Here is a 115,343-nt window from a genome sequence, read left to right as displayed (position 1 = left end):
AACCACCTGAAGACAGCTCCGACGCTGAAGCACTTCCTCGCCAACAACAACGAGATCCAGCGCGACACCACGTCCTCCGAGCTGCGCCCACGCGCGCTGAAGGAGTACGACGAGCAGGCCTTCAAGCCGGCGATCGAGGCGGACGCGGCCACCGGGGTGATGTCGTCGTACAACCTCGTCAACGGCCGCCCGGACACGGTCAACCCCGCCCTGGACGACACCGTGCGCACCTGGACCTCGCAGGACCTGCTGGACGTCACCGACGCCTTTGCGCCGGGCAATCTGGTCGGCAGCCAGAAGTACTACGGCACGCAGGCCGAGGCGGACGCCGCCGCCCTGAAGGCGGGCATCGACAGCTTCACGGACAACGACACGGACTCCGGACCGACGACGACCGCGATCAAGTCGGCATTGTCCACGGGCCTGTTGAAGGAGTCGGACGTCGACGAGGTCGTGGGGCATGTACTGAGCGTCCGCGTCCGGCTCGGCGAGTTCGACCCGGGCGGCGGCACGTACGGATCCATCGACGCGTCCGTCATCGACAGCCCGGCCCACCGGAAGCTGGCGCGCGAGGCGGCCACCGAGGCTGCGGTACTGCTGAAGAACGACGGCGCGCTGCCGCTGAGGAAGTCCGGTAGCGCGGTCGTGGTCGGCCCGCTGGCCGACACCCTGTACACGGACTGGTACTCCGGCACTCTCCCGTACGCGGTGACACCCAGGGACGGCATCACGTCGAAGCTCGGCACCTCCGTGGCGAGCAGCGAGGGCGTGGACCGGATCGCGCTGAAGGACACGGCGACCGGGAAGTACGTCACGGCGGGGACGGGCGACGCTGGCGCCGCCCTGAAGGAGACTGCGGACTCGGGGCCGGGTTCTCAGTTCGACGTGTTCGACTGGGGATCGGGCGTCGTCACACTCCGCTCGGCCGCCAACGGACAGTACGTCGGCTACAACGGGTCGAAATTCGTCAACGACCAGACGCAGCCGAACGGCTGGTTCGTGCAGCAGCAGTTCAAGCTGGAACGGCAAGACGACGGGACGTACCTGCTGCGGTACGCGGGCTACGAGACCGGCGAGTCTTGGTGGTCGAACCCGGTCTACCTCGGCCCGACCGGCGACGACGGCACGCTCGGCCTGGTCGACAAGGACAAGGCCGCGCACTACACGAAGGACGTCGTGCGCAATGGCCTCGACGAGGCGGTCGTCGCAGTCAAGGGCAAGGACACGGCGGTGGTGGTCGTGGGATCGATGCCCTCGATCAACGGGCGCGAGGCACACGACCGCACGGACATGGGGCTTGCCCCGTCGCAGGAGGCCCTGGTCAAGGCGGTCCACCGGGCCAACCCTCGGACGGTGGTGGTCGTCGAGAACAGCTACCCCACGACTCTCGGCTCAGTGCAGAAGGAGGTCCCGGCCCTGCTGTGGACCACGCACGCGGGCCAGGAGACGGGCAACGCACTGGCCGACGTACTCTACGGCGACGCCAACCCGGCGGGCCGCTTGACGCAGACCTGGTACAGGTCGGAGTCCGACCTCCCGCCCATCCTGGACTACGACATCATCAAGGCCGACCGCACATACGAGTACTTCAAGGGGCAGCCGCTGTACCCGTTCGGGTACGGACTGTCGTACACGAGCTTCCGCTACGGCGAGCTGAGGCGGGTCGACAACGGGTACGAGGTGTCGGTGACGAACACGGGCAGCCGGGCGGGCGACGAGATCGTGCAGCTGTACGTCCATCAGCGGGTGTCGCGTGACAAGCAGCCGCTGAAGCAGCTCAAAGCGTACGCGCGGGTGCCGCTGAAGCCAGGCGAGACGAGGACGGTACGGCTGAAGCTGCGGACTTCGGATCTGGCGCACTGGGACGTCACCCGCTCGAAGTGGGTGGTGGAGAAAGGGACGTACGACGTGATGGCGGGCGCGTCGTCGGCGGACATCCGCGCGCGTACGTCGTTGACGGTCCGGGGCGAGACGATCCCGCCCCGTGACCTGTCGAAGGTGACCCGCGCCGAGAACTTCGACGACTACGACGCGATCAGCCTGGTGGACGAGTCGAAAGCGCGCGGAACGGCGGTGGCCGCGACGGCCGACCGGGCGTGGCTGAAGTTCGCGGACACGCGGCTCGACCCGGGCACGTCCACGCTGAGCACCCGTCTGGCGGGAGCCTCCGGCACGCTGGAGGTGCGCCTCGGCTCTCCCACCGGCACGTTGGCCGGTACGGCCCACTTCGACGGCACGTCGTCCCCGTACACGTACGAGACGGTGACGGCCCCCCTGACGGCCGTGACGAAGGGCCGCCGGGACGTGTACCTGGTCCTGAGCGGCAGCCTTCGCCTGTCGACGTTCAGCCTGCGCTGACGGGCACGGTGTCGATCGCGTACCGGCTCAGCCGAGGCCCCAGGCCCGCCCGAGCCGGTACGGCGGCACACAGGTTCACATCGAGGATGCAGGAACCGGCCGTCCCGCACTGCTCGGTCCCGCTGCCCGGATCAACCGGCTACCCGTGTCCCATGCCGGTGATGCTGTACGTCTCCACGGCGGCGTTCCCTGCCGAGTTCGGGCGCAGGCTCACAAACCTGCCCGATCCGCAGGCCAGTGTAATGGGCCGTGATCACTCGCGCCGAAGCAGCCGTGCTGCGCCGCTACTCCCAGGAAAACGACGTCAAACTCGGCGAGGTGGTCCAACGCGTCTGCAAGGAAGGCAGTCTCGATTGACCCGGCCAGAGCCGCCGGCGCCCGTGAGGGGCGCCGGCCTGGGTCGCGGAACGTGTGGTGGAAGCCGCGGTGCCCCCTCTCCTAGTCATCCTGCCGGAGTAATAACGGCGGTAACCGCAGAGGCGCACAGCCACGTTCGGTCCGACCTCACTCATCCACGCAGCACGTGCCAGCTCCCCCGAGCCTTCGTCTGCCAGATATCTCCTGAGGATCCACCGGAAGACCCGGTCAAAACGGCGTATCAGGCGCTGGGCCGGTGGCAGGGCAGGTGACCTGCCAGGCGCCTCGCCATGGTGCCCTGTGGTCTCCCCCGTGCCACCGGGGCGGCTCAACCACCTTGCGCTGCTCACCGAAACCCGGGGACTCCGAGGGCCACTGCTGCTGGCGCCGAATCCACTGGAAGGCCTCGACTGCATCCCTGGCGGCTGCTGCGCCCGGTGGCCGGCTCTCTCGTGATTCGAGTAGGAAGTACGCTGTCCTGGTACATGAGCCGTGGAGATCGCCAATGAGGCGGCAGAGTCGTTGGATGCGGCATGGGCGGCAATGGCCGCCTCCACGCCTTCCAAGTGGCTCGCCCCATTGCCCCAACCGACGTAGTAGTGCAGGTGGAGGACCGCTTCGCGCAGCTACTCGACGCTCAGTCCGCCGTTCGCAAGAGCTCCACTGGCCTCCTGCTGGTCAACCCCGACCAGTTGGCGGCAGTCCACGCGGACCGGAACCTGATCCCCGCCGCCTTCGCGGAGACCCTCCGCCACACCCCGCCGGTCCACATGATCATGCGGCAGTCGGCGACCGACGTCGAGCGCACCGGTGGCACCATCCCTGCCGGCGCCACCGTCACCTGCCTCATCGGCGCCGCCAACCGGGACAAACAGCGCTTCCGCGACCCTGACACGTTCGACATCTTCCGCGAGGACCTCACTACGACCTCGGCGTTCTCGGCCGCCGCCGACCCCCTCGCCTTCGCGCTGGGTCGGCACTTCTGTGTAGGCGCGCTGCCGGCCAAGGCCGAGGTTGAGGTGGGCGTGTATCAGTTGCTGGATGCCATGCCCGACCTCCGTCTCGCCGACGGTTTCGACCCGGTCGAGCAGGGAGTCTTCACTCGTGGCCCGAAGGCGCTGCCGGTGTCTTTCACGCCGGCCACCGGTTGACGGTGCCTCCTTGATGAGCCGCTGCCTCCGCGCGCCCGGGGATCCGGCCCGGCACGCGGAGGGCATGGCTACCGCACTTGCGGCGTGAATTGCACCGGAAACGAGGTCAGACCACGCATCCAGATGGAAGGGCGCCACGTCAACTCTGGGGCTTCCGCGGCCAGTACGGCATCACGAGTCACATCGGCGACATGTCACGACGGCGACAAGCATTGTCGGCGCGTCGGCGAGGCATGGCAGCATCACGGCGCCCGGCGACCTCACCCACAGGGCCCGAACCCCGCAACCTCCCTCCCCATGAGGGCGACCTGACGCGAGTCGTGGTGGTCGACCCGGCGGGCCCGACCGACCAGCCCTCCCCCGGCTCCACGCGCGCCTTTCTTCGAACTCGGCACACCAGCCCCCACCAGCGCGGATGCGATCTTCGACAACGGCAGCGCTGAACACGGGATTTCGGCACCCTTGACACCGCCCGAATACGGGGGGAGCATCCTCGCGTTCATTGACAACGTTGTCGGCAGTAGTTCGGAACGGAGAGCGGACGCGCGTGCTCCTGGTGCGTCCTGACTTTCCATCAGACACGAAGGGCAGAAGCGGTGTCAGGCTCATTGGTTCGTCAGACTCATGTGGAGGGCCGGGCTCGTCATAGACGACGAGCTCTCGGATCCGTCGCGGCGGCCACCATGGCCGCCCTGGCGATGGCCTTGACCGTCACGCCCGCCTCGGCGACGCCGGGCCGGGGCGAGGTCAAGGATCCCGTCTCCTACGTCAACCCCCTGATCGGCTCGTCCAACGCGGGCAACACCTATCCCGGTGCCGTTCAGCCGTTCGGCATGCTGGCCTGGAGCCCGCAGAACTCCCGCGGCAGTCAGACCTCGACACCCGCTCCGGGCGGTTACCAGTACAACGCGACAAAGATCCGGGGCTTCAGCCTCACGCATCTCAACGGCGTCGGATGCTCCGGAGCCAACGGCGACATCCCGATCATGCCGTACGTGGGCGACGTCGACTCCTCGCCCACAGCCGACACCTCCGACTCCAAGTACGCCAGCACCTTCTCCCATGCCAATGAGACCGCATCAGCCGGCTACTACAAGGTCGGCCTCGACAGCGGTGCTTCCGCCGAGCTGACGGCCACCGCCCGTACCGGCTCGGGTCGGTTCGGCTTCCCGTCCGACAAGCCCGCCAGCATGCTGTTCCGTACCTCCAACTCCGAGAGCGGCAGCACCGCCGCCGATGTACGGGTGAACGCCGCCGACAAGACCGTCACCGGTTCGGTCAGCGCGGGCAACTTCTGCGGCCCGCAGAGCGCGAACAACCGCAAGGACCTCTACACGCTGTACTTCACGGCGCACTTCGACACGCCGTTCGCCAAGGTCGGCACCTGGACCGACGGAACCGTGCAGGCGGGTTCCACCTCTGCCCAGGGCGGTACGGGCTTCAACTCGTCCGGCAACCCGGTGGCCGGCAAGGGCTCGGGCGCGTACATCACGTTCCCGAGCGGCACCACCGAGGTCCAGGCGAAGGTGGCCATCTCCTACGTCAGTCCGCAGAACGCGGAGGCCAACCTCCGTACCGAGAACCCGCCCGCCAAGTCGTTCAGCTCCGTCAAGTCCCAGGCCGCCTCGGCCTGGAAGCAGGCGCTGAGCAAGATCGAGGTGGGTGGCGGCACCGACGCCCAGCGCTCCACCTTCTACACCGCGCTCTATCACTCGATGCTGGAGCCGACCCTGACCAGTGACGTCGACGGCCGCTACCTGGGCGCCGACCGCAAGCCTCACGAGCTGGCCAAGGGTCAGAAGGCGCAGTACGGCACGTTCTCCGGCTGGGACCAGTACCGCGCCCAGGTGCAGTTGATGACTTTGCTGAACCCGAAGGCCGGCAGCGACTACGCGCAGTCCCTGTTCAACTACGCGAATCAGCGTGGCGGCGAGTGGGACCGCTGGCTGCTGGAGAACGGCAAGACGAGCGTGATGTCCGGCGACCCGTCGGACGCGGCACTCGCCTCGATCTACGCCTTCGGCGGTCATGACTTCGACGTCAAGGGCGCCTTGAAGTCACTGGTGACCGCCGCGACCGTGCCGACGGCGAACGACTCCGACAGCGCGGGCTGCAACGTCGAGTGTGTGGGTCAACGCCCGGCCCTGGACAAGTATCTGTCCCTCGGCTACGTCCCCTCCGACGGCTGCCACTGCTGGGGCGGCGCCGCCGAGACGCTCGAGGACGCAGCGGCCGACTTCGCCATCTCCGCACTCGCCGGCCAGACCGGCGACCACGCCAACGAGAAGAAGTTCCTGGCCCGCTCCGGCAACTGGACCAACGTCTTCGACCCCAACGCCACCCCGCAGGGCGGCTACATCCGCGACCGCAAGTCCGACGGCACCTGGGCGGGTACGTTCACCCCGGGCACCGGCAGTGGATTCGTCGAGGGAACCAGCGCTCGGTACACCTGGATGGTGTACTCCGATGTGGCCGGACTCGCCAGCGCCATGGGCGGCAACGACGCGGCGGTGACCCGGCTCGACTCCTTCTTCCGCACCCCCGACGGCGCCTTCGACTTCTCGGCCAAGGACGGCACGCGCTACGACCCGACCAACGAGCCCGACATCAATGCGCCGTACCTGTACAACTACCTCGGAACGCCCTACAAGACGCAGGAGACGGTCCGCGCGGAGATGGACCAGCTGTGGTCCGACACCCCCGGCGGCATACCCGGCAATGACGACGCCGGGACGATGTCGTCCTGGTACGTCTTCTCGGCGCTGGGCATGTACCCACAGGTGCCCGGCCGCGCCGACATGGTGCTCTCCGCGCCGCTGTTCCCGCACGCCGTGATCCACACCGGGAACGACAAGACCATCACGGTCAACGCGCCGGCGGCGTCGGCGGACAACATCTACGTCCAGAGCCTGAAGACCGACGGCAAGAAGTCCGACAAGTCGTGGGTCCCCGCCTCGTTCGTCACCCGCGGCGGCACCCTGGACTACACGCTCGGCTCCAAGCCCAACACCTCGTGGGGCAGTGCCAAGGTCGATGCCCCGCCGTCGTTCCCGGGCGGCGGAGTGAAGTTCTTCACCGGTGTCACCCCGGCGAAGCTCAAGGCCGAGCCCGGCGGTGAGGCCGTCTCGACGACCGTCAAGGTGCAGGCGCTCCAGGACCAGGAGACCCAGGTCCACTGGACGGCCACCCCGCCTGCCGGCATCACGGTGACACCGTCCCAGGGTGACTTCACGGTGCCGAGCGGTGGTTCCGGCAGCGCGAAGATCTCCGTCTCCGCGGCCGCCGGGACCGAGCAGGGCTTCTACACCATCCCGGTGACGCTGACGTCGTCGTCCGGTACGGCGCTGCCGAAGACGTCCGCCTCGGTGACCGTCGCCACGAAGAACAGCATGCTGTGGAACGTCAACAGCAACGGTATCTCGGCGGACGACGCGAACCCGCAGGCCAACTTCGACGGCGAGGGCTGGAGTTACTCGGCCGCCGCGCTCGCCGCCGCCGGGGTGAAGCCGGGAAGCACGGTCTCCTCCAACGGGTTCGACTTCACCTGGCCCGCGGCGGCCGCTGGTGAACCCGACAACATCGAGGTCGTCGGGGGCGGTCAGGTGCTCGCCGTACCGTCGGCCGACGGCGCCACGAAGCTGAGTCTGCTGGGCAGTGCGGCGGAAGGTGCGGCGAGCGGTACGGCGACCCTCACGTACACCGACGGCACCACCCAGCAGGCCGAAATCGGCTTCAGCGACTGGACGCTCGGCGGCGGCTCGCAGACGCCGTCGTTCGGCAACACGATCGCCATCCACACCCCGTACCGTGACGTGCAGGGTGGCGGCAAGGACCCGGTGGGTACGGAGGTCTTCACCACCGCGCCCATCGCGCTGCAGGCGGGCAAGCAGCTCGCGAGTGTGACACTGCCCGCCACGACGAATGGCGGCATCATCCACATCTTCGCGGCAGCGACCGCCTGACGACGGATCCGGCCGGTTCCGGCCATGGCAAGGCCTGTTCAGCTCTGTGAAGGGCTGAACAGGCCTTCGTCGTCCCGCCCCACCGCCACCGAACACCTGAATCCGAGGAGGCAACGCGTCAGGGGCCATCCGGTGTGCCGCTGACATGGGGGCGACGCCGAGGGCCGCTGCTCGCGCACACGCAGCTCGACCGAACGGACGCGACAACCGGTACCCGGACTCGAAATCTGCCGGAGGCCGACCGACTCCCGCTCGGGCACGACAGACGCCGGGGAGGGAGCCTCAGGCCGTGCCCACCGTGCCGCCCTGGGGCAGCGTGGTGCTGATCTGTCTGCGGGAGGCGATGCGGAGCTTCACAAAGACCTTGCGCAGGTGCCAGTCGGGGCGGCAGCCTGGCCGTTCTCGTCCGGCGCGAGGCACGCGGTGCGTTCGAGCAGGGGGCGTACGCAAACGCTGTCATGGCGTTGTCCGGCACTGAGCAGAACGGCCAGCGATCGGCGTGAACGAGACCGTGGCGGAGCCGGAGTCGAAGCTCGGCTGATCGGTGCGCAGGACCCTGGGTGTGACCCGGGGCCCTGGGTCATGGGTCGAGGAGTCCGTGGCGCATAGCGCTGGTGACGGCCGCCGTCCTGTCGTCGACGCCGAGTTTTGCGAAGATCCGCAGCAGATGGGTCTTGACCGCCGAGTAGCCGAGGGGATTCTCACCCCTCGGCCCTCACAGATCCGTACGTGACGATCTCTCGTCATACGGCTCTTGTCGCTCTGGTCACCAGACGCGGGGAGCATGGGTGGTCCAGGCCCAGTGGGCGAAGAACCGAGGTCGTCGTGAGACGGCCTGGTTCCACGCCATTTGGGCTTTCTTCCTGCCCCGCAGCCGTTTGAACTTCTTGCGCATCCACCGCATCACGTAGGCATTGACGCGTTCCAGGAGGGGATACAGGGCCGACTGGTAGAAGGCCCCGTAGTACGCCATCCATCCCCGAATGATCGGGTTGATGAACCGTGCGAGGTCTGCTTCGGTCAGGCTGGTGCGGTGGTGCAGCCGCCAGGACCGCACCTCGGAACTGATACGGCGCAGGGCCTCCCCGCTGACGGCGGGGAGGAACGACCGGAACATCCGGCCGTCCTTGCGCACCGCGGAGCGTGTGCGGAAGGTGAACCCCAGGAAGGTGAACTCGGTCTGCTCGTACGAGGCACGCCGGTTGGCATCCTGGCAGTACACGATCCGGGTTTTCTCCGGGTGCAGTTCAAGCCCCACCTCGGTCATCCGCTTCTCGATCGCCTTGAGCACGAAGCGTGCCTGGCGTTCGCTGACGCAGTGGACCACCGCGTCGTCCACGTAGCGTTCGAACCCGATGGCGGGGAAGTTCCGCGCCATCCAGGAATCGAAGGCGTAGTGGAGGAAGAGGTTGGCGAGGACAGGCGAAACCGAAGAGCCCTGGGGCGTCCCCCGGTCCCGCTCGCGCCGTGTCCCGTCGGGCAGTTGCAGCGGTGCGGCCAGCCAGCGCCGCACGTACAACAGGACCCAGGACTGGGACGGATCAGTGTGGGCAGCGACCGCCTTGAGGACCAGATCCCACGGAACGCTGTCGAAGAACGCGCGGATGTCCAGGTCGATGACCCAGTCCGCCTTCCAGCAGCGCTCCCGGCACCGGCCCACAGCGTCGATCGCCGACCGCCCGGGACGATAGCCGTATGAGTCCGGGTGGAAGACCGGTTCGGCCTTCGCCTCCAGCACCCCGGCAACCACCGTCTGAGCGATACGATCCCCTATCGTGGGCACGCCCAGAATCCGGACGCCCCCTTTCTTCGGGATCTCCACCGCACGCACCGGGGGTGGGAAATAGGTGCCGGAGGAGAGACGGTTCCAGATCCAATGCCACGTAGCGTAAGTTGATCATGCTGTGAGAGTGAGTGCTCGGGCGTTGACGAGGTGGATCGTGGGCGGCGCCGGATGGCGGGTGCCGGTGTCGGCAGGACGCTTGACGCGGTAGCTGTTGTGCCGGGCGCGCTTGACGACACGGGGGTAACTGCGATGGCGGCGGCGGGGTTGAGGTTCTTCTTGCGGGTGATGTCGGCGCGGACCCTGGCCAGGACGGCGTCCAGGTCCTCAGGGGGAAATAGCCGCCGGGTCGGCGACGCGGCGGCGGACGATGCGCAGGGTGCGGGTGAATTTGACCCGGTCGGGGTCGATGTCGGCCTCGGTGGCAGCCCGGCAGATCAGGGCGGAGATCGCGTAGTGGGTGAGCAGGTAGCCGTACAGCTCCTGCCGGACGAGGTCCGGGCTCTTGGAACGCAGGATGCGGCCTGGGCCGCGTAGGGCGGTCTTCAGGTCATCGTTGGACTGCTCGTGCTCCCAGCGCTGGTGGTACGCGTGAGCGAGCAGGGGGGCGGGGGCGTTCGCGTGGTCGGTGATCGTGGTGATCAGGCAGACCAGCTCCCGCTCGGCGTCGGTGCCGCGGTCGGGGACCTCGTACTCGACCACGCGCACCACTCGGGCGGCTGCGGGATCGACCTCCCGCCCGGCGCGGGCGTCTTCCAGCAGTCGGCCCCGCGCCGCCGTGTTGAGGCGGGGGGAGTAGACCAGGGAGAGGTAGGAGCCGTCGGGCAGGTCCGCGACCAGCGGGAGGGTGAGCGTGTCGCCGACGCGCCAGAGCAGGTCCGCGCCGGTCCCGGCGGCAGCGCACCACTGCTCGAAGCCGAAAAAGCCCCGGTCGGCCAGCAGCAGCATGTCCTCTTCCAGGCGCTCGAACAGCTGGAAGGCCAGGGTCTGCTCGCCGGCGCGCTTGCCGGCGATCGGCCCGATCGCTGCCCCGATCGGGGCGCGGGAGCCGGTCTCGACCAGGGTGAGCACCCGCGCCTTGGGGAAGGCGGAGGGATTGGCGGCGGTCCCGGAGCGGCCGAACGCCTCGGCGTTGGATTCGGTGTCGGGCAGGTCCCACTCCATGCCGTCGATGGAGACCAGGCGGCGGGGCCCGAGCCAGGCCCCGCGGGTGAGCTGCTCCGCGACCGGCTCGGTGATGCGGTCGAAGATCTCCGCGAGCGGTTCGGAGCCCAGGCGCTTGCGGGCCTGGGTGATCGCGCTGGTCGTGGGCACCTCCCAGGCCCGGTCCCAGCAGCCCCACCGCTCCAGCGGCTCCGAAAGACGGGTGATGGCCTCTTCGTAGTCGTCGTCCGCGAACAGCGCCAACGCCATCACCAGGTACACCACCACATGCGGCGGGAGCTTCCCGTCCGACCGTCTGGCCTGCCGTCCGAACGCCCGCACCGCGTCGTCGATCACATCACGCGGGACCGAACCCGCCAGCAGCCCGATCGAGATCCACTCGGGCAACCGCCCGCCTGCACCCCCACCCTGACTCACGATCAGCAACCTACCGCCCCAGCCGAAGGGCGACCCCATGCCCTTGATCAACTTACGCTACGCGGCATTGGTTCCAGATCCGGTACAGATTGTTCTTCAGATCCTTCTCGAACTCTTCCATCGACACCGCATCCACACCCGCAGCGCCCTTGTTCGACCTGACTTTCACGTACGCCTCCCAGACGGACTGCTTCGAAATATCAAATGGCTTGCCTGATGCTTTCAACTCGTTCACGCGACTCCTCCCGGGAAACACCCGGTTGATCGAATAAACATAGTCACGAACGACCCGGCCCCTTCGCTCCGCCCCCATTACAGGGGCTTCATCACTACTACGAGCCGGTCCGCCGGCGTGCCTGGCATCGGTACTCAGTCCCTCACGGCTTCGGACCGTCCAGGACGCTCCCTTTCTCCCCGCTCACCAGCGGAGACGTATCCAGGCCCGCCTTCTCCTGTTCCGCACGAAGGCCGCAGACCGGGCTCGCGCCGCCTGCATGCCGGACACCGCCTGGCCAATAAACGGGCACCCGCCAGACTCCTCCCGGGACTGCCTTGACACCCCGGTTCTGATGTCAACTCTACTTTTCGACACGTCAGCAGCGATTCACTTGCGTTCGCCTTCCCGATCCCCACCTGACACCGTTTTCCGGCGCCTTTTCCTCATCGTTCACCACGGCAGTCTTCAGCTAGCGCAGCATGAGGTCGAGTAGCCGGGGGGAATTTCACCCCCCGGCCCTCACAGATCCCGGCGTGACAGTCTCCCGTCACCGGGCTCTTGTCATCCTGATCACCAGAACGTGGGAACCCATGCCCAATGGGCGAAGAGCCTGGGGTACTGACGGGTGATACGCCGCCAGCACGCATGGGCCTTCTTGAAGGTCCGCAGCCGCTTGAACTTCTTGCGGATCCAGCGCATCAAGTAGGCGTTGATGCGCTCCAGGAGGGGAAGCAGCGCCGTCCGGTAGAACGCACCGAAGTACTGCATCCAGCCCCGAACGATCGGATTGATCGCCCGTGCGAGCTCGGCGAAGGTCCGGCCGATCTGTCGGTGAAGCCGCCATTGCCGCACTTCACCACTGATCTTCTTCGAGGATTCCTTGCTGATCGCCGGCAGGAACGAGGTGAACCTCTCCCCATTCCTGTCGATGGCCTTGCGAGCCCGGAAAGTGAACCCCAGGAAGGTGAACTCCGTCTGCCCGTACGGACGTCGGCGCTTATTACCATCCCGGCAGTACACGATCTTGGTCTTGTCGGGATGCAGCCGCAACCCAACTTCCCGCATCCTGTTCGCGATTGCCTCCCGTAGTTTCCGGGCCTGACCCTCGCTGACACAGTGCACAACACCGTCGTCTGCGTACCGTTCGAACGGTACGCCCGGATACTCCCGGGCCATCCACATGTCGAACGCATAATGCATGAACAGGTTAGCCAAAACAGGCGAAATCGCAGAACCCTGCGGGGTTCCGCGATCGCGCTGCTGCAAGGTCCCGTCAGGCAGTTGCAACGGCGCCTCAAGCCACCGCCGCACATACAGAACTACCCAGGGGAGATCCGTGTGGGCCCGAACCGCTTTGACGACAAGGTCCCATGGCACGCTGTCAAAGAATTTCTGGATGTCCAGATCGATCACCCAGTCATACTTCCAACAGCGTTTCCGGCACGCCGCGACCGCATCCAACGCGGACCGCCCAGGACGGTAGCCGTAGGAGTCCTGATGGAAGATCGGTTCGACCTTCTCTTCAAGACGCCGGGCTACTACCGTTTGAGCGATTCGGTCAGCCACGGTGGGCACACCGAGCAAACGAACCCCACCACCATGCGACTTCGGGATCTCCACACCCTTCACCGGAGGCGGAAAGTAACTCCCCGAAGACAGACGATTCCAGATTCGATAGAGATTACCCTTCAGATCCTTCTCGAAGTCCTCGATGGAGCGCCCGTCCACCCCTGCCGCACCCTTGTTCGCCTTGACCTTCTCGTACGCCTCCTGAACCTCCCACTTCGAGATCTCAAACGGCTTGTCCGATGATTTCAACTGGTCCACCCAGCTCCTCCCGGAGAACTTCCGGTTGACCGAACGAACAATCAGTCACGGATGACCCGGCCCCTTCGCTCCCCCTTCATTACAAAGGGTTCCTCACTACTACGAGCCGGTCCGCCAGCACACCCCGCGTCGGTACTCAAACCCTCACGGTTCTTCCGCTTGGGCCGCTCCCTCTCGCCACCCGCATGACTCAAGCGGCACTATCAGGGCATGCCTTCTCACGTTCCATGCGAGAGCCGCAGATCAGGCTCACGTCGCCTCCGTGCCGGACACCGCCTGGCCAGTAGACGGGACTCCCGCCAGACTTATCCCGGAGCAACCACAAATCTCCGGTTCTGATGTCACCTGTTTTCTAACGACACTTCAGCAGCGATTCACTTGCGTTCGTCTTCCTGATCCCCACCTGACGGCTCTACCGCCGCCTTTTCCACATCGCTCACCACGACGGTCGTCAACCAACGCAGCATGTGGCGGTTTGGCACCATCCCCCGCAGGACGGAACCGAGGGGCCAAGTCCCTCATCTCTCGCACAGCACCGCATCGCGAAGCTCTCCTACCTGAACTCCCCTCTGCGTTCGTGACACACGTGGTTTAAATCCTCCCCCCGCAGGGCGAATTTGAAGGGCCAAACCTTCATCCTTCGTACAGCATCGCTACAAGAAGAGTTCCTACATGCTTCTTCCTTTCGCGTTCAGGACACAACAAGGCCGGGAAGTTAAGGGTCTTGTGGTTGGCGTCGAGGCCCGTCGCGGTCAGCAGGCGAGGGTGTAGGTGGCGGGTCCGGTCTTGTGGATCACGCCGCGGTGAGCCCACTGGGACATCTGGACGCGGAAGCTGTTGATGTTCGTGACGCCGAGGATGCGGGCGACATCGCGGGCGTGCCAGGGCTCGCCGGGGCGGCTGGCAAGCACGGCGAGGGCGAGTGTCATCCGGCCGCCCGGGTCCGCCGAATCGTGTTCTTCGGAGGTGCCGTCGGTAGGTGAACTCTCCATGATTTCATGCCCGTTGTTCTCCTCGGTCGATGGTGGGACGGTGCTGGGCGGCGCGAGCGGGGTACTGGTGCGGTCGTGGATGGTGATCTCGATGGCGGTCACCGGGGTGTCGGCCTGGGGGCGGGCCTGGCCCTTGAAGGTGTGGTAGCGCGAGATCGGTGACTTGACCTTGCGGGCGCTGATGCGCAGGCGGCGGGCGGGCGGCAGGTTGTCCAGGACCGCGGCGCCGATCGTGCCGACCGGCTGGGGGTGCTCGGGGGCGATCCCGGCCGCGAGGATGACCTGGGTCCGCGCGGCCTGCAGGGCGGTGATGAAGCCGGCGCGGTCGGGGTCGATACCGGGGTGGGACTCCACGGCGTCGACCATGACGGTACGAAGCGCCTGGTAGAGGGCGAGGGCGGCCCACAGTTCCTGCTCGATGCCGAACCGGTCGCCCGAGCGCAGGACCCGGCCTGCCATGAGCGTGGAGCGCAGGGCGAAGAACGCCGATTCGATCTCCCACCTTTCGGCATAGATCCTGGTCAGACGCTCGGCGGGGTCGGCTACGGGGTCCAGCAGGGTGGTGGCCAGGCGGTAGCGCCCGCCGACGTGGGTGCCGTCCGCCAGGACGCAGACGATGTCGGCCTCGATGACGCGCACCGTCAGCTCCCCGAATCGGGAAAGGTAGGAGCCGTCGGACAGGGCCCGGAGCAGGGGCGGTCGGCGGGTGGACTTGCAGCGGGCCAGGAACTGGGCGCCGGTGGCGGCGGCCTCGGCCAGGAAGGTGTTGCTGTCGAAGCCCCGGTCGATCAGCAGCAGGTGGTCACGGCCCAGCAGCGGCAGCAGGCGCTTGGCGTAGCTGGTCTCGCCGGCGCTGCTGGGGCCGAGGCAGGCGCCGAGCAGGCCGCGAGTGCCGGTCTCCACCAGCGCCATCAGCATGAGGGTGGGGTAGCCGGCCCAGGCGAGCCGATAACGGATCTTGCCGAGCCAGCCCCGGGCCCGCTCGCTGTCCGGGGTCTTGATCGAGGAGCAGCCGTCGAAGGCGACGGTGCGAAGGTGCCGGTAGCGGACGCCGGGTGTGGTGGGCTGGGCCAGCGGTCCGGCCAGGGTCTCGAACAGGAGCTTGAGCGGGGCGGGGGTGAGGCGGCGGCGCAGGTGCCGCAGCGCGGTGGTCGACACCTGCGGGAGCGGCAGGTTGCCAAGGGCGGCGGTGAGTTGACGCCAGACGCCCTGGTAGCCGTGGTCGGGGAACAGGGCCAGGGCGAGCATGTAGTACACGCCGACGCGCGAGGGCAGCGCGCGCAGCCGCTGCTGGGTCCGTCCGGTCTCCTCCAGCACGGCGTCGACCAGCTCGAAGGGGATGACCTGTGTCAACTCGCCCAGATGGCCCGGGGCGTAGACCCCAGCGGCGACCGTGCTGGAACGAGTGAGGGTGATGGTGGCACACTGGCCGGGCAACGGGACCTCTGCTCTGGATCTCGGACTGTCTTGCGAGGACGTCCCAAGATCTACCAGCGGTCCCGTTCCGCATGTAGCCCCAGGTCAGCACACATCAGCCCCCGCCTGGACAGTGCCCCGGCCAGCCTTAACTTCCCGGCCTTGCATCTTGATCGGCTATGCCACGGCTTTGTCCGTTCACGGGGTCGACGAGCCTTTCGCCCTGTCGCCCGGTGGTCCCTTCGCCGAGTGGCTGCGCGCTCGTCGAGGCTGGTCAATGTCTTGTGGCTGGGCTGATGCCATCGAGCGGCATGCCGATGGAGAGGACCCGCTGACGGTGTTCTTCCGTCTCTTGGACGAGTACCGGTCCGGAAGATTTCAAGTCCAGTGAGACGGTCGTGATGCTATGAGGTTTGTGGTGCGGGTTCCCTGCGCTTGGCCGGGTCGTTGATCCACGTCTTCTGGGGTATCTGGGGTGGTCGGGGGCGGCGGCCGAAGCGTTCGGGGTGGCGCGTGTATGCCTCGGCGAGGGTGACGGCTCGCTGGTCGCGGACCTCCTCAGCGGTGCCGAAGTGCACGCTGGCGGGCGTGTGCCAGCCGATCCCCGAATGCCGGTGCTCATGGTTGTAGTACGCGATGAACGCGTCGAACCACTCGCGGGCATGGGCCAGCGAATCGAACCGCTCAGGATAGTCGGACATGTACTTCGTGGTCTTGAAGTGGGCTTCGCTGTACGGGTTGTCGTTGGAGGTCTTCGGCCGCGAGTGCGACCGTGTGACGCCGAGGTCGATCAGCAACTGCGAGACCTTCTTGGAGGTCATCGACGTGCCGCGGTCGGCGTGCACGGTCTGGGGCACGATGCCGTTGCGTGTGATGGTCTCGCGGATCAACTCCTCAGCCCGCGCCGCTGATTCGGCCGCCTCGACGGTGTGGCCGACGATGTAGCGGCTGAAGATGTCGATGATGACGTAGGCGTGATACCAGACACCCTTGGCCGGTCCGGCTGCCTTGGTGATGTCCCAGGTGAACACCTGCGAGGGCCCGGTGGCCACCAGCTCGGGCACCGTCTTCGCCGGGTGGGTGGCCTGACGGCGGCGTTCGCCGGACTGCCCCTTCTCACGCAGGATTCGGTACATCGTGGAGATGGAGCAGTGGTAGCGCCCGGCATCCAGCTCGCGCGCCCAGATCTGCGCGGGCGGAAGCTCGGCGTACTCGACGCTGTTCATCAGCTCCAGTACCGCACCCCGTTCTTGTGCCGTCAGGGCCGAGGGCTGGACCTGCCGCTTGCGGGACCTGCGCGGTGGCGGGGGACGGAGCCGGCGGTAGTGGGTGGCTCTGGAGCGGCCGGTCAGCCGGCAGGCGGCCGTGATGCCCAGCTTGCCCTCGATGCCGGCGAACGCGTCGTCGACCACCGGGTCGGCGGCGGCCCTCAGTCCGCGCCCTCGGAGATCATTTCCAAGAGCGCGGAAGCTTTTCCCATGACCTCCAGCGCGGCCTTGTTCCGGGCCAGTTCCTTCTCCAGACGTTCCACCTGGCGGCGCAGCTTCTCGTTCTCCGCCTCGGCGGCGGACTTCTTCGGCCTCGCCGGGCTGGTGCGCTTGTCGACTAGCTTCTCCAGCGCCCCGGCATCCCGCGCGGCCCGCCATTCCTTGACGTGCGAGTGGTACAGACGCTCGCGGCGCAGGATCGCACCCTTCTCGTTCTTGGGCGCGGCGTCGTACTCGGCCACGATCCGCAGCTTGTACTCAGGACTGAAGGAACGGCGCTTCGGCCGGGGAGCCGGATCGGACTCGGCGGGATTGGTGCTGGTCATGAGGGGGTGGTTCTCCTGTCGTGCCCTCTCAGGCTAACCCGACGAAGCGGGACGTCTCACCCAAGGGATGACAGAGAGGGACGGGGCCGGTTCCCGTAACGGAAAGTTTGGACGCCCGACTGGGATCTCACTTCGGAGCGGTCGCGCACGGTACGCGATAGAGATCTGTCGCAGCGGCGCTGTCGTAACGCATAGACGCAGGTCAGCGGTGCTGTGTGAGATCATCAAGGCGTGCCCTCCGGAGCCGTTGCACTACAGCAGCGAAGTACGCAACCACCGCAACGGCACGCGAGCCTCAGCTGCTTGGCTCAGCCCCCGAGCGGCCGATATGACGGACTGCTGAGCGTGACAGGGCCGGAGCGGGGGGGTGGCTCATGAGCATCCGGCGTCGTTTTTCGGCCGCAGGCCCGGCTCGCGGACCATCGCGGTGATCTCGGCGGCGGCACGCTCAGCGCGGCCTGGGCGGTGCAGCCGTCGCTCCAGCGGTGGGAAGCCGACACTGCCGACGGAGGCGTCGTCGACATCGGTGCGGCAACGGACGATCAGCTCACCTTCGGGGGTGTAGACAGCGCGGATGACGTCCGCCCACGGGAGGTGGGCAGTACGCCACAGGCCGCGAACGTGCAGTCCATTGGAGTCGGCGGTGATCCGCCAGATCATCATCCGGAGGCAGACGCTCACCCAGTACAAGCCGCCTACCGACCAGATGGGCAGCTGCCACCACGTAGGGGAACCCGTGAAGAGGGTCCCCAGCAGCATGATGGCCACGACGAGGAGCGCCGCTCCGACGGAGCGTGCCAATGCGCCTGCCTGCCACCGGACCGGTCCGGTAGCAGGGGTCATCGCGGCGAGGGCGTCTTGGACGCGGGCCTCAGCGGCCCGGCGGTGTGCGGCCGTGCGTGCTGTGCGTGCTGTGCGTGCTGTGCCGGGACGGTAGATCCCGGGCTTGCCCGTGCCGTCGGGAGAACCGTGCCGTATCGGGGACGCGGTCCCCTCGACGAGCCACTGCCCGAACTCCGTTGCGCTCGCCAGAATCAACTCACCGCCCTCGTGAGGTGCACGGTAGAGCAGGGCTTGGCGCAGTGCCGTGCGGCTGCGGGTGTGGGGCTCGTAGCTCATCACCGGGCGCAGGGTGGCGGTGTCGTCGGCGGCGAATATCTCCGTACGCCCCTGATGATGACGGGTCAGGACGCGCAGTACCGGGACCGGGGCGCGGTGCAGCGCCACCGCGCGCCGGCGGGAGAGCAAGCCCGAGCCGAGCACGGTGACACCGAGCCCGGCGAGGACGAGTGCCAGCGCCTGGCGGCCGGTTCGGTCGCCGTAGGGCTCAGTGGCAAGCCGCATCCAATCGCCGTGCATCAGCACCGGGACGCTACTGCCGACCCGATAGCTGCCCTGCGCATCGAACCTGTGTCGTGTGTTATCGCTGAGGCGGACTGTGACGGTGTAGTCGTCAGTGTTGTAGGCCACGACTCGGACGTTCTCCGAGGTGGCCGTACGGGCCAGGCGGTTGTCTACCCGGTCGTCCACGACGACGGTCGTGATCAGGGCACCGGCCACCACGCACAGGAGAGCCCCGGCAATGCCGCGGACCAGGCCCCGGCGCCACGGGCGGATGTCGTCGGTCGCCGGGGCAGGCACCGTGATGCCACCGGCCGCGTCGAGCACGAGCGAGCGCTGGCGGCCGCGCGACCGCAGCCGCGCCACGACGGCCGCCCAGCCCCAGCACAGCGCCGCCACAACTACGGCGTCCGCGATCTTCTCGGCCGGCCCACCCAGCCAAGTATCGGGATTGCTCATCCAGATCAGCAGCAACGGAGCGGACACGAGCGCGAGTTCCGGTAGCACAAACAACCACACCAGGTGCGGCACGAAGAGCATCGATCCGGCCGCATCGAGCCAGTCCGCCCCACAAGGCGCTGTCACCGTGCACATCGCGTCGGGCGAGAACATCACCGCCGCCATGACCACGGACACCAGCAGCACCACAGCCGGCCCCACCGGCCGCGCCCACGCGGGCACCCGGACGTCCGCCCACCGCCTGGCATCGGCGGACACCCAGGGGCGAGCGGGGACATTCGCGTACGGAACTGAACTCGTCGTCACCCGCGCATTATTGGTCACGGTTGAGTGTTCCCTGCGCCTGGGGCCACCCCGAGTAGTACGCCCGGTGGCGAGCGCCGATCGTTGCTGCCGTTGGTCTCAGTTCTGGTCTCATTCATTGACGGTCGCGAGCGCTCGCGACCGCCGCTCCCCTCCCAACTCAGGTCGGAACGGCTCCCGACCTGGGGCGAACAGACGATCACACCGGCCCTGGGCACTTTGGCGGGGGCAGACGTGGGGCAGCGATCGCTGTTGCTGACCGAACCGCAGGTCCGAGGCGGCTCCTGCGCGGCCTGTAAATCTGTCGGCTCAGGCATAGCAGAAGACTGGTCGTCTGTGCAGAACCGCATGCTGGTCGAATCCGTGTCGACGACCGCTTAACTGAGCACCCAGTTGAGGAATAGGCGCAGGTCAAGGGGGTGATGGGGTTCAACCCGCAAAGCGTCTTCCAAGCGCTTGGCCGCAGGTTCGAGTCCTGCCCGGGGCGCCACTGAGAGCCCTCCCACCGGGAAGGGCCTTCACGTTCTCCCCCGCGTCCAGCAAGACCGACGCGTAGTAGTGCCTCAGGGCGTGCATGCCGTGCTCACGCGACTCTCTGAACCGGCTCCCCCGGCAACCGCTCACACCTGCTGAGACCAGCGCGGGCTTCCACAGGTACATGTTGAAGTAGTTGCGGTTCAGCGCCTTATGCAGCAGCCCGGCTGAAGTACCAGATCTGGTGCGGGGTCCTCGCTCATCAATCCTCGTGCGTGGCCGGCTTCGCGGCTTGCTCGATGCTCTCCTGGTCGGATGTCGCCGCCCAGCTTGCCAGCAGTGCGAGACGCTCGGCGGTCGGCGACTCAGGCTCGGCGAAGTAGGTCAAGATGGTCAGACCTGGGTCGAACGGCAGCTCTATCGCTTCGTAGTCGAGTTCGAGCTCTCCGGCGATGGGGTGGTTGATGCGCTTGCGGCCCGTGTGGTGGTACTTGACGTTGTACGCGGCCCATCGTTTGCTGAATTCGTTGCTCTGGGCCGCCAGCTCACCGACGAGGTTCGACAAGCCACGGTCGCCGGGATTGCGGCCGACGTGCCTCCGCAGGACAGCGGTGATCTGATCGGCGCTCTTCTCCCAATCGGGGTAGAAATCGCGCGCGCGAGGGTCGAGAAAAGCGAACCTGGCATTGTTGCCGCGCGCTAGGTCGCTGTCGCGGATGTCGCTGTAGAACGCGCGGCCAAGGTCGTTTGCGGCCAGCAGATCCATCTGCTCGTTGAGGACCGAGGCAGGTGACCCGACAATCGAGTCGAGCATGCGTCGGATGCCGGGCCGCACGCGCTGCGCCGAGCTGTGCTGACTCGTCGTCCGCGTCCGATGCGCCGCGCGCGCGAGATCGAATAGGTGCGCGGCTTCTGCTTCGTCGAGGTGCAGCGCCCCGACGATGGCGCCGAGCACCTCGGCTGAGACGCCGGCGAGCGCTCCGCGTTCGATGCGTTTGTAGTATTCGACGCTCACGCCGGCGATGACCGCAACTTCCTCGCGGCGCAAGCCGGACACACGGCGGTTCCCGGCTCTGCTGAACCCTGCCTGCTCGGGAGAGATCTTCGCGCGGCGCGAGCGGAGGAATTCGCTGATCTCCTGCCGGTTGTCCATGTTCGCCATGGTACGTCGCTCGTGGCCGACGTCAGGGGGCCCTGCCAGGGCACCAAACGACCGGGACTCCCTGTGGTGCGCGTGCTGCTCTGTAATGGAAGAGCGGCTCGACACCGACAGCCACTACCGGAGATGGCAGTCCGGGGCGTCGTCCTGTCACGGGCGGCCTGATTCTCCCGCCCCGCTCGGGTACCGGCGCCGTCCCATCCGCTCCACCGCTCGATCCAGTTCCCAATCTCTTGGGCTGTCCGGCAGCCCGGACCGTACGAAATGAGTCCCATGCCGAAGGTATTCCTTGTCACCGGTTCCTCCCGCGGCCTCGGCCGCGAAATCGTCACCGCGGCGCTGGCCGCCGGACACCGGGTGATGGCCACCGCCCGCGACCCCCGCACGCTGGATGACCTGGCCGCAGAACACGGCGACCAGATCCGCACCGCCCACCTGGACGTGACCGACCCGGACGCCGCCGAGCGCGTCGTCGCGGAGACCGTCGACGCCTTCGGGCGTCTGGACGTCGTGGTCAACAACGCAGGCCAGGGCGACCGCGCCGCCTTGGAGGACACCACCCTGGAGGCCTTCCGCCGTCAGATCGACACCAACTTCTACGGCACCGTGTACCTCAGCCGAGCCGCCCTGCCCCTTCTGCGCCGCCAAGGCGGAGGCCACATTATCCAGATCTCCTCCCTCGGCGGCCGCATCGGCAGCCCCGGCATGACCGCTTACCAGTCCGCGAAGTGGGCTGTCGGCGGCTTCTCGGAGGTTCTGGCCACCGAAGTCGCACCTTTGGGCATCAAGGTCACCGTCCTGGAACCCGGTGGGATGCGCACCGACTGGGCAGGATCATCCATGCACATCCCGCCGGTCAGCGAGCCCTACCAGGCCACCGTGGGCGCCGGAGCAGAAGCGATGCGTAACTTCGCCCAGGAAGCGAACGGCGACCCCGCCAAGGTCGCCCAGGTCGTACTCACCGTCGCCGACCTCGACGAACCTCCGCTGCGCCTGCTGCTGGGCACCGACGCCTACACCTACGGACGCGCCGCCTGGGCCCGACGCCTGGAGGAGGACGAGAGGTGGCAGCACCTGAGCGCCTCCACCGACCACGACCAGGTCGACAGCAACGGCGCACGATGGCTCAGTAAATAGGGGCACTTCCAAGTTCGGATCATGATGTTCGAATGGGACTCCCTGGGCCGTCCGAGCCGACCAGCCCTGATAGACGCTGATAGGTGGCCCGGGCATCTTTGCAGGTCGAAGCCGCATCCAGCCCCAGAGTCCCACGTCGGCGTAGCCGTATCCCACGTCCAGAAGCACTGATCGAGTGCCCCATGCCCCTTGACTCGATCATTGAAAATCCAACCCAAAAGCCGCTCCGCCGACCTCGTGACCTGGAGATCCCCGCTGACAGGACAGCTTGATACCGGGATGGATGGTCCCGGAGGAAGCAGTCTCAGGCAGTGAGCAAGAAGAGCAACTCGAGCAAGCGGTAGACCCCTGAGTTCAAGCGGGACGCGGTCGCGTTGGTGCGGCCCTCCGGGCGGACGGTCGCGGCGGTGGCGCGGGAGATCGGTGTGAGTCCGGAGGGGCTGCGGCACAGGGTGCGGCAGCCCGCAAGCCTCCGGGTGACGTTACAACAAACCGACATCGCAAACTCGGTCAGACGGTGACGCGACCCTCAGATACAAAGCCGCTCAGGTGCCGCCGGTCAGCCGGCGATCCCTTCGATGACCAGTTGGAGAAGTCTCTCGGGCCTCTCCTCGTCGCCGCTCTCACTCGCCGTTGCCAGGGCGGCCACCAGGGCAAGTAGATCGGAGATTCGCAGGTCCCCGCGCACCCCTCCGCCCCGGACAGCCGCTTCCAACAGCGCGCTACCGGCCTCGGTCACCGCCGCCTGGCATACGGCGACCAAGGTGTCGTCTTCCTGCGTTCCGCTGTTCAGCGCGGCGCCCAGTCCGCGGTGGGCACTGACGTGGTCGATGTAGGCCCGGATCCAGTCGATCAGTGCGTCGCGCGGATTCGGCTCGGCGCGCAGTCGCTCGGCCAGCTCGCACAACGTCTCCACCTCGCCGACGCACACCGCCACCAGAAGGTCGCGCCGGGTCGGAAAGTGCCGGTAGAGCGTCGCGTTGCCGACGCCGGCCCGTCGCGCGATCACGTCCAGGGGGGCGTCGGTGCCTTCCTCAATGAAGACCTCCTCCGCGGCGGCGACCAGCGCCTCGTAATTGCGCCGGGCGTCGGCGCGCACCGGCGGGCGGGCGAGTTGCCTCGGGGTGATCACGGACAGTCCTCGTTTGACGAAGTGGGGAGTTCCCCGTTAGCTTACCAGGGAGGAAACCGGGGGACTCCCCGGATTTGTGAGGAGGCGCAACCACCATGATGAAGCTGCTCAGCTGCCTGAAGAAGCGGGACGGCATCACTAGCGAGGCGTTCAAGGAGTACTACGAGACCAACCACGTCCCGCTCATCCTGAGCCTCGCTCCGTCACCCACCGTGTACAAGCGGCACTACCTGATACGCGGCGACGCGTTCAACCTACGGGAGGACGAGGTCGACTTCGACGTGGTGACCGAGATGGGCTGGGAGGACCGCGATGCCTTCCAGGCGTGGATGACGGCCGTTTCCGACGAGCGGGTGGGCATCGACGAGGCGCGGTTCCTCGACCGGTCCCGGACCCGCGCGGTCCTGATCGACGACCGGGTGACGGCGGGCTGAACCCGTTCCGCAACCGAACGTCTCCGGAAAGCCTCGGCAGCCCCTCGGAGTGACTGCCGGGGCTTTCCGCATCCAGCCCCTCGCCCCCGACTGCCTGAGGACGGTGTACCCGAGGGCGCTGTCGCCAGCCCGTGCGAGCAGCCCGCGCCGCGCCGCGCGTCGGACAGCAACCGGCTCGTCCTCGTCCTGGACGAGCCGCTGCGTAAGGCGCTCGCCGTACTGCGCGCCCAGGTCGGCGGCCCCAGGACACCGCGTTCTGGCAGGGTTCTGGCACGCGGGCTTTTCGCCGGAACGAAGCGCACGCACGGGTCCTGGCTGCTGGCATCGCTGTTTTTGTGGCCGATCCGTTGCCCTGAGATGGCCAGACGGCCCAGGCCCCCAGACCTTGATCGGTCCTGGGGCCGTAGTGCTGTCCCGGCAATTGCCGGGACAGCACTGAGGGATTGGGTGTGGCGTTATGGCGTCTGTGTCTTCCAGATGCCGCGGCCGTGCGTGGCCACGTAGAGCTGGCTGCCGTCCGGGCTCGGTGACAGGTAGACCGCCGGCGAGGTGGGCAGGTTCGTGCCCAGGCGCGCCCAGTGGCCGGTCGAGGTGCTGGTGAATACGCCCAGGTCGGTGGCGACTACGAGGGTGCCGTCCTTGGTGACCAGCGCCGCGTTGGCCGGGGCGTCGGGGAAGGAGTCCGTGGCCGAGGCGTCGCCGCTGATGTCCGTCCAGGTGGTGCCGCCGTCCGTGGTCTTCCAGACGTGGCCGTAGCCTGCGCCGGGGCCCTCGTTCCAGTGCCGCGAGAAGCCGTTGATCACCGCGTAGACCGTCTTGCCGGAGGCGTCGGACGGGTCGATGGTCAGGCCGGAGATGTAGCGGTTCGGGAAGGCGGTGGGCAGGTTCACCTGGTGCCAGGTGCCGCCGTAGTTGGTGGCGATGCCCCGTCCGAAGGAGTCGTTGACCGAGGAGCAGGGGCCGCACCAGGCCGCCCACGTCACGTGGTTGCGGCTGGTGATGGCCGAGGCGGAGTGTCCCGCGCCCAGGTCGTACAGCTTGGTCCAGTCGGCTCCTGAGGTGCTCTTCCAGGTTTTGGTGTTGCCCCAGACGTACTGGCCGCCCGCGACCCACAGGCCGTTGGGGTCGGTCTCGTCCGCGCTGAACGGGGCGGTGAAGCGGGCTCCCGGGTCGCCGGGCGCGATGTCGGTGATCACGTCCTCGGAGCCGTCGTCGCTCGCGGTGTAGCCGCAGTTGTTCGTGATCTGCAGCGCGAGGTCGACGTATTCGCCGACCGTCTGGCAGCCGTTGTCGGGGTTGACCAGCTGGTCGCCTCCGTCACCGCCGTAGGGGGAGACCATCTGACCGTCCGGGTTCAGCTGCTGCCCCTGGTAGGTGGCGCCCTTGGGTGCGAGCAGTGAGACGCCGTTGTCCTGCAGGCCGCCCCAGACGGCCTCACCGCTGCCGTCGGTCATCTTGCCCGCGCGCACCGAGTAGTACTGGAGGTTGCGCAGGGTGCCCGATTCGTTGAGGTTGCGCCAGCCGGCGGTGGTCTGGGTGGTCGGGCGGGCGTAGGCGCCGCCGTCGTTGCCGACGAACACCTCCGGCGTGCTGCCCTTCCACTGCGAGAAGGCGATCGCGTGCTGGTCGGAGTGCATCACGTCGCCGTCACAGGTGTTCTGCGCCGGGTCGTAGCTGAAGCAGGGCATGCCGAAGTTCCAGTAGCGGCCGACCGCCTTCCAGGTGGCGCCGCCGTTCCTGGACTCGAACATCTCCTCCAGGCCCAGGTAGACGTGGTTCGGGTCGCTCGGGTCGACCGCGATGACCTGGTCGTACCAGGCCTGGGAGCCGGGCTGGTAGCCGCTGCCGATCTCGTGGATCTTCATCGCGGAGCCGGTCGTCGACAGCGACGAGGACGTGGCGATCTGCTTGAACGAGCCGTTCGCGTTGCCGCTCTGGCTGACGTACACGCCGGCGAGGACCGAGTACACGCCGGAGCCGGAGGACTTGTTGAGGAGTTTGGGGGACTCCATCGAGACGTACAGCTTGCTGCCGTCGGCCGCGTAGGCGAAGGCGGCGTTGCCGATCTCGGCGGGATTGATCGCCCCGGTCGGGTTGGCGCGCTTCCAGGTGGTGCCCGCGTCGTCGGAGTAGTAGAAGCCGTTGTAGTCGGCGCCGCTGCGCCAGGCCACGTTGGCCAGCAGCTTGGTTCCATCACTGCCGGGCTGCACGGCGATGTCGTTGGCGATGTCCGCGTAGTGGCTGTCCACCCCGCAACTCACGCCGCTGATGCCGACGCCCGCGCAAGGCGCCAGGACCTTGGTCCAGGCGGTGGACTGGCCGGCCGACACCGGACGCCGGAAGAGGCCGTGCGAGGAAGCCGCAAAGACGTACCCGGCGGCCTTGTCGAAGGTGACGGTGTGGATGGAGGCGGAGTCCAGCTCCGTACCGCCCACCTTGTCGCTCTCGCTGAAGGTACCGGTGACCGGGTCCGCTAGACGGTAGACGCCGCTGCCCAGGTAGTTGTCGGAGGCGGTGGTGGCCTCGCCGGTGGCCAGCCACAGCGAGCCGTCGGGCGCGACCGTGAGAGCGCCCACGGACAGGGCGGGCTCGGTCTCCGCGTCGGCGGCAGCCAGCGTCGGAACCTGCCGCACGCCGTTCACCAGGTCGCCGTTGCAGCCCAGGGCACAGAGCACGCAGGACAGGCGTCGGTTACCCCAGTCGTAGGCGGGGTGGTACGGCAGACCGGAACGGGCGATCTCCCGCCACACGTAGGCGTCGCTCGCCTTCTGGACGGCGACGTCGGCACCGATGACGTACGCGTAGCAGTTGTGGGTCGCGTCGGCGTGCTCCTTGCGGACGCCAGCGATGAAGTCCTGCTCCTCCTGCTCGGTGGCGGCCGGGGCGAGGGCGCACAGGAAACGGGAGCGGTTGACCTCGGTATCGTGCACGCCCGCGCGGGCGACGGTGCGGTACTCCTCCTGCATCGGCCAGCGTATGCGGCGTCGGCGCGGACGCCGCGCCAGGGCCGCGGCCCGGCGGCGGGACTGCATGGGTCGCGCGGCCCCGCCGTCGGCGCACAGGGGCGCGTGGTGGATACTCGGGCATCGGTATCCAAGCGCCCCGCGCCGTCCGAAGGCCCAGGCCAGGGGTATGCCAAGCCTGGCCGCCCGAACCGATCGCAGGGAGAGCGCAGCATGACCGGCACCCAGGTGGAGAGCCCGGACGCCGCCGAGTCCCACCATTCACGGCCCTCCACCGCCAAGGCCCGAGCGCGGGCCTGGCTCCTGGAGGGCCTCAGCGAGCAAACGGCCCGGCACCCGGGCCCGTACGCCGCCCCGGACGCCGAGCACGAGGGCCGCCCCTGGTGGCGGGTCATGTGTCTGACTGGCGTCGACTACTTCTCCACCCTCGGCTACCAGCCCGGTATCGCCGCGCTCGCGGCCGGGCTCCTGTCACCTCTCGCGACGCTCGTGCTGATCGCGCTCACCCTCCTCGGCGCGCTCCCGGTCTACCGCCGGGTCGCCCATGAGAGCCCCCACGGCGAGGGCTCCATCGCCATGCTGGAGCGGTTGCTGCCCTGGTGGGCGGGGAAGCTCTTCGTCCTCGTCCTGCTCGGCTTCGCGGCCACCGACTACATGATCACGGTCACTCTGTCGGCCGCGGACTCCGCCGCGCACGTGGTGGCGAATCCCTTCGCTCCGCAGTGGATGCACGGCGGGAACACCTGGATCACCCTCTTTCTGGTCGCCGCGCTCGGCGCCGTCTTCGTGAAGGGGTTCAAGGAGGCCATCGGCATCGCGGTGGTCCTGGTGACCACGTACCTCGCCCTCAACGTCGTCGTGCTGGCCGTCTCCGCCTGGGAGGTACTGAGTCATCCAGTGCGGATCGGCGGCTGGACACACACGATGAGCGCCGAGCACTCCTCACCGCTCGCGATGATCGGCGTGGCGCTGCTCGTCTTCCCGAAGCTGGCGCTCGGGATGTCCGGCTTCGAAACGGGCGTGGCGGTGATGCCGCAGGTCAAGGGCGATCCGACGGATACGTATGCGGACCCGGCCGGCCGCATCCGCGACACGCGCAAGCTGCTCACCACCGCAGCCGTGATCATGAGCTGTCTCCTGCTGCTGTCGAGCCTGGCGACGACGATCCTGATCCCGCAGGACGCCTTCAAGAGCGGCGGCCCGGCCAACGGACGCGCGCTTGCGTATCTCGCTCACCAGCAGCTGGGCGGGGCGTTCGGCACGGTCTACGACATCTCGACCATCGCGATCCTCTGGTTCGCGGGTGCCTCGGCGATGGCCGGTCTGCTCAACCTCGTGCCGCGCTACCGGCCGCGCTACGGCATGGCCCCGGAGTGGGCCCGCGCCGTACGCCCCCTCGTTCTGGCCTTCATGACGGCCGCGGTCCTCATCACGCTTTGGTTCAAGGCGAACGTCGACGAGCAGAGCGGTGCGTATGCGACGGGGGTCCTCGTCCTGATGTTCTCCGCGGCGTTCGCCTCGACGGTCGCCGTGCACCGGAGCGGACGGCGGGCCGCCACGCTCGGCTTCGGGGCGATCACCGCGATCCTGGCGTACACCCTGGTGACCAACGTGATCGAGCGACCCGACGGCATCAAGATCGCGCTGATCTTCATCGTCGCGATCCTGGTCACATCGTTCGCCTCACGTGTGCACCGCGCCTTCGAACTGCGTGCGGCGACCGTCACCTTCGACGAGGTGGCGTCCCGGTTCATCGACGAGGCCGCAATCAGTGGGCCGTTGCGGCTCATCGCCAACGAACCGCAGGAGCACACCACCAGGGAGTACCGCGCCAAGGAGTACAGCCAGCGCGAGCAGACCCATATTCCGGACGGGCGCCAGGTGCTGTTCCTGGAGGTCTTCGTCACCGACTCCTCGGACTTCACCGCCGATCTGGCCGTCCACGGCGACGAGAAGCACGGGGTGCGCAGGCTGCGTGTGACGGGCGCGACGGTGCCCAACACCATCGCGGCCGTCCTGATGGAGCTGCGCGAACGCACCGGCGAGGTGCCGCACGCCTACTTCAACTGGACCGAGGGCGGTCCGATCAGCCACTTGCTGCGCTTCCTGGTGTTCGGGGACGGCGAGGTCGCCCCGGTCACGCGCGAGGTGCTGCGCCGCGCCGAACCCGATCCGAGGCGCCGTCCCCGGGTCCACGTCGGCTAGGTCTCCTTGGTGGTCAGAACACGTGCACTTTGCTTGAGTTTCATCCGGCTTTGAGTCGGGCGGTGCGGGTGTAGTGCGCGACGGACTTGTCGATCACGGCGAGGGCGTCGCGCAGCGGTGGGGGTGCGGGTGGGGTGTTGGCTGCCAGCAGGGGTCGTAACAGCCGGTCGTGGACCTTGGTGTAGAAGATCGCGACTCGTTGGCCGTCGTCGGTCAGCACGTAGGTGTTGGTGTGCTCCAGGCGGCGGATCAGTCCGTTGCGGCGTAGCCGGGCAAGGTCGTAGCCCATCTGATTGGTCGAGTATGGGGTGCCCAGCAGGGCGCTCACCTGGGCGCGAAGGCTCCGGTTGGTGAACCCGACGACGGTGGTTAGCAGGATGGACAGGGCGCCGGCCAGGGCCATGACCCGGGGGTCGCCGAACCGCAGGGCCGGGGCCCTCCTGCCGTCGGTGGTCACCGAGGGCAGCGCGACCCGCTCAAAGGCTGGGCTCGCAAGGACGCAGCCCTGGCCGACGCGTTCAGCGTGCAGCAGTCGGGCGTTGACGGCACGGGCTTTGGTCTGAAGTTCCTCGAGGTGGTCCAGGCGGCGCAGGACTGCGAGGTCCTTCGGGGAGTTGACGACGGTCTCGATGCGCAGTGCCCGGCCTTCTTTGAGGTACTGCTTGATCCTGGAGTGCTTGTAGAACAGGTTGACCGTGACGTCGACGCCACGGGTGACCACCTTGGTGGCGAACCCGGTCTGGGTGTCCGAGCGGATGCGTCGGTCGAAGATGTAGGAGATCTCGTCCGGGCGGCCCAGTCCGAGGTTGTCGCTGACCAGGGCGTCGAAGAACGTTCGAGCGTTGCGGGGTGCGTCGAAGACCAGGGTGCGCGAGACCTCGATCTGCCGCATGGACAGCTCCCACCAGTAGCCGCCGTCGCGTTCGCGTGGACCGAAGGGCAGGGGCAGTTGGGCCATCCAGCGTTCGAAGAACACGGCGATGGCGCCGGAGTCCAGCCGGTCGCAGATCGCCTGTAGTCCGGGCGTATCGCCGCAGGAGGCGAACCCGTTGGACAGGGCCGTGAACGCGATCCCGGCTTGGGCGGCCTGCTGTTTGGCCCACTCGTGGCCGTTGACCCACACCTTGATCGGGTAAGGGAAGTAGGAGCAGATCTTGATGAACGCCGGGCCGAAGTCGGAGTCCCACAGGTAGAAGTAGAAGCAGGTCACCCGCCGGTCAGCCTTGTCGAAACCGAAGCACACGGCTCCGGGTGTGGTAGCCCGGTCGTAGCCGGTGAACACCCGTTGGAACTCTTGGGCCACGCCGATCGCGACCACCTGTGGGCGACCGGACGCCTGCGCGGCGGCCAGGTACGGCTTCATCACGTCGGCCTTGCGGGCGTCCTTCGCGAAGCGGACCACCGGGATGTGCTCGTCGCGGGCAAAGCGGGCCACTGCCGCGCGGAAGCGGTCGCCGATCTGCCCCAGCAGTGCCGGCGAGGGGACCGGGTGACCCAAGTGCCCGGTGAGGAACGTCACCACCTGGCCGCCGACTTGAAGGTTCGGCACATAGCCGTTGAGGTAGATCCGGTCCAGGCACTCCAGATCGAGCGCGACATGTCCGTCGAGTACGTCGTGGACGGTGACTGCTCCGGCTGCGTTGCCCGCTGCGATCGCCCTGCGCGCCTGTGCACCAGCCGTCACCCTGACCACCGCCCAACCGAGCACACGAACCAGCTGCTCGCAGCGTCCACCCACCCACCGCGGCTGTCATTCGAACGCCCGGACACCCACCTCGGCGGTCCGAGGCTGGCCTCACTGGGAGCGCGGGTCAGTAAGCAGTACTCATGGGGTTCGTGATCGTTCGTGCGGGATGATCTCGGTGTGCGTGGTGGGGATGGAGTGTTCGAGTTCGAGCCGGTCGGGACGACGCAGTGGTGCGGCGGGGATGGACGAGCGGTTCTAGGCGCTTGACCGCATCAGGGTTGGCTGGTAGCCGCTTTGGCGGTGCGGCGTAGGTTGCTGCGCGAAGGGCACCTACACACGGCAGAACCGGAGCGTGTTGCAGCATCTCGGCCCGGACCGGGTGGTCATCACTCCACGGCCGTGCGAATGCGCCATGACGATCAGCTGGCGCGTGGTTCACTGCTGAGGTGGCTGACGACTTGGAAATCATTTCGTTCGAATCCGCCGAGGCCTTCGAGTCCTGGCTGAGTGAACACCACTCCTCCTCTCCCGGGATCTGGCTGAAGCTCAGGAAGAAGGTCCGCGGTGTCGTGGCGCTGGACTACGCGCAGGCCCTCGATGTGGCACTTTGCTACGGCTGGATCGACGGGCAGAAGGGCAAGTTCGACGACTGGAACTGGCTGCAGCGCTTCACGCCACGCAGGCCGAAGAGCAAGTGGTCGAAGATAAACCGCGATAAGGTCGCGGCCCTACTCGAACAGGGGCGCATGCAGCCGGCCGGGCTGGCCGAGGTCGAGCTGGCCAAGGCGGATGGCCGTTGGGACGCCGCGTACGACGGGGCGAAGAGCGCCTCGGTGCCGGACGATCTGGCCGAGGCCCTCGCGGCGAACCCGGCCGCGGCGGAGTTCTTCGCGACGCTGGACGGCCAGAACCGCTACGCGATCCTGTACCGCGTCCAGGACGTCAAGAAGCCCGAGACCCGGGTGCGACGGATTGAGAAGTATGTAGCGATGCTGGCCGAGCAGAAGAAGCTCTACCCCTGAGGCCACCGCCCTGGGCCGCTTCGGCAGTCACGGAGCACCGGCCCCGGACCGCTCGACTCGCGCAGGTCCGCTCCCGTTCTTCTCATAAGCGGATCCACACCCATGTTCCGGACAGGAAGCGCGAGATGACAGACGACGTAAGAGTCATCGCTCAGCGCATGTATGAGGCGTTCAACGCCAGTGACCTCACTGCGGGAGAGACGATCTTCTCCACGACTTCGTGAGTAACCCTCTGGGCACCGTTGGCGTCGACAGCGTTTTGAAGGTGTGGAGCGGGCTCCACACCACGTTTCCCGACATCCAGGTCATCGTCGAGGAGGTGCTCGTGGACGTAGACAAAGCCGCAGTCCGCACGACCCTGCACGGCATCCCGGCGGGTGTTGAGGAACAGGCTCCCCCCTCGATCATGGAGATCTTCCGGGTACAGGACGGCCGCATCGCCGAGCTGTGGGGCATATCTTCCCTCAACCGCTGGCTACTGCTCCGAGGCCAACCTGGAAGCCGCCAAAGAGCGCCAACTTGCCTGCGGCACCGACACATTCATGGCTGCCGGCCGACTCGCCCACGACGAATAGGTCCCGTCCGCACCCGCGGACTCATCCCCAAGGACGCTGCATTGAAGGAGCGCATGGCCCGCAAGCTGCGGACCAAGTCCGGACGGGCCGCCTACAGCGGCCGCAAAGCCATCGTCGAACCCGTCTTCGGCCAGATCATGACCTGCCAGTACGGCCGCCAGCTACTCCTGCGCGGCGAGGACGGGGCCCGAGGCGAATGGCGCCTGCTCGCCGCCTGCCACAACCTCCGCAAGATCTTCCGCTACACCGGGACCGCCGGACTCACCGCGGCACTCGCCTGACCGGCCCCGGTGGGCACCCCTTGGCGCCGATCCCAGCCCCCAGGACGCCGCCGCCAGCACCGACACGCCCGCACCACGCGGCCGACGACGACCGATTCCGCCCACCACCGACCGCGAGCCGTTTGTCCCTTACTGAGACGCGCTCCCAGTGAGGCCAGCCTCGGACCGCCGAGGTGGGTGTCCGGGCGTTCGAATGACAGCCGCGGTGGGTGGGTGGACGCTGCGAGCAGCTGGTTCGTGTGCTCGGTTGGGCGGTGGTCAGGGTGACGGCTGGTGCACAGGCGCGCAGGGCGATCGCAGCGGGCAACGCAGCCGGAGCAGTCACCGTCCACGACGTACTCGACGGACATGTCGCGCTCGATCTGGAGTGCCTGGACCGGATCTACCTCAACGGCTATGTGCCGAACCTTCAAGTCGGCGGCCAGGTGGTGACGTTCCTCACCGGGCACTTGGGTCACCCGGTCCCCTCGCCGGCACTGCTGGGGCAGATCGGCGACCGCTTCCGCGCGGCAGTGGCCCGCTTTGCCCGCGACGAGCACATCCCGGTGGTCCGCTTCGCGAAGGACGCCCGCAAGGCCGACGTGATGAAGCCGTACCTGGCCGCCGCGCAGGCGTCCGGTCGCCCACAGGTGGTCGCGATCGGCGTGGCCCAAGAGTTCCAACGGGTGTTCACCGGCTACGACCGGGCTACCACACCCGGAGCCGTGTGCTTCGGTTTCGACAAGGCTGACCGGCGGGTGACCTGCTTCTACTTCTACCTGTGGGACTCCGACTTCGGCCCGGCGTTCATCAAGATCTGCTCCTACTTCCCTTACCCGATCAAGGTGTGGGTCAACGGCCACGAGTGGGCCAAACAGCAGGCCGCCCAAGCCGGGATCGCGTTCACGGCCCTGTCCAACGGGTTCGCCTCCTGCGGCGATACGCCCGGACTACAGGCGATCTGCGACCGGCTGGACTCCGGCGCCATCGCCGTGTTCTTCGAGCGCTGGATGGCCCAACTGCCCCTGCCCTTCGGTCCACGCGAACGCGACGGCGGCTACTGGTGGGAGCTGTCCATGCGGCAGATCGAGGTCTCGCGCACCCTGGTCTTCGACGCACCCCGCAACGCTCGAACGTTCTTCGACGCCCTGGTCAGCGACAACCTCGGACTGGGCCGCCCGGACGAGATCTCCTACATCTTCGACCGACGCATCCGCTCGGACACCCAGACCGGGTTCGCCACCAAGGTGGTCACCCGCGGCGTCGACGTCACGGTCAACCTATTCTACAAGCACTCCAGGATCAAGCAGTACCTCAAAGCGTCTGGGGCCCTTCCGGGACGGCATGATCTTGGGAAAACTGGGTGTGCTGTCCGGCCGACGTCGGTTCTCCTTAGCGCGGGTGAGCCTGCCTCAAAGCGAGACGTGAGGGTCTCGGGCGCCGTGAACTGCCGCTTCGAGCGCGATCTTCAGACTCCGTGATGTGAGCCCCTCCCGGACGGTCTTGGTGGTCACTGCGAGGGGAGGCTTGGTGGAACGGATCGTAAAGCGGCCCGCGGGCTTGGACGTGCACAAGGACGTGGTCGTCGCCGAGGTGCACCTCCCCGGAGGGGCCGTCGAACAGGGAAGCTTCGCCACGACCACCCCCGGCCTGCTGGTACTGCGGGACTGGCTGGTCGGTCACGGTGTCACCCGCGTCGGGATCGAATCGACCGGGGTGTACTGGAAGTGCGTGTACTACATGCTCGAGGACGACATGGAGGTCTGGCTGCTCAACGCCCGGCACATGCGCAACATCCCGGGCCGCAAGACCGACGTCGCCGATGCCTCGTGGATCTGCCAGCTGATCGAGTTCGGGCTGGTCCGTCCCTCGTTCGTGCCGCCGAAGCCGGTCCGTGAGCTGAGGAACCTCACCCGCTACCGCAAGGCGCAGATCGAGGAACGCACCCGGGAGACCCAGCGCCTGGACAAGATCCTGCAGGACGCCGGCGTGAAGCTGTCGAGTGTGGCCTCCGACGTGCTGGGCAAGTCCGGTCGGGCGATGCTCCAGGCCCTGGTCGACGGCACCACCGACCCCGAGGTCCTGGCGGACCTGGCGATCGGCCGGCTGCGGGCCAAGCTCCCCGCCCTGCGGGAAGCACTCACCTCGCGGTTCTCCGGACACCACGCGCTGCTCGTCGCGGCCGTCCTGTCCAAGCTGGACTTCCTCGACGAACTCATCGGCCGTCTCAGCGCCGAGATCGAAGAGGCGGTGGCCCCTTTCGCCCGACAGGTTGAGCTCCTGGACACCGTCCCGGGCATCGACCTGCGGACGGCCCAGGGCCTGCTGGCGGAGTTCGGTGCGGACATGAGCGTCTTCGGTACCGCGTCGCGCTTCGCATCCTGGGCCGCGGTCTGCCCTGGCAACCACGAGTCCGCCGGACGCAAGCGCTCGGGAAGATCCCGCAAGGGCCCCAAGTGGCTCGCGATCTACCTGCATGACGCCGCGATGGGCGCCATCCGCACCAAGAACACCTACCTCGCCGCCCAGTACTCCCGCTTACGGCCACGGCTCGGACACGCCAAGGCCCTGGTGGCGATCGAACACAGCATCCTCGTCTCGATCTTCCACATGCTCACCCGCGACCAGGCCTACCACGACCTCGGCGGCGACTACTTCCTGCGCCGCAACGACCCCGCCCGACAGGCCCGCCGCCTCATCGGCCAACTCGAAGCCCTCGGCTACCACGTCCAGGCCGAACCCGCCCCAGCCACACCATGACCGGGTCGAGGACCTGCTGAACGCCGTTTTCTCTTCAGAAGGCCGGGCACTGCGCATCGAGACCGTCGTCAACTCCCCGAAGGACCTCGCAGTCCTGCGCCGCCTGGACCACCTCGAGGAACTTCAGACCAAAGCCCGTGCCGTCAACGCCCGACTGCTGCACGCTGAACGCGTCGGCCAGGGCTGCGTCCTTGCGAGCCCAGCCTTTGAGCGGGTCGCGCTGCCCTCGGTGACCACCGACGGCAGGAGGGCCCCGGCCCTGCGGTTCGGCGACCCCCGGGTCATGGCCCTGGCCGGCGCCCTGTCCATCCTGCTAACCACCGTCGTCGGGTTCACCAACCGGAGCCTTCGCGCCCAGGTGAGCGCCCTGCTGGGCACCCCATACTCGACCAATCAGATGGGCTACGACCTTGCCCGGCTACGCCGCAACGGACTGATCCGCCGCCTGGAGCACACCAACACCTACGTGCTGACCGACGACGGCCAACGAGTCGCGATCTTCTACACCAAGGTCCACGACCGGCTGTTACGACCCCTGCTGGCAGCCAACACCCCACCCGCACCCCCACCGCTGCGCGACGCCCTCGCCGTGATCGACAAGTCCGTCGCGCACTACACCCGCACCGCCCGACTCAAAGCCGGATGAAACTCAAGCAAAGTGCACGTGTTCTGACCACCAAGGAGACCTAGGTATCCACTCCGGTGCCTGTGGGTGATCTAATTGACAAAAAAATTTTTCCATTGAAAGGATGGGGATGTGACCATCACCTACGTCGACTCGCCGGACAGGGTGCGCGTCGCGCTGTCGCCGGTGCGCCGCGACCTGCTCAAGCGCCTGCGCACACCCAGCTCGGCCAGCCAGCTCGCCACCGAGCTGGAGCTGTCCAGACAGCGGCTGAACTACCACTTGAAGGCGCTGGAGAAGGCCGGGCTGGTCGAGCTGGTCGAGGAACGGCCGCGGCGCGGCTTCATCGAGCGGATCCTGCGCACCCGGCCAGGCGCGCTCGTCGTGGACCCGACCGTTGTGACCGGGGAGTTCACCAAGATCCACGACCAGTACGCGGCCGAGCACCTGGTCGGCGTGGCCGCCACCACCGTGCGGGACGTCGCGCGTATGCAGGCCGGGGCCGCGCGGGCGGACAAGCGCCTGCTCACCTTCACGCTGGAGACCGAGGTGCGGTTCGCCCAGCCAAGCGACGTGCACGCCTTCACCGAAGAGCTGGCGGCCGCAGTGCGGCAGGTGGTCGAGCGCTACGACTGCGCCGACGGCCGCCCGTACCGGATGGTCGCCCTCGGACACCCGGCTCCCGCCGTGACACAAGGAAAATCGGATGAGTGACGACACACAGCCGCGGATCGAGGTCACCATCGCGGCGCCCGTGGACGTGGTGTGGGACGCGTTGCGGGACAAGGACAAGATCCGCCACTGGCTCGGCTGGGACTACGACGGCCTGGACGGCGAGATCGACCTGATCTTCTTCACCGAGACCGTGGAGGACGTCTCCACACGCACGTTGAGACTGCACGGAGGTGACGAATTCAGGCTCGAACCGCACGGCGAGGGCACCCGGGTCACGCTCACCCGCGCCCCACGCGGTGACAACCCGGACTGGGACGCCTACTACGAGGACGTCACCGAAGGCTGGATCACCTTCATGCACCAGCTGCGGTTCGCCGTCGAGCGCCAACCCGGCGCCGTCCGCCGCACACTCAGTTTCGTGGGCGGCAACGACAACGCGGTACACCTCATCAACGCACTCAATCTCGCACACATCGCCGCGGGCACGCCGTTCCAGATGAATCTGCTCGGCGAGGACGTCGCAGGCGAGATGTGGTACCGCTCCGACCACCAACTCGGCATCACCGTCGACGCCTGGGGCAACGGTCTGCTCATCGTGTCCAGCAAGGACCCGACACCCAGCAAGCCGAAGGGCGCGGCCATGGCAATCCTGAGCACCTATCACCTCGACGACACCCACCTCGCCGACCTCGACTCCCGCTGGCGGACCTGGTGGACGGAACGCTTCCCAGGTGGCAAATAACCCCCGTCAGCCACACACGCGAAGATCGACAGTGGGCTTTCCGGCAATCTGTATGACCTTCAATGACCGTTCTCTGTAGAGCTACGGATCAGAAGATGCCCGTGCCACAACCGCTTGCTGCCGGGGCATCCAGCCCGTGTGGACCGGATGCCCCGGCGGCTGGCAGGGTCAGCCGATTCCGGTGACCTGCAGGGCCGTGGTCCAGTTGTTCTTGATGGCGCTGCGGGCGGCGGACAGGGTGGTGGTGCCGGCGCAGACAGTGTTCTTCAGCTTGGTCTCCACACCGTCCTTGGAGTGCGCGGTCCGGGAGCCGGAGTAGGGCTCGGGCCACAGGTTGCCGGTGGCACGGGGCGCGCCGCCGAGTTCGAGGGGGACGAGGTGTGTGGACGGGATCTTGGAGCATCGCCGCAGGTGATGTGGCTCCTTGGAGCCGAGCAGTGCTGCTCTTCGTCGTTCCGGTCGTGGACCGTATGGCGAGGGTGGGGATCATGACCATGTCGTAGGGGCCCGTCATGCCGTCTTCAGGCTCCGCCCACGGGCAGGTGAATGGGCGAGCTGGGGGGATCTCGTGGATGTGACCACGCTTGCCGTTGCGCTCCTCAGCGTCGGGGGAACGCTGAGTGGGGCAGTGCTCAGCCAGCGCGCCAGCCGTGCTGAAGCGGCAGAGCAGAACCAGCGCGCGGATCGTGAAAGGGAGCAGGAGCGCAACGAGCAAGCGCTGCAAACCAAGCGTGATCTCTACGCCCGTCTGAACACCGCAGCTCGCGCCTACCGGGTCGCCGCCCAAAACGCCGTCCGCGCAGCCGAGCGCGGTGAAAGCGTCAACCTGGCAGTCCTTGACGCCGCAAAGGATGCCGGCGGCGAGCAGTACTCTCAGGCGCAGGTGGCACTGGCGAAGGATGTCCTGCAGGTAGCCTCGAAGCTCAACAGGGCGCTCGGAGTCGGTTACTCAGTCGTCAAGCAGTTGCCGAGCACCTCGGACGGAACGTATGAGCGGGCGAAGACATGGTTCAGCGGCCCGCTCTCGGATGGCGTGTAGCTGGCGCGGGTCACGCTGCGACATGACCTCGGCGTCGAGGTGGAACCCCATTTCGAGCAAACCCGTACGCAGATGGTCGCCGCGCTCGACAGCGCGCGGAGCAACCTCGCGCCTACTCGCCGCAGAACGAGCCCCACGCCGCCGGACCAAGTTGACGGGGAGCACAAACGACTAGGCCCCTGGCAGAGCGCCAAGGCCCGCGGAAGCGTGACAGTTCCTGCACCGCTGTCTGGCCGCGACGAGACGACGGAGTGGGCCTCACACCCGCGCGCGGATTGCAGCGCCTCACGGCGCAACCGAGCCTTCGACGGAGCCATTGATCGTGCGGGACAGGAGCCCGCGCTGGCGTGCGGCGTCGGTAAGCAGCCCGTGCAGACACCGTCGCCCATAGTGCAACCGGGATTTCGCGGTGCTGGGTGGGATGCTCAGGATCTCCGCGATCTCCACGTGAGAGAAGTCTTCAACGAAGGCCAGGTATACAACGATGGCGAGCTTCCGCGGGAGTCGCTGCAGCGCGACTTTCACCGCATGCTCCGACAGCCGGCCCACAGCCTCCGACTGGGCGGTCTCGGGAACATGCAAGGTCGGGCGTTCTGTGTCCGGCAACCGGCCGACGGGGCGTCGCGTCGGAGAGCCCGAGCGCATCGGACGCTGTCGCTCACCACGGGCATCGAGCGCGGTGTCGGCCAGGACCCGGAACAGCCACATCCTGGGATCTGTCTGCCAGGCCAATGACCCGAAGGCGTCGAAAGCCCTGAGGTAGGTCTCCTGAAGCAGGGCCTCGGCGTCGCGGCGATCGCGGGTCAGCTGTACCGCGGCCGCGTACAACCGGTCGATGAACGGCATGGTCACACGGTTGAAGAGCGCGACGAGTTCGGCTGCATCCGCCGCGGCGGTGGGAGGGCCGTTCAAAGTGCCGGCGTTCGCCGGAGCGGCCATCTCGTGGTCCGTGCTATCAGCGACAGGGATGCGTCGATCCTGATGCGGCAAGACGTCTCGTGGTATGCGACTGCTCACGCGCGCATCTTTCTCGTGCGATGTCGGGAGGGAAGTCAGGCCCTGAACAGTGCTCGGTCGTTCTCGGTCAGGACGTGGCGTGCTGCAGCACGCCACGTCCTGGGCGCTGGACAGGTCGCAGGTGATGTCGCCGGCGCGGTCCAGAACCCACCCGACATGGCCGCTCCCCGCCAGAGTGCCGACGATGGCTCCACCGATGGCCCCGGTGCCGCCTGTGACGACAGCGACCCGACAAACCCAGTGGGAGCGGTGCGTGTGCGCTGAGGTAACGGCTCCTCTGTTCTCTTACGGAAGCTGTCACTTGCGGGCCAATGGGACGCTAAATGTGACAATAGTTAGCCACCCTTGGCGCCGACAGACAGTGAGAGTTCTCGATACGGTTCTGCAGAACCGTCGACTACCAGTGACAGGCTTTTACGGCCGGATACCGAAGGGGCCGAGCTCGCCGAAGTCGATACGCAGTGAATTGAGCATGGCGGCGGCGTTGTCGACGGTGAGGACGTCTGCGGCAGCGAGGACGCCTGTGTACTTGGCGGCGACAGGTGCGGCGGCTGCCTCGGCGACGGCGTCGAGGTAAGCCTTGAAGATGGCCCAGGAGTTGCCGGTCGGCCCGTACTTCTCGTAGTAGGGGGTGGGGTCGACCGAGGCAGAGGCGGCGCGGGTGCTGGCCAGGAGGTCGGCGACGTACTGCTTTTGGATGTTGCCGTCGGCACGGACTCCGAGGCGGCCGAGGTGTCCGCCGACGTAGGTTCGCCAGGGGTAGTCCATGGCGATGTCGTGGGCCTTGATCCAGTCGGGGATGTCCTGGGATTGGGCGAGGTTCCTGAAGGGCACCCATCCGGGATAGAACACGTCGACCACCATGAGTGTGGCGTAGTCAGGCGCGTGGATGAAGATGTTGTCCGGGGAGTGGTTCGGGCCGTGGTAGGCGAGTTCGAGGCGCTCGCCGCCGACATGCAGGACGTAGTGGTCGTCGAAGGTCACCGTGGGGGCCGGACGGTTGGGGTCGGCGTCCCTGCGCAGCAGGCGGCGGTTCTCGGTGTGGCCGATGCGCACCACGTCCTTGCCGAACAGGGAGGCAGCTCCGATGTGGTCGGTGTGAGAGTGGGAGTACACCAGGTGCGTGACCTTGGAGGACCTGCCGTTCGCACGGGTCACTTCGTCGATGGCCCGCAGCAGATTGTGCCCGATGGTGGGCGGGGCATCGACGAGCACGACGCCGTCCCTCGTGGTGAGGAACATGGCCTGGTAGCCGGAGTCGGTGACCCAGTACAGGTTGCCCTTGATCTGTCCGACAAAGTAGCCGTCCGCGTTGAGCGCAGGCCCCACCGATGCGGAGGGGATCGGCGCGTAGTCGGGAAGGCGCGGCAGGTCGGCCGCGGCAGCGGTGCCCGACAGGCCGCCGAGCAGCGAGGCGGCAGCGGGCACTGCGGCGGCGACCGACGCGCGTTTCAGGAACTTGCGACGGTTGGTTCCGCTCGTCTCTGCGAACTCAGTGGTCATGTGTTGTCCTTGTGAGCGTGAGTCACGGGCCATTGCCGGCTTGTGCTGCGGGCGGCAATCCCTTTCTTCGGATGGACCGACGAGACCAACGGAGTGTGACAACCAGGCTCTTGCAAATGTCAAATCTTTACTTTTGGTGACAATGGCTCGGGTTGGTAATCCTGCCTGGGTCACAACGCACTACGCCGCCTTCCCGGGGCTTCGAGCGCGGCGCTTGGACAGAGCGCGACGCCCGGAGTCTCTGCACCTTTCTGTGCAGCTGCGTCACCAACCTCCGTGGACAGAACACCTAGCGGTGGTTTGTTAGTTCGGGGGGTAGAGGTTCAGGGTCTGTCCGGTGGTGACCGCGTCGATCAGGGCTTGGAGTTCGGGTGGAGGGGGCGCGTTGGACCAGGCCCGCCACCAGCGTTGCAGCACGATCGACGGGGTCAGCCAGCCGCGGACGGCGCGAATCGCCTTCGGCCAGCACGGCGGTGGGGGCGGGGCCGGCAGTGCCGGGCCCCCTCTCTCCAGCGTCGGCTTCCGGCACCAGTGTTGACGTACTCTCAGGTCCCGCACTGGTGCGTCCTGCTTCCCAGCAGAAGGCGAACGCGCAATTGACCAGGGTCTGGTGGCGGCGGATCGCGACATTGGAGCGCACCTGGAAGTCGGCCCACCCCAGCTCGTCCTTGACCTGCTTGTAGCCCTGCTCGATCCAGTTTCGAATCCCGTAGATCCGCACGACCTCGGCCAGGTCCGCGGGCGGATAGGGGGACTCGGCCGCGCGGGGCGAGCCGGGGCGGGGCAGGTCGGTGGCCAGGTACCAGGTGGCCTTCTCCGGCAGGGTGGACGGATCGGCGGTGGCCACCACCAGCCGCGTCAGGCCGTCCGGACCCCAAAAGCCCAAGGTGGCGTCGGCGGCCCACCAGGTGGCGGTGTGCCCGTCGCGGAAGGTGCGCACCACCGGCGTCCAGGCGCCGGGCTCCTCGGGGCCGTGCCAGGCCAGTTCGCGGGCGGCGTCCACCGGGGTGCGGGCCTGGTCGCCGTAGGCCCACACCCCGCGGCGGCGCTTGACGGCCATCACGAACGGCACCTTGGCGGCGTGCAGCTCGCACCGGAAGTCGTCCAGGTCCCCGTAGGCGCCGTCGGCCACCGCCGCCCGGAACGCGATCCCCAAGGACCTGGCCTGACAGGCCAGTTGGGCGGCAATCTTCCACTTGGTACGGAAGGCCGGGTCGCTCTTCCCCCGCGGGAAGTGGTGGGCCGGGGTGTAGGGCACGGCGTGCAGCGGGTAGTAGAGGCGCTCGTCGGCCCACAGCGTGGTCACCGTGACCATGGCGTTGTCGGTCTTGCCGTACCGGCCCAGCCACTGCCGGCCCACGTGCGCGGTGGCAGTGCCGTCCTTGCGGTCCCCGGAGTCGTCGATGACCAGCACCCCGCCGGCGTGCGGGGCGGTCGCCTCGCCCTGCAGCAGCAGCTCCAGCCGCCGGGCGTTGACCCGCTCAGGGTCCCAGGTCGACTCGGACAGGAAGAACTGCAGCCGCTGCACCGCCGGGTGCTGGGCCCCCACGACCGGCTCCGCCCCGGCCAGGCAGGTCAGCGTCTTGTTCCGGTCCCGCGGGGCCAGCAGCCCGGTCAGGTACTCCCTAAACCCGCGCCGCTGCGCCAGCGACGAGAACAGGTCGTCGAACCGGGCCGCGTAGCCCTCCAGCGGCCCCGGCGCCGGCGGGCACGGACGCCTCGCGGTCACCATCGCGACCACCTCCGAACAACATCGCCCCCGCCTACCGGCCTACCGCACGTTCCGCCCCAGGTCAACAAATCACCGCTAGGGCGTGGCGCGCCCTCGGTGAGAAACATCCATTGCCGGACGGTCTCCTGGTGGGAACCGGTCGCCATCCCCGCGACCACTGCCTCCGCATCCGCAGCAGAGCACGGCGCCCCGGACCGGGTCAGCAGAACGAGCGGCCACTCGGGGCCCGCGCCAGGCCCGGCTCCGTCGAAGGCGGTCCAGTCCCACGGTCCGTCGAATCGCCACGCCCGCCCGCCGGCGTCGGCGACCTCGTCACCCGGCCGCAGAAACGCGTACGGCCGCATCAACAGCTCAAAGCGTCTGGGGCCCTTCCGGGACGGCATGATCTTGGGAAAACTGGGTGTGCTGTCCGGCCGACGTCGGTTCTCCTTAGCGCGGGTGAGCCTGCCTCAAAGCGAGACGTGAGGGTCTCGGGCGCCGTGAACTGCCGCTTCGAGCGCGATCTTCAGACTCCGTGATGTGAGCCCCTCCCGGACGGTCTTGGTGGTCACTGCGAGGGGAGGCTTGGTGGAACGGATCGTAAAGCGGCCCGCGGGCTTGGACGTGCACAAGGACGTGGTCGTCGCCGAGGTGCACCTCCCCGGAGGGGCCGTCGAACAGGGAAGCTTCGCCACGACCACCCCCGGCCTGCTGGTACTGCGGGACTGGCTGGTCGGTCACGGTGTCACCCGCGTCGGGATCGAATCGACCGGGGTGTACTGGAAGTGCGTGTACTACATGCTCGAGGACGACATGGAGGTCTGGCTGCTCAACGCCCGGCACATGCGCAACATCCCGGGCCGCAAGACCGACGTCGCCGATGCCTCGTGGATCTGCCAGCTGATCGAGTTCGGGCTGGTCCGTCCCTCGTTCGTGCCGCCGAAGCCGGTCCGTGAGCTGAGGAACCTCACCCGCTACCGCAAGGCGCAGATCGAGGAACGCACCCGGGAGACCCAGCGCCTGGACAAGATCCTGCAGGACGCCGGCGTGAAGCTGTCGAGTGTGGCCTCCGACGTGCTGGGCAAGTCCGGTCGGGCGATGCTCCAGGCCCTGGTCGACGGCACCACCGACCCCGAGGTCCTGGCGGACCTGGCGATCGGCCGGCTGCGGGCCAAGCTCCCCGCCCTGCGGGAAGCACTCACCTCGCGGTTCTCCGGACACCACGCGCTGCTCGTCGCGGCCGTCCTGTCCAAGCTGGACTTCCTCGACGAACTCATCGGCCGTCTCAGCGCCGAGATCGAAGAGGCGGTGGCCCCTTTCGCCCGACAGGTTGAGCTCCTGGACACCGTCCCGGGCATCGACCTGCGGACGGCCCAGGGCCTGCTGGCGGAGTTCGGTGCGGACATGAGCGTCTTCGGTACCGCGTCGCGCTTCGCATCCTGGGCCGCGGTCTGCCCTGGCAACCACGAGTCCGCCGGACGCAAGCGCTCGGGAAGATCCCGCAAGGGCCCCAAGTGGCTCGCGATCTACCTGCATGACGCCGCGATGGGCGCCATCCGCACCAAGAACACCTACCTCGCCGCCCAGTACTCCCGCTTACGGCCACGGCTCGGACACGCCAAGGCCCTGGTGGCGATCGAACACAGCATCCTCGTCTCGATCTTCCACATGCTCACCCGCGACCAGGCCTACCACGACCTCGGCGGCGACTACTTCCTGCGCCGCAACGACCCCGCCCGACAGGCCCGCCGCCTCATCGGCCAACTCGAAGCCCTCGGCTACCACGTCCAGGCCGAACCCGCCCCAGCCACACCATGACCGGGTCGAGGACCTGCTGAACGCCGTTTTCTCTTCAGGTGAACGGTGTCTTGTCGCCCGGATGAATGGAATAACCCGTGCCGTCGAAATGGCTGCCGTCCGGAAACGTCCGGTAGGACAAGCGACGGCGCAGCACGGCCACGGTCAGCCGGGGGCGCGGTAGCCAGCCCGTCTCCAGCGGAGGGCCGTGATGGTCCACAGGCGTCACGTGGACCACGGTCGGCGGCATTCCGACCCGGCAGATGTCCCCTGCTTTCATCTGCTCGGGCAGCGGTTCGGTCCGGAACGGCTCCGTCTCCACCTCCGGTGGGACGCTCGCCAGGCGACCTCCCCAGAGCACAGCGCTACGCAGACGGCTGCAGGAGCTCTCCGGCCGGCTCGCCTCCCATCCGTACTGGCACACGCAGCTGGCCGATCAACGGCGGCCAAGGCGGAGCTGCGCCAGCAGGCCCGCTCCTAGGAGCAGGTGTCGTGAACGATCACCTAACCGAGCGCCAGGGACGCAGCGGTTGATGAACGCAGCGGGCCAGGGCGGCATTTCACCGCTCTGGTCCGGTAGTCCAGGTTCAGGAAGGGCGTTCATCCCAAGTCGGCCTGGTCCCGGAGCTGTGCGGGTCGGGCACGAGCGTCGGCGGCCTGTTCGGCGGCCTCGTGTCGGTCGTCCTCGGCGGCGATGCGCTCCAGTTGGGCGGCCTTCCGGTCGTAGACCGCGGCCCGCTCGGCGGGAGCGGCCTCGTGCGCGGTCAGGTGCTGGATGGCGGCCAATACCTGGTTCATCTCCTCCACTGTGGTCAGCGGCGGCAGATGTCCGGTGACCGGATGGTCCTCGGTGCGGACGGAGGGAACGTGCTCGCGGGCCCAGGCCAGCGCCGGGTCAGGCGTCAGCCAGCCGCCATGCCCCCGTCGACCGGCAGGGCGTGCCCGGTGACGTGCTTGGACACGTCGGAGGCCAGATACAGGAACGTCTGGGCGACGTCCTCGGGATTGATCAGCACACCGGTCGGGTGCAGCGCGGCCGCCTCCGGTTCGGTGAACATGCCCGCGTTGATCGCCTGGTCGAGCAGCGCGGTGCGGACGACACCCGGGCACACGGCGTTGATGCGGATGCCCTGCTTGACGTACTCGATGGCCGCCGTGCGCGTCAGCGCGACCACGCCGCCCTTGGCCGCCGAGTAGTCAGCGATGCCCAGCGGCAGGCCGACCATCCCGGCGATGGAAGCCATGTTGACGATCGTGCCCCCGCCCTGCGCCAGCATCTGGGTGATCTCGGCCTTCATGGACAGCCAGACGCCCTTGAGGTTCACCGAAACCAACTTGTCCCACGTCTCTTCGGTGAGCTCGTGCAGCGGCGCGCCACCCTGTTCCTCGATGCCCGCGTTGTTGATCGCGATGTCTAGCCTGCCGTAGGCGGCAACCGTCGCCTGGACCGCCGCGTCGAGGTCGGCCGCCGAGGTGACGTCAGCCCGAACGAACTGCGCTTCCCCGCCATCCTTGGTGATCACGGCGGCCGTTGCCTTCCCCCCGTCCTCGTTGATGTCGGCGATCACGACCTGGGCGCCCTGCGCGGCGAACAACTGCGCGATCGCTGCGCCGATGCCCTGCGCCGCACCGGTGATGAGCGCGCTCTTGCCCGCCAGCAATGAATCCACCATGTGCCTTTCGACTCCTTATCGGGGATGAGGGGTACCTCGCATACCCCTCTGGAAATTCCGGTCAGCGAACCGGACGCACCACCGACCGGGGGCGCGCGCGTATCCACGAAGGTAACCCCGCCACTGACAGTCCTGTGCCACCAAGTCCGTGCCATGGCAACAGAGTTGGGACTCTCACGCAAGTCACCGGCCTTCAGGGGAGAGCGTGACGAACACGTATCTGTCGGTCACGCCGAGCACCACACCCCGTCAGCTCGACGCCGCCACCGAGGCTCGGCTCGCCGACATCGACCGCGACGCGACCCCGCACGTCGAGGGCAACCGGCCGCAGCACAGCCGCGACCCCTACGCCGCCGGCCGGAAGGCGTGGGAGAAGTTCTCGGGGCATGACCCAGATACGCCGCAAACCCGCTATGGGACGATCTTGAACGCCTGACGGGATCCGGCGGTTGACTGGTGGGCTCGCATGTTGAGGTGTCGCGTATGCGTGGATGGCATCAGACGGCCGTGACTGTGTGTCGGTGTTCTGCGGCATGATGCTTGCTATGAACACCGAGATACTCGTCGACGCCTGGAAGCGCCTTCTCACCGACCCCCGCAAGTCGTGGGTACTGTTCGAACATGGCACCTGACCACCCCCGATGGTGACCTTGCTGAGCAGGCCACGAAGATCCTCGGTGAGTTCGGTCCTGTTCATGCAGGCTCTCCAGCGGGTGACTTCGGAGTGATCAACGTCAAGGGTGCCGATGGATGGGTGGTCACCGGTCACCGCCAGGACGTCCTCACGTATGTCGGGCCCGATGAACCCAGTGGTCAAGAGGACTTCGCTGTCGGACTGTGCGGACGTTCCAAGCGCCATCAGGACGGCACCGAATTGCGTGTCGTCCATGTCGAGGACAAGCACGGCTTGTCGGATCCTGTGTAAGCACGCGACTGCGGCCTAGTGATCGCCCGGGGCGTACCGGCTCCAGGTTCCGCCGGCTTCGGCGACGAGGCGGGTGGTGGTCTTGTCGTGGTAGCCGAGTGCCCGGGCGACGACGGAAGCGGGGGCTTGGAGCACGAGTTACCGGATCGCTGCGATCCAGCCTCGCTGGGTGGGCACTCCGGCGGCCCGGAGCTGGTCGAACAGACTGCCCTGGCGCATCGGCTGCCCGGGTTGCCGGCCGGGGAAGAGCCAGACGGTGCTGCGGCTACTGGCCCGGTCGAGGCCGGGCTGTTCCGCCAGGTAGCCCCGCACGAGGTCAGCGACAGGACCGGGCAGGGGCGATGGCGGGTCGCCGAGCCGGACAGTGATCGCGTCACCATCGTCGATGACGTCCTCGGTGGTCAACCGGACAATGCGGCTGACGGTGTGCGGTTGACCGCCGAGGTCGGCGAGGAACAGCCCGGACAGCTCAAAGTGCAGGTGTCCGGGCTGTTCGGTCACAGACGGCTGCAAAACCCAGGAGGGGTGTTACAGCCCGCCGGCGAAGCCGGCCTCTCAATAGGCGCAGGAGCCGGAGGCGACTTCCGATCTGCTCTGTCTTCACGAGGGCGCGCCGTGGCCCCATTACGGTTCCGCCCCCTGTTCGATACGCACTATCTGCCATACAGGAGGGCACCGCACACCTCCCGCGATCAAGGAACCTGCTGCTCAGAGCCCATTTGCAAGCCCAACTTTGATTGCGCTCCGGATCCGCGAGACTTTCCGGGCCGACGACCGCGCCGAGGTCACACGCTCGTTCCGGGGCGGGATCGACGACCATCGCACGGTCTACGGGGCTTGCACCGGGCCGGACGGGTCCCAGCCGGGGATCAGCTCGTCTCGGTGGATGTCCTCGCCGTGGACCTGCTCGCCGCAGGTCTCGCAGACCGTGTGGGTGACGAGTTCATGGTCCCGGTGACGGATCCGGCTGGGCGGCGCGGTGACGACCCAGCGGTCGCCCCAGCCGATGAGCTCGCGGGTGATGGCCCCCAGATCGCGCCCCGCCTCCGTCAGGTAGTAGCCGCTGTGGCGTGCGTCGTCCGGCAGCGGGCGCCGTTCGAGGACGCCGCTCTCGACCAGCGCCTTCAGGCGCGCGGCCAGGCGGTCCGTGGGGGCGCCGGTGTTCCTGGCGATCTGCCGGAACCGGTGGTTGCCGAGCATGACCTCGCGGATCGCCGGCAGGGCCCATCGGTCGCCGACGATCTGCAGGGCAGCGGCGAGCGAGCAGGGGCGTCCAGCCATGTCCCGGGGATCGATGCGCTTGGTCACGGCCCCAGTATCACCCCGGGCGGGGTTTGATTTCCAAATCACCCTGTGCTTGGCTGGCGCCATGTCCACGATGCTTGGATTTTCAAAGCACCCTGGTCTGGCGACGTCGGCGTTCGGTGTGCACCTCAGCCGTGGCGGCGGCTCGTGCCAGACAGCGGCCGCAGCGTCGAAGAAGCCCGAGGCGGATGCGCAGGCTCTGACGGACGCGTCCCGACCGCTTTCCCTTCCTACTCACCGGTAATCGTTCCGGGCGGCCCTGTCGTCGCCCCGGCGGCCAAGGAGGCCCGCACCATGCGTGACGCAGTCATCGTCGAAGCCGTACGCACGCCCATAGGCAAGGGCAAGCCGAACGGCGCCCTCGCGCACGTCCATCCCGTGGAGCTCCTCGCCCACACCCTGCGCACCCTCGTCGAGCGCTCCGGCGTCGATCCCGCCCTCATCGACGACGTCATCGGCGGCACCGTCAGCCAGGTCGGCGAGCAGGCCAGGAACACCACCCGGCACGCCGTGCTGTCGGCGCGCTTCCCCGAGACGGTCCCGGCGACCACGGTTGACCGCCAGTGCGGCTCATCCCAGCAAGCGGTGCACTTCGCCGCGCAAGGTGTCATCTCGGGCGCGTACGACCTGGTCGTCGCCTGTGGCGTCGAGTCGATGAGCCGGGTGCCGATGGGGTCGAACGTGCCCGTCGGCAAGGACCCCCTCGGCCCCGGAGTCGCCGAGCGCTACCCGGAGGGCCTTGTCCGGCAGGGCATCAGCGCCGAACTCATCGCCGCCAAGTGGTCCATCACGCGCCAGCGGATGGACGCCTTCGCCGTCTCCTCGCACCACAAGGCGGCCGCCGCCTGGGACGCCGGCCTGTTCGATGCCGAGACCGTGCCCCTGGAGGGCGTCACCCGCGACGAGTGCGTACGACCCGGCAGCACCCCCGAGATCCTGGCCGGCCTCAAGCCCGCCTACTACGACCCCGGCCTCGGCGAGCGCTTCCCGCAGATCGAGTGGAACGTCACCGCGGGCAACGCCAGCCCCATCAACGACGGCGCCTCGGCCGTCCTGATCACCTCCAGCGAGACCGCGGCCCGCCTCGGATTGCGCCCCCTCGCCCGCCTGCACAGCTTCGCCGTCACCGGCTCCGACCCGCTGCTGATGCTCACCGGCGTCATACCGGCGACCGAGAAGGTGCTACGTAGGGCGAACCTGCGGCTCGACGACATCGACCTGTTCGAGGTCAACGAGGCCTTCTCCAGCGTGGTCCTAGCCTGGGAGCAGGAGACCGGCGCCGACCTCGCCAAGGTCAACGTGCACGGCGGCGCGATCGCCATCGGTCACCCCCTCGGCGCGAGCGGCACCCGCCTGACGACCACCCTGGTTCACGCGATGCGCGATCGCGGCGCCCGCTACGCCCTGCAGACGATGTGCGAGGCGGGCGGACTCGCCAACGCGATGGTGCTGGAGGCAGTCTGACGGAGTGTCCGAGTGCGTGCACGTCCGGCGGACCGATGAGGTACCTGTCCAGGGATCGACGGGTGCCCGTGGGGGACGGCCAGGGTGCGCGTGCGGTGACTTCATGCGGTTGGGCATCTGCCGGATCACAGCAGGTGCGCGTTGGGTGAATCAGGCCGATGCGAAGGGCCTGATCATCTGGGACGTCTCTGCACAGCCGGAGCGGCCATCATCACCGCGGCCTCATGGTGGTTGAGGCATCGTTGAACCGTCGCTCACGTGCGACGCGAGCCGGGGTCGGCCGTCTCAGTTTCCGTCTGGTTCGTCGCTGTGCGCAGCTGTCCGGGGCCGTTCACTCCGCCCCTCCAGACTCAACGTCTGTACGGGACTGAACGCCGGCGAACACGTCCGGATCACGTTCTGATCAGCACGGACAAACCTGCAAAGCGGGTAACTCGGGATCGGATCTCGCTACCGCTGCTCGCCGGCGGCTTCGTCACTCCCGCCACACGTCCGGCCCGCCTTCACGCACGGTATGCGATAGAGATTCGGGGGGAACGGAACCTATAGCGCACAAACAGCAGGTCAGGGGCTACTTCTCAATGCCCTATGGCATCCCCTCCGGAGCCGTGTGCGCAGGTTCGAATCCTGCCGGGGGCACCCTGTATGAGGTGCCCAAGACCCCGTCACCAGCGGAAACGCTGAGGCCGGGGTCTTCGTGTTTGTGCAGCCGTATGCCGCCCGCAGCGGCCGTATGTCGGGGTCCGTGGACGAGCTGTGGACGGGATCTTGGGGCATTACCGCAGGTGAGCCTCTGAAAGCCAGGACGTCGCTGGACGGTCGGTCCACAGCGCCCCGGTGTTCCGGACCTACCGGATGCTGGTAGGCGTCGAGGCGCGGGAGCGCGAGGGTCGGGCAACCAGGAGGAGAAGAGGCACGAACGCAAGTTCGGCGAGGGCCACGAGTGGGAGGCCGTCGGTTGCGGTCGGGACGGTGGCGGCGAGGTGGCAGAGGGCGAGGAAAAGGAAGTCCCGGGACCAGGTCGCGGTCGGCCGACGGTAAGCACGGGCGAAGGCCTGGTAAGCGCCCCAAAAGCATGCGACAACCCAGAGCAGGGCGAGGGTGAAGGAGACATAGGTCATCCACGTAGGGCCGGGGCGGTCAGGTTCGCGGGGGAAGGCCACAGCGATAACAGTGATCCCGGCGAGCAGAACAAACAGCCAGATGGCCTCGACGATCAGGACCAGACCGAGGGCGATGCAAGCAACGCTGCGCATCGGCGCTCCTCTGCGGAGGGGAAGGGAAGAAGGCGACGGAACGATATCGGCCGAAGAAGGATGACAAGCCAGAGGTCACCCCCGTGATCGAACCCGACCGACCCTGCCAGATCCGCAGGTCATCTGATCAGCCTCAACTTCCAAACCGGCCACGCCAGACAGCTGCGAACAGGACAGCCCTGGGCACGTCACCCCGGTGACGCAGGAACGCCGTCGAAGTGCAGTGGCCACCAGTCGGGCCACCACGACGGGCGGCCGGCCGGACAGAGCTGCGCGCTGTAGAAGCCGTCCTTGGCGGCAGCGTTCTCCGTCAGGTCGATGAAGGCGACAGCGGTGAGAAGCACCAGCGCGAGCAGCAAGCCTGTCGCCACACGCCATCCGCGGCCGTGGGGACGCGGTAGCCAGCGCACCGCCAAAAACCCCAGCGGCAAGCAGGCACCGTAGGCGAGCATGTAGAGACCCCCACTGCCGATGAGCGATACCCGAGACCAGTCGGGTGCCCCCTCCACCGTCAGTTCCGGCGACATCCCGATGCAGGTGGACCACGACTGCACCAGGACGCCCGTCACCTCGCGCGCGACGTAGAACCCCACAACTGCACCAACGAGGACCAGCAGACAGCCAAGCGCACAACCACGATCCGAAGACGTGCCCGACCCTGTCTCGACGGGAATCTCTTGTGAGGTCATCGACTACGAGGACGGGCGTATCCAGTCAGCGGTTCCGCCGCTGGAGCACCGCGGGCCGACGCGCCATCCCACCACCCTCGTGCGCGACCTGGTCGCGATTCCGGGAAGCAGCTGCATTCCTCCCGAGTAGCTCCCGGGAACGACAAGGGCCCCCGGACGATCCTCGCGGATTCCGGGGGCCTCGGGCACAGGCAGTGGATCTCACTCGTACTCACGGAGCAGGTCCTCAATGCGACGGTTGACGACCTCTTGGCGCCCGTCGAGGCACTTCGCATAGCGGGTCAGCAGGACCTCCACGCTGTTGCCAGGGCGCTCCGCTACCTCGGGCGGATCGACACCCGCGTTGAGCCACGTCGACAGCGCCGAGTGCCGAAGATCGTACGGCCTACTCGCGAGCGGCGAGGCCGCGACGGCCGGCGGGAGCGCCAGAAGCCGAACCTCCTGCCACACGCGGTAGTAGGTCGAGGACGGGACGACTGAACCCTTCTCGCTGAAGAAGAGCCGCCCATCGTCCGCCGTCCCGAAGATGGCGAGGTGCTCGCGGAGCACGGAGACGAGGTGGGGCGGGACGGGCACTCGCCGGACGTCCTCGGTCGGCCGGTTCTTGAGCCCGCGGTCGTCGTGAGTCTCCCCCGAGTCGGTCCCCTGCTTGCCGACCGACGGGCGGGTCCGGCGGAGCAGCGCTGATCCCCAACCTTGCTCGGGGAGGACGAGGTCAGTCTCGACCAGGCCGACCGCCTCAGCAGGCCGGAGGCCACCGAAGTACATCGCCGCGAACAGCCCGACGAGACGCCGGCCGCGAGCACGCCGGTGGCCACCCACGTAGGACACTGCCGCCAGGAGATTACGGGCCTGCTCCGGGTTGGCGACAACACGCGGATCGACCTGGTTCGAGACCTTGGGCTTGTGCCAGCGAACCGCCGTGATCGGATTCTCACGCAACTCCGCCAGGTCGACGGCGTAATTCGCAGCGTTGACGAGGGTCCGGCGCTTACGCCGGACCGTCTCCGCAGCCGCCGCGGTCCCGTCGAGCTTGAGTTTTAGCGAGTCGAGCGCGGCCCGGGCCGTGGCGGGCTCCGCCAGGTCAGCGAGCGGGCCCGGGTCAGATCCCGCAGCTCACGCACAGGCTGGTCGGGTACGAACGACGCTCTGACCAACCCGTGGGCGCCCAGCTGGGCCAGCCAGGCGGCGTCGGAGACGTCGGTCTTGCGGCCGGGCACGTTCTTGACCTGCCGGGCGTTGACCAGGATCACGTTCAGGTCCTCGGCCAGCAGGGTAGTAGTGAAGTCGGCCCGGGGCGCGACTGCGGTCTTTCGACCGCACCGTTTCCCCGGACCGCTTCCCGCTGAACCGCTGTGGTCACCGCTGGTGAGCTCAGCGCGCTTGGAAGAGCCATCACGACCCCGTTGTCGTTCTCCGCTGGTCATGCGGCGACGCTACGCAGCGTCCAGCCTGTCGGGGAAGTACCAGACCGCGCAGCTTCACATGCGAGCATGGTCACGGCCGTTCCCGCTTCCAGTACTCCGTCCACCAAGGATCGAAGTCTGGGTCCGGCCCCGGGCCAACGACCGCGCGCGAAGGCCGGCTCGGCGCCCAGACGCGGCGGGGCGCCTGAGCCTTCTCTCACGGTCTCGCTGGCCACACCTCGGGGCCTCCGCCGTGCCACTCGATCAGGAGCGACTCGGCCACATCCACCTCATCCCAGCCCTCGATGCCGACGCGGTCCAGGAACACGCTCAAGTCGTGCAGGCTGTGCGCGGTGCCGAGAGTCTGATCGTCGATCTGGATACGCCGACCGCCTGTCTCGTCGGGCGGGGACACGATGACACGAGGTTCGGCCATTCCACCAGCCTCACTGCTCCCACGCTGGCGCGCATGTCCGGAAAGCCCGTCTGCGGCACGTGGCCCGCCTCGCCCCATGAGGGAGGGAGCGGCGAGGCGGGCCTGAGGGGTGCAATAGATGCACTGTGACACGCGAGGCGCGCCTGGCCAGGTAGCTCCGGGTGCGCCGACCGCTTTCGAGTGATGTGCCTGTCAGTTGGTCAGGCGAACCGCCAGCCGGACAGCCGGCCGTCCTCGCCGACCTCGGCGGTCAGCCGCACGCCCGGCAGATCATGGACTTGGATGCCGATGGCGTCGGCGATCTCGGTGGCCGGGTAGCGCTCCGGCTCGGCCTGCTCCCCGGGCGGGACGTCGGCGACGATCTCGGCCTGGTCGCCGAACAACAGCAGGACAAGGACACGGACACGCTCAGCGGTCATGGTCTCCATTCTTCTCGGTAGGCGGGGTGGTCGCCGTATGCGGCGGCGAGCGACTTGATCGACCAGTAGTACGCGGCGTCGAAGCCACCGTCTGGGTACTTGGCCTCGCACTCGCCCTGGCACCATTTGTCGTGGGCCCGGATGATCCGCCGCTTGGCTTCCACTTCGGCGAGAGTGCGGGCCGGGTCGTGGCCGGCGATGTGCTCGCCAAGGACCGGCACGATGCGCTCGGCGATGACCATGCCGCTCTGCGCGCGCACGGCGGGTGGGTCGTACGACCAGGCTTCTCCACCCCTGCGGCGGACGGTGGCCTTGCGGGCGGTCTCGTCGTTCTCGTCGAGCCGGTCGCGTAGAAATGTCACCAGTTCGTCAGCCATGGATCTCTTCCTCTCCCGTGCGCTGGATAGCGAAGGCGCTCACGCTGTGGCGCACGTCCAGCCACGTCTGAACGATGTTGCGGGTCGCCCCCACAGGGAGGCTCGGCACGGGCTGGCCGGGCCTGAGCACGCCGGACATGACCACCTTGTACGCGTCGTCCTCGACAAAGACGTCGAGCACGACGTCGATTCGGTCGCCAGACTGGATCACAGTCGGCCTCCCTTCTAGTGATCGGACATGTGCGCGAACCCGGCCGCCAGGCAGATCTCGCACCCGGCGCGGTCGAGCCTCGAGGACCGGCCTATCAGCAAGGCAGGCCCTCCCTAGCGCAAGGGCCGCACCACGCCGCCCAGACACGCACAGCCGGAGCAGCGCTGAACCCGACAGGCGGAAAGCCGGCCGGCCGGACCTGAAGCGGTGCGCTCACTGCTGTTCCTCGAGGATCGTGTCGGCGACGACGCGGATCGCGGCGCGCGCCACTCGGACGTTCGCGGCTTCGGTGTCCGGCTGCCCTCGGGTGGCGCGGAGCACGGCGAGCGCCTGGCGCAGCGGCTCGTCGAGGATCAGCACGAGCCGGTCGGCGTCGTGCGGCGCGCTGTCTTGCGAGGGCTGCTCGATGGTGCGCAGGCTCCTCAGGACGCACCGCAGCGAGGCGTTGGGACGTACGACGTGGCGGTCTTGCCCGCGGTGTCCGTGGGCTGCACGGTTACAGTGTTGACCTGCGCAGATGGACCGGACGCCTCGAAAACCCAGTGTCCGGGTGTCCGGGGCCGAAGGCTGAAACACCCCGGGTGTTGCAGCTATCTGGGCAGCGTCATCGCGCGGCCCGGCCCCACCGAGGTCCGCCACATCGCCTACCTCGACGGACGCGACGCCGACGGAATCCGACAGGGTTCGATCCTGATCGGGCTGCTCGCGGCGGGCTTGCTGGCGGGCACTGCCAGAGAGGTGGTGCGTACTAAGCCTCGATCCACCGACCGATGCCTGTGGATGACGCTTGGGAAAATGAAGAAGTGCCTTGTGACCTGCGATGATGGGAGTTCTTCACGCTTCCAGCACGCACAATCAGCAAGGCACTTCCGAGATGCAAGTTTCCCATACGCCAGCGGCGGTCTCCGCTGCGTTCGATGATCCGAATCTGATCGCGCATGCCGGGCTGGTCCCGGTGATGCGGCTGGCCGAGCGGTGTGGTCTGCCGCGACTGGTGACGGAGAAGGTCAAGTTGACCGGGGTGACGAACGGCGCGGGTGCGGCGGCGGACGCGAAGGTCACCAGCATCGTGGCCGGCATGGTCGCGGGTGCGGACAGCATCGACGACCTCGACGTCCTGCGGCACGGTGCGATGCCGACCATGTTCGGCGGCATTCGTGCCCCCTCCACGCTCGGCACTTTCCTGCGCGCGTTCACCCACGGCCATGCCCTCCAACTCCACGCCGTACACAGGAGGTTCCTGGGTGCGCTGGCCGCGCATACCCCACTGCTGCCCGGGGCCGACCAGATGGCGTTCATCGATGTCGACTCCACCCACAAACGCGTATACGGCCGCACCAAGCAGGGCGCCGAGTACGGCCGGTTCAAAGGCATCCGCACCCTGCACCCACTGCTGGCCACGATCTGCACTCCACAGTCCCGGCCGGTGATCGCCGGGGTGCGGATGCGCCGTGGCAAGGCAGCCGACTCCCGCGGCGCCCCGAAGTTCGTCAGTGAGGCCCTGGCTACCGCCGCGGAGGCCGGCTGCACCGGCCTGCGCGTCCTGCGGGCGGACTCCCAGTTCTACAACGCCGGGGTGATCGCCGCCTGCCGCCGGGCCGGCGCCCACTTCTCGATCACCGCCGGCATGAACCCCTCCATCAAGCGGGCCATCCTCGCCATCCCCGACCAGGCATGGCGGCAGATCACCTACCCGACCGCGGTGCCCGACCCCGAGACGGGGGAACTCATCTCGGACGCCGAAGTCGCCGAGATACCCGCCTACACCGCGTTCGCCAGCCGCAAGAAGACGGAGCGGGTCACCGCCCGGCTGATCGTGCGCCGGGTCCGCGACCTGGCCAAACCCGCCACCATCGCCGAGCAGGGCGAGCTCTTCCCCGCCTGGCGCTACCACCCGTTCTTCACCGACAACCCCGCTCCGACGCTCCAGGCGGAGCGGGAACACCGCCACCACGCCGTCATCGAGCAGGTCATCGCCGACAGCAAAGCCTCTGCCATGGCCCACCTGCCGTCCGCGCACTTCCACGCCAACGCCGCCTGGCTGACCCTGTGGGCCATGGCCTACAACCTCCTGCGGGCCACCGGCGCACTGACCTCCGCCTTCCACGCCAAGGCCACCACCGCCACCCTCCGCGCCCACCTGATCCACGTCCCGGCCCGCCTCGCCCGCTCCGCCCGGCGCATCACCCTGCACCTCCCGCACAACTGGCGCTGGCAGCACGCCTGGACACACCTCTTCGACACCGTCCACGCCCCGCCCGAACCCGGCTGACAGTCCCTGCCCACCCCGCCCGCCAGGGCCCGACCGGAACCGAACCGTGGAAAAGCTGAGCAGACCAGCGGATACCACCTGCCCAGACACAGACACCGACCCGAAACCCGCTCAAAAACCGGTCAGAAGATCCATTCCAGGCCACGTCGGTGGATCAAGGCTAAGCGGCAAACGGAATCAGTCTAGGTGTATTGATCACGCCTGGCAGCTTCAGGCCGGGCCGGTCTGCCGGGGCACTCGCCTGAACACGTACCGAATTCGGTAGCTGCCCAGGGCGGATGCCGACACGAGAGGGCGGGAGCCGGTCTCACTGCGTCCCGACCCTCTCCCTGCCTCGGTGTTCGCGACACACCTCCGACACACTCAGATGAGGACCCAAGCCGAGCAGGCAGGCTAGCCACCCAGAGCCCTGACGTCCGACACGTCTCGCGAAGCGAGGGAGCGGCGCACAGGCTGGACAGTGGAGGTGGTTGCCGTGGCGCGAAACGAAGCCATCTCGCCCGTCGAGGGTGCTGCAGTGCTGGAAGCTCTGTTCGACCAGTCCCCTACAGGCCTGCTGATCTTGGACACGGAGCTGCGCATCCTACGAATCCACCTCATCAGGCCCGTGCTGCACGAAGCGCCCCCGCGACAGATCATCGGCCGGCACATCACCGACGTATACGACCTTTCCGCACCCGGTGAGGTGGAGGCGATGCTGCACGGCGTGCTGGAGAGCGGCGCTCCCGTACGAGGGCGGCTGGTGGGGGTGCGTCCGAAGATCGCGCCGGGGCCGGAGTACCTGTTCTCCGTCTCGGCATCTCGCCTGGAGGACTCGCAGGGAAGGATCTGGGGGGTGCTGGCGGAGATGCTCGATGTCACCGAACGCGAAAAGGTACGCGCGCGTCTGCGCGTCCTCGGCTCGGTGCGCGAGCACGTGGGACAGACCCTCGACGTGGTGGCAACCTGCCAGGAACTGGTGCAGGCGGTGGTGCCGGACCTCGCCGACGTCGCCGTCGTGGAAGTGGTCGACGCAGTGATACGTGGCGAGGACCCTCCGCCGAGCCCTCTGGCACGAGAGATACCGCTGCGCCGAGCCGCCTTCGGCCACAGCGGCGCCAAGGAGCAGATTCAGGCGCATCCGGTGGGTGACGTGCGCGCCCTGCCGTTCCCGACGCCGTACGCCCAGACGCTGACCGACCTCAAGCCCCGCCTCGTCGCCCTGGGCCCCGACACGCCCTGGCTGGCCGCCGTCCCGCCGCACGCCGAGGCGATCCGCACATCCGGCGCCCACAGCCTCATCACCGTGCCCCTGACGCTGCGTGGAACCGTGCTGGGGCTGCTGAGCCTGTACCGCACCGACCAGGCGGACGTCTACGACGAGGACGATGTCACCCTCGCCCTCGCACTGGCCGCTCACACCGCGCTGTGCATCGACAACGCCCGCCGCTACACCCGCGAGCACGCCATCGCCTTGACGATCCAGCGCCACGTGCTGCCTCCCCGCCCTGCGTCGCAGACCACCGTTGAAACCGCGCACCTGCACGTGCCCTCCGAGGCAGGCGGAGGCGGCGGGTTCGACACCTTCGCCCTGTCCGGCGCCCGCACCGCTCTGGTGGTCGGCGAAGCCGCCGGCCACGGCATCCACGCGGCCACCACCCTGGGACAGCTACGGACCGTCCACCACTCCCTGGCCACACTCGACCTGGAACCCGACGAGCTCCTGGCACGCCTCAACGACACCGCCATAAGCCTGGCCCAGGAACGCGCGGCTCTGCCGCCCGGCGACCCACTGCACCGGCAGCCACTCACAGCAAGCTGCGTGTACGCGGTCTACGACCCGCTCGCCCAAACCTGCACCATCGCCCTGGCCGGCCACCCCCCACCCGTCATCGCCCATCCCGACGGGAAAACCGAGATCCCTGACGTGCCGAGCGGACCCCCTCTGGGCGGTGCCGAGGGACCCCCCTTCGCCGCCACCACGATCCCCGTCGCCGACGGCAGCGTCCTCGCCTTCTACACCGCAGCCCTCCTGCACACCTCCCCGTCCCCGGACACCCTCCAACAGGTGCTGGCCCACCCCGACCGGCCACTGCAGGAGCTATGCGACGACGTGCTCTACCAACTGCGGAACGACACCCGCCACGGCGACGTCATCCTCCTCCTCGCCCGCACCCACGCACTCCCCGCCGACCGGGTCGCAGCGTGGGACGTCGACCAACACCCCAAAGCCGTCGCCACGGCGCGGACCCACGCCCAACACCAACTCGCTCATTGGGCAGTGGATGAGGAAACCGCCTACACGACCGAAATGATCGTCAGCGAACTGGTCACCAACGCCGTCCGCTACGGCACCCCGCCTCTGCGGTTGCAGCTCATCAAGGACCGCACACTCACCTGCGAGGTCCACGACGGCAATCCTCTCGCGCCGCGACTGCGCCACGCCAAGACGGTCGACGAAGGCGGCCGCGGCTTGTTCATCATCGCCCAACTCGCACAGGACTGGGGCGTCCGCTACTCCGCCGACGGCAAGACCGTCTGGGTCGAGCAGGCTCTCTGAGCCAATCAACCAGCGCGTGAGCCAGGTCGAGTGCGGCAGCACAGAAGACCAACGAGGCTCCTGCGCCGGTGGGGTGAGACTCGAACGCCTCCTTCAACGTCACGGGAGCCGTGTGCGCAGGTTCGAATCCTGCCGGGGGCACTCGCCGAAGATCGGCAGAATTCAGGCGCTGACCAGGGCGAATGCCGACATCAGAGAGCGGGAGTCAGTCTCACTGGCTCCCGCCCTCTTTCGTTACGTATCAGTATTCGCGACACACTTCCGACACACCCCGATGACGGCCCGCCTAGACAGCAACATCCGAGGAATGCTCGCCACGCGTTGGCCCCCACCTCGCTCCTCCCCCATCTTCGGCAGGGTCTCAGAGCCGCTAGGCCCGTGTCCCACTACGACGGTTCGGGCGCCGGGGCAGGACTGGCGGGAGTGTAAAACTAACGGCGGATCTGCCGATCAAGGGAGATACGTCAAGTGTCCGAGCCCCGGGTTCGACAGTTACGGGTCGTGCCTAGGACACGAAAGTGCGGCCTGACCTGCGGGAACGCGTGGGGGCGCGCTGAAGGCGCGTGTCACTAGGCGCGGGTGTTCGTGCTGGTCAGCGCGTTGCGGTGAGTTCGATGACCTTCTTGGGCACGGGGAGGTTGAGGGCGGTGAGGATGTCGCGCTGGGGCTTGGTGGGCTCGGAGGTCTGGCGGTAGGTGCCGGCGGGTCCGGTGAAGGTGGCGGCCTGCAGGCGCTGGAGTTCGGCGCGCAGACGGTTCCAGGTCTGGCCGGTGGCGTTCTCGGCGACGCGGATCAGCAACAGGGCGAGCCAGCACAGCAGGACGTGGGCGCGGATGCGGTCCTCGCGGCGATGGTAGACCGGGCGCAGGTCCAGGAGTTGCTTCATGTCCCTCCAGCCTCGTTCCACCTCAAGAAGCTGCTTGTATCCCAGGGCGATGTCCTCGGTGGACAGTTCTGGGTCGGAGGACCGCAGCAGGTACTTGCCGTCGAGCTTCTCCTCTGCGGCGATCTTCTTCTTGTCGATGCGCAGGAGGCCGCCGGGGGTGGTCCGCAGGTACCGCTTCATCCCTGGTTTGGTGGACAACTGCCCGGCCAGGTGGGCGCGTTCGGCCGCGTTCAGCTTGTCGGTGCCGGTGATGGCCTCTTCGAGTTGGGTGACCAGGCGGGCGCGGATGGCGGCGTCGCGGGTGGCCTGATCGGGGTTGAAGCAGATGATGTACCGGTCGTCGGAGCCGATGTTGACTTCCTTGACCTGCATGTTGTCGCGGACGGTCGCGTAGCGGCCGGGGCGGGCGAGGGCGGCCTTGACCTCGGCGGAGCCGGAGCGGAGCTTCTCGCCGATGATGTAGCCGCCGCCTCCTTGCATGAGCGCGCGGCGGTTGGCGGCGGAGGTGAAGCCGCGGTCGGCGACCCACACGACGCGGGAGAGGGACCACTCGCGCAGGTCGCGTTTGACCTGGCGGATCAGGTCGCTGTCCGCGGTCGAACCGGGCCATGACCACACGCGCACCGGGATGCCGTCGCGGGTGACGGCCATGCCGACGACGACCTGGGGCAGGTCGTCGCGGGAGTCCTTGGACTTCCCGAAGGCGCGGAACCCCCGTTCCTTGTCGATGAGTTCGGGGTCCGCGTCCTCGGGCAGGCGGCGGCCGTCGGCGTCGCGGGGGACGGGTTCGTCGGCGTCCTCGGTCTCGAAGTAGGTGCTGGTGGTGTCGAAGAACAGCAGGTCCACTTCCAGGTTGAGCAGGTCGGTGACCTGGAAGTACGCCTCCTTGGCCAAGGCCGGTTCTATCTGGAGCAGCCAGTCCATGGCCCGGTAGCAGGACTGTTCGTCGATGGCGGGCAGGCCCTCGATGTGGACATCGTGGCTGATCCAGTCGGTGGCGGCGAGCTTGCTGGAGGCGTCCAGGGCCCGGTTGGCGACCAGTGCGAACAGCACCCGCTCCACGCGTGGGTCCAGGCGGCGGCCGGTTAGCTGGCGGCGCATCACCTGGTCCAGGCCGAGCCGGTGCCACAGTCCGTCCAGGACGTGGGTGCCGCCGAGCGGGCGGGCCTCGGTGAAGGCGAGTTCGGCCGGGCCGGTCAGCGCGGCGGCGCGGGCCGGGTCCAGCAGCCGGGTCAGCGCGGTGACCAGACGCTCGATGGCGTCGCGGTCGATCTCGTCCTCGCGGCCGAAGGAGTGCAGCACCTTGGTACGCGACACCCCCGCGGCCGGGTCCCACTCGTTGTGGGCGAGCTGGAGGTACCGCACCACTTGCCCGGACTTGTTCCTCCGCGAGGACGTACGCACATACACGTGGCTAGACGATACACACTTGTTCGCAGGTCAACGCAGTGTGATCACGCGAATCGTGTCACTAGGGCTTTCACGGGTCTCGCGACCCGGAGACCGTCCTGACCTGCACCTTCATTCGATCCCGTGCCCAAAACCGGCCCACAACTGTCGAACCCGGGCGAGCAGGACGTTGTGTTGAGGCAGGACGAGGCGGCGGTCGAGCGGCAGCCCCAGGCGGTGTCGGATGACCAGCTGATTGCGATGCTGGTGGACCGGGCACGGTCGGAGGGACTGCAGCTGACCGGCCAGGGCGGGTTGCTGCAGCAGTTGACCAAGCGGGTTCTCGAGTCCGCCCTCGAGGGCGAGATCACCGACCACCTCGGCTATGACAAGCACGACCCGGCCGGGAAGAACAGCGGCAACAGCCGCAACGGCACCCGGAGCAAAACCGTGCTCACCGATGTCGGACCGGTCGAAGCCAAGGTGCCCAGGGACGTGGCGGGCACCTTCGAGCCGCAGATGGTGCGTAAGCGGCAGCGTCGGCTGACTGGGGTCGATGAGATGGTGCTGTCGCTGTCTGCCAAGGGGCTCACCCACGGCGAGATCTCGGCCCACCTGGCCGAGGTCTACGGGGCGGAGGTGTCGAAGCAGACGATCTCCACCATTACCGACAAGGTCATGGATGGCATGGCTGAACCCGGATCCACCGGCTTGATGCCTGTGGAAGCTTATCCAGAAACGAGGAAGTGCCTTGTGACCTGCGATGATGGGAGTTCTTCAGGCTTCCAGCACGCACGATCGGCAAGGCACTTCCGAGATGCAATCTTCCCATGCCGCGGCGAGGGTCTCCGCACGGTTTGATGATCCGAATCTGGTCGGCTACGGCGGGCTGGCCCCGGTGGTACGGCTGGCCGAGCGGTGCGCACTGCCCGCACTCGTCGACGAGCACGTCCGGCTGCCGGCCTCGAAGGACGGCACCGGGGCCTTCCCCGCGGCGAAGCTGATGTCGCTGGTCGGTGGCATGGTCGCCGGGTCGGACAGCATCGATGACATGGCCCGGCTGCGGCACGGTGGGCTGCCGCGGCTGTTCAGCGGGGTGCGGGCGCCGTCCACGCTGGGCTCGTTCCTGCGCTCCTTCAGTCACGGACACGTGAAGCAACTGCACGCGGTGGCCCGCCGGTTCCTGCCCCACCTGGCCGCGCACACCCCGCTGCTGCCCGGCGCCGACCAGGTGGCCTACGTGGATATCGACGACACGATCCGCCGCACCTACGGCTACGCCAAGCAGGGAGCCGGCTATGGATACAGCAAGGTCAAGGGCTTGAACGCGCTGGTCGGGATCGTCTCCACCCCGCTGGCCGCTCCGGTGATCGCCGCCACCCGCCTGCGCAAGGGACCGTCCAACTCCGCCCGGGGTGCGGCTGCGTTCGTCGCCGAATCGATCCGCACCGCGCGAGCGTGCGGCGCGAGCGGGCTGCTGGTCGTGCGGGCCGACTCCGCGTTCTACGGCGCCGATGTCGTCAACGCCTGCCGGGCCCTGGGCGTCCGGTTCTCGGTCACGGTGCGGATGAACGCCTCCATCAAGGCCGCGATCGCGGGCATCGACGAAGCCGCGTGGAAGGCGATCAAGTACCCCAAGGCGGTGTGGGACGAGGAGGGACAGGGCTGGATCTCGGACGCCGAGATAGCCGAGACCAGCTACACCGCCTTCACCTCCAAGCCGAAGAAGCAGCAGGTCACCGCCCGTCTGATCGTGCGCCGCGTCAAACGGCTCAACCCGGCGGCCCTGCCCGAGGGGCAGGGCACGCTTTTCGACACCTGGCGCTACCACGCCGCGTTCACCGACTCTCCGCTCCCGCTGACGGACGCCGAGCGTGATCACAGGCGGCACGCTGTCGTGGAACAGGCGATCGCGGACTTGAAGAACGGCCCGTTCGCCCACGCCCCCTCCGGGCACTTCCAGGCGAACGCCGCCTGGCTCGCGCTGGCCGCTCTCGCGCACAATCTAACCCGCGCCGCCGGCGCCCTGGCGTCCGCGTTCCACGCCAAGGCCACCACCGAAACGATCCGCGACCATCTGATCGGCGTGCCGGCCCGCCTGGCCCGTTCGGCCCGGCGTCTCACTCTCCACCTGCCCGAACACTGGCCCTGGGCCGACGACTTCACCCGGCTCTTCGACCTGGTGCACGGACCGCCACCCACCGCCTGAGAAGTCCTGACCACCCCGCCCGCAAGGGCCCGAGAGCACCGAACACGTGGAAGAGCTGGGCAGACCAGCGAGTACTCCCTGCCCGAACGGCCAGATCATCTCGCCGACCGCCAGGACAACCCCCGAAACGCTCACTCCGGAATCAAGCCGGTGGATCCGGGCTGAATGGCAGAGCCGGCCGCTCGACCGTGGGCGGTTCGTGTTCATTGATGCCGTGAACGTGAAGATCAGGGACGGGCAGGTCGCCAACCGGCCCATCTACTTGGCCTTGGCCGTGAACGTGGAGGGCCATCGCGAAATCCTTGGGATCTGGGCCGGCGCGGAGGGCGGCGAGGGCGCCAAGCACTGGTTGCGGGTGCTGACCGAACTGAAGAACCGTGGGGTGGAGGATGTGCTGATGCTGGTCTGCGACGGCCTGAAGGGCCTACCGCAGGCGGTCGAGGCGGTCTGGCCGCGCACCGTGTTTCAGACGTGCGTCATCCATTTACTCCGCAACAGCTTCCGCTACGCGGCCCGCCAGGACTGGGAGAAGATCGCCAAGGCGCTCAAGCCCGTCTACACCGCCTCCACAGCCGAGGCCGCCGAGGAGCGGTTCCTGGAGTTCCAGGAGACCTGGGGCGCCAAATACCCGGCCATCGTGAAGTTGTGGTCCGACGCTTGGGCCGAGTTCGTTCCGTTCCTGGCCTTCGATGTAGAGATCCGCAAGGTCATCTGTTCGACAAACGCCATCGAGTCGGTCAACGCCCGCATCCGCAAGGCCGTCCGGGCCCGCGGCCACTTCCCGGCTGAGGCCGCCGCCCTCAAGTGCGTCTACATGGCGCTCTCTTGAAAATGACCTGAGCTGATGCGCGTCGGTGCAGGTCAAGCGGCTCCCTCTCGCGGGGTGACGGTGACGTCGAGGCCGAGGGCGGCGAGTTGGGCGATCAGGCGGCGGGTGTGTCTTTCCTTGCCGAGCCGGTTGGTGAAGTGGTCGGGGCCGAGGTCCCGGTAGGGGACCAGGTCGCGCAGGATGTGCCAGGCAGCGACCAGGATCGAGTGGCCGACCGCGATGGTGGCGCGCTTGGCTCCGCGGTGGGGTACGAGCCTTCGGTACTGGGCGCCGAGGTAGGTGCCCTTGCTGCGGGCGGCGGTGGCGCCGGCCAGGAACAGTGCGGTCTTGAGCCAGGTGTCACCGTGGCGGGTGCGGCCGGACAGCCGTTTGCCGGCCGACTCCTTGTTGCCCGGGCACATTCCGGCCCACGAGGCGAGGTGCCCGGCGGTGGCGAAGCGGCCCATGTCCACACCCACCTCAGCGATCAGGATCTGGGCCATGACCAGGCTGATTCCGGGGATGGTGATCAGCAGCTCGACCTGCTGCCGCAGGGGCAGCAACTGCCGGTTAATCTCCTCACTGAGCCGCGCGATTCGCGCGTCGGCCTCGTCGATCGCCCGGAGCATCGAGGCGACCATGAACGCGTGGTGCTCACTGAAGCTGCCGGTCAGCGCCCGAGTCAGCAGGGGTACCTTGCCCTGCAGGCTGCCCAGCGCCAAGTCCGCCAGCACCTGCGGGTCACGCTCGCCCGCGACCAGGGCGTCCAGCATGGCCCGGGCGGAGCGGCCGGTGATGTCGCTGACCACCGAGCTGAGCTTGATCCCGGCGTCCTCCAGGAACATCGCGAGCCGGTTGACGTCGCGGACCCGGTCGCGGGTGGTCTCGGTGCGGTACCGGGTCAGATCCCGCAGCTGGCGGATGTCTCGCGGGGGCACGAAGCTGGGCCGGACCAGGCCGTACTCGACCAGCCGGCAGATCCACTCGCAGTCCTTCACATCGGTCTTGCGGCCCGGCACCGTCTTGATGTGCTGGGCGTTCAGCAGCCAGGGCTCGATCCCCTCGGTGGCCTCCAACAGGTAGAACAGAGACTTCCAATAGGACGCGGTCGCTTCCATGCCCACCCGGGTGATCTGGTTGTCCACCAGCCAGTCCCGCAGCGCCAGCAGACCGTCACTCATCGTGGAGAACGTCCGCACCTCACGACGCGCCCGCTTCCCCGAACCCGGCAGCCGGATGCACACCTTCGCGTCCGCCTTGCTCAAGTCGATCCCCGCGCACCGCTCTTCCACCACGTCCACGAGCCCTGCCCCTCCCGCCGAGACGATCGCGACGGGCACCCGCCCATCCGAGGCCACAGGATTCAAAGACGCTCTCTTGCGTGCTCATGGCAACAACATTGGATTCCTGCACACGGCCCCCGCGTCCGACTGACTATCGGGCTCACTCGCACCAAGTAGAAACGACGTCCTCCGGACGGGCACCCCGCCCCATTTTCCCGGCCCCGGGGTGAGGCCGACAGGCCTCGGGATGACTGACTGACTGACTGACTAGGAACGGTTGGTGGCAATGACCGCAAGCAGTTTCGGCGTGGTGGCGACGACGGGTGCGCAGGTCGGGGTGCGCTCGGTCGCGAGGTGTTCGGCGGCGGCCCGGGCTGCCTGGGACTCGACGGAGAAGATCGTGGGCTTCGGCGCCGCCGTGGCGGTGGGGTAGTCGAAGAGGCGCCGGCTCGCATCACGGATCTTGTCGCGGGTGACGCCGAGCTGTTCCAGGGTGGCGGCGGCTACGCCGTCGGTGAGCAGGCCCAGCAGCAGATGCTCGGTGCCCGCCTCGGCCAGCCCGTCGGCCTCGGCCGCTTCCAGCGCGACAGTGAGTCCGCTTTCCAGGTCCCGGCCGCGGATCAGGCCGACTGTCGGAGGTGTTTCCTCGACGCGGTCGGCGTACCTCTGGCGGGCGGCCTGTCGGGAGATGCCCAGGCGCTCACCGATCACGGTCCAGGAGTGCCCGGCCTGGCGCACCGTGCGCACGACTTGGTCGACGGCTGCGTCCGCGCGGGCAGACACGTTCTTGGTCACCGCGGTGACGGCGTCCAGCGGGGCGAGTTCGTCGCCGTTTCCGGCACGGGCGTGGGCCGCTTCGATGAGCTGCTCCACAGTGGGCTCTCCGCTCACGCTGACAACCGTAATTGCGCCCTCGAAGCTGACAATGGAGTGATGTCACCTGGATGCCGGACTGCCGATGTTGGTGCAGGTGTCGACCTCGGTGCAGTTGCTCGGGTCGGTGCTGGCGGCCCAATCGGCCAGTCGCGTAGGGCGATGCGGGTCTTCCGTAGCTCGGCCATGCGGCGTTCGAACTCGGCGGGATGCTGCTGGATCAGTTCACTGACGTGACCGCACGGAGCCTGTCCGGAGTCCCGCACGGTGACGATCGAGCGGATCTCGGCCAGAGTGAGCCCGGCGGACTGGGCGTCCCGGATGAATGTCAGCCGGGTCGTCGCCTCGGGTGGGTAGTCGCGGTAGCCGCCCGCGGTACGGGGCGGCTCGGGCAGCAGGCCGGCCCGCTCGTAGAAGCGGTTCGTCTTGGCCGTCGCACCGCAGACGGCGGCCACCTCGCTGAGCAGACGGCGGCCACCTCGCTGATACGCACCCGCCGACGGCGACGTCCCCGTCCACCGCAACATCCATGACGCCGCGCAACGCCGCGACCGCCGCACCGACCTCCTCGACCCGCACCGCGGCGACGCCACGTCCGTCACCGGGACGTTGGACTGCACGACGAGTGCCTGTTGTGCGGGCTTGCTGCGATGATCTGTGTCCGTGAGCGATGAGACGACTGCCATGGAGATCCCGGCAGATGACCCGCTGGCCATTGAGCTTGTGCTCGCCGTCCGCGGGGGCGATATCGATACGATCCGACGGCTCCTTGCAGAGGACCCCCGACTGGCCCGCGCTGGGTTGGTGGACCGAAAAGGTGGCCTCAAGACCCTGCTGCACCTGGTCGCCGACTGGCCTGGTTATTTCCCCAACGGCCCCCAGATCGTGCACCTGCTGATCCAAGCCGGGGCAGACCTCGGCTTCCGCCACCCCACCCGCTGCGACGAGACGCCGCTGCACTGGGCGGCCAGCAGCGACGACGTCGACGTGGCCGCTGCACTGATCGATGGCGGTGCGGATATCGAGGTCCCCGGCGGGTCGATCGGCACACCGCTGGCCAATGCTGTCGGCTATGGGTGCTGGCACGTGGCTCGACTGCTCATCGCCCGAGGCGCGCGCATCGGTAGCCTCTGGGAGGCGGCCGCGCTCGGGGACCGGGCCATGGTGGATGAGTTCCTGGCTGCCGACCCGCCGCCGACCAGCAGCGACATCGACGCGGCCTTCTGGCAGGCTTGCCACGGCGGCCAGCGCCGGATGGCCGAGCATCTCCTAGCCCAGGGCGCCAACATCAACGCCACTCCCGGCTACTCGGAGCAGACGCCGCTCCAGGTCGCAGGCGCAGCCGACACCAGGCGCCAGATTCTCGTTGACTGGTTGAAGGAGCGCGGCGCCACCCGAGGCTGATGTCGATCCACCAAGGTGAAGGCCTCCCGTTCAGTGGAGGGGCATGAGCTGTTCTTATTTGCTTGGTGGAGGCTCATAACCAGCCTCTCCATGTGAACAACGCACGCCGGAATCGAAATACTGGGGATAGCGATAGACGCCCACGACGGTCATCGGCTTTGGACTCATCGGCGCTTTAGCAGCGCTTTAGCAGCTGTCCAGCCGATCAAGGTGCAGATTGATCTAGCTCCTGGCTCGCACGGCTGCAATCGCTGGCGCGTGGATCCGGGTGCGGCCCGCGGAAGGCCGCACCCGGCGGGATGTCGCGGTGTTACGGGGTGGGCAGGGTGTTGGCGTTCGACGGTCGCGTCCCGGCTCCCTTCCGAACCGGCAGTGCCCACGCCCCAGACACAGCAGGCCACCTTGAGGTTGTCGCCGGGTAGGTCGTGCTACACATCCGCAGCTCGACCTACCGGGCAGCGGTGACTGTGGGGGTGATGTAGCACACCACGGTCACGGCCTCGATGCCCCGGTTTCATGCGTCATCTTCGGACCAGTCCCGTCGGACGGCGTGCGAGGTGACGCCCCGTTGCGCCGGTCATGCATGGTGAAGTCGGCCCGGACCGCCACACCGGACTGCAGCAGTTTCTGGTGGACCACCGGATTTCGGCCGGGGTAGGAGACCACGACACTTATGAATTCCTCGGGTAGACCGGTCACGGCGTACTCGCCCTGCGCGTTCGTCGTGGTCCGCACCAACTGCCGGCCACGGGTGTCCATGACGGTCACGGCGGCATGGCGGACGGGCTGCTGCTCCTCGTCGCGGACGGTGCCCTCCAGCATCGGCAACGGCTCGCCGAACTGGTGGTGGTGGACCGGGAGCGCGGTGGGCGTGGGCGCCTCCACGGACGGATCCTCCACCGGCGGCTCCTCAACCTCCTCAATGTCCTCCTGCTCGACCTCCGCGCCCTGTCGTGCTGCCATCCGGTGGCGCCGCCACGCGTCGAGGCCAAGCAGGGCCAGACCCGCCGTGATCCACGCACAGAGCACGAGTACCGGCCTGAGCACCCCCGCATCGTCGAAGTACAGGACTCCCTTCAGGGCGTCCACCGCATTGCCCAGCGGCATGACGGCGTGCAGGTCCTGGAAGAACGTCGGCAGCAGCGGGACGGGAGACACACCGCTGGAGGGAACGCTCAGCACGATGTACAGACCCATACCCACCAGGGGGAAGAACTGCTTGGTGAAGGGCGCCACGCCGGAGGCGAACGTGGCCACCGCCGTGGTGAGCAGGAAGGCGATCGCCAGCACGGAGGAGTCGTTGGGGAAGTAGTCCAGGCCTACGCCGACGTAGAAGCCCACGACGCTGAAGAGGGCAGAGACGCCCACGATAGTCATCAGTTTCCTGCGACGGTTGAAGGTCACCGCCCGCAGCAGGGTCGTCGCGAGTATGTAGCCGGGGACGCTCCAGGCGACCCCGAAATAGACCAAGGTCGTGGCATTTTGGTCCTTGCTCACGGTGGGCGCCACGTCCGTGACCGTGAGCTTTTGGTGGTTGTGCGCCGCAAGCTGGGTGAAACCCTTGGTCAGTGCCAACTCGAGGGACATCCCGTTGGCCTTGGCCACGTACAGAACACTGCTGTGTCTGCCCTCGACGGCGTAGCCCGCCACGGCGTCCCGGTTCAGCACCGCCTGGCGGGCTTCCTCCGCGTCCGCCACGGCGGTGACGTCGAACCCACCGGGATGCTGCAGCTGCAGGGCGGTATCGACCTTGCGTTCCAGTGCCGGCCCAGCGACCACGATCTTCGCGTGGTGCGGCTGAGGCGCATGAAAGGCCGTGGGGAAGCAGAACAGAAGGCCGAGGAAGAGTACTGCCGGGAACATCAGGGTCTCGGCCAGAGTCCTGGCCAGGGGTATGCCCTGAGGGCGCTCGATCCGGTGTTTCACAGAGCCGCCCCTTGGACGCCGCCGTGAGCCACGCCGTAGTACTCGTCGTGCACACTGCCGACCGGATGTACGGCGATGTCACGGCCGCCGCGCCAGCGCCGGTGGACCAGTTCGTCTGTACCCAAGCCGCGCCCTTGCACCGGCCGCGTTGTGCGGGCGGTCAGCGCCATCACGACGCCGACTCTCTTTGCCTCCACGGTTCGCGAGGGGATCTCGGAGTCGCTGCTGGACCTCCGCAGGGCAACGGTGGGGCCAAGTCCTCCGACGCTACGTTCCGCGATCGTCATTCGCGGTGCAGCCAGCTCCATGACGCTCATCTCCGTTCCTCGCACCCGGCCGTCGCCATTGCAGTAATTCGTTGACGTACCGATCGGCACACCTACGTCCGATGGACCTTACGCGTACCGATCGGTACAGTCAAAGGTGTGCCTCGCCCCTTCAATGCCGAAAAGCGCGCTGAGCTGCTGAAGCAGGTTGTGCAGCAGCTCCAGCACCACGGCCTCGCGCAGATGTCGCTGAGCCCGCTCGCCGAGGCCATCGGCACTACCAAGCGCATGCTGCTGTACTACTTCGGCAGCCGCGAGAACCTGCTGGCCCAGGCGCTGGCCGCCAGCCGTCCCGACGCCCACGCGATGTTCGACGACGTCCACGACACCGCCGGCCTGCGGGAGGCCGCCCATGCCCTGTGGGAAGCGATGACCGTCGGGGAGCAGGCCGGGCCGGTCCGCATGCTGCTGCAACTGCTCAGCCTGGCCGCCACCGACTCGGAGCAGTACGGCGACCTCGCAGCGGACACCGTCGAGGTCATGCTCGGCCCCATCACCGCCGCCTACGTCCGGCTGGGTCACCCGCCGGAGCAGGCGCGGGCGGGGGCCACGCTGCTCGTGTCCGGCCTGCGCGGACTGTGCCAGGACCGCTTGGTGACCCACGACGTGGCCCGCACCGACGCGGCCGCTCACCACGTCATCGAGGGTGCGGTCACCGCACCCGGCTGACACCCGCCCGGCACGCCCGGTCCGCAGGCGGACGGTACCGACCAAGGCCGCGCGGACTCCGACCACCGCCGCATCTCCCCGCGCAGACTCGCCCGGATGCTGCTCACCCGACCCGGCAACCTCAAGGCCGAACACCACGACCTCCTGGCCCGGTTCACCGCAGCCTGCCCCTCGCCGTGTTCGGGACGCCTGCCTGACGCGACTCCGGCGGGCACGCGGGCGTCGTCCACGACGGCCTCGTCACGGCGGAGACCTCCCTTCATCGGGGTGACGAACTCCTCGCCCAGGGCGTGGACTACGTCTGCGTCGAGGTGTCCTCCCCGGACCCGTTCCCCTACCTTCTCGTCGGCAGCAGCCGCCCGTACGCACACCGAGTGGGGCTTCGTCTCGGGTTCCGCGGACAACACCACCCTGGAGGCGCTCGCGCTGGACTACAGAGGCTGCACCGACCTCGCCGGACGGGCGCAGGGCCAGGGCGCGATCACCGTCGGCGCCTCGCACCGCCGGGCGCCCGGGGTGTCGCACCGATCCGCGCAGTCACCCTGGAGGTCAGCTCCGACGACGGGGCCACCTGGCACCGGACGTGGCGGCAGCACGGCGGCGACGCGAGGCGGGGGCGGCTGGACGTCCCACGCGGCCCCCGTTTCGCCGGTGTGCGAGCGACGGCCCGGGACGCGGAGGGCAACAGCGTGAGCCAGACCGCCGTCCGGGTCGTCGGCCTGAAGGGGCGCCGGCTCACCGGGGCGGGACCGCGACGGCGCGCTCCCGCTCCAGGCCGTGTCGGCCGGTGACGTGCCGGCCGAGGCCCTCTCAGCCCGCGGTCGTGACGGGCTCGGGTGCCACCACATGGACCGCGCGCTCTCCGCCTGATCGCACGAACCGCGCGGCGAGACCGGTCAGGAGCGCCAGGACGAGGGCCCCGCCGCCGATCAGGAACAGCACGCGGTGGTTCTGGCCTGTCAGGTCGAAGACGTATGAGTACAGGTACGCGGACACCGCCAGCGAGAGGGCACCGGCGACGGTGGCCCTCCCCCAGGCCGCCGACTGCTCCTCGACGCGTGCGGGCACCAGTTCGTGGACGCGCCCCAGGACGACGGGCACGACGCCCGGCGGAAAGGACCCGATGACGGCGCTCAGCACCGCGACCTCCGGCAGGCCGTGCGCAAAGGCGAGCGCGGTGAGCGCTCCCGTCTGCACCAGGGTGATCAGAAGCAGCGCCCTGGCGAATCCCAGGCGGTCACCGAGAAGCCCGTAGAGGGTGGGCCCGACGAGTGCACCGAGTCCGTAGACGATCCACACCATGGAGCCGCTGCCGGAACCTCGGCCCAAGCCGCGGCTGACGAAGTCAGCGAGGAAGGACATGGCGGGGACGAGGCCCATCGAGATCAAGGCGTACTGCACGAGTAGCAGCGTCATTCGCGGCGACCGGGCCGACTCGCCTGCCCGGGACGGGGCCCCGGACACCGCGGCCGCCCGAGGCGTGGGCCATCCGCTCCAGCTCAGGGCCGTGAGCAGCGCGCACAGCGCCGCCAGGCCGAACCACGTGCTGCTCAGGCCGGCGGTCAGCAGGAGTGGCACCAACGTCCCCGAGGCTGCGATGCCGAGGCCCAGGCCCGCGAAGATCGCGCCGCCAGCCAGTCCCCGACGCTCACCGCGCAGGTGGGGCAGCACGGCACCGGCGACCCGCACCATGATCACACCGCCCGCCACTCCCGAGACCAGGCGCCAGCCGAAGAACCAGACCACCGAGACGGGGACACTGCACGCCAGGAGGCCCACCGTGGCGAGCACCATCATCCAGCGCAGTGCCCGTCGGTCACCGAGCCGCCGCGCGACGCGACGGGCGGCGAGCGCGCCCAGAAGGTAGCCGGCGAGGTTCGCCGCGCCCAGGTAGGCGACAGCCGAGGGCGAGAACCAGTGGGCGTTGATGAGCTCCGGCAACAGTGGCGTGTAGGCGAAGCGGGCCAGGCCGATACCGACGAAGCTCGCGCTCGCGCCCGCCGCGATGGCGCGCCAGGGAGCGGGTCCGGGAGGTGTGACGTTCATATGCGTGTGTCCGCTTTCCGCCCGGGCGCGGCGGGCCGGGGCATGGCCCGGCCCGTCTGCCTGGGCCATCTTTGACAACCCCGTCATGTTTGACAGCGTTGCAAACTTTGACGATGGCGTCAAAAATGAATTAGCGTGGGCGCATGGCTGGACGGCGGCAGTTCGATGAGCAGCACACCCTGGGCCGGATCCTGGACGTCTTCTGGCACCAGGGCTACGGAGCGACCTCCATGCAGGACCTGGCGACCGCCACGGGCGTGCAGCGCGGCTCGCTCTACAACGCTTACCAGGACAAGGAATCGCTGTTCCTGCGCGTCTTCGAGGACTACGCGGACGCCTTCATCGCCGACGCCAGCACCGCCCTGGACCAGCCGGACGTCCGACGGGCGCTGGAGGACTTCTTCGACTTCACCATCAACTCCATGACCCGCGGCACCCCGCCCCGCGGCTGCCTGTCCACCAAGACGGCCACCGACACCCAAGCCGACGCAGAGCCCATCCGCGCCGCGATCCGCCGCATGCTCGACCGTCTCGAGGACGCCATGACCGAACGGCTGTCCCGGCCGGACGCTGCCGATCGGCTCACCGTCCCACCCGCCGAAGCGGCCCGGGTCCTGATCACCACGACCCGCGGCACCGTCGTCATAGAACGCGTCTACCAGGACCCCGAACGACTCCGGGCCACCGCCCGCTCCATGATCACCATGCTCCTCGCCGGACACCGGGAACCCGCCACCACGTGATCACCTTCCGTCGCAAAGCGCCCGGGTTACCGAGGACACCGCGCCCGCACCGGACTGGACCACCAAATACACCTGGGTTACCGGGCAGCTGCGCGACGGGGAACGGACCACTTCTGCGGAGCGGCTGGACCTCATAGATGCGCCGCCTCCACATCGACGGGGCGGACGGGGTGGACGGGCCGCGCCAGTTAGTGCTGTGCTCCTTCGTCAAGCCCTTCTACCTCCGCCACGCCGAGGGGCTCCTCGACCGCGAGGCGCGGATCCTGACCACCGTCCACCGCATCCTCCAGCGCTACAGTCCGGGCGTGTGCGGCACCGGCTCGGGCAGCGCGCGTATCAACCGCAGAAGCATTGACCGGCTCGCGGTGACCGTCAGCACCCGAGCCAGACGAGTGCCGGCCGGCCCGCCGGCATCAGCGCCATCTGTTGGAGCACCACCTGCAAGCTGACGCTTCGCCGTCCGCGGGCCACCCAGGTCACCCGCGCCCACGGCATCTCCATGGATGCGCGCGCCAAGCACGCCATCGCCGCGGTGCTGGAGTCCGAGAACCTGCCGGCCGCCCGCACCAGCGGTGTCTGAGAGGACACGAAAGCGGGTGCCGACCGCGACGGGGGAACGCGGCCGACACCCACAGCACATCAGAGCAACTCCGCAGCAGGGGAGAAAGGTCATGGTCGTCGCACTGCGACCTGCTCCAACAGGTGTGGTTCAGGCATGCGAGCTCCCTGAGGACTACACGAGACAACGCCTGGTGCTGCGCGACCTGCTCGGCGGGGCCGTCGACGGCGGGGTCTACCACCGCCGCGCACTCATCCACGTCCCCGGCCCGGGCGCCCTCAACCCGGGCCGGGAGTTCAACCAGGGCTGTGCCCGGCTCGTCGGTGTCCCTGACTCAAGGGACGGGCCGACACGTAACCGCATCGCACTTTGCGTCCCGTGGCGATGCCGCATCTTTCCCCCGCCGTCGCTGCACCCGTGGGATCGCAACACCACCGAGGCACTCAGCCGCGCAGGTCAGGGACAGAGACAGCCTCATCACCCCACATCAGCACCGTCGGTGGATGATTTCGCGGTGATCTCCTCTGTTCCTGCCCCCGGTGACGAAGCCGGTCAGGCAGATGTCTGACCGGCCTCACGCTGGAGCCGGATGAGGAGGGCCATGAAGTCCAGGTCACCCAGGCCAGTCGAGATGCACGCCTGAAGCAGCTGCTGCACGACGCCGGTGACCGGCAGCGGAACTCCACCGGCTGCCGCCGACTCGAGGACCAGGTCCACGTCCTTGCGCATGAGCCGCGAGCTGAACGTCGACGTGTAGTCGTCGGCCAGGAGGGGCCCGATCTTGTACTTCACGAACGGCGACCCGACCGCCGAGGCGCCGACGATCTCCAGAAGCTTGTCCCGTTGTACGTCGTGTGCCTCCGCCAATGCGATGCACTCGGCGAGAAGTTCGGCCGTCCCGGCGACCATGAGGTTGAGAGCCAGCTTGATGATGCGTGCAGCATCTCCTTCGCCGGCGTAGAACACATGGGGGCCGATGTCGCGGAGCAGGCTTTCGACGGACGTAAAGACGGCGTCCTCACCCGAGGCGATGATCGTGAGGTTCCCGGCACGGACAACGCCCGGGTTGCCGCTCACTGGAGCGCGTAGGTACTGGACGCCGCCGGCCGCGGCCGCGGCGGCCACGTCACGGGAGACCTCCGGAGAGACAGTGCTCATGTCGATGAGAGTCCGTCCCTTGCCGGACGCGGCGTGGGCGAGCCCCCCGTCGGGCGCGAGGGCGATATCGGCCAGGGCACGGGAGTCTGCGACCATCGTGATGCAGACCTCTGATCGGGCCCATGCCTCGTGGGGGGCGTCCAGCTCGAACGCGCCCTTGGCCACCAGACCGTCAGCCTTGCCTTTCGACCGATTCCAGACACTGACCTCATGGCCTGCGTCGATGAGTCGTTCGGCGATGGCGGATCCCATCTGGCCGAGACCCAGCACGGATACGTCCACGTTCATCTCCTGGGATAAGGTGCGCGACGTGCGCAAAGGGTTGTTGAAATCACCCAGGCCCGACACCTCACGGTGATGCGCGGTCCTGGCCTGGGCGCCTGGGCGGGGTCCTGCTAAAGCGATGAGGCGAGCTGCCAGTCGTACGCAAGCTGCGCATGGGTACGGGGATCGCAGAGGCTGCCGAATCTTCCACCGAAGTACACGAGGGGGTCCGGGTCGACGGAGTAACCGCAACTGACCACCTCGCCGATGAAGATCGTGTGGTCTCCCCCGGCGATCTCTTCGTTCACGTTGCAGGCGAAGTGAGCGACTGAGCCGTCGACGACGGGGAGGTCGTGGTCGGTTCGCAGCCCGACGCCGGCGAACTTGTCGTCACACCGGCTCGCGAACCGGAGCGCGTGCCGTTCCTGGCCCCGCGAAAGGACGCTGACAGCGAAGACTCCGGAGCCGGAAATCGCGTCCCTCGTCGTAAGGGTGTTTCCGACGCACACCAACAGCAAGAGCGGATCCAGTGAAACAGACGCAACAGCACTGGCCGTCATCCCTGCTGGTCCGTTCGGAGTCATGGTGGTCACGATCGTGACGCCGGTCGTGAAGCGCGCCATTGCTCCGCGATAGGTAGCACGCAACTCCTGCGCGGTCGATGCACCCATGATGCCTCCGTTGCATGTAACGAGATGGCTTGTGCGTTTCCTGTAGCCAGCCGGCTTGAGTGTGGCTGGCGACATGTTTATCGACGCGAAATCGGCCAGGCTTATCGGCGCAGCTGCACGACGAGCCGGCGAACCTCGTCGGACGGCGGCACGCCGAGCTCCCGCATCCGGGCGACGTAGCGTTGGTAGAGGGCCAGCACGGCGTCGTCGCTGCCGCTGGCATGCGCCAGTCTGATGGCGAGCTGCCAGGCCTGCTCGCGGTACGGGTCTTCGCGAAGCACGTGGTCGACCAGTCCCTTTGCTTCGCGATAACGGTTCATTTGATACGCGAGCTTGGCTGCGGCGACTCGAGCCGACATGAAGGTGTCCGCCAGGATTACGCGACGCTCGGCAACCCAATCCCCTGAAACCGTCGCAAGGTAGGGCCCTCTCTCAGCAATGCTGAGGGCTTGCGACAGCGTCTGGAGGCGAATCTCTCCGTCCTGCCTCCCAGCCTGGGCGATGAGGTCGACTGCGCGTTGTGTCGAGCCTATGGCCAACGCGGGGCCGACCAGTCGGACAACGTCGCCGTCCTGAGCCGGGCCCAAGCCGTCAGGCAGTACCTCGCGAAGCCGGTAGAGCGCCTGCCGCAGATAGCTTCGGCCAGCAGCATCATTGCGGCCACCGAAGAGCGCCCCGAGAACCTCTTCGCGTGTAGCCCTGCGATCGGGTGTCCAGAGCAGGTAGCTGAGTAGCTCGACGCTCTTCGTCAGCCGAAGCTGAGCCACGTTTCCGTCGATCGTGAGGGTCGGCTCGCCGAACTCCTCGAGCACCAGTCGGGGCGTAGTCGCGTTCACGCGTACGGGATGTTGGCCCGAGAGGACAGCGAGGATCTCGTGCCAAGGCGACATGCGACTGGACTTGGTGTCCGCGGCTCTGGCCGCAACCGACGGCACGTCCGCCAGAGCCGTCAGCAGCAGGTGCTGCGTTCCGTGCGTCGAGGCGGACTCCATCGCAAGGTCGGCCGTGGCGTCGGACTCATCTTCGAGGCCGAGACGCCATTGCGCCTCGGCCAGGTACACGGCAGCCGTCGGCAGATCGAGATGGCGGTCTCCCTGCTGCATGCTCCGGAGGCATTCCGAGAGGTGCTCGTGCCCCTCTGCATCTCTGTTCTGCAGAAGCATCGACAGGCCCGACCACATCTGCCACGTCTCCCGTGTGAGGGCATACTCCAAGGCTCCGTAGGCAGTTGCCTCCGCCAGCACGCGGTCGGCACGCTGTGTGTCACCCTCGAGACGCAGCAACAGCTTGGCTTCGACGAGCAGGCTCATGTTCTTGTACACCTTCGAGCCGGTTGACGCGATGAGCTCTCTTCCTCGTTTGATGGACGCGCAGGCTTCCTCTCCGCGGCCGAGGTCAAGCATGAGATCGACGGCGTCGACGGCATGCAACCAGACGGGCTGCGCTGAACCACTGCGAGGCTCGAACATCGAGATCGCGGCATCGAGTCGCCCGGTGGCGCGCAGCGCGGCGACAACCCAAGGGCGGCCGAGTTTCGTGCGCCACGGATCGAACGAACTCGGGTCGTCGAGTCCTTCAAGGCGTCCGCGCATGAAAGCGAGCCGCATCAGCAAGCCGTCGAGTGGGCCGGAGGGCATGGTCGAGTACTCGGGAAAAGGCGGATGCTCGGCGCCGGTGGCCAGCGCGATCAGCGTCTGCGCGATGAGCCAGTTCCGACCCGGTGGCAGCCGATCGGCAAGGGACTGCGCCTCCTCGATCCGCCCGGAGTGCCAAAGGCACCAACAGGCCAGGACGTGGGCCTCTTCGAAGTCGGGATCTCCCAGCTCCAGAAGCCAGTCGTATCCATGGCGATCGACGAGTTCCACTCCACGATGAGATTGCTCGAGTGCGAACGCAACGCGCAGGATGACCGATCCGATCTCCGGAGTCAGAGTCCGGACCGACGCTCCCAGGGCATCGAGCCACCGTGCCGCAGGCGCGAAGTCCATCCTCGCAACGAGGCTGGGGAGAGCCACGGCAGCCAGCCGCCCAGCCGCCTCCAGGTCGCCGAGCCGGAGCAACTCATCGACGGCTTCCTCGTGCTCACCGCGGGCGATCAGGACCTCGGCGTGCCTACGACGAACCACGCCGAGCGCCTTGGCATCCTCCCGTCCCAGAGCCTCGTGCAGAAAGTCGCGAAACACCGGGTGCGGCGTCATCCGCGAACCGTCCGAGGACCACGTCACCGGAAGATGCAGAGCGCGGAGATCCGCCATGACCTGCGCTGCGTTCTCCTGTCCCAGGGCACGGGCACCCTCGACCGATACCTCCCCCAACAGACTCGTATGAAGGAGGAACGTCCTCTGAACAAGGGAGAGCGAGTTGAAGACGTGCGCTGCGACATAGGACCGCAGCGAGTCGGGATCAAGTTCGCGAGAGCGTGCATGACGCCAGCCCTCGAACAAGACGCCAGTGACCCAGCCCCCTGTCGCCGCCACCGCCTGAACCGGATTCACGTCGACATGGCCGACAGTTCGAAGTGCTGCGCCCGCTTCCTGAACGTCGAAAGCCAGATCGCTCTCGACCAGCTCACCCACCCGGTCACGCTCGCTCGTCGAGCCCGGGTCGAGGCGGACATCGACGCGCGAGATCAGTACGAGGTTCACGCCGGATGGCAGGTAGCGGGCGAAGGACGACAGCACGGCGATACAGGACTCGTCGGGGGCGATTCGTTCCACGTTGTCGCACACGAGGATGAGCCTGCTCCCCTGGAGGCTTTCAGCCAGCAGACCGGCTGCCTCACCGATGTGAAGACTGCTGCTCAGAGCGTCAGTCGCCACATCGGCTGCGCCAGGGACAACGCCCTCGACAGCCGCCTCGAGGTAGACGAGCAGGCGGCCCGCCGCCTGCTCCGTACCGTCGAGTGACAGCCAGGCGACGGGCCTGTCGAGGTCACGGACAGCCAGGGCCACTGCCGTGGTCTTGCCGGCCCCGGCTGTCGCGAACACATTCACCACAGCGTGGCGGTCGAGAAGCCCTCTCAACCGTTGACTGAGCCTGTCGCGGACGACGACGCCTTTCGCCGGCTCCGGCATTGCCAGTTTCCGTCTGATGATCGCGCGATGCCGGCGACCCGGCGCCTTTGAGTCACTTGGTCGATCGGAATCGGAGTCACCCATCGATCGTCCAGCCTCCGTGCTCCTCAGTGCCCGTCAGTGATCCTCAGTGCTCGTCCTAGTTCCTCGGCGATCCTCAGTGATCATCCGGGACCTTACGCCAGTCGTCCGGGAAGAAGAACCCGTCCGAAGTCGGAGGAATCGGCGACTGCACTTCGATCCAGCGGGCCGGCTCATCCCGTTCGTTGACGAAACCATGTGTGCCGTTGGTGCCTGCCCACACCAGATCACCTGTCTGGATGACCTCGTCGTTGCCGTCGAGGGTCCCTCGCATCCCGCCGGAGGTGAAGTAGTAGATCTCCTCGAACGGGTGGTAGTGGACCTTGGCCGCCTTGCCCGGGCCGGACTTCGGCGCGATCTCGCACACGAAGACAGTGTGATGCTGTGCTCCCAGGAGCTGGTCGACCATCATCCTGATGGTGATGTTCTTGACGTTGGGACCGTGGTAGCCAGGCATCGATATCTGCGCGTACGGGGCCAGGTCCGAGTCCTCGAAGTGCCCGACGAAGCGATGCCGGGGGTCCGTCTCGGACGGGCGACCGAGATTCTCACCCGGAGAGGGCTTGGCGGCAATGCTGCTACGGGCTCCGTCGAACGTCGGCGGCTTCGGTGCGCGTACCCCGAGCCAGGTCAGTCCCTCATCACCGGCGGACAGCGAGTGGGCGATGCCGACGGGCGCCACACCGTAGTCGCCGGAACCAAGTTCGTAGCGCAGCCCGGCAAAGGCGGCTTCGCCCGATCCGCCGGTGATGAACCACGACTCCTCGAACGGACAGCGAGCCCAGCCCGTTGTCGCCCCAGGAGCCAGCTCGTACAAGCTCACCTCCAGGTGAGCAGCACCCTGCTCGTGTCCGACCAGGAGCGCCTGCCGAAGACCCGGCACGCCCTCGACATCGAAGAACTTCCGGTCCGCCGCACGTGCAATGTAATAAGCCATGTCATTCTCTCCGTCCACACGCGAGGGACGCCGGGGCCGACATCCCTCGCCCAGTTACTGCTGATCCTCATCGGGCCTGTGCCCAGGGCAACGGTGAGGGCGAGCGGTTCGCGGCCGACACCGGCCACGAACCGCCCCCGCACCGTCGTCGGCTCAGCGGGCCCGCGAGCCCTCAAGCCGGGCGCCGTCAAGGCGTCGGGCATATTCGGCCTGCTCGGTGTAAGCCGTCACCTCGGGGGCGTCGGGCTCCTGAAGGCCACAGACCTTCCGGGCAAGCTGTGTGAGCGGCCCGGAGGGTGAGAGCTCCGAGCGCTTCATCGTGTGCATCCGAGTGGGGAGCATCGGGGTCCCGTTGAACTGCTCGAAGGTGCTCACCCTGTCGCCGAAGTCGGTGAGGAACAGGTCACGGATGACGCGCGAGATGCGCACACGGTCGTAGGGCTCACCGACCGCACCTGCCTGCAGCGGTTCCAGCCAGCTGTGAAGCTCGGGGTTGTTCCACTGCTCCTCGGTGGGGAACAGGAGCGAGGCACGGCCGGCAAGGTCGACCACCTCGTTCCTCATTTCCGCGTACCGCTCCAGGTAGTACGACCGGCCGAAGTCGAAGAGCAGGACGTTCGGCTTGTAGAGCCCCGACGGCGAGATGAACCCTTCCGTCTCGGACGCGATCACGTGGGCTCGCATCGTCTGGTAGAACTCGACAAGACGCGCCACACGCGCCTGGACCGGCGGAATCTGGAAGGTGCCGAGGTGCTCGGTCATCAGCATCGCGAGTCCGACCATGAGTTCGGCCCGGACCATCTGCCGGATGAGCGACTCGTAGTGCGTCCAGTCGAAGATGCGCTGCGGGTACAGCGAAGCGTGCTCGGGACTTCCGATGTGGAATACAAGCTCCCACGGAATGAACACGTTGTCGAAGATGACAGTGCACTCGAGCTCGTCGCCGGCCGAAGAAATCGGGTGGTTGTCGGAGTCGTCACGCACCGTCGCCTCGCGGGAGACTATCGTGACGCCCGGCGCGTTCGCCGGACAGGCGCCGTAAATGACCTGTTCGCTCTGGATTGCCGGGCGGTAGAAGACGCCGATGTGAATGTAGTCGGCGAACGGCACACCGGTGGCCACGGCCTTGACACCGTTGACGACGATGCCGTCGTCGCGAGTCTCCACGACACGCAGTGCGGTCTGGGCCGCTTGCTGCTTGGACCGGTCGACCTGAGGGTCGATGAAGGCGAAGGCGCAGTTGAGGTCGCCCTCCTTCACCAGATCCAGGAACTTCCGGATGCCCACGGTCAGGTCACGCCCGCCAGTGCCCACGGACTGGTCGCTCCACGGCTGCGGGTCCTCTTCGTAGGTGACCAGGCCGTAGTTGTTCGCGCACGGGGTCCGCCCGATCGATCCGCCATCGAGCTCCCGGACCACGGTCTCCAGATACACACGCTTGCGCCGCAGCCCCTCGGCGTCCCCGTGCTTGAACCACATCATCGAGCGACGTACTCCGTCGTCGTCGACGAAGGTCATGATGTCCTGCAGCTCGGGCTCGTGATGCAGGTCGTAGAACTTCGCGAACGTCTTGGCCGCTGCCCTGGTCTTCGGGTGCGTCGTGACGTCATCGATCCGATCGCCTCCCACCCAGACAACGCGGCCGTCCCTGAGAGACTCCAAGTACTGGTCGCCAGTTCGCATCAAATGCCACCTTCTCCACTTCACCAAGTACCATCGTGCATGGACTGTTCTTGCCGGGTCGTCATTCAAATTCCACTCGACAGAACGTCACTGGGAATTTCCCCGAACCCGTTTATGAACCTACCCCTCGACGCGTTAGAGAATGAGAAATCAGCGCCTCAATCGGCTGACACTTCGAACTCCGCAGTTCGAATCGGCGAAATAACATCTCACCGTGAAGTGGACACTCGCTCGGCCGTTGATTCCTTTGAGGCTAGCCAGGAGGTGTTAGTGGGGCGTTAATCGCGCCGAGACGCCGTTAACGATGCTGCGCCGCTCCGAAAGCGCAGCGGCTGGAGCGACAACCCTGCCCCGCAGCACCAGGGTTGTACTGAGATCCCTGGCCGGCACTCACGCGGAGCGAGAACGCCGGCAACCCGTGTGCATCACGGATGTTCGCTTGCACATCGCGCAGCGATGTGGTGCCCGCGGAGCATTGTGCGTTCGGCCAGCAAACGGGTGCGCCGACCCACACGACTCCATCGTCGAAATATAGACAATGGCGCGGAACTAAGAGCGTGCGCGGATAGGCGGGTGTAAGGGCTGGATGCAGGTGCAGGCACGGGCCTGCGCGATCATGTGAGTTGCTACGCTCCGTGACCGTGGAGGCTCCGTGCCTGCGCTCCCATTATGGCTTGTCGATCCGCTCTGGCAGCAGTTCCGGGAACTGCTACCAGAGCGCGGTGAGTTCGCTTCCGACCACCCGCTGGGCTGTCATCGCCGACGCATCGGTGACCGCACTGTCTTCGACCGGCTCGTGCAGGTACTGGTGTTCGGCTGCGGCTACCGCAAGGTCGCCGACAATGCGTGCTCGGCGACGACCATCCGTACCCGCCGTCAGGAGTGGATCGAAGCTGGGGTCTTCGAACGCCTGGAGCTGCTCGTTCTGGAAGCCTACGACCGTTTCATCGGCCTACAGCTGTCGGATGTGCCAGTCGACGGCTGTCACTCAAAGGCCCCCTGCGGTGGTGAAGTTGCAGGCCCTTCGCCCGTGGACCGGCGAAAGGGCGGTATGAAACGCTCCACCGCAACAGACGCCGGCGGCATCCCGCTCGGCGCTGTCACCGCTCCCGGCAACCGGCACGACTCCCCGCTGCTGGGTCCCACCCTGGAGAGACTCGAACGTATCGGGCCGCTCCCGGAAAACGCCACGGTCCACCTCGACGCCGCCTACGGCACCGGCAAGGGAACCAGAACGGCAGCAGAGTACGGCCTGCGGGCACAGGTCGCGGTCAAGGGCGTGGCCGCACCGATCCAGAACACCAAACGATGGCCGGTGGAGCGCACGAACGCCTGGGGCAATCAATTCTTCAAGATCGCTCGCTGCACCGAACGCCGCACCGAAGTCATCGATGCGTACCTGTCGTTGGCCCACGCCATCATCACTCTGCGTCGCCTCATCCGCCGCGCGTGGACCCTCTACCGCTGGGACACACGCCCCCGGAAACGCCCCTGAACACCGCCTATCCGCGCACGCTCTAAATGGCGCACAAGGAGGCAAGCCCGTCCATCAGGATTCTCGCCACTGTGGCCACGGGCTGCCGGCAGAGCCGGGTCCTTGGTGAGCCGGTAGCCGGCCTGGACCCAATGCCGCGTAGCGTAAGTTGATCAAGGGCATGGGGTCGCCCTTCGGCTGGGGCGGTAGGTTGCTGATCGTGAGTCAGGGTGGGGGTGCAGGCGGGCGGTTGCCCGAGTGGATCTCGATCGGGCTGCTGGCGGGTTCGGTCCCGCGTGATGTGATCGACGACGCGGTGCGGGCGTTCGGACGGCAGGCCAGACGGTCGGACGGGAAGCTCCCGCCGCATGTGGTGGTGTACCTGGTGATGGCGTTGGCGCTGTTCGCGGACGACGACTACGAAGAGGCCATCACCCGTCTTTCGGAGCCGCTGGAGCGGTGGGGCTGCTGGGACCGGGCCTGGGAGGTGCCCACGACCAGCGCGATCACCCAGGCCCGCAAGCGCCTGGGCTCCGAACCGCTCGCGGAGATCTTCGACCGCATCACCGAGCCGGTCGCGGAGCAGCTCACCCGCGGGGCCTGGCTCGGGCCCCGCCGCCTGGTCTCCATCGACGGCATGGAGTGGGACCTGCCCGACACCGAATCCAACGCCGAGGCGTTCGGCCGCTCCGGGACCGCCGCCAATCCCTCCGCCTTCCCCAAGGCGCGGGTGCTCACCCTGGTCGAGACCGGCTCCCGCGCCCCGATCGGGGCAGCGATCGGGCCGATCGCCGGCAAGCGCGCCGGCGAGCAGACCCTGGCCTTCCAGCTGTTCGAGCGCCTGGAAGAGGACATGCTGCTGCTGGCCGACCGGGGCTTTTTCGGCTTCGAGCAGTGGTGCGCTGCCGCCGGGACCGGCGCGGACCTGCTCTGGCGCGTCGGCGACACGCTCACCCTCCCGCTGGTCGCGGACCTGCCCGACGGCTCCTACCTCTCCCTGGTCTACTCCCCCCGCCTCAACACGGCGGCGCGGGGCCGACTGCTGGAAGACGCCCGCGCCGGGCGGGAGGTCGATCCCGCAGCCGCCCGAGTGGTGCGCGTGGTCGAGTACGAGGTCCCCGACCGCGGCACCGACGCCGAGCGGGAGCTGGTCTGCCTGATCACCACGATCACCGACCACGCGAACGCCCCCGCCCCCCTGCTCGCTCACGCGTACCACCAGCGCTGGGAGCACGAGCAGTCCAACGATGACCTGAAGACCGCCCTACGCGGCCCAGGCCGCATCCTGCGTTCCAAGAGCCCGGACCTCGTCCGGCAGGAGCTGTACGGCTACCTGCTCACCCACTACGCGATCTCCGCCCTGATCTGCCGGGCTGCCACCGAGGCCGACATCGACCCCGACCGGGTCAAATTCACCCGCACCCTGCGCATCGTCCGCCGCCGCGTCGCCGACCCGGCGGCTATTTCCCCTGAGGACCTGGACGCCGTCCTGGCCAGGGTCCGCGCCGACATCACCCGCAAGAAGAACCTCAACCCCCGCCGCCGCCATCGCAGTTACCCCCGTGTCGTCAAGCGCGCCCGGCACAACAGCTACCGCGTCAAGCGTCCTGCCGACACCGGCACCCGCCATCCGGCGCCGCCCACGATCCACCTCGTCAACGCCCGAGCACTCACTCTCACAGCATGATCAACTTACGCTACGTGGCATTGGGCCTGGACCGGCCACGAGGTGTCGCGGAAGTCGATGAGGCCACCCACAGGAGTAGCCACTGCGGGCAGCCGAAGAACCGACTCGCGGACCGCCGCCAAGTCCGCCGCCCACCGTCATCCAGGATCTGATCCACTGCCCGGTAGGCGGCGAGCAGGGCCGCGCGCGCCTGAAGGCCGGCCTGATTCATAACCGCGGGAAGCAGCAGGTAGATGCTGGTCGCGCCGAGCGCTACCGCCTGGAGCACGTGTATGTCCGCCGACGCGCCGCCGTCGAGGTGGCGCGCCCGACGCACACCCGGGGTGCAGGCGCGGGACGACCGCCGATGCAAGCAGCACTGAAACGGCGTTTGTTGACGTACTCGATCAGGTTCCTGGGAGGTTACGCAGGCCGCTGACCGGAGACCTTAGACGAAGTGCGCTTCCCGGGATCATGCAGTGTGATGCGGGCCTGGTGGGTCAGACAGGCGCGAAGTCTGTGTTCGCCGAGTTCGGGGAGGAGCGCGGTGACGTGTTCGGCGGACAGCGTGGCGAGGAGCGTGTGGGCGGCGGCCTGCGGGTCAGGTACGGCGTTGAGCAGGGTCGTCACGTGGCGGTGCCAGAAATGGTAGGCCTGGGCCCGGTAGCGCGCGCCCGTGGTCGAGGTCTCCGAGGTGCGGACAAGATCCAGGTGCTGGATCAGGTGGTCGATGTAGGCATCGATGAATGCCACGAGGCGCTCGCACGCCGGGGCCCCCGGACCCAGTGGGGGCGGGCCGTGCAGGATGGCTTCCTGCAGTGCCTGCTCGCAGTCGGTCAGCAGCGCGGTGGCCAGTCCGGATCTGTCGCCGAAGCGACGGAACAAGGTGCCCTTGCCCACGCCCGCGGCAGCCGCCACCTGGTCCATGGAGGCGCCGTCCGCGCCATGCTCGTCGAACAGTCTTGCGGCGGCCTCGAGTATCGCCGCGCGGTTGCGCGCCGCATCCGCACGCTCCTTGCGCTGCGGGGCCGGTATCGGCGCAGGGGAGCAGAGTTCCGACTGGTCTTGTTCATGTCTCACGTGCAGTTTCCTGACCACAACATGTTGTCTGGGCACTACGAATCCCACCGTGCTGCGGAGCACCGGTTCACGGCGAGCACAGCGGCTCGCGATGCGTCCCCGCCTCGCCTCGCCTGCAGGCGGGATGGCCGCCTTGAGCGGCAGGACGTTCGCAGGCTGCTCGCCGCGCGCGTAGCTCATCCGGCTACAGCGTGAGGCCGGCCAGACTCCTGCCTGACCGGCCTCGCTGCCCTACGCGGTTTCAGAGCTGGGCTGCCACGGGTGCCGGCGCCTCCGGCATGTCCATCTCGAAGTCCATGACACGGTGGAAGCGTGACAACGCATTCCACATGCTGATGCACATGACAAGCTCTACCAGGGCCGCTGCGTCGAACGCCCGCTGTACGTCGTCGCGGATACCCGTCGAGACTCCGGTGCGGTCACTTGCTACGGAGACCGTCGGAATGGCGACCGTCATCTCCTCGGCCAGCTGAAGAGCCAGCCGCTCCTGCTCGGTGAAGCCTTCGAGCTTGCCGTTCGCAACAGCCGCGAGTTCGTCGACCCCCACCCCTTTGTTCAGCGCGGACGTGCATCGGTGACTCGCTGTATAGCGACAGTGGTTGAGCACGGCGACGCGTACGGCGACCAGGTCCTTCAGACGCTGATCCAACGCGCCGGGGCCGTTGAGCTGCCCGAGGAACGGCAGGTATTTGGCGAGCAGGCCGGGGCTGTTGCCGATGCCCGCCCAGGTGTTCAGCACTTCGCCGTACATATTCACCCCCTGGGCAAGAGCGGGTTGGTCGACCGATGAGAACTGATCGGACGTGAGGAGCGGCACCAGCGACATGAGAATTACCTTTCGACGGGTCCTGCCGGGAAGCGGCTGGATCGGGGTGAAGGTGGGGCAGACTCCTGGGGCCTGGCCATATCCGCAGGATCGTTCTGACAACGCGGTGAAGCGCCAGGTTTCCGCGAGCCGATCGCGATCCCCAGCGTCGCGTTGAACCACGGCACGAGGAAGGTCAGGGCGATGCGAATCGTGAGTACCCACGTGAACGGGCCGTCCCGGACCTGCGAGTAAAGGTTGACCATGAACAGAGTTGACCCGACTAGCAAGGCGGCCGTGGTCGTCTGCACCATGGACCTGCCTCGTACGGCACCGCGCAGCGCCACGCTCCAGGCGACAGGGGGAGTCTTCGCTTGAAGGTTGTGCTCGGACAGGCTCATTGGTGTCCTTCAACGCTCTGGACGTCACGTCACGATCCGCACGGGTTCTCAAGGAGGCCGATGAACTCCTGCATCCACTGAGCCGCGACCGCACAGTCGACAGCTCGATGGTCACCGGACAGGGTGAAACGCATCGCGCGTGCCACGCCGCTTCGACCTTGCCTCGGTTGAGGCCTCAGATCTCACCGAGGGTGCGCAGCAGGGCGCGCGAACCTCGTCCGAGACGCTGTGGTCGCATCCAGGCCTCGGGCGGAGATACCTCAACGCCTGGACGAGGAACTGATGGTGTCTTCGCTGCGGGCCGTTGATGGTGTCTCTCGTTCACCGTGACAGAGAATGGATCCATTTTCAACCATTCGCTCGCGAAACCTTGGCATCGACGGGCAGAATGGATCCAGAAGACGCCTTGGGCGGCGGCGACCTAGTAGGGCTTGGTTAGGTTGGGATGGGCTTGGCGTGTCTGGGTGGGGGCAGCGGCGTCCGGCACAGCGGGCAGCGCCCGGCCCAGCAGGCCAGCAGGACCTGCAGTCCGGCCACGACCTGGTAGGTCGTCAGGCCGTGGCCGCCGCTTTCGGGGACAGTCGCTCCAGGGTGCAAAACGCCTGGGCGACCGAGGCCAGGGTGAGGTGCCGGTGGAAGCCGTTCCAGGTGCGGCCCTCGAAGTGACCTAGCCCCAAGGCGGTCTTCAGCTCGCGGTAGTCGTGCTCGACCCGCCAGCGGAGCTTCGCCGAGCGCACCAGGTGTCGCAGGGGGGTGTCCGCGGGCAGCGTGGAGAGCCAGTACTTGGTCGGCTCCTTCTCGCCGGCGGGCCACTCGGCCAGCAGCCAGCACACCGGCAGGTCCTCGCCGGGGTGCGCCCGGCGCAGCCGCACTCCGGCGGGGCGCACCCGCAGTGCGGCGAACCGCGAGCGCAACGGGCCCTTGGAGCCCTGCCGCCAGGTCACCCGGTGCAGGGCGCCGTGCCCGGCGTCCTGCACCAGCGTGCGCACCGAGGTGGGTGCCTGCCGGTAGCGGGGCACCGGGGGCCGGCCGGTGCCCGACCAGGCCGGAGCGGTACGCGTGGCGGTCTCGGGCAGCACCGCGGTGTCCGAACGCACCCCGACCACGTAGTCGATGCCGCGCTCTTCCAACGCCAGCCGGAAGGCACCGTCTTGACCGTAGCCCTCGTCGGCCACGATCAGCGGCGGGTCCAGCCCCCAGCACCGCAGCTCGTCGACCATGTCGACGGCCAGCTGCCACTTGGCGACATGCCAGACCTCGTCGGGGATGTGGGCCCGGCGGCGGCGCTTGGCCACCTGGTCGGCGTCCTCGGCGGGCGCGGCGGTCACGTCCCACTGCTCGGGCAGGAACAGCCGCCAGTTCACCGGACAGGAGGCCGCGTCGGTGACCAGGTGCACGCTCGGGGCGACCTGGCAGTTGGCGGTCTTGCCCAGCGCCCCGCAGTACTGCGCGGCCACGCCGGGCGAGGCGTGGCCGTCCTTGGGAAAGGACACATCGTCGATCACCCAGGCGGCCGGGCGGATGACCGGCTCCATGCGCCAGGCCAGCTCGGCCAGCACCATCTGATGGGACCACGGGGCGTCGGCCAGGAACTGCTGCAGGCCCTGCCGGTCCACCCCCAGCCGGGCCGCCATCGGCTCCATCGACTTGCGGCGGCCCACACCGAGCAGCCCGCGCACATACCGCTCGCCCCACCGCCGCTGGTCGGACCGTCCCAACGGGGCGAACACCTCGGCCGCGAACGCCGCCAACCGGTCCTGGGCCTCCACGAGCTCCTGCGGAGTCATGGCCCTCACCTCCGCGAGGCCAACACGCCCTCCTTCCCCCAAGATAACCAAGCCCTACTAGTGCCGTGTCAGCCAAGGTCCGCCCGTCGAGGAGCGGCGAGTGGGAGCGCCTCTCACGGCCTCAAGGCAGGGGAAGGGCGTGCCGGGCGTCGCGACGGGGCGAACCTCGGCTGACGCGGCACCGGCGGGTCGAGCTCGCCCTCTGGAGCTGCGCCAGCACTGCGTCTGACAGGCCGGGCGGTGCTGCCGGCACCGACTTCGACTGTGTCCAGACGGATGTCATGGGGCCGTTCGGCAGGCCATGCTGGTGCTGAACTGGTTCCGCGCACGCGGATGTGTGCACCGCCTGGTCCGCGACGCCGAGGTCTCCCAGGTCATCGGCGACCGCCACCTCCCCGGGATCTGGAGTGATCAACGCTGAGAAAGCCTCACCGCACCTCAACTGGTCCCCTCCAGGTGAAGCAGCGTACGCAAGGACTCGGCTCCCGGGTTCGCGAGGCTGTTGGTCGCGAAGCCCCTGGCCCGGGAGCACAGCGCAATTCCGCGGTGTGATCAGACGGCAGCCCACCCGCCACTCAGCGGGCTGATCAGACGGAACGTTCCCGCGGGCATCGGCAACGCAGCGTGACGATCGCCAGCGAGCATTAACGGGCCTTTTTCACCACCGCTGCTAGGTTCTCGCCGACGCAATCGGAAGCTGAATTTCCGGTCAGCCTTGTGCGTCCCTGACACAGGAGGCCGCCCATGAGCGTGTCAACAGAACGCGACACCTACTCCGACTTCCCCACCGACTTCCGCGGCGCGGTACTGCGGCCCGGCGACGACCAGTACGACGCGGCGCGTGCCCTGTACCAGGGCCGTGCCGCCGACGAGAGCCCCGCTCTGATCGCGCAGTGTGCCGACGAAAGTGACGTCGCGACCGTCCTGCGCTACGCCTCCGCACACGCCATACCCGTGGCCGTGCGCGGCGGGGGGCACGGCTCGGACGGCTATGCGATGCCCGGTGGGGCACTGGTCATCGACCTCTCCCGGATGCGGGCGATCACGGTCGACCCGGAGACCCGGGTGGTACGGGCCCAACCGGGCGTCAAGCTCGGCGAGATGGATGCCGCCGCACAGCAGCACGGCCTGGCCGTACCCGCCGGCACGGTCAGCAGCACCGGCGTCGCCGGGCTGACTCTGGGCGGCGGCATCGGCTTCCTCATGCGGCGCTTCGGCGCCACCGTCGACAATCTGCTGGCCTGCGACATGATCACCGTGGACGGCCGCAAGGTCCGCGCCGACGAGACCGAGAACCCCGAGCTGTTCTGGGCGCTGCGCGGCGGGGGCGGCAACTTCGGGGTCGTCACCTCCTTCGAGTACCGCGCGCACCCCGTCGGCCCCGACGTCGTCGCAGGACAGCTGATCTTCCCGTTCGACCAGGCCGCAGACGTCCTCGGCAAGCTTTCCGCGCACCTGGCCACAGCCCCGCGGGAGCTGGGCCTGCTGGTCGCGATCGCCGATGCTCCCCCTCTGCCGATGCTGCCCAAGGAGGTGTACGGGAAGCCGGCGCTGATTCTCGTCGTGGTGTACACCGGAGAGCCCGCCACGGCCAACGAGGTCGTCGAGCCGCTCGCCGCGCTCGGCCAACCGCTTGCCAACCTGGTCACGAAGACCACGTGGGTCCAGGCGAACAGCATGCTCGACGCCGTAGCCCCCTACGGCATGCGTATGAACCTGCGTGGTGGGTACCTGCCGGCACTGTCCGCCGACGCGGTCGACGTGCTGCTCAAGAACGTTGTCGCCCTGCCGACGAACCCCGGTGTCATCTATTCGATCAACATCTCGTTCATGGGCGGCGCGATCTCCGAAGACGTCGACGAGGACGCCACGGCCTTCTCCCGTGAGGGAGCCGCCTGGCTGTGGGAAGCCATCTGCAAGTGGGACACACCCGAGTACGACGCGCAGTACGACGAGTGGGCCACGACCCTCACCGATGCGATGCGGCCGCACGCGCTGACGAACGGTTACTCCAACCTCACCGACGACCTGGGCGAAGAGTGGCGGCGCGGAGTGCACGGCAGCGAGGCCAAGCACCAGCGACTGCGTTCGATCAAGGCCGCCTGGGACCCTCACAACCTGCTCCGCTTCAACAAGAACATCGCCCCTGAGACCACCGACTGACCGCACACCGGCTGAGCGTCACGCCGGCGGACTGGCGTGTCGCTCCGCCCCTTGCCCCGCCCCGGCGGGGCAATTCCGTGGTCTCCGCAGCAATCCGACCATAGACCTCCACGCAGATCCTTCGGTGACCATCTCTGACGTTCCGGGATGATCAAAGGCCGGCGTCCGGGCTCAGCAGTCGTCTCGGCCGCGGCGGCGTACGGCCGAGAATGGTCCGGCGAACTCCATTACGGCCTCTGGTTGATCAACGTGACTCCTGGTGGAGACACACGATCGAGCAGAGGCCGCCTCGCTGTCCGAAGAGCAGCGAGCCCCACCAAGAATTGATCTTGATGGGACTCAAGACCGAGCTCGGTCGGCCGGCACTTTCCACCGCGCAGGGCGGGGAGGAAGGTGCCGGCCGACTGTGTGAGGTTCCCCTCGTAACGCACAGGCCGTGACCAGCGGGCCAGTCGGGGGGCACGGCTGACAAGACTCGGTCAGAGGTCAGCAGTGGCGTTTCGGTGGCTGGACCGGCTCCCGGCAACCGTGTTGAGATGCGACTGGGAGTCGCGCTCGGTCGACAACGGTCCCGAGACGGTGAAGTAACGCTGGCCGGCGACGAGAAGCTCCTCTGCGGGGAACTTGGTGATCACCTCGCACCCGTCCGCGGTCACCACGAGCTCCTCCTCGATCCGGGCCGCGCCCCAGCCGTCCTTTGACGGCCAATAGGTCTCCAGCGCGAACACCATGCCCTCCTCGAGCACCTCGGGGTGCTCGAGGGACACCAGCCGGGAGAACACCGGCTTCTCCCAGATCGACAGCCCGACACCATGGCCGTACTGGAGCGCGAAGGCCGCTTCCTCGTCGGGGAACCCGAACTCCTGCGCCGTCGGCCACACCGACACGATGTCGGCCGTCGTGGCTCCGGGCCGGACGAGGCTGATCGCCTCGTCCATGTACTCACGGCAGCGCGTGTAGGCGTCGCGTTGGGCGGAAGAGGCACTGCCGACGGCAAACGTGCGGTAGTAGCACGTGCGATAGCCGTTGTAGCTGTGCAGAATGTCGAAGAACGCCGGATCCCCGGGCCGCACGATGCGGTCCGAGAAGACGTGGGGGTGCGGTGCACACCGCTCCCCGGAGATCGCATTGACGCCTTCGACGAACTCCGAGCCGAGGTCGTAGAGCGTCTTGGCCACCACACCCACGCACTCGTTCTCGCGCACACCCGGCCGGAGAAACTCATAGAGGTTGTCGTAGGCGGCGTCGACCATCGAGCAAGCATGGGTGAGCAGATGGATCTCGTCACGTGTCTTGATGCGTCGGGCCTCCAGGAACACCTGCTGGCCGTCGACCACCGTGATGCCCGCGTTCTGCAGGGCCGTCAGAACCGGGAGCTCGATGACGTCCACGCCGAGCGGCTCGTCCAGGAGCCCATAGAGCTCGAGCTCACGCTTGATCTTCTGGGCGACGGAGTCGCCCATCCCGACCAGAGGGTTGATGGCGCCGCGCAACGTCGAGATGCCGGCGCGAGCGCCGCTCGGGTTGCGGGCATCGGCCCCGTGATGGGCTCCGTGCGGATCACCGTCCGCGTGGGCCTTGGAATAGTCCAACCACGGGTTGTACAGCTGGTGGTGCTTGGCGGCTGAACCGAAGTCCCACACGATCGGCTCACCTCCCCTGACCAGCAGGGAGAACCGGATCATCTTGTCGATTGCCCACGTGCCGATGTGGGTTGAGGTCATGTAGCGGATGTTGGAGAAGTCGAAGGCCAGGACCGCACCGAGGTCGGATCGCTCCAACGACTCGCGGAGACGGGCCAGCCGCTCGTCGCGGAGCCTGTTCATGTCGACGCGGGTTTCCCAGTCCACCGCGTTCGGTCCAAACGTCGGAATCGCCATCACAAGTCCTTTGCCAAGCGCACAGTCGCGGGTATTGGAAACGCACGCGCACCGCCTGCATGCGGCCTGATGCACGCATGTTCCACATGTTCAGTACTACTGAACACCTGGAGAGCAAGCGCCGTCAACTCCCGCTGACCAGCGGGGTCATTACGAGCGGCCCCCTTGCTGCATGTCAGTGGGGTGACAGGCGGGGATCGGGCCCTCGGTTCCCGACGCACCGCGCCCGGCGACCACATGCCACAGGCCGCTCGCCGGCTCGTCACTCTCGTTCACGTACAAGTGGGGAACTGCAGAGTCGAAGCTGATGGACGAGCCGGGTTCGAGGCTGTAGGTCTCGAACCCGAGGCGGACGGTCAGGCGCCCCGACATCAGAAAGCCGTACTCCCGTCCATCGTGACGCATCAACCCTCCGTTCGTGGAGGAGCTGCTGCCAGGTGGGTAGGTCACGAGCAGTGCACTGACAAGCGGGTCGGGGCCGGGCGTAAGCCGCTCCCAGGTGACGCCGCTGTCCATCACGAGCACAGCTCGTTCGTCGGCCTCGACAAGCGGCGACATGGGGGGCGTCGGTGGGCCTGGACTGTGCTCCACCCCCGGTCCGGCGAGGAGCTGGTCGAAGGAGATCGCGAGTTCCGACACCAGGGAGTAGAGGGTGGCCACCGAGGGTTCGGAGTGCCCATTCTCGATCTGGGACAACATGCTCGGTGAGATGCCGACGCGGCGACTCAACTCACGAACGCTGAGCTTGGCCGCAGTGCGAGCGGTGCGCAAGCGAGCGCGTGCTTCGGGTTCCACGGGTCCGTTCCCTCCTCGATTGCGGCATGCGGCCCACGGGCAGTCGTTGATCGGCGTCGGACGTAGCCCGGGACTGATGTGCAGTAATACTAAACGAGCCAGAAGGGCGTGAGATGCCCGAAGGTGGAGTGGGATCCACAGAACCCGAACACCTGAGGGAGCAGTGGAACGTCGGCTCGGCCTATGAGGCTCGCTTCACGAACGTCACCTCGACATGGGTGCCGGTCCGCACTGTGCTCATGGCCTCGACCGTGCGGTCCTGACACACGCGAAGCACGCACGGGTGACAGTCGACGTACCCGAGATAGAACCCGGGTGCCGGGAGCGCGAACTCGTACGAGATCAGTAACTGTCCCTCATCGCCGACGACCGCCGGAAGGGCGAGGGAGACTCCCAGCAGCTCAGCGGCCGATTCGACGTCGCCGTCGAAGACCAGCCGGCGGATGCGCGTCGATGAGATCGGCTCACGGGCAGGGCCCCACGTGACGAGCGGGACAACCCGGGTGCTCAGCTCAGGGTGCTGTTCGAAAGTGGCTGTCGTCCCGGCGCCCCGGGCGCCGAATCGAAAGCCCTCGCCGACACTGACGAACTCCGCACCGAGCTGGTCGACAATGACACCCTCGACGAAGTCTTCGGCAGAGACTCGCGACCAGGCGTGGTCGAACGGGACGATCGCCACGCGCCGGATCCCCAAGCTGCACAGCTTCTGGAGCTTCCGTCGGCGATCGCTCAGCAGGCTCGGTACCTGGCGTGGCTGGAGCACCTGCAGCGGGTGAGGGTCAAATGTGAGCACTGTGTCGCACCCGTTCAGGACCTGACGATGACCGAGGTGAACGCCGTCGAAGGTCCCGATCGCGACGTTGGCGCCCGAGCGCGCTCCACCGGTGCGGCGACCATCGGCGCGCCATTTCCCACGGGGTACCTCAACGCTGAGGACCTCCATCACCCTTCCCTCCTTCGACCTCAGAGCAGGCTGGGCCCGCGTCAGTGTGCGCCTCGTGTCGTTACCCGTTCGGAAGATGCGAGATGGCCCGGCAGACCGCGTGTGAACCCTGCGTTAACCACGCTTGCCGTGGCCGCATCGCTTCAGATCCACTCTCCGCAGTAAGGAATGAACCGCTGACTGGAGGAGCCGAACATGGCTGCAGGTTGGAACTTGGAGGGCCGCACGGCTTTCGTGACCGGTGGTAGTCGAGGCCTGGGCTTCGCCATCGCGCAGGCGCTGCTCGAGCGTGGCGCCAAGGTGGCGATCGCAGCCAGGGACGAGGCTGCCGTCAAGGCTGCGGCCGGGCGTCTCACCGCTGGAGCCGGCGCCGAGGACGTGCTCCCCGTCGTCGCGGACGTCACCGACGCGGATTCCGTCAACAGCGCGCTGGCAGAGGTGCACGCATGGCAGGGCAGCCTTGACATCCTCGTGAACAACGCAGGTCCGCAGCTCGCGCCGTCCGCCCTGGAGGGGGTCGACGAGAAGGTCATCGCGTCGGCCTTCGACACGAAGCTGATCGGGTTCCTTCGCGTCTCGCAGGCCGCTCTCCCGTTCTTGAGCAGGACCGGCAGCGGCAACATCGTCAACGTCGTCGGCGCCACTGCACACGCGGTGATTCCCAACACCGGTCCTACGGCGATCGTGAATGCGGGCGTGGTCGCGCTCACGAGCTACCTGGCGACCGAGGCGGCTGCCAGCAACATCCGGGTCAACGCCATCTCCCCCGGAATGACCAAGACCGAGGGCTGGCTCACCAAGACCGAGGCCATGGGCAAGCAGCAGGGCAAGAGCGCCGAAGAGGTTCGGGCCGGCATGGCCAAGGGTCTCGGCATTCGCCTCGACCGTTGGGCCGAGCCCGCCGAAATCGGTGCCGCGGCGGCGTTCCTGGCGTCCGACGACGCCTCCTACGTGACCGGTCAGGTGCTGCGCGTCGACGGCGGGCTGTCGAAGCCCGTCGCCTGATCTCAGACCCCCGGGCAAGCGCCATCCAAGGTCCGCACTTGCCTTGGATGGCGCTCCTGGTTTACGTACCGTGAGGATCCGCCGAGTGCTCTGCAACATCGACACCCTGGAGTTCTGGGAATGCTGATCGGAATCGTGAGCGAAGCCCGCCGCGGCGAGACGCGTGTTGCCGCGACTCCTGCGACGGTGGTCCAGCTGGTGAAGCTGGGGTACGACGTCGTGGTGGAGCCGGGTGCTGGTGCGTTGTCCAGCTTCCCGGACGAGGCATATATCGAGGCCGGCGCGAGGATGGGTGACCCGCTGGCAGCGGAGGTCGTGCTCGGCGTGAACGCCCTCTCGTCCGAGCAGTTGGACGGGTTGAAGCCGGGTGCGACGGTCATGGGCATCATGAGCCCGGCGTTGAACCCTGCGCTGGTGGAGGACCTGGCGACACGGCCGATCACGGCGCTGGCGATGGATGCGGTGCCGCGTATCTCGCGGGCGCAGTCGTTGGACGTGTTGTCGTCGATGGCGAACATCGCGGGCTACCGGGCAGTGGTGGAGGCCGCTCATGTCTTCGGCCGGTTCTTCACCGGTCAGGTGACGGCTGCGGGCAAGGTGCCGCCGGCCAAGGTGCTGGTCTGTGGTGCGGGGGTGGCGGGTCTGGCCGCGATCGGTGCGGCGGGAAGCCTGGGTGCCGTCGTGTACGCCACCGACCCGCGGCCGGAGGTCGCCGACCAGGTCAGGTCGCTGGGTGGCGAGTACCTCTCGGTCGAGCCCGAGGATGCCGGCGAGCTGGAGGTGTCGGCGACGGGCTATGCCAAGGAGATGTCGAAGGACTACAACACCCGCGCGGCCCAGCTGTACAGCGACCGGATCACCGAGATGGACATCGTGATCACGACGGCACAGATCCCGGGCCGGCCCGCGCCGACACTGATCACCGCGGACATGGTGGCGTCGATGAAGTCGGGCAGCGTGATCGTGGACATGGCCGCCGCCGGCGGCGGCAACGTCGAGGGCATGGTCAAGGACGAGGCGGTGGTCACGGCCAACGGTGTGACCATCATCGGCTACACCGACCTGCCGGGTCGGTTGCCCGCGCAGGCGTCGCAGCTGTACGGCACCAACCTGGTCAACCTGATCAAGCTGATGACCCCGGACAAGGACGGCCGGCTGGTGCTGGACTTCGACGACGCGGTGCAGCGGTCGATGACCGTGGTACGCGACGGCGAGTCGACCTGGCCGCCTCCGCCGGTCCAGGTGTCCGCCGCTCCGGCAGCCGCTCCCGCCTCCGCAGCCGTTGAGGTGAAGGCGGCCGGCCCCCAGACCAAGCCACCGGCGTCGACTCGGCGGCGCTACACGGCGGTTGGGGTCGGCGCCGCGGTCCTGTTCCTGCTCGCGGCCCTGTCCCCGTCGGCGCTGCAGGGACACCTGACGGTGTTCGCGCTGGCGATCGTGATCGGCTACTACGTGATCGGGCACGTGCACCACGCCCTGCACACGCCCCTGATGAGCGTCACCAACGCGATCTCGGGAATCATCGTGGTCGGCGCCCTCCTGCAGATCGGGCACGGTGAGAGTCCGAACGGCGGGGCGGTCACGGTGCTGTCGACCATCGCGATCCTGCTGGCCTCGATCAACATCTTCGGTGGCTTCGCAGTGACCCGCCGCATGCTCTCCATGTTCTCGAGAAGCTGAAGGGCCCATCATGTCTGATCTGATGACTGTCGAGACCGCCGCAGCGGCTGCCTACATCGTCGCGGCCCTGCTTTTCATCCTGGCACTGGCCGGACTGTCCCATCACGAGACCGCCAAGGCCGGCAAGACCTATGGCATCGGCGGCATGGCAGTGGCCCTGGCCGCGACGATCGCACTGGCGGTCCACCGTGACATCTCCGGAGTCGGTCTGGCGTTGATGATCGGCGCCATGGCGGTCGGTGCCGCGATAGGACTGTGGCGGGCCCGGGTCGTGGAGATGACCGGGATGCCCGAACTGATCGCCTTGCTGCACTCCTTCGTGGGTCTGGCCGCGGTACTCGTGGGCTGGAACGGATACCTGCGCGTCGAGTCCACCCTGGACGGCACGGTCAGCGGCGAGGTCAAGGTGTTGCAGGCTCAGGACCTGCTCGGGATCCATTCCGCCGAGGTGTTCATCGGCGTCTTCATCGGCGCGGTCACCTTCACCGGCTCGATCGTGGCGTTCCTCAAGCTCTCGGCACGCATCAAGTCGGCCCCGCTGATGCTGCCCGGCAAGAACTACCTCAACCTCGGTGCCCTGGCCGCGTTCGCAGTGCTGACCACGTGGTTCGTGATCGACCCGACACTGTGGCTACTGATCGCCGTCACGATCGTCGCACTGGCCCTGGGCTGGCACCTGGTCGCCTCGATCGGCGGCGGTGACATGCCCGTCGTCGTCTCGATGCTGAACTCCTACTCCGGCTGGGCTGCCGCAGCATCGGGATTCCTGCTGGAGAACGACCTGCTCATCATCACAGGCGCCCTGGTCGGCTCCTCGGGTGCCTACCTGTCCTCCGTCATGTGCAAGGCGATGAACCGGTCCTTCATCTCCGTGATCGCCGGCGGGTTCGGCATCGAGGCCGGCCCGGCCGACGACAAGGACTACGGCGAGCACCGCGAGATCACCGCCGAGGGCGTCGCCGACCTCCTCGGGTCGGCCGACTCGGTCATCATCACCCCCGGATACGGCATGGCCGTAGCCCAAGCCCAGTACGGCGTCGCCGAGTTGACCCGCAAACTCAGGGACCGAGACGTCAACGTGCGCTTCGGCATCCACCCGGTCGCGGGCCGGCTGCCGGGCCACATGAACGTCCTGCTCGCCGAGGCCAAGGTCCCCTACGACATCGTGCTGGAAATGGACGAGATCAACGACGACTTCGACGACACCACCGTCGTCCTCGTCATCGGCGCCAACGACACCGTCAATCCCGCCGCCGCCGAGGACCCCAGCTCACCCATCGCCGGCATGCCCGTCCTCCAAGTCTGGAAGGCCGAAAACGTCATCGTCTTCAAGCGCTCCATGGCCTCCGGGTACGCCGGCGTCCAAAACCCGCTCTTCTACCGCGAAAACTCCTCCATGCTCTTCGGCGACGCCAAGGACCGCGTCGAAGACATCCTCCGAGTCCTCTGACACCCGGGCCAGGACGCAGTGATCCCTGGGCGGGGACGCAGTAGTCACGCATCACGGCGCAGCAAGGCCGACATGCCAGGAATCGGACGCGTCGTTTTCGACAAACAGCCAACGAAGCGAGAGAACTCAGATGACGAACAGCGTGGACAGCGTCTGGAGCGGCGGCGTAGAGCAAGAAGTGGTCGGTGCTGTCAGCGTCTTGACCATTCACAATGGCGAGCGGAACCTGCTGAACCCCGGCATCCTCACCGACATCCGCGCCCGACTGCAGGAGTGTGACGACAACCCGGACATCCGCGCTGTCCTGCTCACCGGGGCAGGTGAGACCTTCTGCGGCGGTCTCGACATCGCTCCCATCAAAGCGGGTGCGGATCCAGCTCTGTTCGGCAAGGCATTGATAGAGACCCTCCGGATCTTCCCTCGTCTGGGTCTGCCTGTCGCTGCCGCCGTCAACGGCGACGCGCTCGCCGGGGGCGCCTCGTTCGTCGCGGCCTGCGACTTCGCCGTCGCAGTGGACAGTGCGCGCATCGGCACGGTGGAGGTCAGCGCCGGGATGTGGCCGATGATCGCGCAAGTGCCCATCATTCATCGGCTCGGGCCGCGCCTGGCGATGGAGAACATAGGTTCCGGCGAGCCGTTCACCGCCCAGAGGGCCCGCGAGGTCGGCCTCGTGCAGGCCGTGGTGGAGGCCGGCCGAGTAACTGCGATCGCCCAGGAGTGGCTCGACAAAGCACTGAGGGCTGCTGACGCAGGTGCCCCTGGCCGTCGCTCCCTCTATGAGTTCGCATCGATGTCATACGACGACGCGTTCGACGCGTCGCTGGCACGTTTCATCGAACTCTTCGACCGCTGAACTCTTCACTGACCCTTGCACAGAGCAGTCCCAGATCTGCACCACGTGCTGATGGAGTCCATGGCCGACGGCCTCACCCACCTGATCTTGGACCGACCGCCTCGCCGGCGCCCGGGTGAACAGAGGGATACAGATCAGGCTGAGGCACCTGGGCTGCACTTCCCGCACCCAAGGCGTCCGGTCGGGGAGCGTCTCTGATTGGCTTAGCGAGCCTGAGCGTTGCTCAGCCTTGGGAGCCAATCGCCTTCGTGCCCTGGTACTGAACGACAGGAGCCGCCAGCCCGCGTGGCACGTCCCTCCGGACGCTGGTCGACCGGGCCGCAAGACCCGACCGAGGAGGGTGCCCGACGTCGCCTGGGCGCCGGACGTGCGCGTAGCACTCTGCCACAGGTTCACTACGCTTCGCTAATCCAACTGGTGAGCCTCCGCAAAAACCCGTTGGCGGACCACGGCGACCCCTGCTACTTTTCCGGAGGCCGTGCAACAAAACGAGGAGGTGGTACCCGTGAACGTATCGACATGGGTGCTCCCCTCCGGGGTCACGGTCGGGCGATAGGTCGTCCGGGAGCGCCGTTCAAGAGCCCTCCCGAAAGGCACGACCGTGCAATTCACTTCTGAACAGCGCCTCGACGACGGCGTTCTCGAGCGCGAATTCACCCTCGGCGAGATCCCCGGCACCCTGTGGACGCCTGGGTCCGCACCGGCCCCGCTGGTCCTGATGGCCCACAACAACGGCCTGCCCAAGGCGGAACCCCGGCTGGTGGCCCGGGCCCGGTACACCGCGGCGCGCGGCTACGCGGTGGCCACCATCGACGCCGCCGGGTGCGGTGACCGTCCCCGATCCGCCGCCGACGAGCAGGCCCGTGCCGACCTCCGGCGGGCGATGCAGGCCGGCGAGCCGGTCGACGAGATCTTGGAGTCCTTCATCGGCCCGCTGGTCGAAACCGCGGTCCCGGAATGGCAGACCACTCTGGACGCCCTCCTTGAGCTGCCCGCGATCGGCGGCCCGGTCGGGTACTCCGGGGGGTGGACCGCCCTCGGCATTCGGCTGGCGGTGGTCGAGCCGCGCATCGCGGCCGCAGGCTTCTTCGCCGGGGGGTACGTGCCCCGTGCCCAGCGCGAGGAGGCCCGGCAGGTCAGCATTCCGCTGCTGTTCTTGCTGCAGTGGGACGACGAAGGGAACCCCCGGCAACGGGCGCTGGACCTGTTCGACGCCTTCGGCAGCAAGGAGAAGACGCTGCACGCCAATCTGGGAGGGCACACCGGCACCCCGTCGTTCGAGCTGGAGGACGGGTGCCGGTTCTTGGACCGACACCTGAAGTGAGGCCGGGCTGTCTGGCGGGCAGCAGACGTTAGGCGGAGTCGGCCAGGATGCCGCTCATCGAGGAGGACAGGTCCCGGCCTTCTCCCTCGATGGCGATGGCCGGCAGATGCACAACCGCCCCGATCGCGGCGGTACCGGCCATCGGCGGTACCGGCCGGTCGGGGCGGCGCGTCTCCGGATTGACGTCGGTGAAGGTCCCGCTGGTGTTGGTGTGGTGATCCGTTCCAGGAGCCGACGGCCGACGTTTCCCGTCAGCTCTTCCAGATGGTCTTGAGGTTGCAGAACTCCCGGATGCCTTCCGCGGCGAGTTCGCGGCCGATGCCGGAGTCCTTCACGCCGCCGAACGGCAGCTCGGGGTAGGAGACGCTCATGCCGTTGACGAAGACGGCGCCGGCCTCGAGTCGGGTGATCAGGAACCGCTCCTCGTCCGGCTCAGTGGTCCACACCGAGGAGCTGAGGCCGAAGGTCGTGTCGTTGGCAAGCGCCGCGGCCTGCTCCACGTCGTCGACCCGGTGAACCACGGCCAGCGGGCCGAAGGCCTCCTCCCGGTACACCCGCATCTCGGCGGTGACCTCCTCCAGCACCGCCGGCTCGAAGAACCACCCCTCAGTACCGACCGCCGACCCACCGCACCGCAGGACGGCACCCTTCGCGACGGCGTCGTCGACCAGTTCGACGAGCTCGCGCCGACCGGACTCCGTGGCGATCGGCCCGATCTCGGTTCCCTCGTCGAGCGGGTCGCCGACCGTCAGCGCCTTTGTGCCGGCGACAAAGGCCTCGACGAACTCCTCGTACACGTCCGTGTGGACGATGAACCGCTTGGCCGCGATGCAGGACTGGCCGTTGTTGAGCGTGCGAGCCGCCACGGCCGTTCGGGCGGCCGCGCGGACATCGGCGGAGGGCAGCACGATGAACGGGTCGGACCCACCCAGCTCCAGGACGGCCTTCTTCACCTCTGAGCCCGCGACAGCTGCGATCGACCGCCCGGCCGGCTCGGAACCGGTCAGCGTCACGGCGGCGACGCGCCGGTCGCGGACGACTGCTTCGACGTCGGCTGAGCCGATGAGGAGCGTCTGGAACGACCCGGCGGGGAAGCCCGCTCGTTCGAAGAGCGTGTCGAGGTACATCGCGGACTGCGGCACGTTCGACGCGTGCTTGAGCAGGCCGACGTTGCCGGCCATCAGCGCGGGCGCAGCGAAGCGGATCACCTGCCACATCGGATAGTTCCACGGCATCACGGCAAGAACGACGCCCAGAGGCTCGTAGGAGGTGTAGGCAGCCGAAGCCCTTACCGTGCTCGGGTCGGCGAGCGGCTGGTCGGCCAACAGGCTTTCGGCGTTGTCGGCGTAGAACCGCATCGCCAGCGCGCACTTGAGGACCTCTGCGCGGGCCTGCGCGATCGGCTTGCCCATCTCGATCGTGAGCCGTCGCGCCGTGTGGGCTGCCTCGGCCTCGACCAGGTCTGCGGCTGCCCGCATCCACTGGGCGCGAGTGTCGAAGTCGGTTGCCCGCAGCGTCGCGGCCGCGGCCTCTGCTTGCGTCAGCCGCTGATCGACCTGTTCCTTCGTGAGTGAAGTGAACTCTTCGATGAGCTCACCGGTGGCGGGGTTGACAGTAGCGATGGGCACGGCGCTCTCCTCGTGGTGCGGGCATCCAATGAGGCTTGATTGGATCCATTATAGAGTCTTCAGAAATAACATGCCAGAGTATGCAGTGCAGGCGCCTCTTACTCACATCTAGTTGGATACATTCTGAACGCACGTGCCCGCCTGAGAACAGTTCGCGATGCGTTGAGAGAGCCGGCTGCGTACGTCGCATGCCTAGGGCAGGGACGGCCATCGCGGTGTCGGGCTCCTCGGCTGCGAGGCATCACCGGCGCTGCAACCCGTGGCTCTCAGGGACGACGTCCAAGGCGGACGCTCATCCGCGCGCCGCGCACCACCGGGCGGTCCGAAGCGCCGAGTCCGGCACGCGCGCCGGCATCCCATCCCCGAGACGGGCGTTCAGTCCCGACGCGGAGATCGCTCAATCGGTGGCCGGAAAAGTCAGGGGGAGCTTGAGAAGTCCGACGTCGGTCGGCATCGTCTTGGTACGGACGCCGTTGCGGGAGTCCCGCTGCCGCCGCCGGCCAGGTCGTACTTCTCGTGGCCGAGGTGGTCGATTATCTCGCCTTCCAAAGCGGACTCCAGCACCCGCTCGGCCGGCTGATGCAGGAGTCCGCCCCGCGTCACTGCTTTTCGACGAAGAGTTCGGGGTGAGCCGTGAGTTCGACCCTCGTGCGGCGGATGTGCCCCGTGAGGTACCGCTCACCGTCTTCAGGATCACGGCGCCGTACGGCGTCGAGGATCAGCCGGTGTTCGGCGTTGACGATCGTGGCCCGGTCAGGGTCCGCGAGCACCATGAACGCACGGCGATAGTGCTGGGTGGAGTTCCAGAGCCGCTCTGTCATGGCCAGCAGGTGGTCGCTGGGGCAACCCGCGTAGGTCGCCATGTGGAAGTCGCGGTCCAGGAGAAGGAACCGATTGACGTCGCTCTGGTTCTCGATCTCGTCCTGGATGTGCTCCAGGTGGGCGAGGTGGCGATCAGTGAGATGGGGAAGACTCTCGGCCAGAGTCAGCGGTTCGAGTCGCTCGCGCATCCGGTAGTACGTGTTCACGTCCTCGAGGCTGAGTACAGGAACCCGCGACCCTCGGTTGGGGAACGACTCGGTGAGACCCTCGGACTCCAGGATCCGCAGCGCTTCGCGGACCGGGATCCGGCTCGCGCCGAGGCGCTCCGCGAGTTCATCCTGGCGCAGCCACGTGCCGGGAGTCAGCTCGCCGGCGAGGATCTCCTCGCGGAGGATGCCGGCGATGCGCTGACTCCTGACGCTGTCCGACCCGCGCGGATCGCGAGCGTGCTCAGGAGTCAAGAGCGGTCACCTCTGAATTTTGACGGGTCGTGGTCGAAGGCCTTGCCGCCAGGATAGGACACGAGCTCGAACTGCATTCCCCACGGTGAGAGGAAGTAGACCCACCGCTGCCCCTCTGACGGTCCGGCGCTGACGGTCGGGTCGCCCAGCACGGGAATGTCCCTCGCCCTCAGGAACGACACGGCTTCGTCCAGGTCTTCGACGTACAGCGCGACATGGTGACCGCCGACGTCGCTGTTGCGCGGGACGACCTTCTTCTGCGCGTCCGCCTGGTACTCGAAGACCTCGAACACGGCCTGCTCGCCGCACCGGTAGAAGCGGAGTTGGCGCATGACTGTGCGCGCGTCCACGTTCAGGTGCTCCGTCATCCAGTCGTCTGCCCCGCTGAACGGGCCGAGCGAGTACAGGTACTCACAACCCAGGACGTCCACGAGCCACGTGTGCGCTTGGTCCAGGTCCGGCACGGTGAATCCGATGTGATCCAGGCGCACGAGGCCAGGTAGAGCCATGATCTTCCTCCTTTGGATACAAACGCATCCTCATGATGGCGCCAATGACGCCAGAAGTCGAGCAATCCCTTGTGATTGGATCCAACTATGTGACAGTGTGCGTTGCACTGTGGCCGATTGAAGGAGGCTCCCGATGCCTGCGGAACACCCACTCGAAGCGAACGCCGCGTGGTCGGAGTTCGTCGTCACCCAGGACGACTGGGACGCCGCGACTCCAGAACTCCTGACAGGCATGTTCAGCCAACTGGTGCTGATCCGGACCTTCGAGGAGTACGTCCTGGAGCTTGCCGCGGACGGGCTCATCCACGGCCCCGCGCACTCCAGCATCGGCCAGGAGGGCGGCGCGGTCGGCGCGTGCTTCGCCCTTACCTCAGAGGACACCGTGAACGGGTCGCATCGCGGCCATCACCAGTTCCTCGCCAAGGCGCTTGCCCATCTGTACCCAAAAGGCATAGATCCAACAAAACCGTTCCCTGAGGATGTACGGGCCGTACTCCTGCGCAGCCTGCGCGAAATCTGCGGACTGGACCAAGGCTTCAGCCACGGTCGAGGCGGCAGCATGCACCTCCAGTGGCACGAGGCCGGCGCCATCGGGACCAACGCGATCGTCGGCGGCGGGGTACCGCTCGCGGCCGGATCCGCGTGGGCCCACAAGCAGGCCGGCACTGACGCGGTGGCCTTCACGTTCTTCGGCGACGGCGCGATCAACATCGGATCCACGCTGGAGAGCTTCAATCTTGCGGCGGCGTGGTCGCTGCCCTTGTGCTTCTTCGTCGAGAACAACCTGTACGCCGTCTCCACCCACGTGTCCGAAGTCACCGCCGAGCCAAGGCTGTCCGGCCGCGGCCCGGGCTTCGGCATCCGGAGTTGGAAGGTCGACGGCATGGATCCGCTGGCCGTGTACCTCGTGACGCAGCAGGCCCTCGCCCATATGCGCAACGGCAACGGTCCGACCATGATCGAAGCCGATGTGTACCGCTACTTCCACCAGAACGGCCCCTTCCCCGGCTCGGCGTTCCGGTATCGCACCAAGGAAGAGGAAGCGCAGTGGCGTGGTCGGGATCCGATCGACACCATGGTGGGACACCTGGTGCGACGCAGAATCCTCACCAAGAAGGCGGTTGCGGAGACGATCAAGCACGCCAAGGCTCTGATGTCGGAACTCGGCGACGTCCTGCTGGAACCGCGGCCGGGCGGCAAACCCGGTGAGCGACGCATCCGGCCCTCGGAATGGCCGGACCCGGCGTTCGTCGACCAAGGCATCCGGGGCGACCTGTCGGAGCTGTCCGGCATCGAGTTCACCGACGCCGAGGACTTCGCCGACGGCTTGACCGATGTCAAGTTCATCGGCGCCGTCGCCGAAGTGATGGGACGCCGCCTGGAGACCGACCCGCGCGTCGTGGTGATGGGAGAGGACGTACACAAGCTCAACGGCGGCACCAACGGTGCCACCCGCGGCCTGAGCGAGGCGTTCCCCGACCGCGTACTCGGGACCCCGATCTCGGAGAACGCGTTCGCCGGCCTCGGCGGTGGTCTGGCTCTGGACGGCCGGTTCCGCCCGATCGTCGAGTTCATGTACGCCGACTTCATGTGGGTGGCGGCAGACCAGCTGTTCAACCAGATCGGAAAAGCCCGCCACATGTTCGGCGGTGAGGGCAAGGTGCCGTTCGTCCTGCGCAGCAAGGTCGCCACCGGTACGGGCTACGGATCGCAGCACTCGATGGACCCGGCCGGCATCTTCGCGACGGCACCGGGCTGGCGCATAGTCGCTCCGTCGACGCCGTTCGACTACGTCGGCCTGATGAACACGGCCCTGGCCTGTGATGACCCGGTCGTGGTCCTCGAGCACGTGGATCTGTACAACTCCACCGGGCCCGGACTGCCGGAGAACTACGACCACTACCTTCCCGTCGGCAAGGCAGCCGTACGCCGCGAAGGAGCGGCCCTCACCATCCTCACCTACCTGGCGATGACGCCCGCCGTTCTGGCCGCCGTCGAACAGACGGGAGTGGACGCCGAGGTCATCGACCTGCGCTGGCTGGACCGGGCCAGCCTGGACTGGGAGACGATCACCCAATCGGTGATGAAGACCAACAACGTGCTCATCGCCGAGCAGGGCGCCATCGGCACCTCCTACGGCGGCTGGCTCTCGGACGAGATCCAACGCCGGCTGTTCGACTGGCTCGACGCCCCGATCGAGCGCGTGACGGGTGGCGAGGCGTCGCCGAGCATCAGCAAGGTACTGGAGCGTGCCGCGTTCGCCTCCACGGAGGAAGTCGTCGCCAAGCTCCGCGAGATCACGCAGGGGCAGAACAATGGCTGAGATCATGCGCATGCCCGAGGTCGCCGCCAACACACCGGAGGCGATCCTGCAAGCCTGGAACGTCGGCTTGAACACCCCTTATGCAGCTGGCGACCCGATCGTCACGGTGGAGACCGAGAAAGCCGCGGTCGACGTGGAAGCCGAGAGCGATGGCGTACTCCTGCGCCTCCTGGTGGAAGCGGGCACGACAGTGGCGGTGGGTACACCGATCGCAGTCTGGGGGGCAAAGGACGAGTCGACGTCCGCGGTGGATGCCCTGGTGGCTTCGCTGGGTACCGGTGAAGCGCCGGCGACGGCGTCCACCACTTCGCCAACGGCGCCGGAAGAACCCGCGACGCCGGTGGGCACGGTCGCTCCGGCGCCCACGGTGGCGGCGCGGGACAACAGCGAGCGCATCTTCGCCAGCCCGCTGGCGCGACGTCTCGCGCGCGAACTCGGAGTCGATCTGAACGCCGTGGTGGGGAGCGGCCCGCACGGGCGAATCCGGCGCGCCGACATCGAGGCAGCCGCCGCCACGGTGGAGCCGGAGCAAACGTTGCCGGCCAATACCGGGGCAGAGATCCCGAGAAACGGGACTTCGGCGGTCGGGCCGCGATTCGTGGACGTGCCCAACACGCGGATGAGGACGGCAATCGCCCGGCGGCTGACGGAGAGCAAGCAGAACACGCCGCACTTCTATCTGCGCGCCAGCGCACGCGTCGACGCATTGCTTGAGCTGCGGAAACAGATCAACGCCGGCCAGGGCGTGAAGGTGTCGATCAACGACCTGCTCATCAAGGCGATCGCGTCCGCGCACATGAGCGTTCCCGCGATGAACGCACAGTGGAACGACACCTCGATCCGGCACTTCTCGGACGTCGACATCGCTGTGGCCGTCGCCACCGACGGCGGTTTGGTCACCCCGGTGGTCCGCGGCGTGGACTCCCTGTCGATGAGCGGCGTAGCCAAGGCGACGAAGGACCTGATCGCCCGTGCGAAGGAACGCCGGCTCCAGCAGGACGAACTGGAAGGAGGCACGATCACGATCACCAACCTCGGCATGTACGGCACCGAGGACTTCGCAGCGATCATCAACCCGCCGCAGGCCGCGATCCTGGCCGTCGGGGCCGTGCGGCAGGAGGCAGTCGTCGACGAGGGTGCGATCAACATCGCGTCCGTTCTGCGTCTGACCCTCGCCGTCGACCACCGGTCGGTGGACGGCGCCACTGCGGCCGAGTGGATGAAGGCGTTCGTGGACGTTCTCGAGCACCCGCTCCGGATCCTGCTCTGAGTACCGGCGAACTCGAAGCCGCGGAGCGCGCACCACGACCGAGACCACGATCGGCCTCGTGATCCTCGCCGCTGGATCAGGCGGCTACAGGGCCGCGCTGCGCGGTGTGGAGCCGGGCTTCGGCGGTGCCCTCGTCGAGGAGAGGTAGTTCACCACAGAGAAAAACGCCGGCCTCGCCCCGGCCGGTGCCGGCGGCTGATGCCCGGGGGTATGCAGCGGGTCGCCCACGACTGCGTACGCATGGGTACCACAACGCTGTTCACCCGGGCCCGGACAAGTCGTCGAGACTGTCCGGGAGCCGGTCAGCCAGGTGGGACCACCGGGCGTCAGCCGGGGTGCGGTGCACAGTCACCACACCAGCATGGCGTGGTCATCCTCTGGGCGTGGGGATGTACGTACGAGGGCGTTGTCAGTGGTGACAGGCAGGATGACGGACATGACGACACCCGTTGCGCAGATCGTGGATACCGCCGCCTACGTGCAGGCGGTAGCGGACGCAGTGAAGGCCGGGGCCGCTTACTACGCGGGCGGTACCTCGCCCCTGGATGACGAGGCATACGACCGGCTGGTGCGGGGGATCTCCGCGTGGGAGGCCGATCATCCCGACCAGGTGCTGCCCGACTCGCCGACCGGCAAGGTCGCCGGCGGCGCGGCCGAGGGCGACGTGCCGCACACAGTGGCGATGCTGAGCCTGGACAACGTGTTCTCGCCGGAGCAGTTCGCTGCCTGGACGGCCTCGCTGGCCCGAAGGATCGGCCATGAGGCGGAACGCTTCAGCGTCGAGCCGAAGCTCGACGGGCTTGCCATCGCCGCCCGCTACTCCCAGGGCCGGCTGGCCCGGCTGATCACCCGTGGCGACGGGACAGCCGGGGAGGACGTCTCACACGCGATAGGCACCATCGAGGGCCTCCCGGACGAGCTGGCCGAGCCGGTCACGCTGGAAGTACGGGGCGAAGTACTGATGACCACCGCCCAGTTCGAGCATGCCAACGAGGTGCGCACCGCACACGGCGGGCAGCCGTTCGCGAATCCGCGCAACGCCGCGGCAGGCACGCTGCGTGCCAAGGACCGTGCGTACACGGTGCCGATGACGTTCTTCGGCTACGGCCTGCTGCCGCTGCCCGACACCGGCGACGTCCTGGCCGAGCGGCTTACCACCCTCGCGCACAGTGAGCTGATGGCCCTGGCCGCCGAGCTCGGTGTGAACACGACCGCCACCACCCTGGTGCCTGGCGTCACGGCTACCACCGACGACGACGTGCTCACCCGCATCAAGGAGATCGCCGCGCTGCGCGCCGAGCTGCCATTCGGTATCGACGGCATCGTCATCAAGGCCGACCTCGCAGCCGATCAGCAGGCCGCGGGCTCCGGATCGCGGGCCCCGCGGTGGGCTATCGCCTACAAGCTGCCGGCCGTCGAGAAGATCACCCGGCTGCTCGAGGTGGAGTGGAACGTGGGCCGCACCGGCATCATCGCCCCACGCGGCGTCCTGGAACCGGTCGAGATCGACGGCTCCACCGTCACCTACGCCACGCTCCACAACCCGGCCGACATCACCCGCCGCGACCTGCGCCTGGGCGACCACGTCATGGTCCACCGCGCCGGCGACGTCATCCCCCGCATCGAGGCCCCGGTCGCCCACCTGCGCACCGGCGACGAGAAGCCGATCATCTTCCCGGAGGTGTGCCCACGCTGCGGCTCGGCCATCGACACCAGCCAGGAGCGCTGGCGGTGCGAGCAGGGCCGCAACTGCCACCTGGTCGCCTCCCTCACCTACGCCGCGGGCCGCGACCAGCTCGACATCGAAGGCCTGGGCGCCACCCGCGTCGTGCAGCTCGTCGAGGCCGACCTGGTCACCGATCTCGCCGACCTGTTCACCCTGACTCGCGACCAGCTTCTCGGGCTGGAACGGATGGGCGCCACGAGTACCGACAACCTGCTGGCCGCCCTGGCCGCGGCCAAGACGCGGCCGCTGTCGCGGGTGCTGTGCGCCCTTGGTGTTCGCGGCACGGGCCGCTCCATGTCCCGCCGCATCGCCCGACACTTCGCAACCATGGACAACATCCGTGCCGCGGACGCCGACGCCCTGCAGCTAGTCGAAGGCATCGGCGCCGAAAAGGCACCCGCCATCGTCGCCGAACTTGCCGAACTCGCCGGGCTGATCCACAAACTCGCAGCAGCCGGGGTGAACATGACCGAACCCGGCGCCACTCCCCCATCGGCAGCCGCCGACGACACCACCCGGACCGCCAAAGGCCCAGACGGCGTCCCGGCCGGCGGTCCGCTCGTCGGGATGACCGTCGTGGTCACCGGCGCAATGACCGGGCCGCTGGAGCCGCTCAGCCGCAATCAGATGAACGAACTCATCGAACGGGCCGGCGGCCGCTCCTCCTCCAGCGTGTCCAAGAAGACCACCCTGGTGGTCGCCGGCGAGAACGCCGGGTCCAAGCGCGCAAAAGCCGAAGAGCTCGGCGTCCGCCTCGCCACACCCGACGAATTCGCCGCGCTCGTCGCCGACTATCTCAACTGACACCGGCCGGTGGGCGGCCAAGAGTGTCGCCCTCCCGGCGCCTGCAGGTGCGGAAAGACGATCGGCGGCTCGGTAACCGCGTCCAGTCGGGGCACGAGGCGGGGGCGCTCCTGAAAGTGAGGGGGCCGCGGCGGTGGTTGGAGTCAACGGCCTCACACCCGTGAACATGCCCCAATGAGGCGGGCGATGCCCTTAGGTCATGGCGCAGAACGCGCCCGCGAAGTGCACCAGCGGCCGGGCTGCCACCTGGTGCTCGAAGTGTCGGGCGTCGCCGACGAAAATGGTGTGGTCCCCTCCGGGGAGTGCCACCGACACATCGCACACGACACAGGCGATGGCGTCCTTCAGCACCGGAACACCGTGCTCCTCGCTGACACTCACGCCTGCGAACTTGTCCTTCTTGGAGGTCGCGAAGTTCTTGGCGAGCGCTTGACTGCCTTCCCCAAGGATGTTGACGGCGAATCGTCCGTGCTCGGCGATCGCGCTACAGGTGAAGAGGTGGTTGCTGACGCAGATGATCAGCTGCATCGGGTCCATCGAAAGGGACGTGACGGCACTGACCGTTATGCCGATGGGAGCGTCCCCCGACCGGGTGGTGATGACACTGACCCCCGAGGCGAGTCGGCTCATCGTGGCCCGGAAGGCGTCCTTCATGTCAAGGGTTTCGGGCATCTCAAGGCTCTCGGACATCGGTAGACCTCCCTGAAGATTGATCTGAGCCCTGTGGCGAGTGAGTTGCAGCGTGCTCCAGTGCTCACTGATGACGGGGAAACTGATGTGATCCATGCAGCGAAGCGGGTATTGCGTGTTTCGAGTGGTGGCGGCGGGTCAATGCCTCAGCCGGCCCACCAGGTCCCTGATCTCTGTCGAGGGCTGTACGCTCCGGTCGGCCGGAAGCCTTGGCATTGGGAACCGCCTTTCACCACAGGCAACGCTCACCGGCGAGGGCTCAGCCCTGGTCGGGGGCGAGAACGAAGGTGTGCCGCAGCAGGGTGTACGGCTGGTCCGTGCGGTCGCTGTACGGTCCGGTTCCGGCTTCGTAGGAGGCGAAATCGGCCACGAGCGAGTCCTTGACGCCGAAGACCGGGTCCTGCTCCAGGTACGGGTCGTCGGAGGGAAACAGCATCGTCGTCACCCGCTGGAAGCCGGGCGCGTCGATGAGCACGTGGACATGAGCGGGACGCATCAAGGACCGGTCCGCGGCCCGCATGAGTTCGCCCACCGTTCCGTCCCCCGGAATCGGGTAGCTCGCCGGACGGATGGAACGAAAGGCGAAGACACCCTCGTCGTCACTCCGCAGCAGGGCACGCATCGCGGTCTCCTGCAGGCCCGGGACATCGACGTCGTAGTGGCCATCGGAGTCGCTGTGCCACACGTCGACAGCCGCGCCGGCGACCGGCTCGCCCTTGTGATCGGTCACCAGACCCTCGAAGAAGAGCGGGATACCTGTGAGGCCCGCGGAGATGTCAGCGGCGTGGGAGTGCTCCGGCCGATCCTCGCGGAAGTAGGGGCCGAGGACGCTGTTCTCGGTGGCCACGGACTCGCGCTGGTGGTTCAGCGCGTCCACCAGCATGGTGACGCCCAGGACATCGGAGAGCAGGATGAACTCCTGCCGCGTCGGGCTGCACAGGTGACCGGTGCGGGTGAGGAAGTCGATGCCGGTGGCCCACTCCTCCTCGGTCAGTGCGACTTCGCGGACGAAGGCATGGGCGTGACGGACGAGCGCCTCGAGAATCTTGGCCGTACGGGGGTCCTTGACGCCGTCCAAGGTGGCGATCACCTCATGGGTGATGGTTTCACTGTTGAGGTCACGCATGAAGGGGCTCCCTGGTCATGAAGTTGTTGTGGTGGAAAGCGCGCAGGAGAGGATCAGACTGCGGGGCGTTCGCCGGCCCACGCCCGGGTCAACAGCGCCCTGGCCGATGAGCGGTCCACCGGGCGCGGATTCCAGTAGGCGTTCTGGACGATCAGGTCGGCTGCTTGGTCGATCCCCGCTTCCGGCATGCCGAGGTCCCTCAGGGCGCGCGGGGCACCGAGTTCTCCGACGAAGTCGAAGAGAGCGGCCGCTGTACCGCCCTCGGAGCCGGGAAGCGTGCGTGCGACGCGCTCGACGGCATCGGGCGCGGCTGCCGCGTTGAAGGCGAGGACATGCGGAAGCACCACCGCGTGCGTCTCGGCATGGGGCAGATTGAACGTGCCACCCAGCACATGGCACACCTTGTGATGCACTGCCATCCCGACTGACCCGAGGCAGGTACCGGCCAGCCAAGCGCCGTACAGTGCCCCGGCGCGTGCCTCCGGGTCGTCCGGGCGCCGTACCACCGCGGGCAGGGAACGGATCAGTGCGTCGACCGCCTCACCGGCCATGAGGTTCGCGATGGGGTCGTGGTCCTGTCCGTAGAGCGCCTCCACCGCGTGCGCCAGGGCGTTGACGCCGCTGACCGCAGCCACGGCGGAAGGAAGCGTCAGCGTCAGGTCGACGTCGTACACCACGGTCCTGGGGAGGACCTCGGGCAGTCGTCGCGTGGTCTTGCGGCCGCCTTCGGTCTCCCCCAGGATCGGCGTCATCTCCGATCCCGCGTACGTCGTGGGCAGCGCCAGTTGCGGAAGTCCGGTCCTGGCCGCGATGGCCTTGCCGAGTCCGATCGTGGATCCTCCTCCGACGGTGAGCACGCCATCGGCCTTGACCGACTGAACGTACGTCACCGCCTTGTCCGTGACCTCGACCGGTGTGTGCATGGTCGCCTCGGTGAAGTGCCCGACCGTCGCTGCGCCCAGGAGGTCACCCATTTCGGCAGCCTGCTCCGCCTGGTTCGGGGTGGACAGCACCACCATGCGCTCGCAGCCCATGAGCACGACTTCGTCGGGGATACGGCTGCCTGTCCTCCTGCCGAACACCACTTTGGTGACTGGTCCCCGATGAACGAACGCTTTCATCCGAATTCCTCACTCTGACACCGACTCATGCCTTCCAGAAGCCGTAGCGTGGCGGGGCTCAGCGGTTCCTGTCCGCGTTCAGCGGCATCACACCCCACTTCCGACCCCGCGCCACCTGCTCACCGCCCCCGGCCACCGAGCCGCAATGACCATCCGCTTCGCCAACTGTGAGCAGATCAACGGCGCAGTCGGCCAGTCGGCCTGATCCAGAGCCAACGACCCAGGCCGGCCACGACCTTGCCCACCGTCAGGCATTCACACTGCCGACAACGTGACAACGCCCGTTGAGGGCATCCAGACCGCGTTCATGGACTGACTCCTGAATCGCCGGCGGGCGAAGCATGCTGCCGATGTGCTCGGCCCGCGGGATCCCGCGGGCCGAGCACATCGGTGGCGGTCACGCGTCCTGGGTCTTGATGTAGTCGGGCTGATCCTTGTCGTCCAGCGAGAAGCCCTGGTTGGCATCGGCGGCCCGAGCGCGCGCAGGCTCGCTGGCAACGGAAGTCACCGAGCCGAACAACTCCTTGCGCTCGGCGACGGCGCGTGCGGTCATCTCGTCGGAGGTGCCGAGACCGACTGCCTCGCGGGCCAGTTCGGTGATCGAGCCGCCGGGGTCGGTCGAGATGCGCTGCATCGTCAGCAGCTTGATGAGGAACAACGGCGTGCCCTGGAACCTCTCGAACGACCTGAAGCGTCCGGCCCAGTCGCTGAGGAACCGGTCCTGGACGAACTTGAAGAGCCGCACCTTGTCGTGCGCGCTCAACGTCGTGCCGTGGAACATCTCCAGAAGCCTGGTGCCGATTCCGGGAACCTCGAAATCCTTCTCGCTCGGCGACAACACCGCTGAGCGGCCGCACATCTCCACGAGCTTCTCCGTCAGCCGGCCCACGTTCTCGAGGTAGTGCGCGCGGCCGAAGTCGTAGAAGATGTTGTTCGGCTTGCACAGCCCCCTGGGCGTCACGAACGCGGTCGCCTCCGAAGCGATGCTGAAGGCGCGCAGCGTCTCGTGGAAGCGGACGAGGTCGGCGAGGTCGGATCCCACGACGGGGTGTTGAGCCGTTCCGGTTGACTGTGCGATGAGGACCGCCAGTCCGGTCATGAGCTCCGCGTTGACGATCA

General features: G+C 67.6%; 88 protein-coding genes and 12 pseudogenes (2 of these 100 running past the window's edge). 43 read left to right on the top strand and 57 right to left on the bottom strand.

Translation table 11 applies throughout. The annotated features are described in order from the left end of the window. The 3 genes and pseudogenes from ACQEXA_RS51825 to ACQEXA_RS51815 form a co-directional block, all read left to right on the top strand. Positions 1–2,358, top strand: partial view of a glycoside hydrolase family 3 C-terminal domain-containing protein gene (locus ACQEXA_RS51825; protein WP_433133512.1) — the 3' portion only. It extends 546 nt beyond the left edge of the window; 2,358 of the gene's 2,904 nt are visible here — the last part of the coding sequence; its start codon lies off the left edge, out of view; the stop codon is at positions 2,356–2,358. A 1,028-nt stretch (positions 2,359–3,386) separates the two neighbouring features. Continuing rightward, positions 3,387–3,866, top strand: a pseudogene (locus tag ACQEXA_RS51820) (cytochrome P450); the annotation flags it as partial. Positions 3,867–4,549: 683 nt separating this feature from the next. Then, positions 4,550–7,828, top strand: a complete 3,279-nt coding sequence (locus ACQEXA_RS51815) for a GH92 family glycosyl hydrolase (RefSeq protein ID WP_433133510.1) — start codon at positions 4,550–4,552, stop codon at positions 7,826–7,828. 580 nt (positions 7,829–8,408) lie between these two features. Here ACQEXA_RS51815 and ACQEXA_RS51810 read toward each other — a convergent pair. From ACQEXA_RS51810 to ACQEXA_RS51765, 10 genes and pseudogenes are all read right to left on the bottom strand, one after another. Continuing rightward, positions 8,409–8,522: pseudogene (locus tag ACQEXA_RS51810) on the bottom strand (DNA-binding response regulator); the annotation flags it as partial. A 72-nt stretch (positions 8,523–8,594) separates the two neighbouring features. Continuing rightward, a complete protein-coding gene (gene ltrA / locus ACQEXA_RS51805) occupies positions 8,595–9,701 on the bottom strand; it encodes a group II intron reverse transcriptase/maturase (protein WP_433134794.1) in 1,107 nt (368 codons plus the stop codon). A 237-nt stretch (positions 9,702–9,938) separates the two neighbouring features. Beyond that, entirely contained in the window at positions 9,939–11,201 is a 1,263-nt protein-coding gene (locus ACQEXA_RS51800; RefSeq protein WP_433134793.1) for an IS4 family transposase, read from the bottom strand. Between the two features lie 43 nt (positions 11,202–11,244). Further along, a complete protein-coding gene (locus ACQEXA_RS51795) occupies positions 11,245–11,427 on the bottom strand; it encodes a hypothetical protein (RefSeq protein ID WP_433133508.1) in 183 nt (60 codons plus the stop codon). Positions 11,428–11,979: 552 nt separating this feature from the next. Then, on the bottom strand, positions 11,980–13,236 hold the full coding sequence (ltrA, locus tag ACQEXA_RS51790) for a group II intron reverse transcriptase/maturase (protein ID WP_432920871.1): 1,257 nt from the start codon (positions 13,234–13,236) through the stop codon (positions 11,980–11,982). 752 nt (positions 13,237–13,988) lie between these two features. Beyond that, the gene (locus ACQEXA_RS51785) at positions 13,989–15,665 is read right to left on the bottom strand and encodes an IS4 family transposase (RefSeq protein WP_433133506.1); all 1,677 of its coding nucleotides are present in this window, start codon (positions 15,663–15,665) and stop codon (positions 13,989–13,991) included. 383 nt (positions 15,666–16,048) lie between these two features. Beyond that, on the bottom strand, positions 16,049–17,056 hold the full coding sequence (locus tag ACQEXA_RS51780) for an IS3 family transposase (protein WP_433133504.1): 1,008 nt from the start codon (positions 17,054–17,056) through the stop codon (positions 16,049–16,051). 17 nt (positions 17,057–17,073) lie between these two features. After that, on the bottom strand, positions 17,074–17,457 hold the full coding sequence (locus ACQEXA_RS51775) for a hypothetical protein (RefSeq protein WP_345034236.1): 384 nt from the start codon (positions 17,455–17,457) through the stop codon (positions 17,074–17,076). A 372-nt stretch (positions 17,458–17,829) separates the two neighbouring features. Continuing rightward, on the bottom strand, positions 17,830–19,563 hold the full coding sequence (locus ACQEXA_RS51770; RefSeq protein WP_433133502.1) for a hypothetical protein: 1,734 nt from the start codon (positions 19,561–19,563) through the stop codon (positions 17,830–17,832). A 733-nt stretch (positions 19,564–20,296) separates the two neighbouring features. Next, positions 20,297–21,187: a helix-turn-helix transcriptional regulator gene (locus ACQEXA_RS51765; protein ID WP_432922647.1), complete on the bottom strand. Its 891-nt coding sequence runs from the start codon at positions 21,185–21,187 to the stop codon at positions 20,297–20,299. A gap of 279 nt (positions 21,188–21,466) precedes the next feature. Here ACQEXA_RS51765 and ACQEXA_RS51760 point away from each other — a divergent pair, with 279 nt between their 5' ends. Further along, positions 21,467–22,330, top strand: coding sequence for an SDR family NAD(P)-dependent oxidoreductase (locus ACQEXA_RS51760; RefSeq protein ID WP_432922650.1), 864 nt, complete (start codon positions 21,467–21,469; stop codon positions 22,328–22,330). 356 nt (positions 22,331–22,686) lie between these two features. After that, positions 22,687–22,851: pseudogene (locus tag ACQEXA_RS51755) on the top strand (hypothetical protein); the annotation flags it as partial. A gap of 38 nt (positions 22,852–22,889) precedes the next feature. Here ACQEXA_RS51755 and ACQEXA_RS51750 read toward each other — a convergent pair. After that, positions 22,890–23,462 (bottom strand): TetR/AcrR family transcriptional regulator, encoded by a 573-nt coding sequence (locus tag ACQEXA_RS51750; protein WP_432922653.1) that lies wholly within the window; start codon positions 23,460–23,462, stop codon positions 22,890–22,892. 95 nt (positions 23,463–23,557) lie between these two features. On the opposite strand from ACQEXA_RS51750, the gene ACQEXA_RS51745 reads away from it, so the two are divergent. After that, complete coding sequence (locus tag ACQEXA_RS51745) at positions 23,558–23,896, top strand: EthD domain-containing protein (RefSeq protein WP_432922656.1); 339 nt, start codon at positions 23,558–23,560, stop codon at positions 23,894–23,896. 2,756 nt (positions 23,897–26,652) lie between these two features. Here ACQEXA_RS51745 and ACQEXA_RS51740 read toward each other — a convergent pair. Further along, positions 26,653–26,862 (bottom strand): annotated as a pseudogene (locus ACQEXA_RS51740) (YigZ family protein); the annotation flags it as partial. Between the two features lie 210 nt (positions 26,863–27,072). On the opposite strand from ACQEXA_RS51740, the gene ACQEXA_RS51735 reads away from it, so the two are divergent. Then, entirely contained in the window at positions 27,073–29,064 is a 1,992-nt protein-coding gene (locus ACQEXA_RS51735) for an amino acid transporter (RefSeq protein ID WP_432922659.1), read from the top strand. A 40-nt stretch (positions 29,065–29,104) separates the two neighbouring features. Here the strand turns inward: ACQEXA_RS51735 and ACQEXA_RS51730 are convergent, their stop codons facing one another. After that, the gene (locus tag ACQEXA_RS51730; protein WP_432932540.1) at positions 29,105–30,748 is read right to left on the bottom strand and encodes a hypothetical protein; all 1,644 of its coding nucleotides are present in this window, start codon (positions 30,746–30,748) and stop codon (positions 29,105–29,107) included. A gap of 461 nt (positions 30,749–31,209) precedes the next feature. Between ACQEXA_RS51730 and ACQEXA_RS51725 the strand changes: the two genes are divergently transcribed. The 9 genes and pseudogenes from ACQEXA_RS51725 (at position 31,210) to ACQEXA_RS51685 (ending at position 38,449) form a co-directional block, all read left to right on the top strand. Further along, entirely contained in the window at positions 31,210–31,773 is a 564-nt protein-coding gene (locus ACQEXA_RS51725) for a YdeI/OmpD-associated family protein (protein ID WP_432922662.1), read from the top strand. A gap of 220 nt (positions 31,774–31,993) precedes the next feature. Beyond that, positions 31,994–32,218 (top strand): annotated as a pseudogene (locus tag ACQEXA_RS51720) (nuclear transport factor 2 family protein); the annotation flags it as partial. A gap of 25 nt (positions 32,219–32,243) precedes the next feature. Continuing rightward, a pseudogene (locus tag ACQEXA_RS51715) lies at positions 32,244–32,629 on the top strand (transposase); the annotation flags it as partial. A gap of 263 nt (positions 32,630–32,892) precedes the next feature. Further along, entirely contained in the window at positions 32,893–34,089 is a 1,197-nt protein-coding gene (locus ACQEXA_RS51710) for a hypothetical protein (protein ID WP_432921460.1), read from the top strand. Between the two features lie 49 nt (positions 34,090–34,138). After that, positions 34,139–35,368: an IS110 family transposase gene (locus tag ACQEXA_RS51705; RefSeq protein ID WP_432923411.1), complete on the top strand. Its 1,230-nt coding sequence runs from the start codon at positions 34,139–34,141 to the stop codon at positions 35,366–35,368. 229 nt (positions 35,369–35,597) lie between these two features. Beyond that, positions 35,598–36,014 carry a hypothetical protein gene (locus ACQEXA_RS51700; protein WP_432921454.1) on the top strand — a complete coding sequence of 139 codons (417 nt, stop codon included), beginning with the start codon at positions 35,598–35,600 and terminating at the stop codon, positions 36,012–36,014. 111 nt (positions 36,015–36,125) lie between these two features. Next, the gene (locus ACQEXA_RS51695; RefSeq protein WP_432922671.1) at positions 36,126–36,707 is read left to right on the top strand and encodes an ArsR/SmtB family transcription factor; all 582 of its coding nucleotides are present in this window, start codon (positions 36,126–36,128) and stop codon (positions 36,705–36,707) included. After that, positions 36,700–37,410 carry an SRPBCC family protein gene (locus ACQEXA_RS51690; protein ID WP_432922673.1) on the top strand — a complete coding sequence of 237 codons (711 nt, stop codon included), beginning with the start codon at positions 36,700–36,702 and terminating at the stop codon, positions 37,408–37,410. Before ACQEXA_RS51695 ends, ACQEXA_RS51690 begins: the two co-directional genes overlap by 8 nt. Before the next feature lie 568 nt (positions 37,411–37,978). Next, complete coding sequence (locus ACQEXA_RS51685) at positions 37,979–38,449, top strand: hypothetical protein (RefSeq protein WP_432922676.1); 471 nt, start codon at positions 37,979–37,981, stop codon at positions 38,447–38,449. Between the two features lie 285 nt (positions 38,450–38,734). Here ACQEXA_RS51685 and ACQEXA_RS51680 read toward each other — a convergent pair whose 3' ends face one another. The 3 genes from ACQEXA_RS51680 to ACQEXA_RS51670 form a co-directional block, all read right to left on the bottom strand. Continuing rightward, the gene (locus tag ACQEXA_RS51680) at positions 38,735–39,388 is read right to left on the bottom strand and encodes a sigma-70 family RNA polymerase sigma factor (protein WP_432922678.1); all 654 of its coding nucleotides are present in this window, start codon (positions 39,386–39,388) and stop codon (positions 38,735–38,737) included. 492 nt (positions 39,389–39,880) lie between these two features. Further along, positions 39,881–40,969 carry an MBL fold metallo-hydrolase gene (locus tag ACQEXA_RS51675; protein ID WP_432922681.1) on the bottom strand — a complete coding sequence of 363 codons (1,089 nt, stop codon included), beginning with the start codon at positions 40,967–40,969 and terminating at the stop codon, positions 39,881–39,883. 289 nt (positions 40,970–41,258) lie between these two features. Then, a complete protein-coding gene (locus tag ACQEXA_RS51670) occupies positions 41,259–42,698 on the bottom strand; it encodes an IS701 family transposase (protein ID WP_433134792.1) in 1,440 nt (479 codons plus the stop codon). Positions 42,699–43,268: 570 nt separating this feature from the next. Here ACQEXA_RS51670 and ACQEXA_RS51665 point away from each other — a divergent pair. Next, positions 43,269–44,498 (top strand): IS110 family transposase, encoded by a 1,230-nt coding sequence (locus tag ACQEXA_RS51665; protein ID WP_432923411.1) that lies wholly within the window; start codon positions 43,269–43,271, stop codon positions 44,496–44,498. Positions 44,499–44,532: 34 nt separating this feature from the next. Here the strand turns inward: ACQEXA_RS51665 and ACQEXA_RS51660 are convergent, their stop codons facing one another. The 3 genes from ACQEXA_RS51660 to ACQEXA_RS51650 all read right to left on the bottom strand — a co-directional run bounded on the left by ACQEXA_RS51660 (position 44,533) and on the right by ACQEXA_RS51650 (position 46,150). Continuing rightward, on the bottom strand, positions 44,533–44,799 hold the full coding sequence (locus tag ACQEXA_RS51660) for a hypothetical protein (protein WP_433133500.1): 267 nt from the start codon (positions 44,797–44,799) through the stop codon (positions 44,533–44,535). Positions 44,800–45,077: 278 nt separating this feature from the next. Then, entirely contained in the window at positions 45,078–45,275 is a 198-nt protein-coding gene (locus tag ACQEXA_RS51655; protein WP_433133498.1) for a hypothetical protein, read from the bottom strand. A 104-nt stretch (positions 45,276–45,379) separates the two neighbouring features. Then, on the bottom strand, positions 45,380–46,150 hold the full coding sequence (locus tag ACQEXA_RS51650; RefSeq protein ID WP_433133496.1) for a glucose 1-dehydrogenase: 771 nt from the start codon (positions 46,148–46,150) through the stop codon (positions 45,380–45,382). Positions 46,151–46,355: 205 nt separating this feature from the next. On the opposite strand from ACQEXA_RS51650, the gene ACQEXA_RS51645 reads away from it, so the two are divergent. Together ACQEXA_RS51645 and ACQEXA_RS51640 are read left to right on the top strand one after the other, a co-directional pair. Then, positions 46,356–46,586 (top strand): hypothetical protein, encoded by a 231-nt coding sequence (locus tag ACQEXA_RS51645; protein WP_432922696.1) that lies wholly within the window; start codon positions 46,356–46,358, stop codon positions 46,584–46,586. A gap of 55 nt (positions 46,587–46,641) precedes the next feature. Continuing rightward, on the top strand, positions 46,642–46,782 hold the full coding sequence (locus ACQEXA_RS51640) for a hypothetical protein (protein ID WP_432922699.1): 141 nt from the start codon (positions 46,642–46,644) through the stop codon (positions 46,780–46,782). Positions 46,783–47,213: 431 nt separating this feature from the next. Here ACQEXA_RS51640 and ACQEXA_RS51635 read toward each other — a convergent pair whose 3' ends face one another. Together ACQEXA_RS51635 and ACQEXA_RS51630 are read right to left on the bottom strand one after the other, a co-directional pair. Beyond that, positions 47,214–47,576 carry a hypothetical protein gene (locus ACQEXA_RS51635; RefSeq protein WP_432922704.1) on the bottom strand — a complete coding sequence of 121 codons (363 nt, stop codon included), beginning with the start codon at positions 47,574–47,576 and terminating at the stop codon, positions 47,214–47,216. A 327-nt stretch (positions 47,577–47,903) separates the two neighbouring features. After that, on the bottom strand, positions 47,904–48,383 hold the full coding sequence (locus tag ACQEXA_RS51630) for a winged helix-turn-helix transcriptional regulator (RefSeq protein ID WP_433133494.1): 480 nt from the start codon (positions 48,381–48,383) through the stop codon (positions 47,904–47,906). Between the two features lie 291 nt (positions 48,384–48,674). Between ACQEXA_RS51630 and ACQEXA_RS51625 the strand changes: the two genes are divergently transcribed. Beyond that, entirely contained in the window at positions 48,675–49,844 is a 1,170-nt protein-coding gene (locus tag ACQEXA_RS51625; protein WP_433133492.1) for a thiolase family protein, read from the top strand. Positions 49,845–50,692: 848 nt separating this feature from the next. Here the strand turns inward: ACQEXA_RS51625 and ACQEXA_RS51620 are convergent. Further along, positions 50,693–51,100, bottom strand: a complete 408-nt coding sequence (locus ACQEXA_RS51620) for a hypothetical protein (RefSeq protein WP_432922713.1) — start codon at positions 51,098–51,100, stop codon at positions 50,693–50,695. Between the two features lie 188 nt (positions 51,101–51,288). Continuing rightward, positions 51,289–51,693 (bottom strand): hypothetical protein, encoded by a 405-nt coding sequence (locus tag ACQEXA_RS51615; RefSeq protein WP_432922716.1) that lies wholly within the window; start codon positions 51,691–51,693, stop codon positions 51,289–51,291. Positions 51,694–51,748: 55 nt separating this feature from the next. On the opposite strand from ACQEXA_RS51615, the gene ACQEXA_RS51610 reads away from it, so the two are divergent. Beyond that, positions 51,749–51,919 carry a hypothetical protein gene (locus ACQEXA_RS51610; protein ID WP_432922718.1) on the top strand — a complete coding sequence of 57 codons (171 nt, stop codon included), beginning with the start codon at positions 51,749–51,751 and terminating at the stop codon, positions 51,917–51,919. Positions 51,920–51,990: 71 nt separating this feature from the next. Here ACQEXA_RS51610 and ACQEXA_RS51605 read toward each other — a convergent pair. The 7 genes and pseudogenes from ACQEXA_RS51605 to ACQEXA_RS51575 form a co-directional block, all read right to left on the bottom strand. Next, positions 51,991–52,884, bottom strand: a pseudogene (locus ACQEXA_RS51605) (tyrosine-type recombinase/integrase); the annotation flags it as partial. Then, positions 52,881–53,042 (bottom strand): annotated as a pseudogene (locus tag ACQEXA_RS51600) (IS110 family transposase); the annotation flags it as partial. The pseudogenes ACQEXA_RS51600 and ACQEXA_RS51605, both read right to left, overlap by 4 nt. A gap of 370 nt (positions 53,043–53,412) precedes the next feature. Beyond that, positions 53,413–53,631 carry a hypothetical protein gene (locus tag ACQEXA_RS51595; RefSeq protein ID WP_432922721.1) on the bottom strand — a complete coding sequence of 73 codons (219 nt, stop codon included), beginning with the start codon at positions 53,629–53,631 and terminating at the stop codon, positions 53,413–53,415. A 200-nt stretch (positions 53,632–53,831) separates the two neighbouring features. Continuing rightward, positions 53,832–54,050, bottom strand: a complete 219-nt coding sequence (locus ACQEXA_RS51590; protein WP_432922723.1) for a hypothetical protein — start codon at positions 54,048–54,050, stop codon at positions 53,832–53,834. Then, positions 54,047–54,427 carry a DUF6221 family protein gene (locus tag ACQEXA_RS51585; RefSeq protein ID WP_432922726.1) on the bottom strand — a complete coding sequence of 127 codons (381 nt, stop codon included), beginning with the start codon at positions 54,425–54,427 and terminating at the stop codon, positions 54,047–54,049. The genes ACQEXA_RS51590 and ACQEXA_RS51585 overlap by 4 nt, the downstream gene beginning before the upstream one ends. Beyond that, on the bottom strand, positions 54,420–54,638 hold the full coding sequence (locus tag ACQEXA_RS51580) for a hypothetical protein (protein WP_432922729.1): 219 nt from the start codon (positions 54,636–54,638) through the stop codon (positions 54,420–54,422). Before ACQEXA_RS51580 ends, ACQEXA_RS51585 begins: the two co-directional genes overlap by 8 nt. 213 nt (positions 54,639–54,851) lie before the next feature. Next, positions 54,852–54,998 (bottom strand): hypothetical protein, encoded by a 147-nt coding sequence (locus tag ACQEXA_RS51575; protein ID WP_432922731.1) that lies wholly within the window; start codon positions 54,996–54,998, stop codon positions 54,852–54,854. 514 nt (positions 54,999–55,512) lie between these two features. Here ACQEXA_RS51575 and ACQEXA_RS51570 point away from each other — a divergent pair. Together ACQEXA_RS51570 and ACQEXA_RS51565 are read left to right on the top strand one after the other, a co-directional pair. Next, positions 55,513–56,910: an IS1380 family transposase gene (locus ACQEXA_RS51570; RefSeq protein ID WP_433133490.1), complete on the top strand. Its 1,398-nt coding sequence runs from the start codon at positions 55,513–55,515 to the stop codon at positions 56,908–56,910. A 475-nt stretch (positions 56,911–57,385) separates the two neighbouring features. Beyond that, positions 57,386–59,449, top strand: a complete 2,064-nt coding sequence (locus tag ACQEXA_RS51565; protein WP_432922737.1) for a SpoIIE family protein phosphatase — start codon at positions 57,386–57,388, stop codon at positions 59,447–59,449. 592 nt (positions 59,450–60,041) lie between these two features. Here ACQEXA_RS51565 and ACQEXA_RS51560 read toward each other — a convergent pair. Next, positions 60,042–61,745 (bottom strand): IS1634 family transposase, encoded by a 1,704-nt coding sequence (locus tag ACQEXA_RS51560; protein WP_433129969.1) that lies wholly within the window; start codon positions 61,743–61,745, stop codon positions 60,042–60,044. Between the two features lie 240 nt (positions 61,746–61,985). Between ACQEXA_RS51560 and ACQEXA_RS51555 the strand changes: the two are divergent. The 3 genes and pseudogenes from ACQEXA_RS51555 to ACQEXA_RS51545 all read left to right on the top strand — a co-directional run. Continuing rightward, positions 61,986–62,417, top strand: a pseudogene (locus tag ACQEXA_RS51555) (transposase); the annotation flags it as partial. Between the two features lie 124 nt (positions 62,418–62,541). Then, positions 62,542–63,933: an IS1380 family transposase gene (locus ACQEXA_RS51550; protein ID WP_432922740.1), complete on the top strand. Its 1,392-nt coding sequence runs from the start codon at positions 62,542–62,544 to the stop codon at positions 63,931–63,933. 109 nt (positions 63,934–64,042) lie between these two features. Continuing rightward, positions 64,043–64,750, top strand: a pseudogene (locus tag ACQEXA_RS51545) (IS256 family transposase); the annotation flags it as partial. Positions 64,751–64,794: 44 nt separating this feature from the next. Here ACQEXA_RS51545 and ACQEXA_RS51540 read toward each other — a convergent pair. From ACQEXA_RS51540 to ACQEXA_RS51530, 3 genes are all read right to left on the bottom strand, one after another. Then, a complete protein-coding gene (locus ACQEXA_RS51540) occupies positions 64,795–66,042 on the bottom strand; it encodes an IS110 family transposase (RefSeq protein ID WP_433134487.1) in 1,248 nt (415 codons plus the stop codon). Positions 66,043–66,291: 249 nt separating this feature from the next. Then, positions 66,292–66,915 carry a Clp protease N-terminal domain-containing protein gene (locus ACQEXA_RS51535; RefSeq protein WP_432922748.1) on the bottom strand — a complete coding sequence of 208 codons (624 nt, stop codon included), beginning with the start codon at positions 66,913–66,915 and terminating at the stop codon, positions 66,292–66,294. After that, on the bottom strand, positions 66,912–67,352 hold the full coding sequence (locus ACQEXA_RS51530) for a heavy metal-responsive transcriptional regulator (RefSeq protein ID WP_433133488.1): 441 nt from the start codon (positions 67,350–67,352) through the stop codon (positions 66,912–66,914). Before ACQEXA_RS51530 ends, ACQEXA_RS51535 begins: the two co-directional genes overlap by 4 nt. 208 nt (positions 67,353–67,560) lie before the next feature. Here ACQEXA_RS51530 and ACQEXA_RS51525 point away from each other — a divergent pair, with 208 nt between their 5' ends. Beyond that, positions 67,561–68,301, top strand: a complete 741-nt coding sequence (locus ACQEXA_RS51525) for an ankyrin repeat domain-containing protein (RefSeq protein WP_432922754.1) — start codon at positions 67,561–67,563, stop codon at positions 68,299–68,301. 492 nt (positions 68,302–68,793) lie between these two features. Here ACQEXA_RS51525 and ACQEXA_RS51520 read toward each other — a convergent pair whose 3' ends face one another. Together ACQEXA_RS51520 and ACQEXA_RS51515 are read right to left on the bottom strand one after the other, a co-directional pair. Then, positions 68,794–70,227, bottom strand: coding sequence for a carboxypeptidase regulatory-like domain-containing protein (locus ACQEXA_RS51520; protein WP_432922757.1), 1,434 nt, complete (start codon positions 70,225–70,227; stop codon positions 68,794–68,796). Then, complete coding sequence (locus ACQEXA_RS51515; RefSeq protein WP_432922761.1) at positions 70,224–70,352, bottom strand: hypothetical protein; 129 nt, start codon at positions 70,350–70,352, stop codon at positions 70,224–70,226. Before ACQEXA_RS51515 ends, ACQEXA_RS51520 begins: the two co-directional genes overlap by 4 nt. A 300-nt stretch (positions 70,353–70,652) precedes the next feature. On the opposite strand from ACQEXA_RS51515, the gene ACQEXA_RS51510 reads away from it, so the two are divergent. Beyond that, entirely contained in the window at positions 70,653–71,222 is a 570-nt protein-coding gene (locus tag ACQEXA_RS51510; protein ID WP_432922764.1) for a TetR/AcrR family transcriptional regulator, read from the top strand. Between the two features lie 810 nt (positions 71,223–72,032). On the opposite strand, the gene ACQEXA_RS51505 is transcribed toward ACQEXA_RS51510, so the two are convergent. After that, the gene (locus ACQEXA_RS51505) at positions 72,033–73,355 is read right to left on the bottom strand and encodes a YbfB/YjiJ family MFS transporter (protein WP_432922767.1); all 1,323 of its coding nucleotides are present in this window, start codon (positions 73,353–73,355) and stop codon (positions 72,033–72,035) included. 56 nt (positions 73,356–73,411) lie between these two features. Between ACQEXA_RS51505 and ACQEXA_RS51500 the strand changes: the two genes are divergently transcribed. The 3 genes from ACQEXA_RS51500 to ACQEXA_RS51490 all read left to right on the top strand — a co-directional run bounded on the left by ACQEXA_RS51500 (position 73,412) and on the right by ACQEXA_RS51490 (position 75,138). Beyond that, positions 73,412–74,011 carry a TetR/AcrR family transcriptional regulator gene (locus tag ACQEXA_RS51500; RefSeq protein ID WP_432922769.1) on the top strand — a complete coding sequence of 200 codons (600 nt, stop codon included), beginning with the start codon at positions 73,412–73,414 and terminating at the stop codon, positions 74,009–74,011. A 137-nt stretch (positions 74,012–74,148) separates the two neighbouring features. After that, the gene (locus ACQEXA_RS51495; protein ID WP_432922772.1) at positions 74,149–74,460 is read left to right on the top strand and encodes a hypothetical protein; all 312 of its coding nucleotides are present in this window, start codon (positions 74,149–74,151) and stop codon (positions 74,458–74,460) included. Between the two features lie 222 nt (positions 74,461–74,682). Next, entirely contained in the window at positions 74,683–75,138 is a 456-nt protein-coding gene (locus tag ACQEXA_RS51490; RefSeq protein ID WP_433133486.1) for a hypothetical protein, read from the top strand. Here the strand turns inward: ACQEXA_RS51490 and ACQEXA_RS51485 are convergent. The 5 genes from ACQEXA_RS51485 to ACQEXA_RS51465 all read right to left on the bottom strand — a co-directional run bounded on the left by ACQEXA_RS51485 (position 75,123) and on the right by ACQEXA_RS51465 (position 82,438). Then, positions 75,123–76,010: an NAD(P)-dependent oxidoreductase gene (locus ACQEXA_RS51485; RefSeq protein WP_432922774.1), complete on the bottom strand. Its 888-nt coding sequence runs from the start codon at positions 76,008–76,010 to the stop codon at positions 75,123–75,125. The genes ACQEXA_RS51490 and ACQEXA_RS51485 overlap by 16 nt on opposite strands. A 113-nt stretch (positions 76,011–76,123) precedes the next feature. Next, complete coding sequence (locus tag ACQEXA_RS51480) at positions 76,124–76,663, bottom strand: flavin reductase family protein (protein WP_432922777.1); 540 nt, start codon at positions 76,661–76,663, stop codon at positions 76,124–76,126. 101 nt (positions 76,664–76,764) lie between these two features. Beyond that, a complete protein-coding gene (locus ACQEXA_RS51475; protein ID WP_432922780.1) occupies positions 76,765–79,737 on the bottom strand; it encodes a BTAD domain-containing putative transcriptional regulator in 2,973 nt (990 codons plus the stop codon). A 157-nt stretch (positions 79,738–79,894) separates the two neighbouring features. Beyond that, complete coding sequence (locus tag ACQEXA_RS51470) at positions 79,895–80,755, bottom strand: cupin domain-containing protein (RefSeq protein ID WP_432922783.1); 861 nt, start codon at positions 80,753–80,755, stop codon at positions 79,895–79,897. A 153-nt stretch (positions 80,756–80,908) separates the two neighbouring features. After that, the gene (locus ACQEXA_RS51465) at positions 80,909–82,438 is read right to left on the bottom strand and encodes a 4-hydroxyphenylacetate 3-hydroxylase N-terminal domain-containing protein (protein ID WP_432922786.1); all 1,530 of its coding nucleotides are present in this window, start codon (positions 82,436–82,438) and stop codon (positions 80,909–80,911) included. 652 nt (positions 82,439–83,090) lie between these two features. Here ACQEXA_RS51465 and ACQEXA_RS51460 point away from each other — a divergent pair. Further along, entirely contained in the window at positions 83,091–83,933 is an 843-nt protein-coding gene (locus ACQEXA_RS51460) for an IS5 family transposase (RefSeq protein ID WP_432938449.1), read from the top strand. A gap of 229 nt (positions 83,934–84,162) precedes the next feature. Then, entirely contained in the window at positions 84,163–85,599 is a 1,437-nt protein-coding gene (locus ACQEXA_RS51455; protein WP_433133484.1) for an IS4 family transposase, read from the top strand. 402 nt (positions 85,600–86,001) lie between these two features. On the opposite strand, the gene ACQEXA_RS51450 is transcribed toward ACQEXA_RS51455, so the two are convergent. The 4 genes from ACQEXA_RS51450 to ACQEXA_RS51435 form a co-directional block, all read right to left on the bottom strand. After that, positions 86,002–86,658, bottom strand: coding sequence for a TetR/AcrR family transcriptional regulator (locus ACQEXA_RS51450; RefSeq protein ID WP_432922789.1), 657 nt, complete (start codon positions 86,656–86,658; stop codon positions 86,002–86,004). 241 nt (positions 86,659–86,899) lie between these two features. Next, the gene (locus tag ACQEXA_RS51445; RefSeq protein ID WP_432922792.1) at positions 86,900–87,484 is read right to left on the bottom strand and encodes a carboxymuconolactone decarboxylase family protein; all 585 of its coding nucleotides are present in this window, start codon (positions 87,482–87,484) and stop codon (positions 86,900–86,902) included. A 409-nt stretch (positions 87,485–87,893) separates the two neighbouring features. After that, the gene (locus ACQEXA_RS51440; protein ID WP_359403094.1) at positions 87,894–88,043 is read right to left on the bottom strand and encodes a 2-oxo acid dehydrogenase subunit E2; all 150 of its coding nucleotides are present in this window, start codon (positions 88,041–88,043) and stop codon (positions 87,894–87,896) included. Positions 88,044–88,415: 372 nt separating this feature from the next. Further along, positions 88,416–89,651 carry an IS701 family transposase gene (locus tag ACQEXA_RS51435; protein ID WP_433133482.1) on the bottom strand — a complete coding sequence of 412 codons (1,236 nt, stop codon included), beginning with the start codon at positions 89,649–89,651 and terminating at the stop codon, positions 88,416–88,418. 744 nt (positions 89,652–90,395) lie between these two features. Between ACQEXA_RS51435 and ACQEXA_RS51430 the strand changes: the two genes are divergently transcribed. Next, complete coding sequence (locus ACQEXA_RS51430; RefSeq protein ID WP_432922795.1) at positions 90,396–91,814, top strand: FAD-binding oxidoreductase; 1,419 nt, start codon at positions 90,396–90,398, stop codon at positions 91,812–91,814. A 479-nt stretch (positions 91,815–92,293) separates the two neighbouring features. Here the strand turns inward: ACQEXA_RS51430 and ACQEXA_RS51425 are convergent, their stop codons facing one another. The 3 genes from ACQEXA_RS51425 to ACQEXA_RS51415 form a co-directional block, all read right to left on the bottom strand. Continuing rightward, a complete protein-coding gene (locus ACQEXA_RS51425; RefSeq protein ID WP_359403025.1) occupies positions 92,294–93,694 on the bottom strand; it encodes a M24 family metallopeptidase in 1,401 nt (466 codons plus the stop codon). 150 nt (positions 93,695–93,844) lie between these two features. Further along, the gene (locus ACQEXA_RS51420; RefSeq protein WP_432922799.1) at positions 93,845–94,489 is read right to left on the bottom strand and encodes a helix-turn-helix domain-containing protein; all 645 of its coding nucleotides are present in this window, start codon (positions 94,487–94,489) and stop codon (positions 93,845–93,847) included. A gap of 181 nt (positions 94,490–94,670) precedes the next feature. Next, on the bottom strand, positions 94,671–95,432 hold the full coding sequence (locus ACQEXA_RS51415) for an FAD synthetase family protein (RefSeq protein WP_432922802.1): 762 nt from the start codon (positions 95,430–95,432) through the stop codon (positions 94,671–94,673). A 195-nt stretch (positions 95,433–95,627) separates the two neighbouring features. Between ACQEXA_RS51415 and ACQEXA_RS51410 the strand changes: the two genes are divergently transcribed. From ACQEXA_RS51410 to ACQEXA_RS51390, 5 genes are all read left to right on the top strand, one after another. After that, entirely contained in the window at positions 95,628–96,437 is an 810-nt protein-coding gene (locus ACQEXA_RS51410; protein ID WP_360999036.1) for an SDR family NAD(P)-dependent oxidoreductase, read from the top strand. Between the two features lie 120 nt (positions 96,438–96,557). Next, on the top strand, positions 96,558–98,117 hold the full coding sequence (locus tag ACQEXA_RS51405) for a Re/Si-specific NAD(P)(+) transhydrogenase subunit alpha (protein WP_432922807.1): 1,560 nt from the start codon (positions 96,558–96,560) through the stop codon (positions 98,115–98,117). A gap of 22 nt (positions 98,118–98,139) precedes the next feature. After that, positions 98,140–99,567 carry a Re/Si-specific NAD(P)(+) transhydrogenase subunit beta gene (gene pntB, locus ACQEXA_RS51400; protein ID WP_432938836.1) on the top strand — a complete coding sequence of 476 codons (1,428 nt, stop codon included), beginning with the start codon at positions 98,140–98,142 and terminating at the stop codon, positions 99,565–99,567. A 130-nt stretch (positions 99,568–99,697) separates the two neighbouring features. Then, on the top strand, positions 99,698–100,420 hold the full coding sequence (locus ACQEXA_RS51395; RefSeq protein ID WP_432922809.1) for an enoyl-CoA hydratase/isomerase family protein: 723 nt from the start codon (positions 99,698–99,700) through the stop codon (positions 100,418–100,420). 601 nt (positions 100,421–101,021) lie between these two features. Beyond that, positions 101,022–101,744, top strand: a complete 723-nt coding sequence (locus ACQEXA_RS51390; protein WP_432922812.1) for a dienelactone hydrolase family protein — start codon at positions 101,022–101,024, stop codon at positions 101,742–101,744. Between the two features lie 251 nt (positions 101,745–101,995). Here ACQEXA_RS51390 and ACQEXA_RS51385 read toward each other — a convergent pair whose 3' ends face one another. The 4 genes and pseudogenes from ACQEXA_RS51385 to ACQEXA_RS51370 form a co-directional block, all read right to left on the bottom strand. Next, complete coding sequence (locus ACQEXA_RS51385) at positions 101,996–103,372, bottom strand: NADP-dependent succinic semialdehyde dehydrogenase (RefSeq protein WP_432922815.1); 1,377 nt, start codon at positions 103,370–103,372, stop codon at positions 101,996–101,998. Positions 103,373–103,808: 436 nt separating this feature from the next. After that, a pseudogene (locus ACQEXA_RS51380) lies at positions 103,809–103,966 on the bottom strand (transposase); the annotation flags it as partial. A gap of 5 nt (positions 103,967–103,971) precedes the next feature. Further along, on the bottom strand, positions 103,972–104,655 hold the full coding sequence (locus ACQEXA_RS51375; RefSeq protein ID WP_432922818.1) for a GntR family transcriptional regulator: 684 nt from the start codon (positions 104,653–104,655) through the stop codon (positions 103,972–103,974). Then, positions 104,652–105,164: a VOC family protein gene (locus ACQEXA_RS51370; RefSeq protein WP_432922821.1), complete on the bottom strand. Its 513-nt coding sequence runs from the start codon at positions 105,162–105,164 to the stop codon at positions 104,652–104,654. The genes ACQEXA_RS51375 and ACQEXA_RS51370 overlap by 4 nt, the downstream gene beginning before the upstream one ends. 133 nt (positions 105,165–105,297) lie before the next feature. On the opposite strand from ACQEXA_RS51370, the gene ACQEXA_RS51365 reads away from it, so the two are divergent. The 3 genes from ACQEXA_RS51365 (at position 105,298) to ligA (ending at position 111,287) form a co-directional block, all read left to right on the top strand. Next, a complete protein-coding gene (locus tag ACQEXA_RS51365) occupies positions 105,298–107,487 on the top strand; it encodes an alpha-ketoacid dehydrogenase subunit alpha/beta (RefSeq protein ID WP_432922824.1) in 2,190 nt (729 codons plus the stop codon). Between the two features lie 10 nt (positions 107,488–107,497). Continuing rightward, positions 107,498–108,757 carry a dihydrolipoamide acetyltransferase family protein gene (locus ACQEXA_RS51360; RefSeq protein WP_433133480.1) on the top strand — a complete coding sequence of 420 codons (1,260 nt, stop codon included), beginning with the start codon at positions 107,498–107,500 and terminating at the stop codon, positions 108,755–108,757. Between the two features lie 436 nt (positions 108,758–109,193). Continuing rightward, positions 109,194–111,287, top strand: a complete 2,094-nt coding sequence (gene ligA / locus ACQEXA_RS51355) for an NAD-dependent DNA ligase LigA (RefSeq protein ID WP_433133478.1) — start codon at positions 109,194–109,196, stop codon at positions 111,285–111,287. A 192-nt stretch (positions 111,288–111,479) separates the two neighbouring features. Here ligA and ACQEXA_RS51350 read toward each other — a convergent pair whose 3' ends face one another. The 3 genes from ACQEXA_RS51350 to ACQEXA_RS51340 form a co-directional block, all read right to left on the bottom strand. Beyond that, positions 111,480–111,977 carry a flavin reductase family protein gene (locus tag ACQEXA_RS51350; RefSeq protein ID WP_432922836.1) on the bottom strand — a complete coding sequence of 166 codons (498 nt, stop codon included), beginning with the start codon at positions 111,975–111,977 and terminating at the stop codon, positions 111,480–111,482. A 259-nt stretch (positions 111,978–112,236) separates the two neighbouring features. Continuing rightward, positions 112,237–113,103 (bottom strand): dioxygenase, encoded by an 867-nt coding sequence (locus ACQEXA_RS51345; RefSeq protein WP_432922839.1) that lies wholly within the window; start codon positions 113,101–113,103, stop codon positions 112,237–112,239. A 53-nt stretch (positions 113,104–113,156) separates the two neighbouring features. After that, complete coding sequence (locus ACQEXA_RS51340) at positions 113,157–114,224, bottom strand: maleylacetate reductase (RefSeq protein ID WP_433133476.1); 1,068 nt, start codon at positions 114,222–114,224, stop codon at positions 113,157–113,159. A 50-nt stretch (positions 114,225–114,274) separates the two neighbouring features. On the opposite strand from ACQEXA_RS51340, the pseudogene ACQEXA_RS51335 reads away from it, so the two are divergent. Then, a pseudogene (locus tag ACQEXA_RS51335) lies at positions 114,275–114,429 on the top strand (IS6 family transposase); the annotation flags it as partial. Positions 114,430–114,621: 192 nt separating this feature from the next. Here the strand turns inward: ACQEXA_RS51335 and ACQEXA_RS51330 are convergent. Beyond that, positions 114,622–115,343 carry the 3' portion of a 4-hydroxyphenylacetate 3-hydroxylase N-terminal domain-containing protein gene (locus ACQEXA_RS51330; RefSeq protein WP_432922845.1) on the bottom strand. The gene runs 901 nt beyond the window's last position, so the window shows 722 of its 1,623 coding nt (coding positions 902–1,623); its start codon lies beyond the right edge, outside the window; the stop codon is at positions 114,622–114,624.

Origin of the sequence: Streptomyces sp. CA-106110 (assembly GCF_050936285.1) — a bacterium.
Lineage (GTDB): Bacteria > Actinomycetota > Actinomycetes > Streptomycetales > Streptomycetaceae > Streptomyces.
Note: the sequence above shows the minus strand (reverse complement) of the source record. Positions and strands in the feature narration are given on the sequence as shown.

What these genes read in the sequence shown, in the direction of transcription:
- ACQEXA_RS51570 (WP_433133490.1), top strand. Translation starts at nt 55,513, where the DNA reads ATGCAAGTTTCCCATACGCCAGCGGCGGTCTCCGCTGCGTTCGATGAT.
- ligA (WP_433133478.1), top strand. Translation starts at nt 109,194, where the DNA reads ATGACGACACCCGTTGCGCAGATCGTGGATACCGCCGCCTACGTGCAG.
- ACQEXA_RS51475 (WP_432922780.1), bottom strand. Translation starts at nt 79,737, where the DNA reads ATGCCGGAGCCGGCGAAAGGCGTCGTCGTCCGCGACAGGCTCAGTCAA.
- ACQEXA_RS51370 (WP_432922821.1), bottom strand. Translation starts at nt 105,164, where the DNA reads ATGGCTCTACCTGGCCTCGTGCGCCTGGATCACATCGGATTCACCGTG.
- ACQEXA_RS51480 (WP_432922777.1), bottom strand. Translation starts at nt 76,663, where the DNA reads ATGGGTGCATCGACCGCGCAGGAGTTGCGTGCTACCTATCGCGGAGCA.
- ACQEXA_RS51655 (WP_433133498.1), bottom strand. Translation starts at nt 45,275, where the DNA reads ATGAACCAGGTATTGGCCGCCATCCAGCACCTGACCGCGCACGAGGCC.
- ACQEXA_RS51425 (WP_359403025.1), bottom strand. Translation starts at nt 93,694, where the DNA reads ATGGCGATTCCGACGTTTGGACCGAACGCGGTGGACTGGGAAACCCGC.
- ACQEXA_RS51550 (WP_432922740.1), top strand. Translation starts at nt 62,542, where the DNA reads ATGCAATCTTCCCATGCCGCGGCGAGGGTCTCCGCACGGTTTGATGAT.
- pntB (WP_432938836.1), top strand. Translation starts at nt 98,140, where the DNA reads ATGACTGTCGAGACCGCCGCAGCGGCTGCCTACATCGTCGCGGCCCTG.
- ACQEXA_RS51415 (WP_432922802.1), bottom strand. Translation starts at nt 95,432, where the DNA reads ATGGAGGTCCTCAGCGTTGAGGTACCCCGTGGGAAATGGCGCGCCGAT.
- ACQEXA_RS51395 (WP_432922809.1), top strand. Translation starts at nt 99,698, where the DNA reads ATGACGAACAGCGTGGACAGCGTCTGGAGCGGCGGCGTAGAGCAAGAA.
- ACQEXA_RS51365 (WP_432922824.1), top strand. Translation starts at nt 105,298, where the DNA reads ATGCCTGCGGAACACCCACTCGAAGCGAACGCCGCGTGGTCGGAGTTC.
- ACQEXA_RS51350 (WP_432922836.1), bottom strand. Translation starts at nt 111,977, where the DNA reads ATGTCCGAGAGCCTTGAGATGCCCGAAACCCTTGACATGAAGGACGCC.
- ACQEXA_RS51405 (WP_432922807.1), top strand. Translation starts at nt 96,558, where the DNA reads ATGCTGATCGGAATCGTGAGCGAAGCCCGCCGCGGCGAGACGCGTGTT.
- ACQEXA_RS51595 (WP_432922721.1), bottom strand. Translation starts at nt 53,631, where the DNA reads ATGGCCGAACCTCGTGTCATCGTGTCCCCGCCCGACGAGACAGGCGGT.
- ACQEXA_RS51735 (WP_432922659.1), top strand. Translation starts at nt 27,073, where the DNA reads ATGACCGGCACCCAGGTGGAGAGCCCGGACGCCGCCGAGTCCCACCAT.
- ACQEXA_RS51775 (WP_345034236.1), bottom strand. Translation starts at nt 17,457, where the DNA reads ATGACCAGCACCAATCCCGCCGAGTCCGATCCGGCTCCCCGGCCGAAG.
- ACQEXA_RS51675 (WP_432922681.1), bottom strand. Translation starts at nt 40,969, where the DNA reads ATGACCACTGAGTTCGCAGAGACGAGCGGAACCAACCGTCGCAAGTTC.
- ACQEXA_RS51625 (WP_433133492.1), top strand. Translation starts at nt 48,675, where the DNA reads ATGCGTGACGCAGTCATCGTCGAAGCCGTACGCACGCCCATAGGCAAG.
- ACQEXA_RS51690 (WP_432922673.1), top strand. Translation starts at nt 36,700, where the DNA reads ATGAGTGACGACACACAGCCGCGGATCGAGGTCACCATCGCGGCGCCC.
- ACQEXA_RS51620 (WP_432922713.1), bottom strand. Translation starts at nt 51,100, where the DNA reads ATGCGCAGCGTTGCTTGCATCGCCCTCGGTCTGGTCCTGATCGTCGAG.
- ACQEXA_RS51495 (WP_432922772.1), top strand. Translation starts at nt 74,149, where the DNA reads ATGCGCCGCCTCCACATCGACGGGGCGGACGGGGTGGACGGGCCGCGC.
- ACQEXA_RS51465 (WP_432922786.1), bottom strand. Translation starts at nt 82,438, where the DNA reads ATGCGAACTGGCGACCAGTACTTGGAGTCTCTCAGGGACGGCCGCGTT.
- ACQEXA_RS51410 (WP_360999036.1), top strand. Translation starts at nt 95,628, where the DNA reads ATGGCTGCAGGTTGGAACTTGGAGGGCCGCACGGCTTTCGTGACCGGT.
- ACQEXA_RS51500 (WP_432922769.1), top strand. Translation starts at nt 73,412, where the DNA reads ATGGCTGGACGGCGGCAGTTCGATGAGCAGCACACCCTGGGCCGGATC.
- ACQEXA_RS51760 (WP_432922650.1), top strand. Translation starts at nt 21,467, where the DNA reads ATGCCGAAGGTATTCCTTGTCACCGGTTCCTCCCGCGGCCTCGGCCGC.
- ACQEXA_RS51490 (WP_433133486.1), top strand. Translation starts at nt 74,683, where the DNA reads ATGGTCGTCGCACTGCGACCTGCTCCAACAGGTGTGGTTCAGGCATGC.
- ACQEXA_RS51345 (WP_432922839.1), bottom strand. Translation starts at nt 113,103, where the DNA reads ATGCGTGACCTCAACAGTGAAACCATCACCCATGAGGTGATCGCCACC.
- ACQEXA_RS51435 (WP_433133482.1), bottom strand. Translation starts at nt 89,651, where the DNA reads ATGACTCCGCAGGAGCTCGTGGAGGCCCAGGACCGGTTGGCGGCGTTC.
- ACQEXA_RS51765 (WP_432922647.1), bottom strand. Translation starts at nt 21,187, where the DNA reads ATGGACAACCGGCAGGAGATCAGCGAATTCCTCCGCTCGCGCCGCGCG.
- ACQEXA_RS51650 (WP_433133496.1), bottom strand. Translation starts at nt 46,150, where the DNA reads ATGGTGGATTCATTGCTGGCGGGCAAGAGCGCGCTCATCACCGGTGCG.
- ACQEXA_RS51505 (WP_432922767.1), bottom strand. Translation starts at nt 73,355, where the DNA reads ATGACGGGGTTGTCAAAGATGGCCCAGGCAGACGGGCCGGGCCATGCC.
- ACQEXA_RS51340 (WP_433133476.1), bottom strand. Translation starts at nt 114,224, where the DNA reads ATGAAAGCGTTCGTTCATCGGGGACCAGTCACCAAAGTGGTGTTCGGC.
- ACQEXA_RS51430 (WP_432922795.1), top strand. Translation starts at nt 90,396, where the DNA reads ATGAGCGTGTCAACAGAACGCGACACCTACTCCGACTTCCCCACCGAC.
- ACQEXA_RS51470 (WP_432922783.1), bottom strand. Translation starts at nt 80,755, where the DNA reads ATGGCTTATTACATTGCACGTGCGGCGGACCGGAAGTTCTTCGATGTC.
- ACQEXA_RS51680 (WP_432922678.1), bottom strand. Translation starts at nt 39,388, where the DNA reads ATGGCCGCTCCGGCGAACGCCGGCACTTTGAACGGCCCTCCCACCGCC.
- ACQEXA_RS51445 (WP_432922792.1), bottom strand. Translation starts at nt 87,484, where the DNA reads ATGTCGCTGGTGCCGCTCCTCACGTCCGATCAGTTCTCATCGGTCGAC.
- ACQEXA_RS51640 (WP_432922699.1), top strand. Translation starts at nt 46,642, where the DNA reads ATGGCATCAGACGGCCGTGACTGTGTGTCGGTGTTCTGCGGCATGATG.
- ACQEXA_RS51745 (WP_432922656.1), top strand. Translation starts at nt 23,558, where the DNA reads ATGATGAAGCTGCTCAGCTGCCTGAAGAAGCGGGACGGCATCACTAGC.
- ACQEXA_RS51360 (WP_433133480.1), top strand. Translation starts at nt 107,498, where the DNA reads ATGCCCGAGGTCGCCGCCAACACACCGGAGGCGATCCTGCAAGCCTGG.
- ACQEXA_RS51590 (WP_432922723.1), bottom strand. Translation starts at nt 54,050, where the DNA reads ATGACCGCTGAGCGTGTCCGTGTCCTTGTCCTGCTGTTGTTCGGCGAC.
- ACQEXA_RS51815 (WP_433133510.1), top strand. Translation starts at nt 4,550, where the DNA reads ATGGCCGCCCTGGCGATGGCCTTGACCGTCACGCCCGCCTCGGCGACG.
- ACQEXA_RS51585 (WP_432922726.1), bottom strand. Translation starts at nt 54,427, where the DNA reads ATGGCTGACGAACTGGTGACATTTCTACGCGACCGGCTCGACGAGAAC.